The following is a 111,308-nucleotide window of genomic DNA, read 5'->3' as shown; positions in this document are numbered from 1 at the left end:
GGCCGCCGAGTACGACGAATGGACCGAGGAGAACGACGCGCACGTCGGCGGACGCTCCCAGGCGGTCGGCCGGATCGGCGCCGGCGAGACGGTGAGCGTCCCGGTGATCGTCACCAACCGCTCCACCGCCGTCGAGTCGGGCGTCGTGTCGCTCGACGTCCCCGCCGGATTCCTGGTCGACGAGGGGGAGCTCCCCTTCTCCGGCCTCGGGGCCGGGGAGAGCACGACCGTCACGTTCGCGGTGACGCACGCGGACCCGGCCGACAAGGGCAGCCGCACCGAGAAGCTCACCGCCACGACCTCCTCGGGGCAGGGCACGGCGACCGAGACGCTCACGATGTACGTCGTCCCGACCGTGGTCATCCCCCGGCTGGATGCGGCGCCCGCGATCGACGGGGCGAGCGACCTGCCCGGCGCGCCGATCGACCTCGGCGCACGTTGGGAGGGCGCCGCCTGCGAGCCGGACGGCGTGGACTGCGGCGCGGGGAGCACGGCGACGGTCGGCTGGTTCGACGACGCGCTGTACCTGCAGGCCGTGGTGGTCGACGACGTCGCGAGTGCGGCGGCGACCCCGGAACGGTGCTTCGGGCACTGGCTCGTGGACTCGGTGGAGGTGCTGCTCGATCCGCGCGGCGACTCGATCGACACGTCCTCGACGTTCAAGCTCGGGGTCTTCCCCTACACCGACGACCCGTCGGGGACCAACGGCAACGGCGTCGACGGGGCCTGCTGGTCGCGTGACGCCGACAACCACCAGGGGTTCTCGACCGGTCCGCTCGCGGGCGGGGTCGAGGGCGGTCTGAACGCACCGGGCGTCGAGGTGGCCGTCTCGGCCGCTCGCGACGAGGCGGGCGCCTACGTCGGCGGCCGCTACGTCGTCCAGGTGAAGGTGCCGTTCGCCGATCTCCCTGCCGCGGTTGGTCCGACCAGCGCAGCGCCCACCGGGGACCCGGCCGCGAATGAGCGGGATCCGCGGTTCGTCGGGATGAACGTCACGCCGTACGACTCGGACACGATGGACTTCATCGGCAAGACGCGCACCGCGTGGTCGGCCTTCGGGTCGCAGCAGTCCGAGCCGTTCCGCTGGGGCCATGCCTACCTGGACGGCTACCTTCCGCCCGAGGGGGCGCCCACCGAGGCGCCGCCGGCGATCATCCCCGACACGGCGCTGCAGGGCGTCGAGTCCCCGCAGACCGTGTTCCAGTCGGCGACCCGTGGCGGGACGATCTCGGGCGTGCAGCCGACCGACGCGATGCGGATCGGGGCGGTGGAGTTCACCGGCGACGGTGTGTCCTTCCCCTACGAGTCGGGTCTCTCCGGCACCGCGCGGGTGTTCGCCTGGAAGGGCGATCCCCGGTTCGTGCCGGTGTGGACCTCCAGCTGTGCGGGAGACGGCTACGGCTTCGACGCCTGCTCGCCGGATGACGGGGCGGCACCGCCCTGGTCCCCGGACATGGGCGGGCGGCTGCTCGCGACGACCGTCGCGGACGTGACGGCCGGTTCCGGCCGGTTCACGCTCGCCCTGGACGACGCGACCCGCGCCGCGATGGCCGAGGACACGGTGCTGCTGGTCTCCTTCGCGGGATCGTCGGGATCCTCGGGATCCGATGCGGCGTCCGGTGACGACGTGGACGCCTGGGCGTTCCCGGTGGGAGTGCGCGACACCCCCACGCCGTCTCCGACACCCACGCCGTCTCCGACGTCCACCCCGGGTCCGACATCCACCCCGTCTCCGACGCCCACGTCGGGTCCGGGCGTGCCGACGAGTCCTCCGGCCACCGGTGGGCCCGAGGGATCGGGTCCGGGCGGATCGCTGCCGACCACCGGACTCGACGGCGCCCTGTGGACGCTGATCGGAGCCATCGGGGTCGTCGTGGTCGGCGTCGGCGGTGTCCTGGCCGCACGTCACGGCGGTCGCCGCTCCCGCTGATCGGCGGAGTGTCGATCGGCGGAGTGTTGATCGGTGGAGTATTGATCGGTGGAGTGCCGGCCGGCGGAATGCCGGTTGAGGGCTCCCGTTGATCGGGGAGAGGGTCGGGTCCTGTATGGGCCCGTCCCTCTCCTGTCGCCGCCCCGTTGTCCCCGGCCCGGCCCCGCCCCGCCCGGCCCGGCCGTACCCATGTCCCACTTTTGGTTCTTCAGACCCCTGATTCTCAACCGAATTCGGGACATGGCCCACTGAATTGGGGACAAGGTCCACCGGATACGGGAGACGTCCGCCCGGGGTTGGGTCCGAGTCCGCTCCTGGCCTCGGTCAAGCGGTGTCCGTGCCCGGTCAGCGTCTGATCCCGGACATGCCCGGCCCCGGCGCCCGCTGCCGTCATCCCGGAGCCGTGTCCCACTTCTGGTTCGCCACGCCCCGATTCCCCACCGGATTTGGGACATGGTTGCCTGAATTCGGGACATGGTCCCCAGGAATGGGGACATGCCCGAGTCAACAAGCCCAGATCAGCAGGCACGGGTCAGCGGACCCGGATCAGCGCCCGGCCTCAGCGGCCAGGGTCAGCGGACGCCCTTCATGAGGGCCAGCACGGGCTTCACCGAGAGGAGGAGCCCGATGCCGACCACGATCGCGATGGCGCCGAGGATCGAGAAGTACGGGACCTCGTTGCTCGGATCGTAGAAGCCGACGAGCCATCCGGCGATCGCGGTGCCGAGGGCGATCGAGAGGAAGAACAGGGCCACCATCTGGGTGTGGAACGCCGCCGGTGCCAGTTTCGTCGTCACGGAGAGCCCCACCGGCGAGAGCAGGAGCTCGGCGACGGTGAAGAGGAACAGGATGCCGACGATCGCCAGCAACGGAGTGGAGTTCGGCCCGCCCCCGGCGAAGGGGAGGAACAGCAGGAAGGCGCCGCCCATGATGATCGCGCCGAGCGCGAACTTCACCGGGGTGGACGGCTGCCGGCTGCCGAGCCGGGTCCAGATCACGGCGAAGACGCCGGAGAGCACCACGATGAAGACCGGGTTGATCGACTGCACCCACGAGACGGGCATCTCCCAGCCGAAGAGCCGGCGGTCCAGGCGCTCGTCGGAGTACACGGTGAGCACCGTGAACTGCTGCTGGTAGAGGGACCAGAACGCCACGCTTGTGACGAACAGCGGCAGGAAGCCCCAGATCCGCGACCGCTCCGTGCGGTCGATCCGGCGGCTGGAGAGGATGACGGCGAAGTAGGCGATCGTCGCGGCCAGCGTCCCGAGGATCACGATCGTGGCCAGGTTGTCGGCGCGGATCACCCCGGTCAGCACGAGTCCCACGATGAGGAGGACCGCGACGGCGGCGACGATCCCGATCAGCGGATAGCGCTTCCGGGGGAGCGGGTTCGGCACGCGTCGTGCCTCCTCCGGGAGGTGGCGCCGGCCGAACGAGTACTGCACGAGCCCGAGCGTCATCCCGATCGCCGCGAGCCCGAAGCCGAAGTGGAACCCGAGCGAGGACTGCAGGATGCCCGTGAGGATCGGCCCGAGGAACCCGCCCAGGTTGATGCCCAGGTAGAAGAGCGAGAAGCCGGCGTCGCGGCGGGTGTCGTCGGCGGAGTACAGGGTGCCGACGACGGAGGTCGCGTTCGCCTTGAGGCCGCCGGAGCCGAGGGCGACCAGGATCAGGCCGACGCCCACGCCCAGCGCACCGGGGAGCGCCGCCAGGGCGATGTGCCCGGCGACGATCACGATCGCGCTGCCGAACAGCACCCGCTCGGATCCGAAGAGCCGGTCGGCCACCCAGGCGCCGAGGATCGTGGAGAGGTACACCGAGCCGCCGTACGCGCCCACGATGCCGCCGGCGACGGCCTTCGAGAGCCCGAGGCCGCCGTCGGTCATCGAGTAGTAGAGGTAGATCAGCAGGATGCCCTGCATGCCGTAGAAGCTGAAGCGCTCCCACATCTCCACGCCGAACACGTGCACCAGCGCCCAGGGCTGTCCGAAGAACTGTCGCTCGGTGCGGCCCGTTGTCTGTGTCGTGCTCATCATTCGACCGTATCCTCTGGGCTCTCCCGGCACCCAATCAGCCGGGTGCCGGCTGACCCCCTTCCCCCGGGCCGGACACCGCAGGAGAATTTGATCAGCCGATGAAAAGCGTCCGTCGATGAAGAACGCAGGAGGACTCATGGAAGACACCGGACAGGGACGGATACTCGTCGGGGTCGACGGCTCCGAATCCTCGATCAACGCGCTCCGCTACGCGTCCACGCTCGCCGAGGCGCTCGATGCGTCGCTCCACGTCGTGACCACGTGGAGCTTCCCCGCCCTGGTCGACTATCGCGCCGACATGGGCTGGTCCCCGGAGGCGGATGCCGCGGAGATCCTCGAGTCGTCGATCGCGACGGCCTTCGAGGGCAGCCCTCCCCCGGATCTCTCGACCGCGGTGCTGGCCGGCCCCGCAGCCCCCGCGCTGATCGAGGCGAGCAGAGGCGCCGAGATGCTGGTCCTCGGCAGTCGGGGTCGTGGCGGTTTCGTCGGGCTCCTCCTCGGGTCCGTGAGCGCGACGTGCGCCTCGCATGCGCACTGCCCCGTCCTCATCATCCGCGAGGCGCCGCATCCCGCCGCCGGGTGAGCCGTCGGTCGCCGTCGATAGGATTGGAGGGCGTGGCGCACTCGTCGCCGTGCCCTCCCTCCGCATCCGACCATTGGAGCCGCCGTGGCCGAACAGTCCCGTCTCGACAAGGTGATCGCCCTCGCCCGCCACCGGGGATTCGTCTTCCAAGCGGGGGAGATCTACGGCGGCTCTCGCAGCGCGTGGGACTACGGACCCCTCGGCACCGAGCTCAAGGAGAACATCCGCCGTCAGTGGTGGCAGACCTTCGTGCGCGGACGGGGCGACATGGTGGGCCTGGACTCCTCCGTGATCCTGCCCAAGCGCGTGTGGGAGGCCTCGGGACACGTCGCGACCTTCACCGACCCGCTGGTGGAGTGCCTGCAGTGCCACAAGCGCTTCCGCGCGGACAACCTCATCGAGGACTTCGAGGCGCGCAAGGGCCGCGCCGCCGAGGGCGGCCTCGCCGACGTGCCGTGCCCGAACTGCGGCACCAAGGGCCAGTACACCGAGCCCAAGGCGTTCTCGGGTCTGGTCAAGACCTACCTCGGCGTCGTCGACGACGAGTCGGGGCTGCACTACCTGCGTCCGGAGACCGCGCAGGGCATCTTCGTGAACTTCGCGAACGTCCTCACCGCCAGCCGCAAGAAGCCGCCGTTCGGCATCGGCCAGATCGGCAAGGCGTTCCGCAACGAGATCACGCCGGGCAACTTCATCTTCCGCACGCGCGAGTTCGAGCAGATGGAGATCGAGTTCTTCACGCCGCCCGCCGAGGCGCAGGAGTGGTTCGAGCACTGGATCGAGGCCTGCTGGGACTGGTTCATCGACCTCGGCATCGATCCGGGCAACATGAAGCGCTTCGACGTGCCGGAGGAGGACCGCGCGCACTACTCCGCGGGGACCATCGACGTCGAGTACCGCTTCGGGTTCCCCGGCAAGGAGTGGGGCGAGCTCATGGGCGTCGCGAACCGCACCGACTACGACCTCACCAGCCACTCGGAGGCGTCGGGTCAGGGCCTGTCGTACTTCGACCAGGCCTCGGGCGAGCGTTACGTCCCGTATGTGATCGAGCCGTCCTTCGGCCTCACCCGCGCGATGATGGCGTTCCTCGTCGACGCCTACCGCGAGGAGGAGGTGCCCAACGCCAAGGGGGGCACCGACATCCGCACGGTCCTCAAGCTCGACCCGCGCCTCGCCCCCGTCAAGGTCGCGGTCCTCCCGCTGTCCCGCAACGAGAGGCTCTCGCCGCTCGCCCGCGAGGTCGCCGACGCGCTGCGCGGCCGCTGGGTGATCGACTTCGACGACGCGGGAGCGATCGGTCGCCGGTACCGCCGTCAGGACGAGATCGGCACGCCGTTCTGCGTCACGGTCGACTTCGACTCCCTCGACGATCGCGCCGTCACCGTCCGCGACCGCGACAGCATGGGGCAGGAGCGCGTGCCGCTCGACGCCCTCGACGCATACCTCGCGGAGCGTCTCAAGGGGGCGTGACCGCGCTCGCCGGCGTGGCCTGACCCGGGGTTCGGGTGGGGCGTGCCGGTTCGGGTTTGTTGGGTGCGGGTCGCGGGGTGCCGGTGCGGGTTTGCCGGTGTCGGTGCGGGTCGCGGGGTGCTGAATGGCGGCTTGGGGCACGGATGGCTGGCCGATCCGCCGATTCGGCCAGCCATCCGTGCGTTGACCCGCCATCCGTGCCCAGGGCCATCACCCGTGCCCAGGTCCATCACCCGTGTGCTGGTCCGGTGCAGCCCGGCGATGGTCCGCTGGCCCATGCGCGGTTTGTCGGCCCGATGCAGCTGTGTCGGCCCGATCCGCGATATCGGGCCGACAATCGTTGATCCGTCCGACGGTTCGTCTTCATTCAACCATCCCTTGCCCCGTCATCCGGCGACTCCTGATCGGTGCACGGTCTCCGGCGGGGGTAGCCTCGACACGTATCGCCGGATCCGAAGATCCCCGCTGTTCGCTCCCGGAAGGAGACCCATGGCCGAGGTCGAGAGCTTCACCCTGGACCACACCGCCGTCAAGGCTCCCTACGTCCGCCTCATCGGCGTCGAGCAGGGGCCGCGGGGCGACGAGATCTCGAACTTCGACGTGCGCTTCGTGCAGCCGAACGAGGGCGAGATCCCTACGGCCGGCCTGCACACGATCGAGCACCTCCTTGCATCGCTCCTACGTGACCGGCTCGACGGCGTCATCGACATCTCGCCGTTCGGCTGCCGTACCGGCTTCCACCTGATCGCCTGGGGCCGGCCCGCGATCGCCGATGTCGTGAGCGGCGTGCGCGAGAGCCTGCGCTTCATCGCCGAGCAGGCGCAGTGGAGCGACGTTCCCGGCGTCTCGGCCGTGGAGTGCGGCAACTACCGCGACCACAGCCTGCACAGTGCCCGCGAGTGGTCCGCCCGCATCCTGGGTCAGGGCATCAGCGAGGACGCCTTCGAGCGCGTCGGCGTCTGACCCGCCCGCTCTCTCGGTCTTCCCGGCCTCTCTCCCTCCGCGCTCGGCCCGGCCTTCCCGGCCTCCCTCCGCGCTCGCGCCGGCCTTTCCCGCGAGACTGCAACTGCGTTCCGAGACTGCGCGATTTTCCTGCTGTCTCGGAACGCAGAAGCAGTCTCGCGGTCCGGGTGTCGCGGGTCCCCTCGGGCGCCCGAGGACGCCTCGGGTCGCCTTCGGGGCGGGTAACTGTCGGTCACGCCCCGGATGGCGCGGTCCGTCCTCCCGGATGGCTGGAGTTTGCCCGGATGGCTGGGGGCTGCCCGTGTATTCGCCGGTCAGGCGGGGGATGTTCATGCATGTCGCACGTTCGTCCCGGATCCGGCCCCCCGGCTTTCCGGAGATGGCCACCGGGACCTCCGGACATGGCCACTCTGACTCCTCCGGATCCGGCCGCCCGGGAGTTCCGGATGGCTGGAGTTTGCCCGGATGGCTGGGGGCTGCCCGTGTATTCGCCGGTCAGGCGGGGGATGTTCATGCATGTGGCACGTCCGCCCCGGATCCGGTCACCCCGGCTTTCCGGACCCGGTCACCCCGGACCGCCAGATGGCTGGAGTTTGCCCGGATGGCTGGAGTTTGCCCGTGTATTCGTCGGCCAGGTGGGGGATATCCATGCATGTCGCACGGCGGACCGGGACCGGACGCGGACGCGCGGAAGGGTCAGCGGCGGGGGATGCGGAGGGTCCGCACCTCGAAGGGGCCGAGGCGGAGGTCGCCGCCGGTGCGCGGCGCGTCCAGCTCGTCCTCGATGAGGGTGACCTCGCGGATGTCCTTGTGCGGGAACGCGACCTCCAGCGTTCCCGTCGCGCGCCGGCCGAGCGCCTCGTACACGCGCACGATCACGTCGCCGGATCGGTCGTCCGCGAGCTTCACGGCGGAGACGACGATGCCGTCGCCGTGCACCCGGACGAGCGGATCGACCTCCTCCGCACCGTGCACGACGGTCTCCGGCGCGTTGAGCCGCTGTCCTTCGGCGGTCGCGATCGCGGCATCCGCGCCGACGACGAGCCCGACGGCGATCTCGTGCACGCCGTGATCGGTCTCGGGATCGGGGAACCGCGGCGCGCGCAGGAGCGACAGGCGCACCGTGGTCGTGACGTCGTCGCCGTCCACGTCACGGCTCGTGTCGTAGCCGTAGACCGAGTCGTTCACGAGCGCGACGCCGAAGCCTTCCTCGGCGACGAGGACGAAGCGGTGCATCGAGGTCTCGAACTTCGCCGCCTCCCAGCTCGTGTTCACGTGCGTCACGCGCTCCTGGAAGCCGAACTGTGTCTCGGCCGCGGTGTGCCGGGCGAACACGTCGAGGGGGAACGCGAGCTTGAGCAGCTTCTCCGTCTCGTTCCAGTCCACCGTCGTCCGGAGCAGGACGGTGCGCGCGCCGGGGGCGAGCGAGATGACCTGCCGCAGCGAGGAGGACGAGAACACGCGCTCGATCGTCACGGCCGCGGCGCCGTCCGAGGCAAAGCCAGAGCCAGAGCCAGAGCCAGAGCCAGAGCCAGAGCCAGAGATCGATGAGACGTCCGTCAGGTCCTCGACGCGGTTGCGGTAGTAGCGGTCGATGTCCCAGGCGTCCCACATGTTCGGGAAGTCCTGGTGCAGCTGGAACAGGTTCGCCGGCCTCCCCGCGGGGATCGCCTCGCGTCCCGTGGCCCGGTCGACCGCCGAGATGATCAGCCCCTCGGCGGAGACGAGGACCGATACCAGCTCGTTCTCCAGCCGGAACCCGCCCGCCTCCTCGGTGAGCGCGACACCGCCCGAGGGCGCGGTCGCCTCGACGGCGCCCAGCGCTCCGTCGACGGGCGTGTGGACCGGGCGGAAGACGAGCTCCCGATCGCCCGTGCCCGCGAGCGTCTCCCGTGCGGTCGTGGCCAGGGCCCCGGCCTCGGTCACGACCCGCGCGAGCGCCTCGACGGCCTCCCGATGCACCCACGCGATCGAGGTGCCGGGGAGGATGTCGTGGAACTCGTGCAGCAGCACCTGCGCCCACAGGCGGTCGAGAGCGTCGTGCGGGTAGACGGCTCCCTTGCGGACCGTGGCGGTCGTCGCCCACAGCTCGGCCTCGATGAGGGCCTGCTCGGCCCGGCGATGGGTCGCCTTGGTCGCGTGTTGGCTGGTCAGGGTGCCGCGGTGCAGCTCCAGGTACAGCTCGCCGACCCAGACGGCGGGATCGGGGAGCTCCGCCCTGGCGTCGTCGAAGAAGGCGTCAGGATGCTTCCACTCCACGCGGGCGCTGCCTTCGAGGTCGGCCAGCCGCGACGCCCTCCCCGTCATCTCACGGGTGGTCCCGCCGCCCCCGTCGCCCCAGCCTACGGGCGCGATCGACATGGTCGCGACCCTGCCCTCGCGGAACTGCCGGGAGGCGCGCGCGACCTCGGCCCCGCTCAGCTGGGAGTTGTAGGTGTCCATCGGCGGGAAGTGCGTGAAGATCCGCGACCCGTCGATCCCCTCCCAGGAGAAGGTGTGGTGCGGGAAGACGTTGCGCTGGTTCCACGAGATCTTCTGGGTGAAGAACCACTCGAATCCCGCCCGGCGCATGAGCTGGGGGAGCGCGGGGGAGTAGCCGAAGCTGTCCGGCAGCCAGACGCCCTTCGAACGGATACCGAACTCGCGCTCGAAGAAGCGCTGCCCGTGCGAGAACTGACGGACGAGGGACTCCCCGGTCGGCATCACGGTGTCCGACTCGACCCACATGCCGCCGAGGGGCAGGAAGCGGCCGGCGGCGACCGCGGTGCGAATCCGCTCGAACACCTCGGGGCGGTGCTCCTTGACCCAGGCGTACTGCTGGGCGCTGGACATGCCATAGAGGAACTCGGGCTGCTCGTCCAGCAGCGTCGTCATCGACGAGGTGGTGCGGGCGACCTTGCGGATGGTCTCGCGTACCGGCCACAGCCACGCGGAGTCGATGTGCGCGTGGCCGACCGCGGCGATCCGGTGGGCGCTCGCCTCGGCGGGCGATGCCAGGGCCGGGGCCAGGAGCGCGCGTGCGGCGGGCGCGGTCTCGGCGATGCGCTGCAGGTCGAGGGCGTCGAGTGCATCGTCCAGCGCCTGGAGGATGCGCATGCGCCGAGGGGCCGTCTCCGGCAGCTCCTCCTGCAGCTCGATCAGCACGTCGAGGTCCAGCGACAGCTCGAACACCTCGGCCTCGAACACCGCGAGGTCCATGTGGCGGACCCGGTAGAGCGGCTCGGGGGAGGAGGTGCGGACATCGCCCTCCTGCGTGGGGAGGAAGGGGTGGTAGTCGAGCAGCACGGGGTTGGCCGCGCCCTCGAGATAGAGCTCGATCCTCTCCCCGCCCTCTGCGCGCGTCGAGATCGGCACCCACTGGTTGCGCGGGTTGAGGCTCTTCACCGGCGTGCCGTCGGGGCGGTAGACGAGCGCCTCGCACTGGAAGCCGGTCATGTTGACGTCGAAGCCCAGGTCGACGACCGCCTCGACCGTCCTCCCCGCCCAATCGGCGGGGATCTCGCCGCGCACCCGGAACCAGGTGGTGCTCCAGGCCGGGCCCCACCTCTCTCCGGCGCGGAAGGGGCTGTAGTCCAGCGCGAGGCCTTCGGCCGGGGCGATCGGCTCGCCGGGAAGGGCGTGAGCGGCGATCTCCAGTGGGATGCGCGCGGAGTGGATCGCCGGTCGCACGCGTTCGGCGAGCACCCGCTTCGCGCGTCCGACGGTCAACGAGGACTCTTCGTGCATGGAGCGCTCCTTCGCGGTGCCAGAATGTGGGGAACGTCCGCACATGCTACGCGGGCGACATCGACTAAAACGATCTAGCACGGTGATTCTATGACACGGGCGAAGCGCGTCACCATCGCCGACATCGCGCGCATGGCGGGGGTCTCCCCCGGCGCGGTGTCCTTCGCGCTCAACGGGCGTCCCGGCGTCAGCGAGGAGACGCGGCAGCGGATCCTCGACATCGCGGACGCGCACGAGTGGGCGCCGAGCTCCGCCGCGCGCGCCCTCGTGGGATCCCGCGCCGGGGTGATCGGCCTCGCCGTGAACCGTCCGGCGCGCACCCTGGGCGCGGAGGCCTTCTTCACGGACCTCATCGCCGGGGTGCAGTCGGCTCTCGGGGCGCGGCGCATGGCGCTGCAGATCGTGCTCGTCTCCTCGCTCGAGGAGGAGGTCGCGACCTACCGCCGCTGGCGCAGCGCCGGTCAGGTGGACGGCGTGATCGTGATCGACCCGAGGGACGAGGATCCGCGCCTGTCCGCCCTCCGGGACCTCCCGCTGCCGGCCGTGGTCATCGGCAGCCACGCCTCGGGGGAGGGTGACGCATCCTCCCTCTGGCTCGACGACGCCAGGGCCGCGCACATCCTCTTCGATCACCTCGTCGCGATCGGGCATCGGCGCATCGCATACGTGTCGGGGCCGGGGGAGTTCCAGCACACCCGGATCCGCGCCGAGGTCCTCGCCGGGCTCTCGGCGCAGGGGGTCGTGGGGGAGACGGTCGTCACGGACTTCTCGGTGGCGGCGTCCGTGGCCGCCACCGCGTCCCTGCTGAGCCGTGCCGAGCCGCCGACCGCGATCGTCTACGACAACGACGTGATGGCGATCGGAGCGCTCGGGATCGCGCAGGAGAGGGGGGTGGCTGTGCCGTCGGCGCTGTCCCTCGCGTCCTTCGACGACTCCGTCGTCGCGGGTCTCGTGCATCCCTCGATCACCTGCCTCACCCGCGACACCTTCGCCCTGGGCGAGCAGGCCGCGGACTTCCTGCTGGACCGGATCGACGCGGCAGGGCCGCTGGCGCCCCGCGCGGGAGCCCTGCCGCGTCTGACCGTCCGCGAGAGCACGGCGCAGCCTCCGGGCTGAAGGACGAGGCGCGATCGGAGGCCCGTTGGGTAGAGTTCTTCCGGCATCCCGCAGACCCTGCAGACGGAGAAGGAGACCCGATGGTGCATGAGGGCGAGAAGAAGCGGCAGGACTACAACCCCGGGCCGCGGGTGGGGATCACGTTCTCCACGTTCGATCTGCTGCACGCCGGGCACATCATGATGCTCGCCGAGGCGAAGCGGCAGTGCGACTACCTCATCTGCGGGCTGCAGATGGATCCGACGCTGGACCGCCCGGAGAAGAACGCCCCGACGCAGACGGTGGTCGAGCGCTACATCCAGCTCCGCGGCTGCTCGTCCGTGGACGAGATCGTGCCCTACTCGACCGAGCAGGACCTGGAGGACATCCTCCGCTCGTTCAAGCTGGACGTGCGCATCGTCGGCGACGAGTACGAGGACCGCGACTTCACGGGCCGCGCCTACTGCGAGGACAGCGGGATCGAGCTGTACTTCAACCGCCGGGACCACCGTTTCTCCAGCTCGGGCCTCCGGAAGATCGTCGCCGCGAAGGAAGCGGAGCGCGCCGCCCGCAGCTGACCCGGTTGCTCGGGCCGGTTGCTCAGCCCGGCGCGTGCCCGGCGGCCCGGCCCGGCCCTGCCCGGCCGCCCGGCCGCGAGACTGCAACTGCGTTCCGAGACTGCGCGATTTTCCTGCGGTCTCGTGGTGCAGTTGCCGTCTCGCGGGGAAGAAGCGGGAGAGGCAGGGCGGGAGGGATGGGCCGGCGGCGCCGGGGGCCGGGCCGGCGTTGGGCCGGGGTCGGGTCGCCTAGCTCACCACGGTGTTGTTGGACGAGTACGTGCCGACGCCGGACGATCGGTCCGGGCGCACGAGCTCGGTGATGCCGCGCGCGGCGAGCGCCTCCGGGTCCGCCGCGACCGCGGAGGTGACGATCGCGGGGTCCGTGCCGTCGGCGCAGGCGTCGACCCAGGCCTGGAAGACCGCGCCGCCCGGGCTCAGCGCGGCGCGGCTGACGGGGGTGTCGGCCTCGTCGACGTCGACCACGATCCCCAGCGCCCTGGCGGGCGCCGCCTGCCGGGCGCGGAGCTCGGGGATGATCTCGGCGAAGCGGCGGCCGATCGGCTTGGCCTCGCCGTCCTGGCCGATGAGCCCGAGCGTGTACTCGAGCTCCGGGAAGTCGGCCAGCTCCCGGCTCACGTCGTGGGAGCACCACCAGGTCACGCCCCAGAGGTCGGCGGTGCGCGCGACCGAGCGGACGGTCGCCTCCAGGAATCCGGGCGTCTCCTCCGGCGAGAGGCAGTTCGACGGCGCGCCGACCTCCTGGAGCCAGATCGGCCGGTGCGGATCGGTGGCGAACGCGCGGGCGAGCTCGATCATGTACTCGGCGTGCCGGTCGGAGGCGATCGAGCGGCCGCCGTAGCGCTGCGCGGTGCCGTTGAAGATCCAGGAGTGCACGGTCGTCATCGCGCCCAGGCGCGAGGCGAGGGCGGGCGTGAAGCCATGGCCGTCCATGTACCAGGCCGCGTCGTACTCGCTGTGCACATGCTGCTGGGCGGGGGCGGCGGTCGTCGCCGCGTCCAGGAGCGCGGTGATCCAGGCGGCGGCCTCGGCCTCGGTCACCGGCCAGGGCGAGGGGTGCGTCTCGGCGGAGAACTGATTGGTCTCGTTCCCGGTGGTGAAGCCGAGGAAGTTCGGCGCATCGCCGAGGGCAGCCCCCAGGCGCTCGACCAGCGCGACCTGCCCGCTCAACGCATCCGGGTGTGTGAACATGTTCTTGTCGTGCCAGGTGAACAGCCACGACGGGATGAAGTCGAAGCTCGACAGGTGGCCCTGGATCACGTCCACGCTCGCGTCGAGCCCGAACTCCGCGGCGACGTCCACGACCGCGCGCACATCCGCGACGGCCCGCTCGCGGATGAGGGTGCGGTTCGGCTGCAGCACCGTCCAGAGCGGGAAGATCCGCACATGGTCGAGCCCCAGCGCGGCGAGGCCGGCGAAGTCGCGGCGGACGTCGTCCAGGTCGAGCGACATCCAGGAATGCATCCAGTGCGTCGAGGGCGTGTAGTTCGCCCCGAAGCGCAGCGGGGCATCGGCGGGAAGGAGCCTGGTCATCGTGATCCTCTCAGGTGGGGCGGGCCTCGTGCGGTGGTGCGGGTGGTGCGGGTGGTGCGGGTGCGGGTGCGGGTGGGGGTGTGCGGGTGCGGCGGGGTCGGATGAATGCGCGAATGTCGGCCCGATCCGAGGATCTTGGCCGACATTCCTGCATTCGTCCTTCAAGACGGATCGATGGTCACTATATCGTTTCAGTCATTTCGTCGCCCCGACGTCGACCGAGTGCATGGACAATCCCCGGATGGCGGGAGATCTGACCCGGATCGGACCGTCGTCAGGGGAACGTCCATGCATCCGGTCGGGCTCCGGTGGCCCCCGCGGCTACCCCGGCAGGCCAGACTGGCCGGCCTGACCGACGCGGCCGTCAGCCCGTGACGGTGATCCGCGCGTAGTCGTCGCCGCCGGCCTCCGTCCAGGCGAGCACATCGTAGAGGATCTCCCGCAGTACCGACTCGTCGACCTTCTCGAGGTCTTTGATATAGAGGCAGCCGACGCTGGTCGTGTGGGTGCCGAGCCTCGACAGCGCGTCGCCGTGGCGCTCGACGCTGTCGAGGTAGATCGTCGAGGACGCCTTGCGTGGCGCGAACGCGAGCACGGGCATGTCGCCCTCATTGCCGGTCGGGTAGCGATAGTGGCATGAGCCGAAGCCGATGATCGTGCCCCACAGCTCGGGCTCGCGGCCCGAGATCTCGCTGAGGAGCGCGACGAGCGTCTCGGCGTCGCGCCGCCGCACGGCGGGGGTCACCTCGGCGATGAACGCGGCGACACTGCCGCCGGTCTTCTTCACGATCCGGCGGCCTTCGCGGCGGCCTTCATCGCCTTCTTGTGCTCCCTGACCTTGGCGAGGGACTCGGTCGAGACGATGTCCGCGACGCTGCGGTAGGAGCCCTCCTCCCCATACGGCGTCGAGGCCTCACGCCAGCCGCTGCCGTCGTAGCCGTACTGCTTGCCCAGCAGGGCGAGGAAGATCTTCGCCTTCTGCTCCCCGAAGCCGGGCAGTGCCTTGAGGCGGCGGAGCACCTCGGGGCCGTCCGGGTCTCCCCGGGTCCAGAGGGCGGCGGCGTCCCCGTCCCAGTCGTCGGCGACCGCGCGGCACAGCGCCTGCACCCGTGCCGCCATGGATCCCGGGAACCGGTGGACGGCCGGCGTCTGCGCGAAGGCCGCGAGGAAGGCCTCGGGGCCATAGGCGGCGATGGTCGCGGCATCCTCCGCTCCGGTGCGCTGCTCGATCTTGAGCGGTCCGGCGAACGCGGTCTCCATCGGGACCTGCTGATCCAGCAGCATGCCCACCAGCAGGGCGAGCGGATTGGTGGTCAGCAGGTCGTCGGCGGCGGTGTCTCCGGTGATGTGAAGGGCCATGCGTCTATTCTCTCCCTGGTCGTGTTCGAGCAGGTCGGCATCGAGCGCGATCGCCTATCATGACGGCATGAGCGGCATCACCTTCGACGCGGAGCGACTCCGCGAGATCGGCGAGCGCTACGGCATCGCGCGACTGGAGGTGTTCGGCTCGGTCGGACGCGGGGACGAACGCGACGAAAGCGATATCGATCTGCTGTACGAGCTCAAGCCCGGAACTCGATTGGGGTTCGCGTTCTTCGAGCTTGAGGATGAACTGTCGGATCTGTTCGGACGCGCCGTGGATCTGGTCGCACGCGACGCCATCAACGAGCACATCCGTTCGCAGATCCTTCACGACGCTCGGTCGCTCTATGCGGCGTGAGCTTCTTCTCCTTCGGGAAATGATCGACGATCCGCCGTCAGGCCGCATAGGCTGGCGGGCGTGGTGGCCTTTCGAGCGTTACAGGCGAGAGATGCCGCGAGGGTGCTCGACGCATTCGTGTCGGATGCCGCAGAGATGGGCCGGCAGGGCGATGTCCACGATCCCGCGACAGCCCACGCCTATGTGGCTCGGATGACGGAGACTCCCGATATCCGCACGCTCGTTGCGGTCGATGATGCCGATCGACTGCTCGCCTTCGCGGCCGTCTCCGTCGATCAGGGCAACGCGAACGGCTGGGTGTTCTACTGGGCGCACCCCGATGCTCGGCGACGCGGCATCACGTCGCAACTGGTGCGGGCACTGGCGGACCGGGAGCTCGGTGAGGGCGGGCTGTACCGTCTTGAACTCGGCTACCGTGCGAACAACCCGGGCTCGGCCGCTGTGGCTCACGCCGCCGGATTCGTTCGAGAGGGGGTCGAGCGGGAGAAGTTCCTGGTGAACGGCAAGCGCGTCGACGTCATCACCGCGGGTCGCCTCAAGACCGATCCGGTCTGACTTCGCGCACACGGGTGTCAGCGCACGCGGGGCTTCTGCTGTTCCGTCGAAATCGGCTACGCGATATCATCGAGATATGGGTGAAACGCTGCGGGAAGCGCGCGAGCGAGCTGGGCTCAGCCAAGCGCAGCTCGCGATGCGCAGTGGTGTTGCGCAACCCAATATCGCCGCGTATGAGTCCGGACGGCGCAACCCGTCGGCTGCCATGCTCGACCGATTGCAAGTGGCTATGCGACCGTTGCCGCACGAGGCGCTCGAAAGGCATCGTAACGAGCTCAAGGAGCTCGCTGCGGGCTACGGGCTGAGCAACCTTCGCGTCTTCGGATCCGCCGGACAGGGCACGGACACCAGGGAGAGCGACCTCGATATCCTCGTCACTCGGTCGCCGAACGTCGGCTTGCTGGCGATCGCCGAGTTCACGATCGCGGCTGAACAGCTGCTCGGAGTCCCGGTCGGCGTGGTCACCGACGGCGGGCTGCCGGAGGACCATCCGATTCGCCGGTCAGCGGTGGCTGCGTGAGCGAGAGGGATGCTCGAGCACTGCGGGAGATCGTGCGGTTGTGTGACAGCGGTATTCGACTCGCCGCTCGCGGCCGCGACTGGTACCACGCGGACGATCTCAACGTGCCGGGACTGGCCGCTGAATCGATCATCATCAAGATCGGTGGGAACGTTGCACGGTTGAGCGATGAGACGATCGCCGCGAACCCGCTGGTTCCCTGGTCGAGCATCAAGCGCATGCGCGATCGGCTCGTGCATCATTACGAGGCGACCGACTACGACGCGGTGTGGGACACCCTCGGCGTTGATCTCCCCCGCATCCGCGCGGCAGTCGAATCGCTCATCACTGAAGTGACCGCCGGCTGACCCAGAGTCGGGGTCGGGTGGCCTCTCGCGCTGCTGTTTCCTGAGCGCCAGGCCTCTCGTGCTGCTGTTCCCTGTTCGTGCGCCACCGATTTGCGCAGCGTCGACAGGGTTCGACAGCGTGGGGCCGGGGTGGCGCTGAGATCCGAGGCTCTTGCGGCTTCGGTCGCCTCCCGCTGCTGTTCCCCGCGTGCACTCCGTCCGATGAGCCGCCTGATGAGCCCCGCCGTGGCACATCTTGCGGGTTGAGGAGGTCGCCAACCCGCAGAAAGTGCCACGGCGGGGCAGAAGAGGGCGGGGTATGAGAGCGCGGGGCTGAGGGGCGCCAGATACGAGGCGCGGGGCTGAACGGCGTGCCTAGGCAAGGTCAGGGAGCGCAGCGAGGGGCGGGGCGCATTCGCGACCGCGTGACGGTCAGCCGATGCCGTCGATCAGCTGGCGCAGCGAAGCGACGTGGTCGTGCAGCGCCTGCCTGCCGGTGTCGGTCAGTCCGATCCACGTCGTCCGCCGACCCGCGTGGAGACTCTTGCGGGTGCGCAGGTAGCCGACCTCGACCAGGGCTGAGACGTGCTTGGACAGGACGGAGTCGCTGACATCGAGAACGTCCCGCAGCGTCGCGAACTCGGCTTCGGAGACCGAGGACAGCATCGTGACGAGCTGGAGCCGCGTCGGAGCGTGGATCTGAGGGTCAAGGCCACTCATCGGCCGAAGACCAGCAGCGCGCCGAATCCCAGGCAGGCGGCCAGGGCGAGCGCGGCGAGCACGCGCGGGGAGGCGCCGCGCGTGTGGCCGGCGGGATCGTCCCGGTAGGTCTGCCACCATCGCCGCGCTCCGAGCGCGCAACCGACCCCTCCAACGATGGCCGCCGCCGCGACGAGCCACCACTGTCCGCCGAACGCCGCCCAGATCCCGGCGGCGAGCGCGCCCATGTAGACGAGTGCGGCCGAGGCGCCCGCCGCGAGGACGACCTGGCTGGCGAGGCCATCGACCCTGACGCCATTGACGCGGTGGAATCGGTGCAGCAGAAGGGCGGCCGTGCCGAGGAAGACGGCGACTCCGGCCAGAGCGACAGCCACCCCCGCCAGCGACTGTGCGGCGATTCCGTATGCGGCGGTTCCGAGCTGCGCCGCGATCGATGCAGCGAGCGCCGGATAGAAGCCTGCCGGCATTCGAAGGCCGCCGGTCAACCGTCGGCGTGCCTGGTCCGCCGAGGCGAGCGCCGCACGCGGGTCTTCGGGCTCGTGGTCCATCGGCATACTTTCCATGTTGGAAAGTATGGACCGTACTTTCCAGTTTGGCAAGTACGGTCTCCGGCCATTGGACTGCGGCGGTGACCCGACGGCGGCCCCCTCCCTGTGGCGACGTTTATGCCCCGCCGTGGCACATCTTGCGGGTTGAGGGGGTTGCCAACCCACAGAAACTGCCACGGCGGGGCACAAGGGCATGAGACGGCGGGGCGTGAGAGGGCTCAGGGCGCAACCGGGCTCCAGACCATCCCGGCCTGCGGCCCGCCCAGCCCCGCGGCCCGGCTCAGGCGGTCTGGGCGCGGGACTCCGCTTCGGCGTCGGGGGCGAGACCGAACAGCGTCTCCAGTGCGGCGCTGAACTCCGCCCCGCGGCCGGCGGCGGCCAGCTCGTGCGCGCGGGAGGTCGGCGTGTGGAGGAGGACGCCGGCGAGGTGGCGCATCGCCTGCTCGACGCGTCCGTCCTCGTCGCCGCGGCGACGGGCGCGGTCGATCTCGGCCTCCAGCAGCGAGAAGATGTGCGAGCGCAGCGCAACGACCGACGGCGTCACGCTCTGCCGCTCGCCGACGACGTGGAAGGTCTCGGCGGCCTCGCGCACGATCGAGCGCGCGGCGTCGGTAGCCTGCAGCTCCTCCAGGGGCGCGTGCAGGCGGATCGTCTCGAGGTCGAGCAGCGACGTCCCCTCGATCCCGGTCACGTCGGGGGAGACGTTGCGCGGCATGCCGAGGTCGATGATGAGCTGGGCGCCGGAGGTGGGCGCGCCGAACACCGGGCAGCCGGACGCCGACGCGGAAGGGGCCGAGACGGTGCCGCGTCCCTCGCGCAGGAGTGCCGCATCGAGCACGGGAACCTCGGCGGAGGTGCAGGTGATCACCAGCGACGCCCTGGCCGTGACCCCGGCGTACTCCTCGGCGTCGAGCGCGCGGATCCCGTGCTTCGCGGCGAAGGCCGCCGCCCGTCCGGACGGGGAGTGGACGCTGATGTCGACCGCGCCGCGTTCGCGCAGCGTCGCGAGCGTGACGGCCGCGTACGCGCCGGTCCCGACGAGGAGGACGCGCTCGGCGCCCCAGTCGGCGATCCGGCTGTCGGCGAGCTCCAGCGCGAGGCGGACGAGCGAACGCCCTGCCCTGCCGAGCGCCGTGACGTTCTTGACCTTGCGCTGCGCCTGGCTCGCGCGCTGGAAGAGCCGCTCCAGCTCGGGGGAGGTGGTGCCGTCGGCGCGTGCGGCGGTGAGGGCCCGGCGGACCTGGCCCGCGATCTCGCCCTCCCCGGAGACGACGGACTCGAGCCCGGACGCCACCGCGAAGAGGTGCTCGGCCACGCGACGGCCGGTGTGGACGGCGTAGGCCCCGTCGAGATCCGAGGGGGCCACACCCGTGGCCGCCTCGACGGCCTCCAGCACGGCCTCGACGCCGATCGCGCCGGCGGCGGTGACCGGCTCGTCCATCTCGACGTACGCCTCGAAGCGGTTGCACGTCGCGAGCACCACCGCACCCTGCACGCACGGAGCCATCTCGACCAGATCGGTCGCGACGCCGTCGGGGGTGCGGCTGAGACGCTCGAGGAGGTCGAAGGAGGCGGTCTTGTGACTCGCCGTCAGGCACAGCAGCACGCTAAGAGTTTACGCGCCGCGAGCCTCCCGTGGGCTGCCGCCCATCCCTCGGTCTCCATCGCCCTGTTGTCGCGATCACCTTCCCGTCGCGATCGGTGCACTCGGAGGCAGCTCCCGTCGCGAAAAGTGCCGCGCGTAGCCCACCGAAGCGGCACTTTTCGCGACGGGAGCGGAAGGAAGTGGCCCGAAGGGGGCGCATAGACGGCGGGTGGGAGGATGGGGGCATGGCCCTCTCGGATGCTCCGCTCCTGCGCGCCCTCGCAGGCTCCCGCCCCGACCGCACCCCGGTGTGGTTCATGCGCCAGGCGGGACGCTCCCTGCCCGAGTACCGGGAGCTGCGGGTCGGCACCCGGATGCTCGACGCGTGCCTCACCCCTGACCTGGCGGCCGAGATCACCCTCCAGCCCGTGCGGCGGCACGGCGTCGACGCCGGCATCTTCTTCAGCGACATCGTGGTGCCGCTGCGCCTGGCCGGCGTCGAGGTCGAGATCGAGCCAGGGCGGGGGCCGGTGTTCGCCTCCCCGGTGCGGACGGCGCAGGACGTGGCGCGGATCACGGCGATCGACCCCGCGTCGCTGGACACCTCGGCGATCGCCGAGGCGGTGCGGATCGTCGTCGACGAACTGGGCGAGACCCCGCTGATCGGCTTCGCCGGGGCGCCCTTCACCCTCGCCGCGTACCTCGTCGAGGGCGGCCCCTCCAAGGAGCACCTGCGCGCCCGCGCCATGATGCACACGGACCCCGCGTCGTGGAACCGCCTGGCGGGGTGGCTGGCGCAGGTGTCGCGGACCTTCCTCCTCGCGCAGCGCGCCGCCGGGGCCTCGGCCGTGCAGCTCTTCGACTCCTGGGCGGGCTCCCTGTCGCCCGCCGACTACCGCGCCTTCGTCGCCCCGCACTCGACGGCCGCCGTGACGGGCATCGACGCCCCGGTGATCCACTTCGGCGTCGGCACGGGCCCGTTCCTCGCCGACATGCGCCTCGACGGCGCGGCATCGGCCGTGGGCGTGGACTGGCGCCAGCCGCTGGACGAGGCGGCCGCCGTCCTCGGGCCCGACGTGACCGTGCAGGGCAACATCGACCCGGCGCTCCTGACGGCGCCGTGGCCCGTGATCGAGGCGAGCGTCCGCGAGGTGCTCGCGCGGGGGACCGCGGCGCGCGCCCACATCGTCAACCTCGGGCACGGCGTCCCGCCGGAGACCGATCCCGGCGTGCTCACCCGGATCGTCGAGCTCGTGCACGCCGAGGACGGATCCCGGAGGGGCGGCGCGGAGTGAGCGCCCCGACCCCGCCGGCATCCCCGCCCGCTTCGGCCGGCGCGCCCGGCGGGAGCGACGCGGGGCTCGCGCCGGCCGCCGCGGAGCTGGCCGCGAAGGCCGCGGGCCTGCGCGTCGCGGTGATCGGCGGGGGGATCGCCGGGCTGGTCGCGGCGAAGGAGTGCGCGGCGATCGGCATGCCCGTGACGGTCTTCGAGGCCGCCGCGGTGCCGGGCGGCGTGGTGCGTCGAGGCGAGGCGGACGGGATCGTGTTCGACGCGGGGGCCGAGAGCTTCGCGACCCGCGGCGGACATGTCAGGGCGCTCCTGGCGGACCTCGGGATCGAGGGGCGCATCGTCGATCCCGCGCCGGGCGGAGCGTGGCTCGCCGGCATCCCCGGCGTCGGTGCGGCGCCCCTGCCCCGCGGCGGCATCCTCGGCATCCCGGAGAACCCCTTCGCCGAGGACGTGCGCCGGATCATCGGCTGGCGCGGGACCTGGCGCGCCTATCTGGACCGCGTGCGCCCGCCTCTCACGATCGGCCACGACCGCAGCCTCGGGCACCTCGTGCGCTCGCGGATGGGCGCGCGCGTGCTCGATCGCCTGGTCGCCCCGGTGAGCACCGGTGTCCATTCGGCGCACCCCGACGACATCGACATCGACGCAGCCGCCCCCGGGCTGAACGCGGCCCTCACCCGCGTCGGCTCCCTCTCCGGCGCGGTCGCCGAGCTCCGTGCGGAGAACGCCGCGAAGGCCGGGGCGTCGGCCGAGGCGAAGCGCCCGGGCGCCGCGGTGCAGGGGATCGACGGAGGCATGGCGGTGCTCGTCGACGCGCTCGTGGACCGCCTCGGCACGCTGGGCGCGGAGGTCCGGACGGATCATCCGGTGACCGCGCTGGAGCGGGACGGCGACGCCTGGCTCGTGCACACGGGCGCCGGATCCGCTGAGGGCGCCGGATCCGTGGCGGGCGGGGGGAACCCGACCGATGACACCGCCCCGACCGCGGAGCGCTTCGACGCGGTGATCCTCGCCGCGGACGAGGAGACGGCCCGGCGCCTGCTCGCCCCGCACGTGTCGGCCCTGGACGCGATCCCGGCGGGCCCGTCCCCCCGGATCGAGATCGTGACCCTCGTGCTCGACGCCCCTGCCCTGGACGCGGCACCGCGCGGCTCCGGCGTGCTCACGGTCCCGGGGAGCCACACTGCCAAGGCGCTCACCCACGGCACGGCGAAGTGGCCGTGGCTGCGGGCGTCCGCGGGCGGCCGGCACGTCGTGCGGGTCTCCTTCGGGGCGCAGGGGGAAGAGCCGGCGACCGCCGCGCTGGACGATGACGCGGTCGCCGCGCTCGCGCTGAGCGAGGCCTCGGCGCTCCTCGGCGTCGCGCTGGACCCGGCCGCCCTGCGCGGCTCCTTCCGTGCGCGGTTCGCGCAGTCGCAGCCGTCCGCCTCCCTCGGCGCGGCGGATCGGCGCGCGGCGGCAGGGCGTGTGATCGCCGCGGTCCCCGGACTGGCCGCCGCCGGCGCCTGGCTGTCCGGGACGGGCCTTGCGCAGGTCGTGCCGCACGCGCGCGCCGAGGCCGAGCGGCTCAGGCACGCTCTGCTCTGGGGCTGAGCAGCGCGGAAACACCCGTTCGGCGCCGTCGGATGACGCAGAATGCGCCCATCCGGCCGGTCTGGAAGACGATAGATGCCGAAATCGGAATACGGGGTTACGCTGGTACTCCGCAAGGCCGACCACATCGTGAGGGAGACCCTATGAAGGGGAAGATCGGACTCGTCGTCGGACTCGGCGTGGGGTACGTCCTCGGAACGCGCGCCGGACGCGAGCGCTACGAGCAGATCAAGAAGCAGTGGCTCAAGGTGTGGCACCTCGACCCCGTGCAGGCGCAGGTGTCGAAGGTCCGAGAGTTCGCGAAGACCCAGGCCGCCGCCGTGCCGCAGGCGCTGTGGAACGGTGCGGTCAAGGTCGTGAAGGCCGCGAGCAGCGGCGAGACCCCCGGCCAGAAGGTCGACTCAGCCCTCGCCAGCGGCAGGGGCGTCGTCGACGAGGTCAAGCGCGCCGCGGAGGAGACCGTGGAGGCCGCCGAGAAGGGCGACCTCGACAAGCCCGCCGGGAAGCCGTCCGCCGCCAAGAAGCCCCGAAGCGGCGAGTGACATGCCCCGCGGATATCGGGATCGCGCCGACGACAGCCTGCTGACGCTGCTCGGCGATCTCCCCGACCTGATCAGCAACCTCGTCAAGGCCGAGATCGACGCGGCCAAGGTGTGGATCTCCCGCACCGCCAAGGACGCGGGGATCGGCAGCGTCTGGTTCCTCGTCGCCCTGTTCTTCCTGTTCTGGGCGATCCCCGTCCTCCTCGTCTTCGCGATCGCGGGGATCTCGTCCTGGTGGCCGGTCTGGCTGTCGGCGATCGTGGTCTTCGGGATGCTCCTGCTCGCCGTGGCGGTGTTCGGGCTGCTGGGCGTCCTGCAGTTCCGGCGCCTGACGGCGCGGACCAACCCGGCCCAGGCCGTGGCCGAGGACATCCGAATCGTGAGAGAGGCTGGCGATGACGACCGCTGACCCGAGGAACACCGCAGGCTCGAGGAGCACGGCAGGCCAGAGGGCCTCTGCGTCGCTCCCGCGAACGGCCGTGCCCCACGGCATCGCGGACCCGGTCACCTCGGCGCGCGCCGAGCTGAAGGCGGCCCTGGCCGCGATCGAGGTGAAGGGCAACCTCCCGCGTCGCCTGGAGAAGGCCTCGACCGAGGCCGCCGGAAAGGCCCGCGCGTTCGCGCGCCGCAACCCGGCCGGCGCGATCGCGGGCGCGATCGGCATCGCCGTCGCCGTCGGCGGGATCGTCTGGGCGACGGCGCGCATCCTGTCCCGCTGAGCCGTCCCGCTGGGCGCGGGCTCGTCCGGCCGTGTTCGCGAGGACCCGCCGGAGGGGGCAGACTGGGGTCATGCCCGAAGTCGAAGAGACGACCGTGCCCGCTTCGTCCGAGAACGCCGAGTCCTCCCCGTCCGGATACACGCTCTGGGCCGTCTGGCGACGAAACCCCGACGTCCCGGTGACCGAGAACGACGCCACGGAGCTCGAGGACATCGTTGCCCACGTCGAGGCCGGCGGCGTCTCCGTCCGCGGCTTCTACGACGTGTCCGGCCTCAAGGCCGACGCCGACCTCATGGTCTGGCTCCACGGCGAGACGGCAGAGGAGCTGCAGCGCGACCTCCGACGTCTGCGCCGCACCGAGCTGCTCCGCTCGCTCATCCCGGTCTGGAACGCCCTCGGCGTCCACCGCGACGCGGAGTTCAACCGCGCGCACGTCCCCGGCTTCCTCCGCGGCGTCGAGCCGAAGGGCTGGCTGTGCCTGTACCCCTTCGTCCGGACCCCGGAGTGGTACCTCGCACCCGAGGAGGACCGCCGGCGGATGCTCGCGGAGCACGGGCGCAAGGGCGCGGCCTTCCGCGGCGTCATCGCGAACACGGTCGCCTCCTTCGCCCTCGGCGACTACGAGTGGCTGCTGCCCCTGGAGGCCGACGACCTCACCGAGCTCGTGGATCTGATGCGGGACCTCCGCTACACGGATGCGCGTCGCTACGTGAAGGAGGAGGTGCCGTTCTACACCGGACGGCGACTGCGCCTCGACGAGATCGCCGACGTGCTGCAGTAGACGACATGAGCAGCATCAGCGGCACGGCCGCACCGATCCGCCTCGGCACCAGGCGCAGCGCCCTCGCACAGGCGCAGTCCGGCCATGTCGCAACGGCGCTGGAGAAGATCGCCGGTCGCCCGGTCGAGTTGGTCCCGATCGTCTCCGAGGGGGACACCAACCGCGCGTCCCTGTCCGAGATCGGTGGGATGGGCGTCTTCGCGACCCGCCTGCGCGAGGCTCTCTTACGCGGGGAGTGCGACCTCCTCGTCCATTCCCTTAAGGATCTGCCGACCCGCCAGCCCGACGATCTGGTGATCGCCGCGACGCCGCCACGGGCGGACGCCCGCGACGTCGCGGTCACCCGGGAGGGCGTCCCCCTGCATGAGCTGCCCGCGGGGAGCACGATCGGCACCGGCTCGCCCCGACGCATCGCCCAGGTGCGGATCCGCTCGCCCCGATCCCGCGCGGTGGACATCCGCGGCAACGTCGACTCGCGCCTCGGCCGGGTGCTCTCCGGTGAGTTGGACGCCGTGATCCTCGCCGCGGCCGGGCTGTCCCGGCTGGACGGGGATCCCTTGCGGGGACTGCATTCGGAGCCCCTCGGGCTCTCCGAATGGCCGACCGCTCCCGGGCAGGGGGCGCTGGCGGTCGAGATCGCCGCGGACGCCCCGGAGGAGCTCCGTGCGACGCTCGCCCGGCTGGACGATCTGGACACCAGGATCGCGGTCACCGCGGAGCGCGCGACGCTCGAAGGCCTCGACGCCGGCTGCCAGGCCCCGATGGCCGTGCACGCGACCGTGGAGGGCGGGAACCTGCGCGTGCGAGCCGTCGTCTACGCGCCCGCCGACGAGTGGCGGATCGGCCTCGACGTCACCGAGCCGCTGCCCGGGGGGTATATTCATCAGAACGGCAGTGGCAATGGTGCGGGTGCTGCCGATGGCGCAGACCCGATCAGCGCAGCGCGCGACATCGGGTCGTCTCTTGCCCGTCGGCTGCTCGAACGTGGGGCGGCCGATCTCCTCCCGCGAGACCATTCCCGATGACCATGACTGATTCGAACCAAGCCAAGCCCCTCACCGGCTGGCGCGTGCTCGTGCCGCGCGGCGGCCCCTGGGGCGACGGCGTCGCCGCGAGCCTGCGCGCCCAGGGCGCCGTCCCCGTGGTCGCGCCCCTCATCAACTTCGCCCCGACGACCGATCAGGACTCGCTCGACGAGGCGCTCGTCGCCCTCGCCGCGGGCGCCTTCGACTGGCTGACGGTCACGAGCGCGACGACCGTCGACGTCCTCTTCGCGCACCGCGCCGTCATCCCGCCCCGCACCAGGGTCGCCGCGGTCGGCGAGACCACGGCCGCCGCCCTCCAGGCCGTGGGCTATCAGGTCGACCTCGTGCCGGAGAAGGACAACTCGGCCGAGGGCATGGCCGAGCAGCTCATCGCCCTGGAGAGCGAGCCCCGTCGCATCCTGACGCTGCGGAGCGAGATCGCGAAGCCCGTGCTCTCCAAGTCGCTCCTGAAGGCCGGTCACGACGTCTCCAGCGTCGTCGCGTACCGGACCGTCGGAGTGCCGGTGACCGAGCGGATCCTTCGCGACGTGGAGAACGGGAGGATCAACGCGATCCTCATCACGAGCGGCTCCGTGGCGGAGCAGGTGCACGAGCAGTTCCCGAGCATCCCGTCGACTACGCTCCTCGCGGCGATCGGCCCCCGGACCGCGAAGGACGCCAAGAAGGCCGGCCTGTCGGTGTCGGTGGTCGCCGATCGGCAGACCGTCGATGCGCTCATCGACGCGGTCTCGCACTTCACCCTTCCGCACGCGGTCGACGAGTTCGCGCCGTGAGCGCGCGCCTGCCCGTGAGCGGGTCCTTCCCCACCGTGCGCCCGCGGCGGCTCCGGCAGTCGCCGGCGGTCCGCGATCTCGCTCGGGAGACGGACGTCCTCCCGCGCCATCTCGTCCTCCCCGCGTTCGTGCGCGAGGGGCTGAGCGCTCCCGCGCCGATCGGCTCGATGCCCGGCGTCGTGCAGCACTCGGTCGACTCCCTGCGCCGCGCCGCGGTCGAGGCGGCCGAGGCCGGCATCTCGGGGATCATGCTCTTCGGCGTCCCCGCCGTGCGGGACGCCGTCGGGTCGGGGGCTGACGATCCGGAAGGGATCCTCAACGTCGCGACGGCGGCGGTGGCCGCCGAGGTCGGCGACGCGCTCGTGGTGCAGACCGACCTGTGCCTGGACGAGTTCACCGACCACGGGCACTGCGGAGTCCTCGACGCGAACGGCGCCGTCGACAACGACGCGACCCTGGAGCGCTACGTCTCGATGGGCCTCGCCCAGGCGCGGGCGGGCTCTGGGCTCCTCGGGCTGTCCGGGATGATGGACGGCCAGGTGGGGGCGGTGCGCGAGGCGCTGGACGCCGAGGGCTTCACCGACACGCTCATCCTCGGCTACGCGGCCAAGTACGCGAGCGCCTTCTACGGGCCGTTCCGCGAGGCCGTCGACTCGCAGCTGCACGGCGACCGGCGCACGTACCAGCTGGACCCGGGCAACCGGCGCGAGGGGGTGCGCGAGGCGCTGATCGACGAGGCCGAGGGCGCCGACGTCGTGATGGTGAAGCCGGCGATGGCCTTCCTCGACGTGCTGCGCGAGGTCCGCGACGCCGTGACGGTGCCGGTGTGGGCCTATCAGGTGTCGGGCGAGTACGCGATGATCGAGGCCGCCGCCGCGAACGGCTGGATCGATCGCCGCGCGGCCGTGCTGGAGTCCCTGCTGTCGATCCGCCGTGCCGGTGCCGACGTGGTTCTGACCTACTGGGCGACGGAGGCTGCGGGCTGGATCCGCGCGCAGTGACCCGAGTCTAGGGATCCGCGAGACTGCAACTGCGTTCCGAGGCAGCGCGATTTTTCCGCAGTCTCGGAACGCAGATGCAGTCTCGCCGAAGCCCGAAGCCCGAAGCCCGAAGCCCGAAGCCCGAAGCCATCCGGGGCCGGGACGGCCATGATCCTAGGAGTGCACGATGACCGATCGCAACGATGACCTCTTCGACGCCGCGCGCGCCGTGATCCCGGGCGGCGTGAACTCGCCGGTCCGCGCCTACGGGTCGGTCGGCGGCACGCCCCGGTTCCTCTCCTCCGCCTCCGGCGCCACGGTGACGGACGCCGAGGGACGTCGCTACGTCGACCTTGTGGCCTCCTGGGGTCCGGCCCTCCTCGGCCACGCGCACCCGGAGGTCGTCGCCGCCGTGCAGGAGGCGGCGACCCGGGGCCTCTCGTTCGGCGCTCCGACCGAGGGCGAGGTCGAGCTTGCGGCCCTCGTCGCCGATCGGGTCCGCGTGGGCGAGTCCCGCCCCGTCGAGCGGGTGCGCCTGGTCTCCACCGGGACCGAGGCGACCATGACCGCGATCCGCCTCGCCCGCGGGGCGACCGGGCGGGACCTCCTGGTGAAGTTCGCGGGGCACTACCACGGCCACTCCGACGGGCTGCTCGCCGCGGCCGGATCCGGTGTGGCGACCCTCGCGCTCCCCGGCTCCGCGGGCGTCCCCGCGCCCATCGCCGCGCAGACACTGGTCATCGACTACAACGATCCGGACGCGCTCGCCGCGGTGTTCGCGGAGCACGGCGAGCGGATCGCCGCCGTGATCGTCGAGGCGTCCGCCGCGAACATGGGCGTCGTCGCTCCGCTCCCCGGGTTCAACCGCCTGCTGGCCGAGACCGCACATGCGCACGGGGCGCTGCTGATCCTGGACGAGGTGCTCACCGGCTTCCGCGTGCACCCGGCCGGCTTCTGGGGGCTCCAGCAGGAGGCGGGGGAGGAGTACCTGCCGGACATCCTCACCTTCGGCAAGGTGGTCGGCGGCGGGATGCCGCTCGCCGCGCTCGGAGGACGGGCCGAGATCATGGATCTGCTCGCGCCGGTCGGTCCGGTCTATCAGGCGGGGACGCTCTCCGGGAACCCGCTGTCGGTCGCGGCGGGCCTTGCCACGCTGCGGCTGGCGACGCCGGAGGTCTATGCGCGGGTGGATGCGGCGGCCGGCCGCGTCGCGAACGCCCTGGACCGGTCGCTGACCGAGGCGGGCGTCGTGCACGCCGTTCCGCGGGCGGGCAGCCTGTTCGGCGTCGCGTTCCGGCCGGAGGCGCCGAAGGACTACGCCGAGGCCCAGTCCCAGGACGTCTTCCGCCACGCGCCGTTCTTCCACTCCCTGCGCGAGGCGGGCATCGCCCTGCCGCCGAGCGTCTTCGAAGCCTGGTTCCTCACGGCCGCGCACGGCGAGGAGGAGGTGGCCGCGATCGAGGCCGCCCTCCCCGCCGCCGCGCGTGCCGCAGCCCTGGCCACCCTCTGACGGCCGCTCGCCCCTCACCGCGGCCGCGGCCTCGGTCCCGTCCCGCCCCGTCTCGTCCGGTCCCGTCCCGTCCACGCCGAGCCTGCAACTGCGTTCCGAGACAGCGCGATTTCTCCGCAGTCTCGGAACGCAGTTGCCGTCTCGCGGGTTCTGACGACGGGAGCGGGCCGGCGCGGGAGACGAGGCGCGCGGGGAGACGGGTGGGATTGCGTCCGATGGCGGATCGTTGCCGTCCTGTGAGCTTGTCACCAGGACGCGGGTGCGGACGACTGGCAGACTAAGAGCCATGGTGACCTTGCTGCTGGATCGGACACGGCTCGAGGTGGTGCTTTCGCCCATCGAGCGCGCCGTGACGCTCCACCGCGAGAACCTCCTGATCGAGCGTGACGCGATCGTCAAGGTGCAGCTCACCGACGATGCCTGGACCTGGCTCCGCGGCGTCGCCTCGCCGGGGACGCACGTCCCTGGCGTGCTCGCGGCCGGATCCTGGAAATCCGCCTCAGGCCTGGACTTCGTGCTGATCCGCCGTCGCCGTCCGAGTGTCGTGATCGACCTGGAGGGCGCCGACTACCAGCGGCTCATCCTCACGACACGGCACGGCCTCGCGCTCACCCGCGCTCTGCGCCTCGATGTCGCGGCAGAGCCCGCCGACGTCTCCGACATCGCCTCCTCGGGGAATGGCGCCGGGGCCGGGAAGAAGCCCCGTCGGTCCCGCAGGTCGGCCGTCCGTCCGGTCTGACCGGTCCACCGCTGACACGTTGTCGGACCGATCCTCCTCTGAACTGTTGTCGGACCGATCCACCGTTGTCGGATGGATTCGGCGAAACGGCCCGACGGGGATGACATTGTCCGACCAGATGGCGGACAAAAGAGAGCGCGGCGACCCGGTCATCCGGATCGCCGCGCTCTCTGACTGCGTGTGAGGAGGGTCAGTCCTGCCGGCCCTCGCCGTGCTCGCCCTCGCGATGCTCACCGTGCTGGTGTTCACCGTGCTCGTGCTCGCTGTCCTGGTGCTGGCCGTCGTGATGGTCGCCGTCGTGTCCGTGGCCGTCGCCGGCGTCGTGGCCGTCGTCTTGGCGCTGGTCCTCACCCTGAGCCGGAGCATCGGATGAAGCGTCGGACGGGACGTACGAGGGGGCGTCGTCGTTGTAGTAGGCCCGCGCCGCTGCGGCGAGCGATGCGCTGACGGCCGCGGCGCGCGGGTCCTCGCCCTGCGTCACATCGTCGTCGCCGTGGTCGTCCTCGTGCGGCTGCTCCAGGATCACCTGGATCTCCTGGGTCTGGCCCTCGGCGAGCGAGGCGAAGATCTCGATCCCGGCGATCTCCGTCGTCTCGGTCGGCGGCTCCGTCCCCTGCTCGTTCACGGCATCCACCGGGGCGTCATCACCCAGCACGACCTCGGGAGCGTGCTCGGCGGCGTCCTCCCCAACCTGCGGAGCGGACTCGGCCTGCGCCTCGGAGCTCTGCTCGTCGTCCTGTGACCCGGACTCGGCGTCGCCGTGGTCCTGCCCCGCCTCGGAGCCGTGCTCGTCGTCGGAGCCGTGCTCGTGCGGCGACTCCTCGGCCTGCGTGGGCTCCTCGCCCTGCGACTCGGTGTCGTCGGTCTTCGCGTCCGCGGGCGCGTCCGTCTCGGCTTCGGCCGGTGCGGTCTGCGCGCCCCAGACGAGCTCGTCGAAGCTCGCCGGTGCCGCCGTCGGTGCGATCGAGACAGCCTCGGTCGCGAACGGAAGCGGGACGTCGCCGCCCTCGCGGTGCTCGCCGTCGGATGCCGCGGGCGCTGCGAACAGCGACGTCGGGGTGCCGTCGGAGGCGTCCTCTTCGGCGGTGTTCGTGTCCGGGGCTCCGAAAGAGCTCTCGTCGACGCCGAAGTCCTCGTCGGAGTCGATCGGGGTCGTCAGCGCGACACCCGGCGCGTCCGCCTCGGAGCGGCCCTCCTCAGACCGGTCGTCAGAGTGGCTCTCCTCGGAGTGGTCCTCGTCGGAGGACGTGATCGCGGTGATCGCCTCGGTGGGGGGCAGCGCGTCGCCGGCGTCCCAGACGCGGGTCTCGTCGCCGCCATCGCCCTCGTCGACGTGCGCCACCTCATCGGAGGCGTCGGCCTGAGCGTCGTCGGACGGAGCATCGTCCGACTGAACGTCGTCGCTCTGAGCATCCTCGGACTGAGTTTCCTCAGGCTGGGCTTCGTCGCTCTCGGCGGAGGACTCATCCCCCTGAGCGTCGTCGGAACCCTGCGTGCCCTCGGCCTCAGACCCCTCGCCCTCAGAATCCTGAGCCTCGGAATCCTGGGCCTCAGAGTCCTCAGAGTCCTCAGAGCCCTCGGACCCTTCGTCCTCGGTGTCGGCTGCTTCGTCGGGACGCTCATCGGCCTCTGCGGTGGAGGAGCCCTCGGCAGCGTCTCCCGCAGCCTCGCCCTGAGAAGCCTCACCCTGGGCGGACTCGGCCTGGGCGGACTCGGCCTGGGCGGACTCGGCCTGGGCGCGCGCGGCACGGCGCGGCGACAGCTCCCCGCTCTCGGCCCCGTCGAACAGCCCGGCAGCGCCCGCAGCACCGGCGATGCCGGCGGCTCCGATCGCGGCTCCGGCGGCCAGCGCGGCACCCGCCCCACCAGCCCCCTCAGCACTGGCAGCTCCCGCGCCAGCGGCATCGGCTCCGGCGGCACCAGCTCCGGCGGCACCGGCAGCGGCAGCGCCGGCGTCCGTCGCGACGACGGGCATCGCGGTCGTGACGTCCAGCGGGGCGGCGCCTGCGATCGGGTCGCGGCGCCCGTGCACGAGGTCGAGGAAGACCTCCTCCAGGGTCGGCCCGCGCTGGAGCAGCGTGGTCAGCGCGATGCCGGCGGAGGCGGCCACCGCACCGACCGTGGCGGCGTCGGTGTCGTGCACCGTCAGGCCGGAGCGTAGGACGTCGTAGGTCAGGCCGGCGCCGGCGAGCGCGGAGGCGAGGACCCCGCGGTCCTCGGCATCGACGACGACGGATCCGTTGGTCGGGTCGGACAGCTTGCTGATGCTGTCGGCGTAGACGAGGCGCCCCTTCGAGAGCACGAGCACGTCGTCGGCGATCTGCTCGATCTCGCTGAGCACGTGCGAGGACACCAGCACGGTGCGTCCCTCGTCGGCCAGTCGGCGCATGAGGAGGCGCATCCAGCGGATGCCCTCCGGGTCCAGGCCGTTCGCGGGCTCGTCGAGCACCAGCGCGCCGGGGTCTCCGAGGAGCGCCGTCGCGACGCTGAGACGCTGGCGCATGCCGAGCGAGTACGCGCCGATCCGCGACTCGGTCTCGTTCTGAAGGCCGACGATCGACATGACCTCGTCCACGCGGGAGAGCGGGATGCCGTTGGCCTTCGCCGCGATCGACAGCTGGCGGGCGGCGGTCCGGCGGGGCCGGTAGAGGGCCTCCTCCATGACCGATCCCACGGTGCGCAGCGGGTGACGCAGCTCCGAGTAGGCCTTGCCGCCGATCGTCGCGGTGCCGGACGTGGAGCGCACGAGACCGAGCAGGATGCGCAGGGACGTGGTCTTCCCCGCCCCGTTGGGTCCGAGGAATCCGGTCACAGCACCGGGGGTGATCCGTGCAGATAGGTCGTCAACGGCAGTCAGCGCGCCGAATCGCTTCGTCACCCGAGAGAACTCGAGCAGCTGTCCGTCGGTCATCCGCGACCTCTCGTCGTCAGGGGCAGTACCTGTCTATCTTGTCGGAAAGTACCTCGAAAAGCTCATCGACCTCGTGAATTCCCGTCGCGGCGGACAGCCGGACGAGGCCCGCGCCGGGGGTAACGTGGCAATCGTGACCCCCGCCGACGATGCCCCCACCCGTTCCGCGCCCTCCGTCATCGCCCGCACCGAGGGTGCGCTCGGACACATCACCCTCAATCGCCCCGAGGCGCTGAACGCGCTCGATCTCGGGATGATCCGCTCGATGACCGCGATCCTCGACGCCTGGCGCGAGGACACCGACGTGCAGATCGTGCTGATCGACGGGGCAGGGGACCGCGGCCTCTGCGCGGGCGGGGACGTGCGGGCGCTCTACGACATGGTGAAGGAGGGCCGGGTCGAGGAGACGGTGGCCTTCTTCCGGGAGGAGTACGCGCTGGACGCGGCCATCGCGGAGTATCCGAAGCCGGTCGTCGCGATCGCCGACGGCATCACGATGGGCGGCGGGATCGGGATCGCGGGCCATGCGGCGATCCGGATCGTCACCGAGCGATCGCGACTGGCGATGCCCGAGACCAGGATCGGCTTCACCCCCGACGTCGGGGGCACCTGGCTGCTCGGCCGCGCCCCCGGACGGCTCGGCGAGTACCTCGCACTGACCGGGGGGACGATGGACGGCGCGGACGCGCTGTACGCAGGCTTCGCCGACCACCTCGTCCCCTCCGATCGGCTGGAGGCGCTCCGCGAGGCCCTCGCACATCGCGCGGACCCGACCGGGCCCAGCGAGATCGTGCTCCTCTTCGACGAGACGCCGGAGCCGTCGGCGCTGCCGGGGAAGCGCGCCTGGATCGACGACGCCTTCGCCGGCGAGTCGGTCGTGGAGATCGTGGCCCGGCTGCGCGCCTCGACGGACGCCGGCGCGGCGGACGTCGCCGACACGCTGGAGGGGCTCTCCCCCACGGCGCTGGCCGTGGCGCTCGACGCGGTGCGTGAGGCGCGGGGGATGGGCGGCCTCCGCGAGGCGCTGGCCGGCGAGTACCGCCGGGTCCTGTGGTTCGCGGCGCACCACCCCGATCTGGTGGAGGGGATCCGGGCGCAGCTGGTCGACAAGGACCGCGACCCGCACTGGAGCCCGGCGACGCTCGCCGAGCTCGACCCCGCGGCATCGGCCCCGGCCCGCGAGTACACGCCGCCCGTCCCGCTCTGGTCCTGAACGCCGCTCCGGTCGTGAACACCGCTCTCACCCCGTGATCTGCCTCGACGGGCAGGGCGGGGGACGGGTACCCGCGGCGACTCCCCCAAGTCGGTGCGCGGGCACCCGCGCCTGATCGTCGCACGGACGGATGTCCCGGTCCGTCGCCGGTGACCGATGCGGGTGCCCTCGGGCATGGCTGCGGGGTACCCCTATGTGCAATCACATAGGGGTACCCCGCTGATGGCGGGTGAATACGCGACACGGAGGCATCGCCGGGCGACGGCGTGCCACCATGTGCTCCTCGGCGTCTGTCACGGTTCTGGCGCCGGTTGGGGGGAGGGACCGTGCTAGTCAAACGCGCCGCGAGAGCGGTATGGATCGGCGAGCGCATCGGAGGCGCGGAGGGCGGGAGGGTCCTCGCGCCGCATGTCGCGGGGGAGATCGCGCGCCTCGGCGACCTCGGGTTCGCCGATGTGGAGCAGATCATCCGACGTCTCACGCCGGGGCAGCTGAGCGGGATGGAGGTGCTTCCGCGCGTCCTGCCGCTCTCACCGGCGCTTCGCGATCAGTACGCGCCGCTCCTGGAGGCCGCGGGGCCGGCGGGCAGGCGACTGCTGCTCACCGCGGCCCTGTGCACCTCGGACCGGTTCGACGTCGTCCTCGCGGCGGCGGCGACCGATCCGGCGGTCCTGCTCGCGAAGGGCGTCGAGGACCTGCTCCTCTGGGAGAACGGCCGCTACGAGTTCGCGTCGCCGGTGGCGCGGGCCGCGGTGCTGCACGGGCTCTCGACGCAACGGGTGCCCGCCCACCGCGCGCTGGCCCGTGCGCATCGCCAGCGGGGCGACGTCGGCCGCTCGGCCTGGCATGCGGCCCACATCGGCGACGGCGCACCCGAGGGCACGGTCCGCGAGCTGATGAGGTTCGGCGAGCGCCTGCTGGTCGGCGGGTCGGCGGACGCGGCGTATCGCGCCGGCCGGATCGTCGCCAGGGACGCCGACGCCTCCCTGAGCGCTCGCGGGCGTCTCCTGATGGGAAGGGCGGCGGCCGCCCTCGGGTGCTTCGAGGAGGCGGCGGCCATCCTGGGGACGTTCCACGGCACGTCGCATCAGGAGGCGGCCTCGCCCGTCCTCGCGGCCTCCGTGAGCCACCTCCGCGGCGTGCTGCCCGGTGAGGAGGCGGTCCCCGCGCTCTCGCGGCTGACGGCGCTGCTGCGGGCGTTCGAGGCGACGAACGCGGACCGGGAGGCGATCGCCGGGATCGAGGCGATCCGCGGGATCTGGGGCGACGACGACGAGGTGGACGCGATCCAGGCCCGGCTCGTGATGACCAACACCGGCTCGCGCCGCGCATGGCCGTGGAAGGTCACCGACGGGGCGCTGTCGCCCATCATCGACGGATACCTGCGGGGACAGCAGGCCGCGCTCCTCATCATCTCCGGCGAGCCGGACTCGGCGGCCACCGCGGTCCGCGACTCCCTGTGCCGGCTGCCCATGACCCACCTCGGCGGGGGCGTGATCGCCAGCGGGCTCCGGATGCTGCGGCATGCCGCGCCGGAGCTGTGGACGGGGTTCGCCGGCGTCCTCGCACGGGTGCGGCCCACCGTTCCCGTCCGGATCGAGCCGGGCTACCGACTCGCGGCCCCGCGCCTCTCGGCCGTCGCCTCGCGTCTGGACCGGGACGCCGGGATGAGGGCGCGTCTCGGGAGCGCCCTCACCGCACGGGAGAACGAGATCGCCGAGCTCGTCGCCGAGGGGCTGAAGAACCGCGAGATCGGCGAGCGGCTCGGTATCGCGGGGCGGACGGTGGAGATCCATCTGGGGCGGATCTTCCGCAAGCTGAGCATCGGCAGCAGAGCCGAGCTGATCGCGCTGGTGGTCCGCCGTCAGGTGGGGAGGGCCGGATGACCGGCTGCCCGGATGACCGGCCGCCTTTGTTCGATCGGATTCAGAAAGGCCCGCTGATCCGGGGATCGTTTCGCTGAGAGCGAAGGTTTTGAACTCTTTGCTGAGAATGTCCGTGGCCCGTGGCACTCTATACCGTGGCCGAATCACGGTCCGTATCACATCCGTCTGGTAATCAGGAAGTCCGCCTGTGCTCGGGAAAATCCTCGTCCGCTATCTGTCCCGCTATCGATGGCTGCTCGTCGGCGTGCTGGTCTTCCAGTTCGCCAGCGCGCTGGCCTCTCTCTACCTGCCCCGCCTGAACGCCGACATCATCGACAACGGCGTCGCCCAGTCCGACACCGCCTACATCTGGGGTCATGGCCTGCTCATGCTGGCCATCTCGCTCGGTCAGATCGTCGCCTCCGTCATCGCGACCTTCTTCGCGGCCCGCGCCGCCATGTCGCTGGGGCGCGACATCCGCGCCGACGTCTTCGCCCGCGTGAGCGGCTTCTCGGAGAGGGAGGTGTCCCAGTTCGGGGCCGGCTCCCTCATCACCCGCAACACCAACGACGTGCAGCAGGTGCAGATGCTCGCCATGATGGGCGCGACGATGTTCGTCACCGCCCCGCTGCTGGCGATCGGCGGCATCATCATGGCCGTGCAGACCAACGTGGGCCTGAGCTGGCTCATCGCGGTCTCGGTGCCCGCGCTGCTCATCGTGGCGGCGATCGTCATCGGCCGCATGGTCCCGCTGTTCCGCAGCTACCAGGGCAAGCTCGACTCCGTGAACCGCGTCATGCGCGAGCAGCTCACGGGCGTCCGCGTCGTCCGCGCCTTCGTGCGCGAGCGCATCGAGGAGGAGCGGTTCCGCGAGGCCAACACCGACATCATGGTCGTCGGCCGCAAGGTCGGCTCGCTGTTCGTCCTGCTGTTCCCGCTGTTCATGCTGATCCTCAACGTCACCGTGGTCGGCGTGATCTGGTTCGGCGGCATCGAGGTCAACGCCGGCACGGTGCAGGTCGGCACGCTGTTCGCCTTCATGCAGTACATCGGCCAGATCATGATGGGCGTCATCATGTCCAGCTTCATGGCCATGATGATCCCGCGCGCCGCGGTGTCCGCCGAGCGCGTCGGCGAGGTGCTGGACGCGGAGTCGAGCATGAGCCGTCCGGCCCAGGGCGTCACCGCCTTCCCCGCACGGGGGGCCGTCTCCTTCGAGAACGTCGAGTTCACCTACCCCGGTGCGGAGTCTCCTGTCCTCACCGACATCTCGTTCCGGGCGGAGCCCGGCGAGACCGTCGCGATCGTCGGATCCACCGGTGCGGGCAAGACCACGCTGGTCTCGCTCATCCCACGGCTGTTCGACGTCACCCGCGGCGCGGTCGCGGTCGGCGGCACCGATGTGCGCGAGGCCGACGTCGAGACGCTGTGGCAGAGCATCGGCCTCGTTCCGCAGCGTCCGTTCCTCTTCACGGGGACCGTGGCGTCCAACCTCCGCTTCGGGCGTGAGGACGCCACGGACGAGGATCTGTGGAAGGCCCTGGAGATCGCGCAGGCGAAGGACTTCGTCTCCGAGATGCCCGACGGGCTCGACTCCCACATCGCCCAGGGCGGCACGAACGTGTCCGGCGGTCAGCGTCAGCGGCTCGCGATCGCCCGTGCGATCGTGCACCAGCCGGAGATCCTGGTCTTCGACGACTCGTTCTCGGCGCTCGACCTCACCACGGACGCGCGATTGAGGCAGGCGCTCTGGCGCGAGCTGCCACAGGTGACGAAGATCGTCGTCGCACAGCGCGTCTCCACCATCACCGATGCCGACCGGATCGTCGTCCTCGAGGGCGGCACCATGATCGGCGTCGGCACGCACGAGGAGCTGCTCGCAGGCAATGACACCTATCGCGAGATCGTCCAGTCGCAGCTGGGGGTGGACGCATGAGTGCTGAGGACCGCAAGGACACCCGCCGCGCCTCCCGCGCCCAGAGCCCGACCGTCACGGCCGAGCCCGAGCTGACGGACGCCGAGAAGTACGAGGCCGAGCTCGCCGAGCAGGCGCGCATCGACGGCGGCGGCTGGGACGCGCCGCCTCCCGGCAAGGCCGACAACTTCGGCCCGAGCTTCGCCCGCATGATCGGCCTGCTCAAGCCCTACGCGCTCTGGTTCGTGATCGTCTCGATCCTCGGCGCCGTCGGCGTCGTGCTCGCGGTGGCAGCCCCCAAGGTGCTCGGCGAGGCGACCAACATCGTCTACGAGGGCGTCATCTCCAACCAGCTCGCGCAGGCGACCGGGGACTTCCCCGGCTTCCCCGCAGGCACCTCGCAGGCCCAGGTCGTCGAGATGCTCCGTGCGGGAGGGCAGACCGAGTTCGCGAACATGGTCGCCGCCATGCAGCACTTCTCGGTCGGAACCGGCATCGACTTCGACCGTCTGCGCTGGGTGATCACCGGCGCGCTGGCGATCTACGTCGGCTCGGCGTTCCTCAGCTGGATCCAGGGCTACGTCATCAACATCATCATGGTCCGCACCATGTGGCGCCTGCGCGAGCAGGTCGAGGCGAAGATCAACCGCCTGCCGCTGGCGTACTTCGACAAGGTTCAGCGCGGTGAGCTGATCTCGCGCGTGACGAACGACATCGACAACATCACTCAGACGATGCAGCAGTCGCTGTCCGGGGCGCTCACCTCGGTGCTGACCGTCGTCGGCGTGCTGATCATGATGTTCACGATCTCGTGGCAGCTCGCCCTGGTCGCCCTGGTCGCGCTGCCGCTCATGGCCGTGATCTTCGGCGTCATCGGTCCGCGCTCGCAGAAGGCCTTCGGCATCCAGTGGCGCAAGGTCGGCCGCCTCAACGCCCGTGTGGAGGAGGCGTTCTCCGGTCACGCGCTGGTCAAGGTGTACGGCCGCGAGAAGGACGCGCTGGAGAAGTTCCAGACGGAGAACCAGGAGCTCTACGAGGCGAGCTTCAAGGCGCAGTTCCTGTCCGGCATCATCATGCCGGCCATGACCTTCATCGGAAGCCTCACCTATGTGGGCATCGCGGTGCTCGGCGGCCTGATGGTCGCGAGCGGCCAGATCCGCCTCGGCGACGTGCAGGCGTTCATCCAGTACTCGCAGCAGTTCACGCAGCCGCTGTCGGAGCTGGGTGGCATGGCCGCCGTCGTCCAGTCCGGCACGGCGTCGGCCGAGCGGGTGTTCAACCTGCTCGACGCCGAGGAGCAGGATCCGGATGCGGAGGACGCACCGACCGTCACCGACGGCAAGGGCGTCATCGAGTTCGAGCACGTGGCGTTCGCCTACGACCCGGAGCGTCCGCTCATCAAGGATCTGTCGTTCCGGGTGGAGCCGGGGCAGACGGTCGCGATCGTCGGACCGACGGGCGCGGGCAAGACCACCCTGGTCAACCTCGTGATGCGCTTCTACGAGCTGAGCGGCGGGCGGATCCTCCTCGACGGCCAGGACATCGCCGAGATGACCCGCGAGGACCTGCGCTCCCGCACCGGCATGGTGCTGCAGGACCCGTGGCTGTTCGCGGGCAGCATTCGCGAGAACATCCGCTACGGGAAGGCGTCGGCCAGCGACGAGGAGATCCTCGATGCGGCCAGGGCCACCTACGTCGACCGGTTCGTGCACGCGCTGCCCGAGGGGTACGACACCGTGCTCGACGAGGACGCGACCAACGTGTCCGCGGGCGAGCGGCAGCTCATCACGATCGCGCGCGCGTTCGTGGCGCAGCCGTCGATCCTCATCCTGGACGAGGCCACGAGCGCGGTGGACACCCGGACCGAGCTGCTGCTGCAGCACGCGATGGCCGCGCTTCGTGAGGGGCGTACGTCCTTCGTGATCGCGCACCGTCTGTCCACGATCCGCGACGCCGACCTGATCCTGGTGATGGAGCACGGCGACATCGTGGAGCAGGGCACGCACGAGGGCCTCATCGGGGCCAAGGGCGCCTACTGGCGCCTGTACCAGTCGCAGTTCGAGCAGGCGTCGGTGGACGTCGACGCCGAGGAAGCGCTCACCGGCTCCGTGCCGGTGGTCGTGACCGGCGACGCCGACGCGAACCCGACGGCCGGGATCGCCACGGCGACCGGTGCCGCCGCGGTGGAGGGCGCCGCTGCGGCGGGTGCCGCCGCGGCCGCGGTGGAAGGGGCGACGGAGCGCGATCAGCGCTCCTGAGCCACACGGCCGAACCACACGGCTGAACCACACGACGAAGGGGCTCGCACATCGGTGCGGGCCCCTTCGTCGTTCCCTCTCCGGTCCATCCCCTTCCGGTCCAGCTCCCCAGCCGCCCCGGCCGCTCAGTCGTCCCGTCCCACTCAGCTGTCCTGTCGGGCTCCGCGCCCGGTCAATCGACGACGAGGAGGACCCGGGCCTCCGCCTCCGAGACGATCACCGGCGAACGGGTGCAGCCGACGGCGTCGAAGGCGCTGGCGGTCACGCCGCCGATGCGCAGGCGCCCCGCACGGACGACGACGGCCCTGGTCCCGGTCGGAAGCGCGGAGGTGCCCTGGAGCTCGAGGAAGACCAGACGCGGCGGATCCCGACGGTCGAAGGCGCTGAGCAGGATGACCCGGCTCGGCTCCGCCGCGCGAAGGGCCGGGCGGCGGAGCTCGAGACTCGAGCCGGCGTAGGGGAGCACGCGCCCCTTGCGCAGCGAGGCGGCGAGGGGCAGGGAGCCGACCGTGACCTGGGGGCCGGAGAGCCCCGCGAGCAGGTGGTCCGCGTGGTGCGGGAGGCTCATCCTGCCGATGTGCCCTCGTACCTCCACGAGCTGGAGGAGCCAGCGCGGCTCCTGCTGTCCGCCCGTCGACGCCCAGATCTCCCGGATGCTTCCGCCGCCGGACACGGGCGAACGGCGCGGGAGGTCTCGGAGGTGCAGGAGCCTGGTCGCGGGGTCCGTGGGAGCGTGCGGTCCGCCGATGGGGCCGGATGGGTTCATGGACGCCTCGTCTCGGGAGGAGCGGGGAACCGGATCGACCTGTCGCGGGCGACGGCCGATCCGATTCCCCGTGCGCGGTCAGGCCTTGGCGTCCGTGAGGACGTAGCCCTCCTCGCCGTGGACGACGGTGTCCAGGCCCGCGATCTCGTCCTCGTTCTTGACCCGGAAGCCCAGGGTCTTCTCGATCACGAAGCCGATCGCGTAGGCGAGGACGAACGAGTAGACGAGGACAGCGACGGCGGCGATGGCCTGCACCAGGAGCTGCGTGAACTGCCCGGAGTGGATGAGGCCGGTGCCGTTCGCGAAGATGCCGAGGTAGAGCGTCCCGATGAGGCCGCCGACGAGGTGGATGCCCACCACGTCGAGCGAGTCGTCGAAGCCGAACTTGTACTTGAGCTCGACGGCCAGGGCGCACACCGCTCCGGCGATGAGGCCCAGCACCACGGCCCAGATCGGCGTCAGCGAGGCGCAGGCCGGGGTGATGGCGACGAGACCCGCGACGGCTCCGGAGGCGGCGCCGACCGAGGTCGGCTTGCCGTCCTTGAACTTCTCCACGACCAGCCAGGCCAGGAGCGCTGCTGCCGGGGCGGCGATCGTGTTGACGAAGGCCAGGGCCGCAGTGCCGTCGGCGGCGAGCTCGGACCCGGCGTTGAACCCGAACCACCCGAACCAGAGGAGGCCGGCGCCGAGGAGGACGAACGGCGGGTTGTGCGGGACGTGCACGCCCTTCTGGAACCCGAGCCTGCGGCCGAGGACCAGGGCGAGGGCGAGGGCGGCGGCACCGGCGTTGATGTGCACGGCCGTGCCGCCGGCGAAGTCGATCGCCCCGACGCCGAACCACTCCTGCAGGCCGCGGGTGATCCAGCCGCCGTAGGCGAAGCTGCCGTCGTCGGCGAGGCCGAAGTTGAACACCCAGCTCGCGACGGGGAAGTAGACGACCGTCGCCCAGACCCCGGCGAAGATCATCCATGCGCCGAACTTGGCGCGATCGGCGATCGCGCCGGAGATGAGGGCGACCGTGATGATCGCGAAGGTCGCCTGGAACGCCACGAACGCCAGCGGCGGATACGCCGCTCCCTCCGGGACCTCCAGGAGCCCGGAGAGCCCGATCGCGGAGCCGTCGATCGACCACGGGGCGACGATCCCCTCGGCGCCGGGGAACGCGACGGCGTAGCCGTAGATGACCCAGAGGACGCCGATGAGGCCGATCGCGCCGAAGCTCAGCATCATCATGCTGATCACGCTCTTGGCTTTGACCAGGCCGCCGTAGAAGAACGCCAGTCCCGGCGTCATCAGGAGGACGAATGCTGCTGCGATGAGCAGGAACGCCGTATTGCCTTGATCCATGTCGAACCGATCCTCTCGGAAGGACGCACGAGCAGCGTCGGGTGCGCACAGTCTGTCGGCACGACGTTTCGCGGCGGCACGCCGCCTGTTTCCGGCAGGTTTCGCGAGAGGTCCCGGCCGTGAACTTGCTGTTACGGCGTCCGGGATGAGCGGTGTGGGGCGGCCGTGAGACGGCCGGGAATCAGCGCGCGTCGAGGCCGAAGAGCTCGAGCGGGTGGGTCAGCCGCCACCAGAGGTCGGGGCCGTGGAGCTCCGATCCGAGCTCGATCCGCAGCTCCTGCGAGTCGATCGGGCCCTTGACGGTCAGTGTCCCGACCTCGGCGCCCTTGGTCCACTCCTCGCCGAGGGAGAGGGCGGTCGTCGTCGTGGCGGCGGCGCCGTTCCACAGGATGACCTTGGCGTCGACGGAGGAGATCGCCTCGGCCGTCTCGCCCCATGCGGTCGTGACCGTTCCGAGGACCGTCCCCTGGGCGATGGTCTGCGGCTGGTTCTTCAGGACGCGCTCGACGTCGGCGTAGAGGGAGCGGCTGACCGCGTAGCGGGTCTCATCGTCGGGCTGGCCGAGCACCGAGGCGTAGAGCACGACGGGCAGCCCGTCGATCACGATCTCCTTGGCGGAGAGGAGGTTGAAGTCCTCGCTCCCGGTGTCGCCGATGGTGCCGGTCTTGACTCCGATGAAGCCCTCCTCGTCGAGGAGCTTGTTCGAGTTCTTCACGGTGCCGGCGCCCGGGATCTCCGCCGACTTCGTGGCGACGATCTCCTTGACCACCGGATGATGCACCGCGATCTCGCCGAGGCGGAGGAGCGCGCGGGGCGTGGCGGTGTTGCCCATCCCGAAGCCGGAGGGGTTCTCCAGCGAGATCGCGCCGCCGAGGTCGTGCATGCGCAGCCAGCCCTGCGCGGCCTCGACGTAGTCGCGATCGGCTCCCCAGACCTCCCGCGCGAGGCGGTCGGCGTAGTTGTTGGCGGAGCCGAGAAGGATCCCCTGGATCAGCTGGTACTCGGTGAGGGAGCCGTCGACGGGAACGTCGAGCGCGGACTGGTCCTGTTGGAGGTACCGCCAGTACTCGTTGCTGTCGCTCTGGCTGAAGGAGAACGACGGGCCCTGCTCGCCGGGCGCGAGGGGCATGCGCTCCAGGGCGGCGAGGACCGTGACGACCTTCGTGATGCTCGCCATCGGCGCCTGCGCGTCGCTGGACGCTATGGCGCCGAGCCCCTCGATGCCCACCGCGGCGCTGCCGGCCGCGGGCCAGGCGATGACGGCCGACGGCGCGGGCTCGGGTTGCAGCGAGACGGCCGAGATCGTCGGGGCGAGGTCGTGCAGCGGCCAGAGGGCCGCCGTCCCCGTGTAGGCCCCGGCGACGCCGACGATGACGGCCAGAGGGACCAGCACGGCCGGGCGCAGCAGCGCGGGGCGGCGCGGGGCATCGGAGAGCAGGTCGCCGCGCTCCTTCGCGAAGGCGGCGGTCGCCGAGGAGCCGGTCGCGGTCGAGACCGCGAGGCGCTCGATGTCCACCCAGGAGAGCGCGTCGGTCTCGGGCGACGCCGGATCGGGATCGGCGTCGGGAACGGGATCAGGATCGATCTCGGGAGCGGTCTCGGGAACGACCGTGGTCACCGGAGTCTCGACGGCCTGCCCCGGGTCCGCGGGCGTCTCGACGGACGAGGTGCCGGTCGCGGCCTGATCCTCCCGGGCGGGGGCGCCGGCTTCGGCGTCGTCGGTGGTCACGGTCCTACGGTACCGGCCCCGTCCTGTGGATCCGCGTCGTGGTGCGGCGCTCGGCATGTCGGCGGGGCTAGGATGGCGGGACACCACGGGAGTCCGGCGAGCCGGGCTGAGAGGAAGCGATCCGCGCTTCGACCGTCGAACCTGATCTGGGTCATGCCAGCGCAGGGAGGAGTATCAATGAACACGTCTGCATCCGTCTCCCCGGCCGGAGGCGCCGGCACCCGTCGCACAGAGCTCTGGCGCTGGCGCGTGGTGGACATCGTCGTGGCGAGCGTCATCGCCGTCGCCTGCGCGGTGGTCTTCCTGCTCTGGAACGTCGGCAACGAGGTTCCCGGCACACTGCTGAAGCCCCTGCTCCCCGGCCTGCAGGGACTTCTGGCCGGCCCCTGGCTGATCGCCGGCGTGCTCGGCGGGCTGATCATCCGCAAGCCGGGCGCCGCCCTGTACACCGAACTCGTCGCCGCGACGATCTCGGCCCTCGTCGGCAACCAGTGGGGGCCGTTGACGATCGTCTCGGGGCTCGTCCAGGGACTCGGAGCAGAGCTCGTCTTCCTGCTGTTCCTCTACGGCGTCTGGCGGCTCCCCGTCGTGCTCCTCGCGGGGGCCGCTGCGGGGCTCGCGTGCGGCATCAACGACCGCGTGCTCTGGTACGCCGGCGCGGACTCCCTGTTCACGGTCGTCTACATCGTGTCCACGACGGTCTCCGGCGCCGTGATCGCCGGCCTCGGATCGTGGCTCATCGCCCGGGGGCTCGCGGCGACCGGGGCGCTCAGCCGCTTCGCCTCGGGCCGCGCGGCCGCCACGCGGGTGTGAGAGGAGCATCTGCGCCGTCCCCGGCCGCGCTCCAGGCGCGCGGCTGGGGATGGCGCTACGCCACGCGCCTGCGCTGGGCGGTCCGGGAGGCGACGCTCCGCATCGAGCCGGGGGAGCGGGTGCTGCTGCTCGGCGCCTCTGGCTCGGGCAAGTCGACCCTGCTGCAGGGCTTCGGCGGCGTGCTCGGCGGCGCGGACGAGGGCGAATCGTTGGGTGAGCTCCTCGTCGACGGCGCCCCTGCCGTGCAGGCCAGGGGCCGGGTCGGCATGGTGCTGCAGGACCCTGACACGCAGACGATCCTGGCGCGCGTCGGGGACGACGTCGCCTTCGGGTGCGAGAACCTCGGCGTCCCGCGGGCGGAGATCTGGCCACGGGTCCGGTCGGCGCTGGACGAGGTGGGGCTGGACCTCCCGCTCGACCGCGCGACCTCCGCGCTGTCCGGAGGGCAGAAGCAGCGCCTCGCGCTGGCGGGCGTCCTCGCGATGAGGCCGGGGGCGCTCCTCCTCGACGAGCCGACCGCGAACCTGGATCCCGCGGGGGCCGTCGAGGTGCGCGACGCGGTGGGCCGGGTGCTGGAGGCGAGCGGGGCCACGCTCGTGGTCATCGAGCATCGGATCGACGCATGGCTCCCCCTGGTCGATCGGGTGATCGTGCTGGGCGCCTCGCCCGAGGGAACGGTCGTGCTCGCCGACGGCTCGCCGGACGAGGTGCTGGGCGAGCGGGGCGAGGAGCTCGCGCGCGCCGGCGTGTGGGTCCCCGACCGTCCTCCCGCCTTCCCGCCGGCGCCGGTGGGCGCGCCGGGCGATGAGCTGATCCGCGCCGAGGGCCTCGTCGTGGGCCGGAGACGCGGTGTGCCCGTGAGCGGCCCCCTCGACCTCGCCGTCCGCGCGGGGGAGGTGCTCGGGGTCACCGGGCCCAACGGGGCGGGGAAGTCGACGCTCGGGCTCACGCTCGCGGGGCTCATCCCGGCCGAGGGCGGACGTGTCGTCGCGGCGCCGGGCCTCATCGGGGACGCGAAGGGCTCGGACCCGCATGCCTGGTCGTCGAGGCAGCTCCTCACGCGGATCGGGACGGTGCTGCAGAGCCCGGAGCACCAGCTGCTCGCCCGGACGGTGCGGGACGAGCTCGCGATCGGGCCGCGAGCGCTCGGCCTCGACGACGCCGAGGTCTCCCGGCGCGTGGAGGAGCTGCTCGAACGGCTGCGGCTGACACCGCTCGCCGCCGCCAACCCCTATACGCTCTCCGGTGGCGAGAAGCGCCGGCTCACCGTCGCCGCGGCCCTCGCCACCCGTCCGCGGCTGCTGGTGCTCGACGAGCCGACCTTCGGTCAGGACGCCGCCACCTGGGCCGAGCTGGTCGCCCTCATCGCGATGGTTCGGGACGAGGGCACCGGCGTCATCGCCGTTTCCCATGACGAGGACGTGCTGCGCGCCCTGCGCGCCCGGCCGTTCCGCCTCGACAGCGACGGGAGCGGATCGTGACCGCCCTCACCGCCTCCGACACTCGTGTCGTCCGTGCGGGACCGATCGCACCGCGCAACGCGCTGGCCAAGCTCGCCGCGGCCCTCCTCATCGCGCTGCCGCTGATCCTCACGATCGACGTCCTGTCCGCCGCGGTCGCCCTCGCCCTCGAGATCCCGCTGCTCCTGTGCGCGGGACTCCGGGCCCGCGAGTTCTGGACGCGGACCGCGGTGCTGTGGATCGCCGCGCCGCTGAGCGCGGTGACCATCGCCCTGTACGGGGCCACGAGCGGGGACGTGCTCCTCGAATGGGCCGTGGTGCGTGTGAGCGAGGGGTCGCTCGCCCTCGCCGCCGCGACCGCGCTCCGCGTGCTCGCGATCGGGCTGCCCGCCGTCGTCCTGTTCGCGACGGTGGACCCGACGGACCTCGCCGACGGCCTCGGTCAGCGTCTCCGGCTCCCGGCGAGGTTCGTGATCGGCGCGCTCGCCGGGATGCGGATGCTGGGCCTGCTCGCGGAGGACTGGCGGGCGCTCGCCCTCGCCAGGCGCGCACGGGGGGTGGCCGACCAGGGCCGGATCCGCCGGGCGCTGGGGATGGCGTTCGCCCTGTTCGTGCTCGCGATCCGGCGCGGCTCCTCGCTCGCCACGGCGATGGAGGCCCGCGGCTTCGGCGGGCGCGGCCCGCGCACCTGGGCCAGGGAGTCGCTCTGGGACCGCCGCGACACCCTGCTGATCGGTGCCGCCGTCGTGATCCCCGCCCTCGCGATCACGGCCGCGGTCGTCTTCGGCACCTGGAACTTCATCCTCGGCCCGGTCGCCTGACCGAGGGTCTGGGGCGTCGGCGGGGTGTCGGCGGGGCGTCGGGTCAGGTGGCGTTCCAGAGGTCGCGGTAGTAGGCGAGGCGCTCGCGGTCCGGCTCCAGGCCGTACGCCTCGATGAGAGCGTCCTCCCAGCCCGGACCGAAGTTCCACTCCGTGCTCATCGATGCGACGGCGAGGTCTGCCCACCGATCGGCCACGCCCAGCAGCGCCATGTCGACGTGCGCGATCCAGCGGCCGTCGTCGCCGATGAGGGTGTTCGGGCAGCAGGCGTCGCCGTGGCAGACGACGAGACGGTCGATCCCCGGCGCGGTGCGGAAGCGCTCCGGGACCTCGACGTCGCGGTGCTCGGCGTTCGCGATCCGCGCCTCCACGCTCCACTCCCAGGGGCACTCCTCGACCGGGAGCGCATCGTGCATCGCCCGCAGCGCCTCGCCGACGGCGCGCACCGCGGTCGCAGGCTCGGCGACCCAGCGCGGATCGACGGCGCTGAGCCCGTCGATCGCGGCGGTCACGAGCCACTCGTGCTCATCGTCCTCGCCCTGAGCGAGCACCCGGGGCACGCGGATCCATCGCGCGGCCCAGGCCATCCGCTCCGCCTCGTCGCGCAGCGTGAACTCGAGGTTCCGCGGCCCCCACTTGATGTAGAAGGGCTCGCCCGTCTCAGGCGTGGCACGGAACGTCAGCCCGCCGTAGTCGTTGTCCCAGACGCAGACGAGGGCCGCCCCGCGGGCGAGCTCCTCGACGCGAGCGGGCACGGTCACGGGCTCGACGGGGATCGACATGCCTTCCATCCTGCCTCGTCCGTCGGCGCTCCCGTCGCGAAATCGGCCGCCGGGGATGCGCTCCCGTCGCGAAATCGGCCGCCTCCCGGCGAATTTTGCGGCCGATTTCGCGACGGGAACCGGTCCTTGACGGGCTTGACGGGCGCGGGATTCGCCGGGGTTGACGGTCGCCGGGCTTGGTCGGGGCCGGCGACGCGGGGTCAGGCGAGGAGGGGGCGGAGGGCCTCGGCCAGGACGACCGCGTGATTGTGCACCGGATCGTGCGCGCCGTAGACGAGCGTGACCACAGGATGGGTGCGCAGCGCGTCGGCCAGGGTGCGGAGTGCGGGCACGGTCTCTCCGGCGAGCTCGGCGCGGTAGCGGTCGGCGTAGGCGGCCCATTCCTCGGCGGGCGCCCGGTGCCAGTCGCGCCGCAGATCGGGCGAGGGGGCCGTCTCCTTCGCCCACAGGTCCACCGCCGCGCGCTCCTTCGACACGCCCCGCGGCCACAGGCGATCCACGAGCACACGGTATCCGTCCTCCGGTGACGCGGTGTCGTAGGCTCGCTTCAGATGCAGTTCCATGGCCTTCAGCCAACACCGCCGTGCGTCCGCCCGCCAGTGCCGGTCGCCGGGGGCGCTGAGACTCGGAATCACGTAAGCTGAAACTCGGTCGCATCATGCGGCGTCGTTCGAAGGAGAACACGAATGCAGATCCAGGGATCGGGCGCCCTCGTCACCGGCGGCGCCAGCGGACTCGGGCTCGCGACGGCCCGGCGACTGGCCGCTGCCGGTGCACACGTGACGATCATCGACCTGCCGACGTCGGCGGGCGCCGAGCTCGCCGCCGAGCTGGGTGGCCTCTTCGCCCCGGCCGACGTCACGAGCGCCGATGAGGTGCGGGCGGCGGTCGCTGCGGCGCAGGCGGCGGCACCGCTCCGGATCGTCGTGAACTGCGCGGGGATCGCCCCGCCGGCCAAGGTCCTCGACCGCGAGGGGGAGCCCGCCGACCTCGCCGCGTTCGAGCGGATCATCCGGATCAACCTGATCGGCACCTTCAACGTCACCTCGCAGGCCTCGGCGGCCATCGCACGGAACGAGCCGACCGAGGGCGGCGACCGCGGTGTGATCGTCAGCACCGCGAGCGTGGCCGCCTTCGACGGGCAGATCGGGCAGCCGGCGTACTCCGCGTCGAAGGGCGGGGTGCACGCGATGACCCTCCCGATCGCGCGGGAGCTCGCTCGGTACGGGATCCGGGTCTGCACGATTGCCCCCGGAATCATGGAGACCCCGATGCTCGCGGGACTCCCCCAGGAGGCGCAGGACTCCCTCGGCCAGCAGGTGCCCTACCCGCAGCGGCTCGGGCGGCCCGACGAGTACGCCGCGCTCGTGCAGCACGTTGTGGAGAACGGCTACCTCAACGGCGAGACCATCCGCCTCGATGGCGCCATCCGAATGGCGCCGAGGTGATCGACCCTTCCCGTCGCGATATCGGCCGCGTGTCGACTCGCGAAGCGGCAATTTTCGCGACCGGAGCAACCCAAGGAGAGCAGCATGTCGGAAGCTGACAAGCCCCTCGCGGGCAAGACCATCCTGATGTCGGGCGGCAGCCGCGGCATCGGCCTCGCGATCGCGCTGCGGGCAGCGGCGGACGGGGCGAACATCGCGCTGCTCGCGAAGACCGATACGCCGCACCCCAAGCTCGAGGGGACGATCCACACGGCGGCCGACCTCATCCGCGAGGCCGGGGGCCGTGCGCTCCCGATCGTCGGCGACGTTCGCAACGACGACGACATCACCGAGGCCGTGCTCAAGGCGCAGGGCGAGTTCGGCGGCATCGACGTGGTGATCAACAACGCCAGCGTGATCGACCTGTCCCCCTCGCTCGACCTGGGGGCGAAGAAGTACGACCTCATGCAGGACGTCAACGTCCGCGGGACGTTCATGCTCAGCCGCGCCGCGATCCCGGTGCTGAAGGACGCGCCGAACCCGCACATCCTGTCGCTGTCCCCGCCGCTGAACCCCACGCCGCGCTGGCTCGGCGCGCACACCGGCTACACGCTGGCGAAGTTCGGCATGACGATGGTGACCCTCGGGCTCGCCGCCGAGTTCGCGGAGGCGGGCATCGCGGCCAACACGCTCTGGCCGCGGACGACCATCGCGACGGCGGCCGTGCAGAACCTGCTGGGCGGGGATCGCGTGATGGCCGCCAGTCGCACGCCGGAGATCTACGCCGACGCCGCGTACGCGGTGATCACGGGCCCGGCCCGGGAGCGCACCGGGCAGTCCCTCATCGTCGAGGACGTCCTCGAGGCTGCGGGCGTCACCGACTTCTCGCGATACGCCGCCGTCCCCGGCACCCCGGACGACCGCCTCTTCCCGGACATCTTCCTGGGCTGATCGGCGGGGCGGTCGGGGTTGGCGGGGCTGGGGCTGGGCTTGTGGGTCTGGCCCTGGTCTTCGACCCGCCGTGGCAGTTGTTGTGGGTTCGGCACTGACTCAACCCGCAACAACTGCCACGCCGGGGTAGTTCTTGCGCCGGCAACGCCCGAGCCCAACCAGCGCGCCGCGCCCGCCAGCGCTGCCCGCCCACCCAGCCCGCCGCGCCCGCCCGAGGGCGGCGCGCGCCTCAGAACAGTAGGTAGATCGCGCCGAGCACCGTCAGCACGATCACGATCCGCTCGAACACCGCCTGCCGGATCCGCCGCGCCAGCACGAGGCCGAGCAGCGCTCCGGCGACCACGAACGGTGCGAGCAGCAGATCCGTCCAGAGCACGGACGGCGTGAAGAGCCCGATCCCGGCGAGGAACGGGAGCTTCGCCAGGTTCACGATCGCGAAGAACCAGGCCGAGGTCCCCAGGAACACCTGCACCGGCATCCGCGTCGCGAGGAAGTACATGGACATCACCGGCCCTCCCGCGTTCGCGACCATCGTCGTGAATCCGCCGAGAGTGCCGTAGACCCCGGCGAGGACGAGTCCTCCCGGCTCCTGACGCATGCGCCGCCGACGCCACAGCGTCACCGCGATCATCGCGAGCAGGATCACCGCGATCGCCCGTCGGACGATGTCGTCCCCCGCGACGGCGAGGAAGCCGAATCCGAGGAGCAGGCCGCAGAGCACCGCGGGCGCGAGGCGGAGGAGCGTCGGCCAGTGAGCGTGCCGGCGGTAGGCGATGAGCGCGAACACGTCGCCGACGATCAGGAGCAGGAGCATCGCGGCCGTCGAGGTGCGGGCCGGCAGCACGGCCGCGAAGGAGGCGATCGCCAGCGTGCTGAGACCGGGGACGGCCGTCTTGGAGACGCCGATGACGACCGCCGCGAACATCAGCAGCGGCCAGGCCCACGGGGCGAGGTCGATCACCGGTCCAGCTCGGTCGCGATCGCGTCGTAGCCGCGCGCGGCGGCGAGATCGCGGGGGAGCACTCCGTCGCCGTCGCGGATCGTGATGTCGGCGCCGCCGTCGACGAGCGCACGGACGACGCGGACATAGGCCTCGGAGCCGTCGCCGAGCACGATCGCCTCGTGCAGCGCGGTCCAATGGAGGTTGTTGATGTGGTTCGGGTCGACGCCCGCCTCCAGCAGGATGCGCACCGTGGACAGGAGGCCGCGCTCGGATGCCGGGATGAGCGCCGTGCCGCCGTAGCGGTTGGTGCTGCGGAGGTCGGCACCGTTCGCGAGCGTGAGTCGCAGGATCTCGTCATGGCCGCGCGCGCCGGCGTAGAGGTAGGCGGAGTCCTGGATGTCGTCCTTGGCGTTGACGTCCGCTCCCGCTTCGATGAGCGCGCGGGCTGCCTCCGTCTGGTCGGCTTTCGTGGCTGCGACCAGCGGCGTCATCCCGCCGTCGCCACGGTGTTCGAGGTCGGCGCCGGCGGCGATCGCGGACCGGACCGCCGCCGCGTCTCCGTTCGACGCGGCGGCGAAGAGGGCGGTGTTGAGGGCGGTCATCTCGGCCTCCGTGAGGGGAGAGGGCGGCGTAGCCGTCGGGGTGTTCGGGGCGGTCGTGGGGCTGCTCGGTGCCGGGGCCGGCGTGGTGGTCGGCGTGGTGGTCGGCGAGGTGGTCTGTGCAGTGCATCCGGTGAGGACGAGCGCGGTCGCGAGTGCGACGGCGGCCGTGAGCGAACGTGTCCGGGGCATGCCAAACGGTATACCAAACGGGCCGGTCTGGGCGTTCGTCCGCGGAGCTCGTCCTGAGCCTCGGTGGCTCACCACGGTCTTCCGCGGAGGTCGATATCGCCGGCGGGCCAGGCATCGAGGGGGCGCGCGGCCGCGCAGATGAGGATCGGTGAATCGATCGACTCGACGGGTGAGTCATCGATCAGCGAGAGGCTGTGCTCACGGGCCTGGATCCGTCGCCAGCCCGCCGACTCGTAGAAGGGCACCACCTCCGGGCGGCATCCGAGGTAGCCGAACTCGACGCCCGGTGTGCGCTGCATCGCGGATCGGGCGGTGTGCAGGAGGTCGGCGCCCAGACCCGTTCCGCGTGCGGACGGGGCGACCAGGACTCCTCCCGTGCCGGCGATGGTCACGGTCGTCGCGCCGACGGCGATGTCGCGGACCTGGAATCCGACGTGCCCGACGATCTCCTCGCCGCGCAGAGCCGTGACGTGGATGTCGGCGGGGGAGTAGCCGTAGGGCGCATCAGGGTCCCAGCGACCGTGGGAGGAGAGGTACTCGGTATCGAACAGCGCGCGCAGGCCCTCCAGCTCTGCGGCGTCGAGCTCGCCGTGCGCGACGACCTGCAGTTCCACGGCCATCCGGCCATGCTCTCACGGGTTGGGGTTGGGGTTGGGGTTGGGGTTGGGGTTGGGGTTGGGGTTGGGGCTCCTTTCTGCCCCGCCGTGGCACTTCTTGTGGGTTGGCGGGCCCTTGAACCCGCAACAACTGCCACGCCGGGGCAGTTGTTGCGGTGCTCGGGCTGGGTTCGCCCTGGGCTGGCCTGGATTGCCCGGGTCTGGTTCCCGGCTTTGATCGGCCCCGGCTCAGCCCGGGTCTCGGCCTCGGCCGGCACCGCGCCGGGCTCGGCCTCGCCCGGCCTGCCCCGGCCCAGCCTCGCCCGGTCCGGTTCCGGCCCCGATCCCGAGCCGCCCGCGCCTGCCCAAGGCGGCCATAGGTTGGAACGGCGGCGGATCCTCGTCGCTCCGGGCCGAGAGTGCGGAAGGAGCAGGCGGATGGACTGGCTGGTGCTGATCGCGTCGGGGATGCTGGAGGCCGTGTGGGCCACGGCGCTCGGACGCTCGAAAGGGCTGAGGAGACCGGTGCCGAGCATCGTGTTCTTCATCGGGATGGTGCTGAGCCTGGTCGGGTTGGGCGTCGCGATGCTGACGATCCCCGTCGGCACGGCCTATGCCGTCTGGGTCGGGATCGGCGCGTCGCTCACGGTCGTCGTCGCCATCGTCACGAAGACCGAGAAGGCGACGATCCCGCGCATGCTGTTGTTGGTCGGGATCGTCGGCTGCGTGATCGGCCTGAAGGTGGTGAGCGGCTCATGAACGCCCGGCGTCCCAGTGTTCCGACCGTCCCTCGGCGTTCGACAGCGTGGATCGTGCTGGTGCTCAGCGGCGTGCTGGAAGCGGTCTGGGCGAGCGCGCTGCACGAGTCGCACGGTCTCAGTCGTCCGATCCCCGCGATCGTCTTCTTCGTCGCCACCGCCGCGAGCATGGTCGGGCTCGCCTGGGCGATGCGCGTGATCTCCACGGGAACCGCCTACGCGGTGTGGACCGGGATCGGGGCGACCCTGACGGTCGTCTACGCCATGATCACCGGCGCCGAGCCGGCAACCTTCTGGAAGCTGTTCTTCCTCGCGGGGGTCGTCGGGTGCGTGATCGGGCTCAAGCTCATCGACGCGCCGAGGGAGGAGCGTCCCGAGGATGTCAGCTCGCGCTGACTCGTCCTGGCCCTGCTGACTTCTGCCCTGGTTTCTGGCCCGGCCTCTGGCCCTGCCTCGGGCTTCTGGCTCCGGGGCCCCGGCTCGTTTTTGTGTCCCGCCGTGGCACTTCTTGTGGGTTCAGCACCTACTCAACCCGCAAGAACTGCCACGCCGGGGCACAAACGGGCGGGGCACAATCGGCCGGGGCACAACCGCCGGGCGCAGCCCCAGGGTGGAACGCTCAGGCGCGGGCGGACGCCAAGGCCGCGGTGAAAAGGGTCGCTCGCCGCTCGATGTCGTCCCAGTCCCCCGCCGCGATCGAGGATCCGTTCGCGAGATCGCCCCCGGCCCCGACCGCGACGGCCCCGGCCGCGAACCAGGCGGCGAGGTTGTCGGGGGTGACACCGCCGGTCGGCATCAGCGGGGCGTGCGGGAACGGCCCGCGCAGCGCCCCGAGGTATCCGGGACCGCCGAGGGAGGCGGGGAAGATCTTCACCACATCGACCTCGAGCCGCAGGGCGGTCATGACCTCGGTCGGCGTCAGCGCCCCGGTCATCACGACGGCGCCGGTCTCCTGCATCGCGCGAGTGACGTCGGGAAGCGTCCCCGGGCTGACCAGGAACTCCGCGCCCGCATCGGCGGCGGCGGCGGCCTCGGCGGACGTCGTGACGGTGCCTGCCCCGATGTGCGCGGCGGATCCGTGCCGGGCGATGAGCTCGCGGATCACGGCCGGCGCGTCGGGTGTCGAGTAGGTCACCTCGATGCCCGTGACCCCTCCGCGGATGATCGCCTCCGCAGCATCGAGCGCCCGCTCGGCGGACGGGGCGCGCAGGACGGCGAGTACCCCGGCGGAACGGGTGCGGGCGAGGCGGTCGGTCATCGGGTCTCCTATCGGCGAGGGCTCGTCCATTCTCCTAGACCGATTGCCTGGTGCCGGACCTGGGGCGCGGACCCCGGCCTGGCCCCAGGTCCGGACTCGGACTCGGATCCAGACCCAGGCTCGGGCCGGATCCGGATTTGGATTTGACCCCGGCCCGGACGGTTGGTCAAGCCTGAACGCGGTGATCCGCGTGCGGTGAGCCCGTCGGTGTCGACGCGCGTCGGACGGATCCACGATTGTCGGCCCGTTCTGCGGAGTCGGGCCGACGCGCGTGGAATGATCCGACGAGATTGCCCTGGGTGACCCGGCAGCCATCATCCGGCCGTTGCGATAGCCGAACCAGCCGCTCCCGTCGCAAAATCTGCCGCGTCGGCGCCCCTCACCCAGCACATTTCGCGACCGGAGTCTTCAGCGGCGTTTCCGTCACCGCAAGAACTGCCACGCCGGGCCATCGGTGCGAGCCGGGGGTGCGAACCGCGCCAGGGCCGCGAACCGAGCCGGGCCGCGAACCGAGCCGGAGCCAGGGCCGCGAACGGGCCGGGGCAGACCAGGCGCATCCGCAAAGCAGGCAAGCCCGCAAGCCGCAAAGCCCGCAGACCGCGGAGCCCTCGGCGGCTCAGACCCAGCGGTCGATCGCGTCCTTCGCCGCCTTCAGGCCGAGGTCGGAGTGCTCGCGGAGGAGCTTGATCGCGGAGATCGGCTGCTCCGCCGCGACGAGACGGTCGATCTCGGCACGCACATCGATGGGGAGCGCGGACGGCGAGAAGGCATCGGTCGCGGCGGCGGCAGCAGTGGCGCGACCGATCGAGGATGTGCTCGGCTGCCACCGGTCGATCGCCTCCTTCGCCTCTCGCAGCGACATCGGCGAGCGCTCGCGGAGCCGCTTGATCGCGAGGATCTTGTTGCCCTCGGCGACGAGGCGGTCGATCTCGTCATCGCCCGGGACGCTCGCGACGCCCGAGACCCCGCCCGCCGCTCGGCCCGCCGCCCCGGAGGAAGACCCGCCCGAAACAGACCCGCCCGAAACCGCCGTACTCGAAACCGCGCTGCCCGGGGCTTCGGGCAGCTTCGGACGCATCGACCTCGCGGTCAGTCCACCGACGATCAGCAGCACGACGATCCCGACGATCCACATCCACGGTTCCATGAGCCCAGTCTGTCAGGGCGTTCCCGGCGGCCACCGCGTACCCTGGAGCCATGCCTGCCGACACCCCCGCCCAGCCCTCGGAGCCGAGGACGACGGTCCGCGCACCCCAGGTGCGGCCCACGACGGAGGGATGGACGCAGAAGAAGGACGCCGAGGGGCGCCCGCTGCTCCAGTTCGCCAGCCCGAAGCGCGGCAAGCCGCCGGTGCATCTCGCCGACCTCACCCCGGCCGAGCGTGTGGACAAGGTGAAGGAGCTGGGCCTGCCCGGCTTCCGCGCGAAGCAGCTGGCGACGCACTACTTCACGCACTACACATCCGACCCCGCGGAGATGACGGACCTGCCCGCCGCCCAGCGCGATGAGCTCGCCGCCGGTCTCCTGCCCGCGCTGATGACCGAGGTCCGCCGCCTCGAGACGGACCGGGGTGACACGATCAAGTTCCTCTGGCGTCTCCACGACGGCGCCCTGGTCGAGTCCGTCCTCATGCGCTATCCGGGCCGGATCACCCTGTGCGTCTCGAGCCAGGCGGGATGCGGGATGAACTGCCCGTTCTGCGCGACGGGGCAGGCAGGGCTCACCCGCAACATGTCGGCCGCGGAGATCATCGAGCAGGTGGTCCGCGCCAACCGCGCGATCGCGAACGGTGAGCTGGGCGGCAAGCGGCATGACGACCACAGCATGGAGCGGGTCTCGAACATCGTCTTCATGGGGATGGGCGAGCCCCTCGCCAACTATGCCCGCGTCATGCGCGCGGTGCGCACGATGGTCGCCCCTCAGCCCGAGGGCCTCGGGATGAGCGCGCGCGGGATCACGGTCTCCACCGTCGGGCTCGTCCCGGCGATCACGAAGCTCGCGAACGAGGACATCCCGGTCACCTTCGCCCTCTCGCTGCACGCGCCGGACGACGAGCTCCGCGACGAGCTCATCCCCGTGAACTCCCGCTGGAAGGTCGACGAGGCGCTGGACGCCGCGCGCGACTACTTCGAGAAGACGGGCCGGCGCGTCTCGATCGAGTACGCGCTGATCAAGGACATGAACGACCACCCCTGGCGGGCGGACCTCCTCGCTGAGAAGCTCAACGCGCGCGGTCGCGGCTGGGTGCACGTCAATCCGATCCCGCTCAACCCGACGCCCGGCTCGATCTGGACCGCGTCCGAGCGGCCGGTGCAGGACGAGTTCGTGCGTCGTCTGAACGACGCGGGGATCCCGACGACCCTCCGCGACACCCGCGGCAAGGAGATCGACGGCGCCTGCGGGCAGCTCGTCGCGACCACCGAGGACGAGGCCGCCGCCGCTCTGGTCTGACCCGGGCCCATCCGCTGTCACTGTCGCGGTCGCGGTCGCGGCTTCCCGTCGCGATTCGTGCCTCCTTCCTATCTCCTGTCGCTGCGTCGCGACCCCTGTCGCCTGTCGAGGCTCTCCCGTCGCGTTTTCTGCCGCCCGCAAGCTGTCCGCACGGCACATTCCGCGACCGGAGCGACCGGGAGCGCCCCGGTCGCGGGACTGCGCGCCGCTCCGGTCCGAGACTGCCCGCCGCTCTCGTCCGAGACTGCGCCCCGCTCTCGTCCGAGGCTGCGCGCCGCTCTCGTCCGAGCCGCCCCGACGCTCCCGTCGCGAAATGTGCCGCTCGCGGGCTGTTCAGGCGGCACTTTTCGCGACCGGAGCGAAGGAGGGCGGCATATTTCGGGACGGGAGCGAGCCGATGGTGGGGATGCCTTGGGGCGCGGTGAGTCCGGCTGCCCGACGTCCGGCTCCACCGATCGACGGGGTCGGCGTGGCGGGTCTGGGGTGGCGGGGTCTGGGGTGGGGTGGTGTCATCGTGGTTCCGGTCGCGAAATGTGCCGCCTGCGGGCTGTTTGGGCGGCACTTTTCGCGACGGGAGCGGAAGAGGGTGGAGTATTTCGGGACGGGAGCGGGCCGATGGTAGGGATGCCCGGTGGCGCGGTGGGTCCGGCTGCCCGGCGTCCGGCCGTTCCACCCATCGACGGGGTCGAGCCGGCGTGGCGGGTCTGGGGTGGCGGGGTCTGGGGTGGGGCGGTGTCATCGCGGTTCCGGTCGCGAAATGTGCCGCCTGCGGGCTGTTTGGGCGGCACATTTCGCGACGGGAGCGAGAGAGGGTGGCATATTCGGGACGGGAACGACCCGCCCAACCGACCCGCCCCGCCGGTCCGCCCGCCCCGCCCAACCGACCCGCCCCGCCGGTCCGCCGCGCCGCTGGTCCGACCGCCCCGCCCACCCGGGCCCGGCCCGGGCTCAGGCGACGGCGGGGGCGGGGGTGCGGGAAGGGGCGGTTCGGGAGTCGGTGACACCGTCCGCGGCGCCGAGCCGCTCCGCCCGATCCAGCCAGCCGGCGATCCTCGAGGGCGACGCGTCCCTCACGCCGAGCATCTGATGCACCCGGAAGGACCGGACTCCGCACAGGCGCATCGTGTTGCGCCCGATCTGGGTCCGGGCAGGGATCCCCGTGATCGGGGCGAAGAACCAGGGGGTGTCGGCGAGGAGGAGCAGCCGGCCGCGACGGGCGCCGAGCAGCCCCTCGGGCAGCCCCAGCCTCGTGTACCGGTACTCCTGCTGCGGCAGCAGCGCCCGATCGAAGAAGCCCTTGAGCACCGCGGGGACGGACCCCCACCACAGCGGGGTCGTGACGATGATCCGGCTCGCCTCGTGCAGTGCGCGCTTGGCGTCCACGAGGTCGGGCTCCAGCGTCATCCGCTCGCGATACCCGAAGCGCAGATGCGGGTCGAAGTCGAGGTCCCGGAGGGCGAGCACGCGTGCGTCGCCGTGCCCGTCGGCGTAGCGGCGGGCGATCGCGGCGGTGAGCGAACGGCCATCGGGGTGGCCGTCGAGGATCAGGGCGGAAGCCATGGCTCTCCAATCTTGACAGTGTCAATGTGGTGGACACTGTCAAGATAGGAAAGAATGTTGCTTGTGTCAAGTTCCCGATCCGCCTACCACCACGGCGACCTCGCGCAGGCGCTGGAGGCGGCGGCCATGCAGCTTCTCGCGCAGAAGCCGGCCCAGGAGATCAGCCTGCGGGAGGTCGCCCGAGCGGCGGACGTGAGCCACAACGCGCCCTACCATCACTTCGCCGACCGCCTCGGCCTGCTCAAGGTGCTCGCCGAGCGGAGCATGGTCGAGCTCGTGCAGCAGGTGAGGGAAGCGGCCGAGGCGGCATCCGATCCGCGCTCGGCGCTCGTGGACGGCGGCGGGGCCTACATCCGCTTCGCCGTCGAGCATCCGCACGCGTTCGACGCGATCTACGACCCGACGGTCTGCGTCCCCGGCGCACCGACGGCGACGATGGCGCCGCTCATCGACGAGCTGGAGACTCTGATGGGCGCGGGTGCCGTCGCCGTCGGCCTCGACCGCGCGGAGGACGTGCCGGCATTGTGGGGCTGCGTCCACGGCCTCGGCACGCTCGCCGCCGCCGGGCACTTTCCGCTGGAGACAGCGCTCGCCGCCTACACCTCCGCGGTCGAGAGGATGCTGTCGTCCACGACGAACCTGTGAGCCGTTCGCAGGCGGCGTCCACGGATCTTCCAGCCAGTGTTTCCTAGGTTGGTCGGATGTCCTATTCCGCGCATCGCCCGGGGCGCCTCGACTCCCAGGGGCAGATCTCGTTCGGCGTCGACGGCCAGAGCGGCGATCGCCCCGCTGCCGATGAGCCCCTCGAGTTCGTCCGGGAGTACGTTCCCACCGGCAGTGAGGCGGTGACCGCGCCGTTCGATCCCTTCGACGACGCCGCACCCGGTGCTGCGGAGGAGACATCCGCCGTCACATCCGCTGTTACATCCGCTGACGCTCCATCCGCCGACGCCGCGCACGATGCCCCGACCGTCGCCGTCTCCACGGTCGCGCCCTCGATGCCCGCGCCCTCGTCGCTCCGCGGCACGGCTGCCGAGCCCACTGCCTCCTCGCGTCCCGCAGCACCCGCACCGTCGGGCTCGGGCTCGGACTTCCCCTCGGACTCCCCTTCGATCCCCGTGCCGGAGCGGGCGCCGAAGGCCCCGCGTCCGCGCCGCGAGCGGGCTCGCCGCGTCCCCGGATCCGCGCAGCGCCGGATGGCGATCCTCGGCGGCGCCGATGGCGCGATCCTCGATCGGGTCCCGGCCGAGACCCCGCGCTTCGTGCAGATGTTCTTCGTGCTCGCCGGGACCGCGCTCGTCTCTGCGCTGTCGATGTTCTTCGCGCTCACCACCGGCGTGCAGGTGCTGGTCTGGCTCGCCATCCCGTTGGCGATCGTGTGGGCCGCGATCATCTTCAACCTCGACCGCTTCCTCACCTCCACCATGACCTCCACGCGGAGCGTCTGGCGTCTGATCGGCCTCGCGATCCCCCGGGTGATCATGGCCGCTCTCATCGGATTCGTGGTGGCGGAGCCCGTGGTGCTCCAGGTGTTCCACAACGACATCGCGCGCGAGGTGGCGGCGACCAACATCACCCAGGCGCAGTCCGATCAGGACGCGCTGGAGAAGGGCCCGGAGAAGAAGGCGCTCGACGCCGCATCCTCCCGGCTCAAGGACCTCGAGAACCAGGCGGCCACGGGCGTGGTCGCCGGGACGTCCACCGATTCCGCGACGCAGGCCGCGGCGCAGAGCACGGTCGACAAGGTGACCGCGCAGATGGCCGAGCAGCAGAAGGTGATCGACCAGGCGCGGCTGCTCTACCAGTGCGAGCTCACCGGCGAGGGCGTCGGGACCGTGCCGGGCTGCACCGGCGTGCAGGGGCAGGGTGCCAGCTCCGACGCGTCCCGCGCCCAGCTCGACCAGGCCCAGCAGACCTATGACGCGCTGGCCGGACAGCTGCGCACCGCGAACGAGGAGCTCGCGTCCGCCGAGACCGCGGCCAAGCAGAACACCTCCTCCTCGGAGTCGCAGAACCGCACCGAGGCCGAGGACCAGCTGCCCGCCGCCCGCCAGGTCTACGACCAGGCGCTGGCCGCCTACGACGCCAGGGCATCGTCCGTCGCCGACGGCAACGCGGGGGCCATCGGCCTGCTCAGCCAGATCAGCGGCCTCAACCGCCTGGCCGAGAAGGAGCCGACGATCTTCTGGGCGCACTGGCTGATCGCTGCGCTGTTCTTCATGATCGAGCTGCTGCCGGTGCTCGTGAAGGTGCTCACCAGCTTCGGCGATCCGTCGCTGTACGAGAAGGCGGTCGCGATCCGCAAGCAGGTGGACCTGGACCGGGTGAGCGCGCAGGGCTTCCGCGATCGTGCGGAGATCATCGCTCAGGGTGCCGCCGATCGCGCGTTCGCCGACGCCGCCGAGGCGGAGGCCGCCCGTCGTGGCGCCCTCGAAGGCGCGGCGATGGCCGCGGGCGGCGCGGTGACGGTTCCCGCAGATCAGGTTCCGACTCAGGTCCTGGCTTCGGATGCTCCGGCCTTGGAGACGTCGGCGGGCGGTTCTCCGGTCGTCGGGTCGGGAACGTTCACGGATTCGGGCGAGGCGCCGACCGTGGTCCTGCCGACGGCCGGCGGCCCGTCGGGTGCGGCGCGGCCGGGCGAATGGGGCGTGCCGAGCGTGCCGCGTGCGCGCGACGTGCTCGCCGGTCCGGTGCCCGAGTCCGGTCCGGAGCCCGGGGAGCCGGTGCCCGGAGAGCCCGTCCCCGCAGGGCGCTGAGCCCGCGGACCGTTCCCGCAGGCGCCGTTCGGCATCGTTCTTGTCGGACTGATCCACTCCCGTCGGCCCGTTGAGCCTGATCTGGCCGACAGGAGTGGATCCGGCCGACGGAATGACCACCGGACCACCGGACCACCGGACCACGGGACCGCGGGACCACGGGACCGCGGGAGTCCAGGGGGCCGTAGCCTTGATCCATGGTCAACTATCGCTTCCTCGGCAACAGCGGTCTCAAGGTCTCGGAGATCACCTACGGCAACTGGGTGACGCATGCGTCGCAGGTCGAGGACGACGCCGCCCTGCGCACGGTCCACGCCGCGCTCGACGCCGGCATCACCACCTTCGACACCGCCGATACCTACGCCAACACGGCCGCGGAGGTCGTGCTTGGCAAGGCGCTCGCCGGTCAGCGCCGTGAGGGCCTCGAGATCTTCACCAAGGTCTACTTCCCCACCGGCCCCAAGGGGCCGAACGACACAGGTCTCAGCCGCAAGCACATCATGGAGTCCATCAACGGCTCGCTCCGACGCCTCGGCACCGACTACGTCGACCTCTACCAGGCGCACCGCTTCGACCACGAGACGCCGCTGGAGGAGACCTTCCAGGCGTTCGCGGACATCGTCCGCCAGGGCAAGGCCCTCTACATCGGCGTCTCGGAGTGGACGGCGGAGCAGCTGCGCGAAGGACACGCGCTGGCGAAGCAGCTGGGCATCCAGCTGATCTCCAACCAGCCGCAGTACTCGATGCTGTGGCGAGTGATCGAGGGCAAGGTCGTCCCGGCATCGGAGGAGCTCGGGATCTCCCAGATCGTCTGGTCGCCGATGGCGCAGGGCGTGCTCTCCGGCAAGTACCTCCCCGGTCAGCCGGTGCCCGACGGCTCCCGCGCCACCGACCCGCACTCCGGCGCGCACTTCATCCAGCGGTTCCTCCGCGACGAGATCCTCGAGGCCGTCCAGCGGCTCAAGCCCGTCGCCGAGCAGGCCGGACTCACCATGCCGCAGCTCGCGATCGCCTGGGTGCTGCAGAACCCGAACGTCGCAGCGGCGCTGGTCGGCGCCTCCCGTCCGGAGCAACTCGCGGACACGGTCAAGGCCTCGGGCGTGACGCTGGACGCCGACACCCTCGCCGCGATCGACGCGGCCCTGGGCGATGCGGTCTATGCGGACCCCGCCGACACCGACGACGTCTCGCCGAAGACGCGCCTGGTCTGACGACCAGCCTTCACGACGGCCGATCCGCTCCCGCGGGTCGGCCGTCGTCGTGTGCGGGCGGGTTCGCGGCTGGTGGGTGCCCGGCGGGTGGGTGCGGGTACCCGGCGGGCCTCAGGCGACGGTGATGTCGACCTGGAGGTCGGCGGCGAGGCGCTCCAGCTCCGTCCGCAGGTTCTCCGGGTCGGCGCCGGCCGGCACGGTCGCGACGACGGCGGCCTCGAACAGTCGGCCGCCGGCCATCGCGGCGTCGTGGGTCTCGCTCGTCATGCTCTCGATGCTCAGCGCGTGGGCGCTCAGCACCCCGGAGATCTCGCGGACGATGCCCGCGCGGTCGTTGCCGAGCACCTGGATCGTGAGCTGCCGCGGGGACCCTCCGGCGGCGGCGGCGGAGGTGGCGGCATCGGCGTCGTCCTGACCGGCGTGCACGACCGTCAGGAGCCCGTCCAGGGAGGTGAGGGCGGTCTGCAGCTCGGCGGCGCGGTCGTCGGGCACCGACACCTCGATCACCCCCGCGAAGGTTCCGGCGAGCTCGGCGAGGCGGCTGTTCTCCCAGTTGCCGCCATGGGCGTCGACCGCATCGGCGACGGCGGCGACGAGGCCGGGACGATCGGAGCCGACGACGGTGAGGATCAGGGTGCTCATGCGGCCAGCGTAGCGAGCGCAGCCGTCGCGGTCACCCCCGTGTCACCACTCGCCGGTGTCGAGGAAGCGATCCAGCCGCGCGCGATGCGGCGCGAGGTCCCAGCCCCGCGCGGCGACCCACTCGTCCGAGTAGTAGGTGTCGAGGTAGCGGGCGCCGCCGTCGCAGATGAGGGTGACGACGCTCCCCTCCTCGCCCGCGGCCCGCATGCGCGCGATGAGCTCGAAGGCGCCGACGAGGTTGGTGCCCGTCGATCCGCCGGCCCAGTGCAGCGTCCGCTCCTTGAGGAGGCGGATGGCGGCGATCGAGGCGGCGTCGGGCACGGCGATCATCTCGTCGATCACGGTGGGCACGAAGGACGGCTCGACCCGCGGACGCCCGATGCCCTCGATGCGGCTGGGGGTGCCGGTGGTGTGGGCGGGGTTGCGGTCGCGCCATCCGCCGTAGAAGGCCGAGCCCTCGGGGTCGACCACGGCGACCTTCGTCTCGTGGCGGCGGTAGCGCACGTACCGGCCGAACGTGGCGCTGGTGCCGCCCGTCCCCGCGCCGACGACGATCCAGGAGGGGATCGGGTGCCGCTCGTCGGCGAGCTGGCTGAACACGCTCTCGGCGATGTTGTTGTTGCCGCGCCAGTCGGTCGCGCGCTCGGCGAACGTGAACTGGTCCAGGTAGTGCCCGCCGCACTCGGAGGCCAGCCGCTCGGCCTCCGGATACATCGCCGGCGCGCTGTCGACGTAGTGGCAGCGTCCGCCGTAGAACTCGATGAGGTCGATCTTCTCCTGGCTGGTTGACCGCGGCACGACCGTGATGAACGGCAGGCCCAGCATCCGCGCGAAGTACGCCTCGGACACCGCGGTGGAGCCGCTGGAGGCCTCGACCAGCGTCGTCCCCTCGTCGATGCGCCCGTTCACCAGCCCATAGAGCAGCAGCGAGCGCGCGAGCCGGTGCTTCAGCGAGCCCGTGGGATGCACCGACTCGTCCTTCAGATACAGGTCGATCCCCCACTCCGCGGGCAGCGGGAACAGGTGCAGGTGCGTGTCCGCGCTGCGGTTGGCGTCCGCCTCGAGCTTGCGGATGGCGGCATTGACCCAGGCGCTCATGCCTTCGACAGTACCGGCCGTGGTGCCCCGCCCTGTGTCCGGATCTTGGGCCGCGCTCAGACCCTGTCCCGATTTTGGGCCTCTGTGTCCCGATCTCTGTGGTCCATGTCCCAGAATCCGGTCTGGATTCCCGGTTCTCCGACAGAAAGTGGGACACGGGCCCGCGGGATGGGGCGGGATCAGCCCAGCCGATAGACGCGGACGGCGTTGCGCCAGAGGATCGCGTCGGTGTCGTAGCCCCGTTCCTCGGCCCAGGTCGCGACCGTGCGCGCCCATGCTCCGCGCTCGCCGGAGCGGTAGGCCGAGCCGTGGTCCGCCGAGTCTCGAGGAGCCGAGTCGCGGGGAGTCGATTCGCGGGGAGTCGAGGTTCCGTGGACGCCGTCGCCGGCGTCTGCCTGTCCGATCGCGGACGCAGATCCGGACGCCGGTCTGATCGTGTGCCCGATTGCGGGTCTGTCCGCGGGTCCGATGGCGGACACGGGCCAGTCGCTGCCCCAGAGGAGACGGTCCGGCCCGAACGCGTCGGCGACCGCGTCGAGGAACGGGGTGACCTGGCCGGCGTCCCACGCGCCGCCGGCCTCAGCCGGGAGACCCGAGAGCTTGCAGGAAACACCGGGGTGCGCCGCGAGGGCTCGGATGTCCCGGACCCACGTCGGGCTCGGGCGGAGAAGCACCGACGCGGTGCCCACCGCGGGCTTGCCGAGGTGGTCGAGCACGACGCGCAGCTGAGGCAGGGCGGCGGCGAGCGCTGTCACATCCGGCAGCTGATGTGCACGAACGCAGGCGTCGAACGACCAGTCGCGGTCGGCAGCCTGCTCGGCCCCGGCGAGGAAGGCCGGAGTCGTCGCGAGGCCGTCCGGCTCGTCCTGGAGGAGATGCCGCACCCCCACCACGAGCGGCACGGCGGACAACGCCGAGAGGTGCTCCGAGGTCTCGGGGCCACGGTCGAGGCGTGCGCCGGCGACGATCCCGTGCACTCCGGTGCGTGCCGCGTTCGACGACACCCAGCGGGCCTCGTCGAGGAACTGTTCCTCCACGCACTCCGCTTGGACGAACACGGCGCCCTCGTCTCCGTCCACGGCGCGGGCATCGGCCAGCTCCTCCGCACCGAAGCGGCTCTGCAGCGGTCCAGTGAGCCAGCGGTAGTCGAGTACCGTGGGGTCCCAGAGGTGCAGGTGGGAGTCGAGGGCGCGCATGGGGCCATCCTGCCGCATCCGCCCCCGGATTCGCGGCAGACATCCGATCACTGGCTAGGATGTGCGCTATGGCTGTCACCGACGAGGCGATCGAGAAGATCAAGGCGATGATCGTGTCGGGGGAGCTCGGTCCCGGGGATCGGCTCCCGCCGGAGAAGGAGCTGGCCGAGCATCTGGGGCTCTCCCGGAACTCGATGCGCGAGGCGGTCAAGGCGCTGGAGGTCATCCGCGTGCTCGACGTCCGTCGGGGCGACGGCACCTATGTCACCAGCCTCGAACCGGACCTCCTGCTGGAGGCCATCAGCTTCGTCGTGGACATGCACGATGACGACTCGCTTCTGGAGCTGTTCGCGGTGCGCCGGATGCTGGAGTCGCAGGCCACGGGCCTCGCCGCCTCGCACGGCGATGACGCGGCGATCGCCGCGCTGCATGCCGAGGTCGAGGGGATCGATGCGGGAGTGACGATCGACGACCTCGTCGCGCACGACATCCGCTTCCACCGCGAGATCGTGCGGATGACCGGAAACGGCTACCTCGCGAGCCTCATCGAGAGCCTGTCGAGTCAGACGATCCGTGCCCGGGTCTGGCGGGGGCTCACCGAGCAGGGCGCGGTGGAGCGGACGCTGTCGGAGCATCGCGCGATCGCCGACGCCATCGCGCAGCGCGATCCGTCGCTCGCGACCTCGCTCGCGACCGCGCATATCGCCGGCGTGGAGCGCTGGCTGCGCCAGGCCATTCAGGCCTGACCGTCCCTCTGCCCGGGTGGGCCAGCTGCTCCGGGTGGTGCCCGCTGCCCCGGGCGGTGCCCGCCGTCCCAGTGATGCCCGCCGTCCGGGCGGTGCCCGCTGCCCCGGGTGGTGCCCGACTTCTGCCCGCCCCGATCGATCCGATCCTCGCGATCGGTCTTGACCACCTCGGCGGCATCCGCTGCCCCGGACTGTGCCCGCCGCGGCGCGATCCGGCTTCCGTGCCCGCCCGGTCACGGTTCCTTCTTCGCCTCCGGTCGCGAAATGTGCCGTCCGCAGCGCCCGGAGACGGCACTTTTCGCGACCTGAAGCGGCAATATCGGTCGGTCGGTCGGTCGGTCGGTCGGTCGGGTCGGGTCGGGTCGGGTCGGTCGGCCCGGCAGTCGGCCGGGCAAGGTCGAGCGGGTCGCGCGGGGCGGAATCGAGGCCGGGGCCCGGACCGGGATTGGCGCAGGCCCGACCGAGGGTCAGCGGCGCAGGGCACGACGGATCCGCACGATCAGCTCGTCGGGATGGGCGAAGAGCGCCGCGGTCACCTCGATCACCGTCCAGCCGGCCGCCCGTAGGGCGGCGGTCCGCTCGACGTCGCGCGCGTACTGCGAATGGTGCAGCAGGCCGTGATACTCGATCGCCACCTTCTTGCGGACGTAGGCGAGGTCGACGCAGGCGAGGAACCGGCCCGCGTCGTCATAGACATCGTGGTTGAGCCGCGGTTCGGGGAGGCCGGCGAGCACGATCCGACAGCGCAGCGCTGATTCTCGCGGCGACCAGGAGTCCTCGCGGATCAGCTCGACCGCCTCCCTGAGCCGTCCGTTCCCGACGCGGCGGCCGGCGTCGATGGCGGTGCGGAGGTGCGTCGTCGAGGTCAGCGGCTCCCGTCCGGCGTCGAGTCTGCCCGGACCGGCGCGCCAGACGCGGCAGAGATGGTCGCCGATGGCGACCAGGTCGATGAGGGGGAGTGCGCCGAGCGCCGCCCAGGTGCTCGCGGGCGACGACAGCGCGATGTCGCCGAGTTCCCGGAGCGTGGTCGTCGCCGTGCGGGCGCGGTGGGCCGAGACGCCCGGCGTTCGCACGAGAGGCGCCGTGCCGAAGGAGCTGACGTGCACGGGCAGCGCATGCCCATCGGCCGGGGCATCGTCGACGAAGGCGAGGGGGAGCGGCGCGCCCCAGAGCACCGCTGCCGTCTCGTGGCTGTAGAACTGTCCGGGACGCAGACGCGGCGCGTACTCCCGAGCGCGGGCGAGTCGACCCGCAGCCTGCTGGGCGTAAGGGTCGTCGCCGGCCGCGAGCGGCTCCTCGTCCGGATCGCCGTCCCGGATGCGCACGCGCACGCCCGGGAACGGGCGCGCCAGATCGCGACGCCGAAGGCGTCCTCGGCCGACGCCGAGCTCCGTCGCGGCGCGGACGCTGAACGCGTCACCCAGGTGATTCGGCAAGGTCTGTGCTCGTCCCATCGCCGTACTGTGCCAGGACCGACCCCCGCGGCTCGCGGTTATCCACAGGCCTCGACCGGGCTTGCGCCCGATCTCGCGCCCCGCCCCCTTGACCTCCTCCCGCTCCCGTCGCGAAATGTGCCGCCCCGAGGCGCTTTGGGCGGCATATTTCGCGACCGGAGCAGAAGGTGGTGACCGTTTTCGAGACGGGAGCCGGATACGGCAGCGCCAATCTGTGGAGGGTTTCGATGCCCGTCGTCGCTCGCCGGTCGACCCGGTCGTCGGCCGGCCCGGAGGGGGACACGATGATCGCTCCCGTCGCGAAAAGTGCCGCATTTCGGGCGAACGGACGGCACTTTTCGCGACGGGAGGCGGGAGGGTGGCCGGATCGGCGAGCCGGGCGCCCGGGCCAAGCCGAGGCGGACGGCCAAGCCGCGGCGGACGGCCCGGCCCGCGGCGGACGGCCCGGCCCGGCCCGGCCCGCCGACCCGCGGCACCGGCCGCCGGCGCGGCTCACTCCGGACGGAGGCGCAGCTGCGCCATGCCTCCGTCGACCTCGAGGAACGTGCCGGTGGTCGAGCCGGACGCGGGGCTCACCAGGTAGAGCACGGCGCCGGCGACCTCCTCCGGCGAGACCAGGCGCCCGTGCGGCTGGCGGGCCTCCAGCGCCGCGCGCTCGGCGGCGGGATCGGCGGCGGATCCGAGCAGCCGGCCGACCCACGGGGTGTCGGCGGTGCCGGGGTTGACCGCGTTGACGCGGATGCCCTCGCGCAGGTGATCGGCCGCCATCGCCCGCGTGAGCGCCGACACCGCCCCCTTCGAGGCGCTGTACAGCGCGCGCTGCGGGAGTCCCGTCGTCGAGGCGATCGACGCCGTGTTGCAGATCGCCGCGGCGGGGGAGGACCGCAGCCAGGGGAGGGCGGCGGCCGTCACACGGGCGATCCCGGTGACGTTGACCGACAGGACCCGCGCCCACTCGTCGTCGTCGTTCGCCGCGATGTCGCCCTGCGCGCCGATCCCGGCGTTGTTGACGAGGATGTCGATGCGCCCGAACCGCTCGGCGACGGCGGCGACCGCCGCCTCCACGCTCGCGCGATCCGAGACGTCGGCCGTGAACGCGGCGAACCGCTCGTCGGCGTGGGTCGTGTCCCGGTCCAGCACCGCGACCTCGGCGCCCTGCTCGTGCAGCAGCGCGCCGATCGCCGCGCCGATCCCCGATGCGCCGCCGGTGACGATCGCGACGAGCCCTTCCACCTGACCGCTCATCGTGCGTCCTCCCATGCCCGGAACTCCTGTCGCTGCGCGCCCAGCCCCTCGATGTCGACGCGGACGACGTCGCCCGGCCGGAGATACGGGAACCGCCCGCCGAACGCGACGCCCTGCGGGGTCCCGGTGAGCACGAGGTCGCCGGGCTCCAGCGTGACGTACTGCGAGAGATGGTGGACGATCTCGGCGACCGTGAAGATCATGTCGCTCGTGGAGGAGTCCTGTCGCGGCTCGTCGTTCACGAAGCTGCGCAGGCGCAGGTTCTGCACGTCGACCTCGTCGGGCGTCACCAGCCACGGGCCGGTGGGGTTGAACCCGAAGGCGATCTTGCCCTTGGACCATTGGCCGCCCGAGACGTCCATCTGGAAGGTGCGCTCGGACACGTCGTTCGCCACGACGTAGCCGGCGATGTGCGCCGCCGCGTCGGCGGGGGAGTCGAGGTAGGCGGCCCTCGTGCCGATCACGACGCCGAGCTCCACCTCCCAGTCCGTCTTCTCGCTGCCGCGGGGGATCGTGACCGCGTCGTCGGGGCCGACGACCGTGTTCGGCGTCTTCAGGAACAGGATCGGGACGGTCGGCGGCTCGGCGCCGGACTCGCGGGCGTGCGCGGCGTAGTTCTGCCCGATGCAGATGACCGCGCTCGGTCGTGCGATCGGGGCGCCGATGCGCAGGTCCGCGGCGTCGGGGAGCTCGGGAAGAGCGCCGGCGTCCAGGGCCGCACGGGTGCGGCCGGTCGGATCGGCGGAGAGGAACTCTCCGTTCACATCCGATGTCACGGGGCGCAGATCGTAGAACCGCCCTTCTTCGAGGACCACCGGTATCTCGGCTCCGGAAGCGCCCAGGCGCGCGAACTTCATGGTTCTCCTCTCGAGCCGCTCTCCGGCCCTCTCGCCGCGCCGAGAAACGACGCTCGCGTTGACAGTATAGACATCGGATGTTTACACTCCAACTGTCCTTTGTGGCCGAAGCCGTCACGGCGAGGTCCGCCCCGAGTGAGGAGCCCCGTGAGCCGCATCGTCGCGCTGGAGACCAGCGACATCCGCTTTCCGACGTCCCTGAGCCTGGACGGGTCGGACGCGATGAACCCCGACCCCGACTACTCGGCCGCCTACGTCGTGGTGCGCACCGACGCCGGCGACGGCATCGAGGGGCACGCGTTCGTGTTCACGATCGGACGGGGGAACGATGTGCAGGTCGCCGCGATCGACGCCCTCGCCGGACACCTCGTCGGACGCGAGCTGGAGCCGCTCCTGGACGACATGGGCGGCATCTTCCGCGAGCTCGTCGGCGACTCGCAGCTGCGCTGGCTCGGGCCCGAGAAGGGCGTGATGCACATGGCCATCGGCGCCGCGGTCAACGCGCTGTGGGACATCAAGGCCAAGCGCGCGGGCCTTCCGCTGTGGCAGCTGCTCGCGCGGATGACGCCGGAGGAGATCGTCGACCTCGTCGACTTCCGGTACCTGGGCAATGCGCTCACGCGCGAGGACGCTCTGGAGATCCTCCGGGCGGCGGTCCCCGGACGGGCCGAGCGCGAGCGTGCGCTGCGCGAGAGCGGCTATCCCGGGTACACGACCAGCCCCGGGTGGCTCGGCTACTCCGACGAGAAGCTCGAACGCCTGGCTCGCGAGGCCATCGCCGACGGCTTCACCCAGATCAAGCTCAAGGTCGGCGCCGACCTCGACGACGACATCCGCCGATTCCGCAAGGCGCGGGAGGTGTGCGGCCCGGACTTCCCGATCGCCATCGACGCCAACCAGCGCTGGGAGGTGGCGGAGGCCATCGACTGGGTGAACGCGCTCGCCGAGTTCCGTCCGGCGTGGATCGAGGAGCCCACGAGCCCCGACGACGTGCTCGGCCATGCCGAGATCGCCCGCGGCGTCGCCCCCATCCGCGTGGCGACCGGCGAGCATGCGCAGAACAGGGTCATCTTCAAGCAGCTCCTCCAGGCCGAGGCGATCCAGGTGATGCAGATCGACGCGGTGCGGGTGGCGGGCGTGAACGAGAACATCGCCAACCTGCTCCTCGCCGCGAAGTTCGGCGTCCCGGTGTGCCCCCACGCCGGCGGGGTGGGGCTCTGCGAGGCCGTGCAGCACCTGTCGATGTTCGACTTCCTCGCCGTCAGCGGCAGCCGCGAGGGGCGCATGATCGAGTACGTGGACCATCTGCACGAGCACTTCGTCGTGCCCACCGTCCTCCGCGGCGGCTCGTATCTGGCCCCCTCCGCGCCGGGCAACGGCATGGAGATGAAGGCGGAGAGCCGTGCGCGGTACGAATGGAGGGGCGAGCATGTCCCGCACTGACCTCGTCCTGCCCGCCCTCGGCTACGGCGCGGCGAACGTCGGCAACCTGTTCCGCCCGCTCTCTGACGACGAGGCGTGGGCGGTGCTCGACGCGGCGTGGGAGAGCGGCATCCGCTACTACGACACCGCGCCGCACTACGGCCTCGGCCTGTCGGAGCGGCGGCTCGGCGCCTTCCTGCGCACCAAGCCGCGGGGCGAGTTCGTGCTCTCCACGAAGGCCGGACGGCTCCTGCGCCCGAACCCCGATCGCTCGGGGGCGCTGGACACCGCCAACGACTTCCATGTGCCGGACGACCTCGTCCGGGTCTGGGACTTCTCGGCGGAAGGGATCGGGGCGAGTCTCGACGAGTCCCGCGAGCGCCTCGGGATCGACCGCATCGACCTGTTCTACCTCCACGACCCGGAGCGGCACGACCTCGACCTGGCGCTGCGGGAGGCCTTTCCGGCGCTCGAGGCGCTGCGTGCGGACGGGCGGGTCTCGGCGATCGGGATCGGCTCGATGGTGTCCGAGGCGCTCGCCGCGTCCGTCCGCTCCGCCGACCTCGACCTGGTCATGGTCGCCGGCCGCTACACGCTGCTCGAGCAGCCCGCGCAGGCCGATGTGCTGCCGGTCTGCGCGGAGCGGGGCACCGGGATCGTCGCGGCGTCGGTGTTCAACTCCGGGCTGCTCGCGAAGAGCGAGCCGAGCCGCGACGGCCGGTACGAGTACGGCGCGCTGCCCGAGGAGCTCTGGCGACGCCTGGTCCGGATCGCAGACGTCTGCCGTGCGCATGGCGTCCCGCTCCCGGCCGCCGCCATCCGGTTCCCCCTGCGGTCATCCCTCGTGCGCTCGGTCGTGGTCGGGGGCAGCCGGCCCGAGCAGCTGCGGCAGAACGCGGAGTATGCGGCGATGCCGATCCCCGACGCGCTGTGGCAGGAGCTCGCCGCCGAGGGCCTGACCCCCGCGCCCTGACGGGGCTGCGCCGGTCCGGCCCTGTACTTCCGCTCCCGTCGCGAAATGTGCCGCAACTCGCGGCGTTGAGCGGCAGAATTCGAGACGGGAACCGAAGGAACGCGACGGGAACACGAGAAAGAGGCGAAGGACATGCTCGAAGGAATCAACCCCCTGCTCACCGGCGAGCTGCTCCTGCATCTGGACCGCATGGGGCACTCGGACGCGGTGGTCGTCGCGGACGCCCACTTCCCGGCCTGGGGGCTGGGGGAGCGGGTGATCGACCTCCCCGGCACGACGACGCCCGAGGTGGTCGCCGCGATCCGCTCGGTCCTCCCGCTCGACGACGCCCCGGGCATGGACCTGATGGCCTCGGCGGACGGCGAGGTGCTGGAGGTGCAGCGTCAGCTCATGTCCGCCGCGGGGACGGATGGGGCATCGACCGGGTTCGTCGAGCGGTTCGCGTACTACGACCTCGCCCGTGGGGCCTATCTCCTGGTGCGGACGGGCGAGACCCGGAAGTACAGCAACGCCCTGCTGCGCAAGGGCGTCGTCGGCCACCCCGCGGCCTGACGGGGGCTACGGCCAGGTCCCGTCCGGTGCCCGGTGCCCGGTGCCCGGTACCCGGTGCCCGGTGCCCGGTGATCGGTGTCCGGGTATCCGGATGTCGGTGCGCGGATGCACGACCGCGGCACGGATGTACGACCGATCCGGACGATCCGTCGTGCATCCGTGCCCGGGTCGTGCAGGTGAGCATCGGCGGGGCGGCGCGCGGCGGGACGGCGCGGGCGGATGGGAGCGGCGGGAGAGTGCGTACCCGCGGCGGCCTCCTGTGTATGCAAAACAACCGCAGATATGCGACTCCGGGCCGCCTTTCTCGGATTGTGTATACACTAGGCGCATGACCATCGCCACCGAGGGCATGCGTGCCGGGGAGCTCGCCTATCGGGCGCTGCTCGACGGCATCCAGTCCGGCGATCTGCCCGCGGGCGCCGTGCTCGGCGAGGTGGAGCAGGCCGCGCGGCTCGGGATCAGCCGGACGCCTCTGCGCGAGGCGCTGCGCAGGCTCGCCGCCGACGGCCTGGTCGTCCAGCAGTCGGCGCGGGTCACCGTGGTCGCGCCGATCGACGCCTCCGACATCCGCGCGCTCTTCGAGGTGCGCCGGGCGCTGGAGGAGACGGCGGCCCGCATCGCCGCGCGCCGGGGAGACGCCGAGGCGTTCGCCGCGCTGGCGGCGGAGTTCGCCCAGGCCGATGACCTCGGGAGCGCCGACGGACGCCGGGCGTACGAGACGCTGATCGCCCGATTCGACGCCACCCTGGACGATGCGGCCGACAACGACTACCTCACCGCGGCGCTCCGCACCGTGCGCACCCACCTCGTGCGCGTGCGCAGGATGGCCCGCGATCATCCGGCGCGCCTGGCCGCATCGGTCGGGGAGCACCGGCTCATCGCCGAGGCCCTCGCGGTGCGCGATGCGGACCTCGCCGCGCACGCCACCCACGTGCACCTGCACAACGCGCTCACCAGCATCCTCTCCTCGCTCGGCGCCGACGGCATCCCCGCTGACCCCGCGGCCACCGAGCCCGGCGCCGCATCCACCGCATCCAGGCGTCGGCGGGCAGCCGCCGACGCCGTCACGTCCGCATCCGACCGGAAGGGCCGATCATGACCGTCAACCACCACCTGCGGGTGCATCGCAGCGACGAGAACCTCGCGCGCGAGGGGCAGCTCGCCTGGCGCATCGCCGAGATCGCGGCCGACCCGGTCGAGGTCGAGGCCGACGTCGTCGACATGATCATCAACCGGATCATCGACAACGCCTCGGTCGCCGCCGCATCGCTCACCCGCGCGCCCGTGAGCGCCGCCCGTCAGCAGGCCCTCGACCACCCGGTCTCGATCGGCGGGAAGGGCGCGACCGTCTTCGGCTGCACGCTGGAGCGTCGCACCAGCCCCGAGTGGGCGGCGTGGGCGAACGGCGTCGCCGTCCGCGAGCTGGACTACCACGACACCTTCCTCGCGGCCGATTACTCGCACCCCGGCGACAACATCCCGCCGATCCTCGCGGTCGCCCAGCACACCGGCTCCGACGGACGCGCGCTCGTCCGCGGCATCGCGACCGGCTACGAGATCCAGATCGACCTCGTCAAGGCGATCTGCCTGCACGCGCACAAGATCGACCACGTCGCGCACCTCGGCCCGTCGGCAGCCGCAGGCATCGGCACGCTGCTCGGCCTCGACGTCGAGACGATCTATCAGGCGGTCGGCCAGGCGCTGCACACCACGACCGCCACACGCCAGAGCCGCAAGGGCGAGATCTCCACCTGGAAGGCGCACGCCCCCGCCTTCGCCGGGAAGATGGCCGTCGAGGCCGTGGACCGGGCGATGCGCGGCGAGACCTCGCCGAGCCCGATCTACGAGGGCGAGGACGGCGTGATCGCCTGGATGCTCGACGGCCCCGACGCCTCCTACGAGGTGCCGCTGCCCGTGCAGGGCGAGGCCAAGCGGGCGATCCTCGACTCCTACACGAAGGAGCACTCTGCCGAGTACCAGGCGCAGGCGTGGATCGACCTCGCGCGCAAGCTGCACAACGAGCGCCCCGAGCTCGCCGATCCGGCGAAGGTCGAGTCGATCGTGCTGCACACCAGCCACCACACGCACTACGTGATCGGCTCCGGCGCGAACGATCCGCAGAAGTACGACCCCACCGCGTCGCGGGAGACGCTCGATCACTCGATCCCGTACATCTTCGCCGTCGCCCTGCAGGACGGCGCGTGGCACCACGTCGACTCCTACCTGCCCGAGCGCGCGGCCCGGGAGGACACCGTCGCCCTGTGGCAGAGGATCACGACGGCCGAGGACGCCGAGTGGACACGTCGCTATCACTCGATCGACCCGGCCGAGAAGGCCTTCGGCGGGCGGGTGGAGATCCGCTTGACCGACGGGTCCGTGATCGAGGACGAGATCGCCGTCGCCGACGCCCACCCGCTCGGCGCGCGGCCGTTCGCGCGGGCCGACTACATCCGCAAGTTCCGGATCCTCGCCGAGCCCGTGCTGGACGCGGACGAGATCGAGCGGTTCCTGGAGCTCGTCCAGCGCCTGCCCGAGCTCTCCGCCGAGGAGGTCGCCGAGCTCAGCATCGTCGCGAAGCCCGGCGTCCTCGCCGGCGCGCCCGCCCCCAAGGGCCTGTTCTAGCCGGCCCAGGCCGGGACGGACAGTCCGGCCCCGCCCTCCGTGTCCCACTTCTCGGGGCCCGTGTCCCGAATCTGGTCCCAGATTCCCGGATCGGCAACCAGAAGCGGGACACGGGGTCGGGGCCAGCGCAGGACCAAGACCCCCAAACCCGGAGAAGGAGAAGGAAACCGATGCTGTACTCCACCACCCCGGCGGCCGAGAAGCGGCGGCTGTTCCGGGAGCGTCTCGCCTCGGACGAGCTGCTCCGCTTCCCCGGCGCGTTCAACCCGCTCTCGGCGCGGCTCATCGAGCAGAAGGGGTTCGAGGGCGTCTACATCTCGGGCGCCGTCCTCTCCGCCGACCTGGGCCTGCCCGACATCGGCCTCACCACCCTCACCGAGGTCGCCGGTCGTGCGCAGCAGATCGCCCGGATGACCGAGCTGCCCGCGATCGTCGATGCCGACACCGGCTTCGGCGAGCCGATGAACGTGGCCCGCACCATCCAGACCCTGGAGGACGCGGGGCTCGTCGGCACCCACATCGAGGACCAGGTCAACCCCAAGCGCTGCGGGCACCTCGACGGCAAGACGGTCGTCGACGAGGACACCGCGATCAAGCGGATCCGTGCCGCGGCCGACGCCCGCCGCGACCCGAACTTCCTCATCATGGCGCGCACCGACATCCGCGGCGTCGATGGCATGGACGCCGCGGTCGACAGGGCGAAGGCCCTGGTCGACGCCGGTGCGGACGCGATCTTCCCCGAGGCCATGCGCACGCTCGCCGAGTTCGAGCGGATGGCCGAGGAGCTGGACGTGCCGATCCTCGCGAACATGACCGAGTTCGGCAAGAGCGAGCTGTTCTCCGTCGATCAGCTGCGGGACGCGGGGGTGAGCATCGTGATCTGGCCGGTGTCGCTGCTGCGGATCGCGATGGGCGCCGCGGGCCGGGCACTCGATACGCTGAACGAGGACGGGCACCTCACCAGCAGGCTCGGCGAGATGCAGCATCGCGCCGATCTCTACGACCTCATCGACTACGAGGGCTACAACCACTTCGATGCGGGCGTCTTCAACTTCACCATCACGAAGGAGTGACATGAGCGAGCCGGACATCAAGAAGGGCCTTGCAGGGGTGGTCGTCGACACGACCGCCGTCTCGAAGGTCAACCCCGAGACCAACAGCCTCCTCTACCGGGGCTATCCCGTGCAGGAGCTGGCGGCGACCCAGCCGTTCGAGGCGGTCGCGTACCTGCTCTGGCACGGCGAGCTCCCGGACGCCGAGCAGCTGGCGGCGTTCGAGGCGCAGGAGCGGTCGCTGCGCCCGCTGGACCCGCGCACGGTCGCGCTGCTGGACACGATCCCGGTCGATGCCCATCCGATGGACATCGTGCGGACGGTGGTCAGCCAGCTCGGCGCCTTCGACGAGACGCTCCACCGGCCCGGCGGCTGGACCGACCGCGAGCTCGACCTCGGGCGCTCGGCGTACCTCTTCGCGCAGATCCCCACCGTCGTCGCGGCCGTCCAGCGCCGTCGCCGGGGGCAGGAGCCGATCGCGCCGCGCGACGACCTGGACTACTCGACGAACTTCCTGTGGATGACGTTCGGCGAGCTGCCGTCCGCCGCCGCGGTGGACGTCTTCCGCATCTCGATGGTGCTGTACGCCGAGCACTCCTTCAACGCCTCGACCTTCACCGCCCGGGTGATCGCATCGACGACCGCCGACCTCTACTCCGCGGTCGTCGGCGCGATCGGCGCGCTCAAGGGCCCCCTCCACGGTGGTGCGAACGAGGCGGTCATGCACATCTTCGACGACATCGGGGAGGCGTCGAACGTCGTGCCGTGGCTCGACACCGCGCTCGCCGAGCGCCGCAAGATCATGGGCTTCGGTCACCGCGTGTACAAGAACGGCGACTCGCGCGTGCCGACGATGAAGGCCGCGCTCGACGTCCTCATCGCCGACACCGGTCGCACCGATCTCGCGGACCTCTACACGGCGCTCGAGACCGAGTTCGTGGCGCGCAAGGGCATTCACCCGAACCTCGACTACCCGTCGGGGCCCGCCTACCACCTCCTCGGCTTCGACACCGAGATCTTCACCCCGCTGTTCGTGGCCTCGCGGATCACGGGGTGGACGGCGCACGTGATGGAGCAGGCGGCGTCGAACGCCCTCATCCGCCCGCTCTCGGCCTACGACGGCGTCGACGAGCGCCACGTCGGGGACTGAGCCGACCACCGCGGTCACGGGGCCGGAGTGACGGGCCGGCCCGTCACTCCGGCTCGTCGTAGCCCCAGCGGAGGCCGAGGCTCCCCGGGCCGAAACCCCGGCGCACGGCGTGGATCGTGGTGCCGTTCAGCGTCCGCGGGATGACCCGCTCCCCGTCCTCGTCGTCCTCCACCTCCTCCACCCAGTCCGGGAGCGCGTCCGGGGTGAATCGCGCCTCGACGATCAGCTCCCTGCTCTTGCGCAGCACGCCGTGGTTGAGGGAGCGCTCCAGCGGATGCGCCTCCGGGATCCGGTATCCGAACTCGAAGAAGGCGGTCTCCGGTGCGGTGATGGGGACGTCCAGTTCCAGGCGCACGCCGATGATCGTCCGGCTGGGGTGGACGTGCTGCCGTCCGAGCCGGACGCCGCTGACGACGAACGGCTGAGGGGCGCTGCCGATCGCCTCGGGCGAGGAGACGGTGTATGCGACGGGGATCGCCTGGATCGTTCCCGCTGCCGCTTGGAGGAGGACCCGTGTGGTGTAGACCCGGACCCCTCCGTCCGCGCCGACCTCGGCCGTGGTCGTGGAGGAGATCTCGCGAAGCGACGTCTGCGGCGCCGCGTCCAGAGCGGCGAGCGTCTCGCCGACCGCGGCGGTGAGCTCCTCGTCGGAGAACCCCGGACCGGGCGGGCGGAGGTGGCCGGGGCGACGGGTGGGCCCCATCAGATCGGAGAGCTCGCCCGGTTCCAGACGGAGGATGCGTTCGAGCTCGTCGATCGCGACCCGCGACTGGGCGCCCTCCGGACGCCGCGCCCCTGCTCGCCAGTAGCTGAGCGTGGCTATCGATACCGGGCTCCCCGCGTCGCCCAGGCGCCGTCGGATCTCGGTGAGGGATATCTTTCGGTCCTCGATCGCGCGATGCAGCGCCGAGGCGAAGGTGGGGGAGAGCGCCGTCGAGGTGTCATCGGCCGAAGATGAGGACATGCGGTTCCTGCCTGCCTGATGTCGCGCCCGGTGTGGCCCCCCTCGGCGAGCACGCCTCGCCTTTCACAGTGCGACTGGTATGTGAAGCCCGTCGAGCTAACGTTATCGATAGGGCGCGAAATCCGACCTCTTAGGGGATAGTGGTCGGGTTCCGGGTCGTTGATCGTGGCCCGCTGGCGCGCCTGCATTCAGGCAGCCCACCGGTTGCCGGATCCCTTGGTGGTGACGTGGCCGGCCGATCCGGACATGGCCCCTATGTCCCCGTCCCGGTTTCGCGCCGTCGCCCGTCTCCGGCTGTCAGGCCGTCGCAGGCTGCCTGGCTCCGTCCGGCTGCCCGGCTTCGTCCGGACGCGGACGATCGACGTGCGCCGCCGACAAGGAGGCGCGCCCGCCGTGTGGAACGAGATCGGCGAGCTGAACGGGCTCGCCGCGCACAAGAGGCTCGCAGAGGACAAGAGGAAGGAGGGGAAGTGATCCCATCGCAGGGCATCGCTCGTGATGCGTCCCTCTCCGGTGCCGCCGCGGCGACCTGGTTGACCACTCACGGCTGGCGGGCGGAGCGCCCGCAGGGAGGGCGGCTCAAGGTCGTCCCCCGATCGAACGCGGGGGATCCCCTCGCCGTCTCGCGGATCTGGCACTCCCCGGCGCGGATCGTCGCGGTGCCACGGCGGGGCGAGGAGCGGGGGATCATCCGGCTCGTCCTGGTCGCGGAGGGGAGGGCGGAGCTGTCGGTCCCTGGCTGGGCGGTCCCGCTGAGGCCGGGGGAGATCGTGCTGGTCGATCCCGCTGTCGAGACGACGATCGCTGCCACGGTCGGGTTCGGCTTCCTGCAGTTCGCCGTCGCCGGTGACCGGCTCGCGCTGGACCGTCCGCTCCCGCCGCTCCCGGCCCGCGCATCGGATCCCGCATCCGTGCAGGTGCTCGTGGCGGCGGTCAACACGCTGTTCGCGGTCGGTCTCAGAGCCGGGGCGGAGGGGGCTGCCCTCTTCGTCCAGGCTCTGGAGAAGCTCGTCGGCGCGGTCCTCGCCCGCAGCGCGGTCGTCGACTCGCCGTTCCATGCGCCGGCGCTGGACGGGGACGCCCGCCGGGCGTTCGCCGCGATCGCTGCGCAGCACACACGGCCGGACTTCGACACCGCCGCCCTCGCGGCGCTCCTGAGGACCAGCCCGCGCAACCTGACCAGGATCCTCGCCCGCGCCGGGACGACGCCGGCCACGGCGATCCGGCGGGCACGGCTGCGCACGGCCGCGGTCATCGACGCGGGCGACGGCCGTCCCGAACGCGTCGTCGCCGCGCTCTCCGGCTTCCGCGATGCGCGCGCCCTGCGGCGGGCCCGGGGCGCTCTGCTGGTGTGACTTTCCATCGCCATGGCGAGATGCCGGGTCGACCACCCGGCCACCGGACGAGAAAAGTGGGTGCGCACCAGAATGGCGCGCACCCACTTGATCAGATCGGCGGACGAGCCGCCCTGCCGACCATCAGATCGTCCGGGTCACAGATCAATCCGGATGAGCTGCGGGGGCGAGCTGAAGGCCTGGGAGTAGGGCACCCAGGCGCGGGTGCCGTCGGGCGAGATCCCGAGACCGGCCGGGACAGCACCTGTGGCCACCGACCCTCCGAAGCTCGGCATCGTATAGGTGCCGACCAGCGTGTCCGTGGCGATGTCCACGGCAGCGAACGGGATTCCCATGCCCGCAGGCCTTGCAAGCGACGAATGGACGTAGATCGTCCGCCCGTCCGGGGAGACCTCGACATGGGCCAAGTCGCTGTCAGTGAAGGTCCCGACATAGGTCGACATGCTGGTGAGCGTGCGCTCCACACTGCCGGTCGCGGCGTTCACGACCTCGATGGTCACGAGGTTGTCGTCACCGACCAGACGGGGGAAGTAGAGCGTTGAGCCGTCGGGTGATGCCGTTGCGGCGTGCGGTGCCGCCGGGACGCCGATGGTCTGGGTCACGGCGCCTGTCGAGGTGTTGATCACGCGAGCCCCGGTGGACCCGAAGGAGGTGAGCCTGGTGCCGTCGGAGGTGAGCGCGAGTCCCGATCGTGCGTAGCCCCTGCCCGTCTCGATCCGCTGGAGAACATTGCCGGTGTTGGCGTCGAGGACGAGTACGCCGCCGCCGAACCCGCCAGTGAGGCTGGGATCGCCGGCGTAGCTCATGTACACCTTCGTGCCGTCGGGGGAGGCGACGACGTCATAGGGCGTCGCCGAGAGGTTCACCACGGCCCCGGGCCCGCGGAGACTGTCGTACAGATCCCAGGACGTGACGAGTGCGCCGGTGCTGGCATTGATGATGTTCATCTGGAGATTGAAGTCGTCGGTGACGTACACGTTGCCGTTCACAGACTCATCGGCGTCGTAGTTGCCGATGCTCCTGACCGTCGTCCCCGTGCCGCCGCCACAGGTCGGCCGCACGGTCGCGTCGGCCGTGACGGTCGGCGCACCCGTGAGGACCGCGTGGAGGGTCGCGTTGCCCGTGCCGGAGACATGCTTGATCACCACGGTCGCGGTCCCCGATGCAAGGGCCACCGTCGCGGTGGTCGACCCGTCGGCGAACGTGTACCCGGTGCCGGCGAGGCTCACCACCGCGGTGTCACCCGCGCCGGGGTTCGTCAGCGTGAGGATCAGCGAGGTCTGCGCCCCCACCTCGGCACACCCCGACACCGGGCCGAACGTCAGCTCCTTGTCCCCCGATGCGGCGTACGCCGGCACCGCCACGGCCGCCGCGATGATCGGGACGGACCAGGCCGCACCCTTGATGATCGTGCGGCGTTCGACCTCACGGCGCGGCTCGGCACCGATCTCGTAGTCGTCATTCGTCATTCGTTCGTTCCCCCAGAGAAAGTGGAAAGGGCGGCGCGAGCGATGTCCGCGCCGCGTGAGGCGTCCTCACAGCAGCCAACGATCACACCCCGTAGTCGTCGGGGTCACGGCGAGCGGTCCGGATGTCCCGAATCGGCCGGACGGCGGTCCCAAATGTGCTCAGAACGCGTCTCCCACCACTGAATCCGCCACCAGACCCGTCGCCGAATCACCCGCCGAATCCCCCGCTGAATCCCCCATCGGTTCTGCCGCGAGCTGTGCCGCCCGGCGCAGGGCTCGGGCGTCCCGGAACCCCGCCAGGTGCGCGATCGGCTCGCGCGGCCCGTCCTCGTCCTGGAGGAGCCCGGCGGCCGAGGCGAGGCGGGCGTTCCGGATCGCGGCGGCGGGGCCGGTCCCCGTCCGCCCGAGCATCCGGGCGAGGTGGCGGCGGCTCATGCCCATCAGCGTCGCGAGCGCAGACACGTCGAAGTCGGGATCGGTGTGGTGCTCGGCGATGAGGGCGAAGGCCCGCCGGGGCCCCTCTTCGAGGGCGGCGGGGCCTGATGCGGCGTCGAGCGTGCTACTGCGCAGCAGCATCGCGGTGATCAGCTGTTCGAGGGCATGGGCGAACAGCCGCGTCCCCGGCTCTCCGGGAGCGGCGTCCGCGGTGATCATCGCGTTCAGGGTCGAGGCGATCACCTGCGCCGATCCCGGCTCGCTGGCGCGTGCCGGCAGCGAGGGGAGCGGATGGAACGCGGAGATGCGGGCACGGGAGGTCACGACCTGGAAGAAGCCGAGCCCCGCGTGCGGCGAGAGCCGGGCGCCGTCCGCGCCGAGGACCAGCATGTCCCAGGGGGCGACCGGGCCCGCCCATCCGGGCGCGGCGACATCGGCGTCCCCGTCCACGACCAGGATCGCGCGGAGCTCGTCCGGATCCGGGCCCTGCCACTCCGTCGCGGTCAGCACGGCCGGGGTCAGCCAGATCCGCCAGATGGCGAGCGAGTCGTCGACGAAGGAGTCCGCGAAGACCCGGAGCAGGCCCCGCTCCTCGCGGACGTCCCACCCCTGTCGCTGCAGCCAGACCCGGGCGGCATCCCCCGTCAGCGACAGCTCATGGGCCGTGCCATGAGGGCGGCGCGCCGACGGTGAGGGCGATCTCAATGGCGTGCTCAAGGGCGCGCTCAATGCGACGAGGGGTCGTGGTCCTCTGTGCGGCGTCGCGCGCCGTCGGCGGGCGGTCGTACCGCCGCCGTTTCCCCATCGTTGTCGATCGTCACCCGTTCCCCCAAAGAACCGTGGCGGTGCCGCCCGGCCTTCCCAGGGCCGAGCGGATGGGGCCACCCCAACCCGCACCGTTCAGACTCGTCAGCGGAACGGGGCGTGTCGACGCGTCAGGCGGAAATGTCCCACGGTGGCAGGAGAGTCGTCCCAAATGTGCTCGAACGCCGATCGGCCCCACTGCCGTGCGGTAGGCAGTGGGGTCGATCGGGTGGTGCTGGTGTCAGGCGGAGGCGGTGCGGGCGAGCGCCGCGTCCTGCTCCGGAGTGCCGCCGGAGACGCCGAGGGCACCGATCAGGGCACCGTCCGCGTCGAAGAGCGGCACGCCGCCACCCATGAGCAGCAGGCCGCCCGCGTGGATGTGATCGAAGTGCGGGAGCGGCTGCCCGATCGTGACCGGCGCGCTCAGGGCGTCCGACGGCGCCTGGAACATGACCGAGGTGCGGGCCTTCGCGAGCGCGAGCTCGTTCGATGCCAGCCAGGCCCCGTCCATGCGCGAGAAGGCGACGAGGTTCGCGCCCTTGTCGAGGACGGCGAAGACGGCGTTCATGCCGTCCTTCGTGGCGGCCGCCCTCCCCTGCTCGATGATCCGGTGGGCGTGCTCGAGGGTCAGCTCAGGCATTCTGCGTCCACTCCGTCTCCTGCCACTGCTTCGCGGCGTCGATCGTCGCGAGCGGGCGCATCGTGCGGTACAGGTGCTCGTCGGCCGGGATGACCTCGACCATCGCGTCGATCATCTCCTGCGGGTCGGCCTGCGCGCCCAGCCCGCCGGACATGTCGGGCATCGGGACGACGGCATTGGCTGCGTCGTACCACTGGCCGACGCTCTCGGCGCCGGTGTCGTTGAAGCCCGTGCCGAAGACGCCGGGGTTCACGGTGGCGACCTTGACGCCGTAGGGCTCGAGCTCGGCCTTCATGGATCCGGCGATCGCCTCGATCGCATGCTTGGTCGCGCAGTAGGCGCCGACGAAGGGGACCACCAGGATCCCGCCCATCGACGAGGTCCAGACGACCTTCCCGGACTTCCGCGCCACCATCTTCGGCACGATGCCCTGCACGAGGCGCAGGTGGCCGAACACGTTGACCTCGAACGACTCCCGCACGCGCTCCATCGGGATGTCGACGATCGAGCCGCCCTCCATGACGCCGGCGTTGAGGACCAGGACGTCCGGGTCGAAGGTGATCGCGTGCTCGATGTCGATGTCGTCGAGCAGGTTGAGCTTGATGACCTGGAGGGTGACGCCCGCCTCCTCCGCGTCCGCGCGCAGGCTGCGGACCTGCGGCCACGTCTCCGCCGTCGCCACGACCTCGTGCCCCTGGCGCGCGAGCTCGATCGCGGTGCCGCGGCCGAATCCGGAGCTGGCTCCGGTGATCAGGATCTTCTTGGACATGCTTCCCCCTGTGGAATCGTTGTGCCGAACCTCGGCATGTACGAGCCTGCCTTCGCGATCCGGTAATGTCAATAACTAGTTAGTTATGTATTTCATGAGTAGGGTGAGGCCTGTGCCACCGGACGCAACCGAGACGAAGCGGCGCATCCTCGTCGCCGCTCGACGCGAGTTCGCGCAGCACGGGCTCGCTGGCGCCCGCATCGACCGCATCGCCGAGCAGGCGATGGCCAACAAGCGGTCGATCTACGTGCACTTCGGGCCGAAGGAGCACCTCTTCGACCTCGTCGTGATCGACGCCCTCGCCGCCATGTCCCTCGCCGTGCCGTTCACCGCCGACGACCTGCCCGGGTACGCGGGGAGGCTCTTCGACTTCCTGCTCGCGGATCCCGAGACTCTGCGGCTCAGCACCTGGGCGACCCTGGAGCGGCCCCAGGCGACGGAGACGGAAGCGGACGCCTACCGCGTGAAGGTCGATCAGCTGCGTGAGGTGTACGGGGCCGACGCTGTCGACGTCCTGGTCCTGGTGCTGGGCCTGGTGACCGCCTTGCCGGTGGGGTCCCCGGCGCTCCTCTCGCTCGGGGAGCCGCGGACGACGCCGGAGGCGCTCGCCGTGCATCGCGCGCTGCTCGTCGAGGGTGTCGCGTCCCTGATCGCGGGGCTCGGCGGATCCGCATCCGCCTGAGCGGCCCGGCGTGAGGCGCGGGTCGTTCCTGCCGTTCTTGCCGTCCCGCTTCGGTCGTCCCTGTCGTTCCTGCCGTCCCGCTTCGGTCAGCGGGTCAGCCAGCGCCGGAGGGAGCGGGTGACCCAGGGCAGCACCCAGTAGGTCATGATCGGCGTGAGCACCAGGGTCGTCGCGAGCACGCGGAGCCAGATCGGTAGGGCGTCCCATCCGGGCACCGGCGTCATCAGGTACGTGAACAGCACGTTCACCGGGAAGAAGCCGAGCCAGATCGACACGGCCTGCTTCCAGCGCGGCGGGGAGGGGGCGACGGTGATGGTCGTGGTGCCGGTGGAGGTGGGGACCGAGATCGTCCCGGTCGACGGTTCGTCGAACCAGCCCTCGATGCCGGTGCGCCGGTGTGTGCGCTCGCTGAGGACGAATCCCTCGCCCATCGACAGCCACCACGCCCGCTCGCTCGACGCCTCCCAGGCCTCGAGCGCCTCTTCGCTGCGGAAGCGGTAGAGCATGTGCCAGTGGTGCGAGGCGTCGCCGTCGCGCACCCATCCGGATCCCAGGAACCCGGGGTGGCCGCTGGCCAGGTTCACCCCCGTCTGCACCCAGGCGGTGGCCTCCGCGATGCGGTCGGGATCGACCTCGCGGCGGATGGAGACGGTGACGGGCTCGGGGGAGTCGTGGGACATGGGTGGGTCCTCGGTGTCGCGCGGGCGCACCGGATCGCGGCGGCCTCGCGGGTTTCTCATGGGTTCCCTCGCCGGGGTGACCGGCTGCAGGGCGTCTACGAGTGTAGGTGAGCCGGCGGCGTGCTGACATGACGGCCTCGCATCCTCACCGAGGCAGGAGACTCCTGAGAGCTCGCCGAAGCGATGACTCCGATCCGAAGCCGCTCTTCTCCGCGGCCTCAGCCATGCTGAGGCCGTCGCGTTCCAGAATCTCGTGCGCAAAGGCTGTGCGGTGACGTCGTATCTCGTCGGTGACGCTGAAGCCGGCTGTTGCCGCAATTCGTTCGACCGTGCGTCGCGATACCTCGAGCTCGGCAGCGAGGCGCGAGACATCGAAAGAATGCGAGGAGAATCGCTGTTCGATGATCTGCAGTATGTCCGGGGTCGCAACTTGCCGCGGTCGTCCGGCTTCTGAGAGAAATCCGTCGACCAGCCCTTGAGCCACCTGGCGCACAAGTCGACGGACGATGGCGTCCTCCGTCGTGGTGGTTGATTCCTGAGTTGCCAGTATTCCGCTGAGCAGCGCGTATGAGGCGTAGAGGACGGTTGTGCCGACGGATTGACGCGGCGATCGATACATGCTCATCGGGGCTGATTGGACGATTGATCGGTCGAAAGTGAAGAGAAGAATGTCGGTGGCCTTTCCGGCGTGGATATCGATCGTCGATCGATCTGGACCGAATGCGACGAATCCTCCTCCGTCTCCGATTGCCATTGGGGCTGCCGTTGCGAACTCGACGCTTCCGCGATTGACGAAGATGAACGTGTAGGCGCCTCTTTCGCGACTTCCCTCGTTCCTGTAGACAAACTCCGCGCCAGACGTCAGCACGCGCCAGATATCGATTGATTGAAGGCTGGCGATGGTAAATGCGGTGTGGGTTGATATCGACGATGACTCAATCAATATGCGCCTTTCAAGCGTCTCGCGCATTTCCTCCCGCAGAGGTGCCGTGTAGACGATGTGCGCTCTGATTAGCGGGTCGATCATCCAGGCATGCCGACTGTGTACGAGTTCCGGTCCGGGAGAGTCATGCGCGTCTCCTTTGAAGGCATGTCTAGCCGATTCGGCGGTAGCCTCGTGATCTTCCAGGCGGGACGGTAGAGAATGTCCGAAATGTCCCCAGCGATGCGTCTGGGGACGAGCCAGTATCAGCCGCCTTGACGGCAAGGTTGTGCGAGGCGATGGTGGCGGAACTTCCGCACCGACATTGACAAAGAATGGGCTGTCGGTCAACGGGTCGTACCGGTCTCTCGCCGAGACCAGCGCAGAGTGTCGCGGCGCGCCGGAGCAGCCACAGGTGGGCTGGCTCCGGCGCGGCCAGTTAGGCGACGATTCCGGTAAGCGATCCCGCGTACCAGTACTGCCAGTCCGTCGGCGAGAAGCTGGTCCCCGGGTACGGCGAAGCCATCATCAGCGTCACATCAGCTGTGCAGGACGAGGTGCTCACTGTTCCGTCCATGTAGACGGTCGTGAACTGCACGTTGGCGGTGAACGTCGTCCCCGTGATGTGATGCGACAGGCTGGGCCCTGAGGTGAGGTCGGTGGCCGGAGCCGACCAGCCGACATTCCCCGCATAGATGACTGCATAGCCGAGCGCCGAGACATTGGAGACCGGAGTGACGCCGGAGTTCGGCCCGTACACGATGCCGGCGCCTGAGCCGCCGGCTCCGGGGATGTTCACAACACCAGCTGGGTTGTAGACGGGCTGGACGCTGCCACCGTCCGAGGTCGAGACGGTCGTACCCGGAGCCGCCTGGATGTGGGAGTCGTAGTTGACGAGATAGCTGACGTAGCGAACGTCATCCGGAACGACGCAGTTGTACTTCAGCGAATAGTAGGCGACGAGTGCCGTGCCGTAGGTGCGGGGCGTGTCGACGTTATCGATCGGAGCCGTAAGCCACGTGTTCGCTGGCGGACTGCCGATGTTCTGGGCCGTCGGGTCCCAACTGAAACACCCATTGCAATCAGTCGGCGTGACGCTCGCCGATGCCATCGGCACAGCAGCCGCTGCGGCGATAACAGGAAGGGACCACGCCGCGCCCTTGACGATCGTCCTCCGGGGAAGCCCGACGGCGCCGCTCCCCTCGACCACAGGCCCGCCCTCAAATTCCTTACTCATCGATCATCTCCTTCTTGTGTCGTCGATAGCAGCACGGTGACCCGGCGATGCCGTCGGCCCCCAGAGTCGTCCCCGCGATGCATTGCGACGATCGCATCATCGGGGGATCGGGGAAGAGGCCCGAGAGCGGATCGACGCAGATTGATCCGAACCTGCCGCACTTTGCTCGCCAGGCTGCTTTGGGCACCATCGTGGTCGTGTCCAGCTTTGGCCGGCCGGAGACGGGTTCGCTTGGTATGGCCCGATCATCGTGCCGTCGGGCGCCGTCTTCGCATACACGGCGATCGAGATGGTCGGCATCGCGGCGGGTGAAGGGGAGGATCCGAAACGCGAGGTGACGAAGGCCGTGAACGCTCCGCAGTCTCGGCATGGCGAAGCAGGTTCCGGGTTCACGCTCAAGCTGAGCGGGTCCGGCGTCCCTCTAGGTGGGCATCGTGATGTGCGACGCTCACGATCGGCATCGCTCGGCGAGAGTCCCTCGACGCGAACGTCTCGCCCTCCCGCTACCGACCGCATCGGCTTCGCAAGGACCGCTGGCGCCACAATGAAAGAGAGTCCAGCCGATGGCGGGACTCTCTCTCATATGTCTGTGACGATCATCCTGCGTTGACGTTGTTGAAGAGCGCGTATCTATTAGAATACCCGGTGTTGTTTGAAGGATCTATGTCCGTCGCCCCGCTGGTGCCCACAGAGAAGCTCGCCGTCGTTCTGGCGCTCAGCGAGTTCGTCGCGGTGTTTGACGTATCATTCAGTGGCACTTGAAATGTGATACTGAAAGACATTCCTGCCGCGATCGAGACGGGGACCGCATAGGAGTATACCTTCCGGTAGGCAAGGGGGGAGTCGCTTATCTGTTCGCTGCCGGTGCCGATGAAGACCGGTGAGAGGCCAGACGGGTCCGATATGATGGTCGCGTCTCCCCAGATCACGGCGAACGGGAGGCCAAAGGTGATCGTGCCTCCTGGCGGTAATGCGTCCGGGCCATTATTCGTATAAGTCATCGTGAAGGAGAGGACGCGAGGCCCCTGCCAGTACGGATAGCCGTCGTGAGTGCCGTTTCGAGGTTCGTTCGGCAACCTTGCAACGGCTGTCAGATCTACCGACACCGTCGACGCCGCTGAGTGGGGAACGGCAGTCGAGGCGATAATTATGGGTACCGACCAGGCTGTCCCCTTGAGGACGGTTCTACGATTGACGTTCGAGTCTTTCATCATCACTTTCCTTTCGTCCAGACGGCACGCTCGGAATCTTTGCAACACCTTATGGTTCTACGGTGACCAGGGGGTTTCGTCACGATTGTCTAATGTGTCATCTGCCAGCGTTTCGATCGCACGTCTCATGGACGCGACGGACCCGAATCCGCTCAATGCTGCAACATCTGTCAATGACTTATATGATCCTCGTTGTATGGTTTCAATCGCCACTACCGCACGGCAATGGCGGATCGTTTCCGAGATGCTGAATCCACTTTCGGCAGCTATTCTCTGCACAGTCCTTTTGGAAATTCCGAAATGTAGTGCTATTGCCGATGAATTGAAAGCGACCGATGTGCACGAGCGCTCAATCAAGCGTTGTATCTCCAACCCGGAGACAGAGGGTTTTGTCATTGTGGGAAGGGTGCACTCGTCGACCACTGCTTGCGCCACCTGGAGCATCAATCGGCGCATCACCCTTCCTCCACCCGCCGGTCCGATCGGCGTGGGTCTTACGACCTCGCTAAGAAACGCGTATGTTGCTCCGAAGACAGGGGAGTGATCCGGGATCGTGAGGTGGCCTCGAACGGTTCTAAGGTGGTCCGCATCGACGGCGAGAATTGTCAAGTCTGTTGCCCGGTTGGTGATAATGCTCTTCAGCCTGGCTCCTTTCCTGTAGATTGCCAACCCGCCTCTGGCTCCGACGCTCGGGGCTATGGTGGATTCAAACTCCGGCTCGCCCATGTTTACGAAGATCATCACAACCGACGCTATTCCGAGGGTGTCTCTAAACGTCAGCCGTGCTGTCGATGTCTGTAAGCGAAGAACCAGTAGGTCGGGAAACCTGAGAGCATCAATTCTTATTGGCCCACTCGGAAGATCTTTCGACGTGACAAGATGGAGATTCTCGTCGAGCCAGGCGCGCTCGCTTGGTGCGGAAGGGTCGATGCTTCTGTGATACTGACGAATCGCACCCGAGTCGGCCAAGGTTTCGCCCTCCCCCCAAGGACAAAACTAAAATGATTCATGCGCGCTTTCCGAGCGTTGGCACAACCAGATGGGGCCGTTAACGCGGCATCTATGCGGCGACCCAGGTTCCGGAGTAAGAGTTCGGTCCTGCTCCTCCGATGAAGACGGGAGTCCACGTATATGTTGTCGGCCCCAGGGGTGCACAGCCGCCGGTAATGTCGACGACAATCTCCAGTCTGGTGAGATATGACAGGGATCGGTCGATGTTGCTGATCGCACCAGATACCCCATCGGGCCCAAAGGTTGCGGTCACAGAAGGGCCTAGTGTCTGTGTCGTCACTTCTCCGTTCTCCCAGTACTCGGTGATGGAGAGAACGGTCCCTGTAATGTCCGGGCACGCCGTGGAGTCGATAGGGGCGCTAAACCCGAACCCATTCGAGGTGGGGCTGCTGTAACTGATGGTGAAAATGCCGCCACTTGTGGCATTTGCCGTTCCGCTGGCCATTGCGGAAGGCGCTGCAACCGCTGCCGCTATCACGGGAAGCGACCATGCTGCGCCTTTGACGATCGTTCGACGCTTGATCTCATGGTTCGAGTTGGCGTCGATTTCTTGGAAGTCGCGTTGCATAGTTTTTGCTCACTTACATCTCATTTAGCTGATGGATACGTCTTCGACATTCCTGATATTGCTGGTTTCGGACGTCGACGCGTTTGAGTCTCATGCATCGAGTGGATTGCGGCGACCTGAGAGCACGGATGGCGCGATTTGGCGCAGATTTGGCGCGATCTGGCGCGAGATCTCGCGGGCGAGCAACGGCGGGCTCAGGCATTCACGGACCATGTTCTCGGCGAGCGCGGCAGGTTTCGGACCTGTCATCGGGCCAAGCATGCGCCAAGGGCTTCGATGAAGCCGTTGCGCGCCTTCCATCCGGGCCTTAGATAAGGCCCGCTACAGATGCTCCTCCCCGCTTCGCATCAAACATCGCAAGGAGAACCCATATATGACCGACTACCTGCTTATCTACCGTGCCGACCCGGCTGCAATGCCGGACCCGACGCCCGAACAGGCTGCCGAGATGATGTCCGCATGGAACGGTTGGGCTGAGGAGGCGGGGGACGCCATCGTGAATTTCGGCGATCCGACCGCCCCCGTCTCGCCCGGCGCAGATCCCACAGTCGCCGGATACTCGTTGCTCCGCGCGGACTCCTATGAGGAGATCGCTTCGTTGCTCGACGATCATCCGCACGCTGCCATGGGCGGGACGATCGACGTCTACGAGGCTCAGCCCATCCCCGGCGCCTGAAAGCGCTGCTGAAACACGGAGCCCTCGGACTGCACACTGCGGCCCGAGGGCTCCTGGACGCTGCTGCCAGCGTGACGATGCCCGCCACCTCGCGAAGCGAGCGCGGGTGCTCTGCGATCGAGCCGGATGGAGCTCGGCTGTTGCGGCGGGAGGATGATGGAGGGATGAACGCTCGCAGCGAGGCCGTGATCGTCGATGTCGTCCGCACCCCGGTGGGGCGGGGGAAGCCGGGCGGCGCGCTGTCCGGCGTCCATCCCGTCGATCTCGCCGCCGGCGTCCTGCAGTCCGTGCTCGGACGCAGTGCGATCGACTCGGCGCAGGTGGACGATGTGATGCTCGGCTGTGTCAGCCAGATCGGCGAGCAGTCGATGAACATCGCCCGCCAGGCTGTGCTCGCCGCGGGCTTCGACGAACGGGTGCCGGCGACGACCATCGACCGCCAGTGCGGATCGAGTCAGCAGGCGGTCCACTTCGCGACGCAGGCGATCGCGGCCGGCGCTGCGGAGATCGTCGTCGCGGGCGGGGTCGAGTCGATGAGCCGGGTCCCGCTGGGATCCTCGCTCGCCGGCGTCTCGCCGATGTCGCCGCGGATGCGCGAGCGGTATCCGGCCGGGCTCGTCAACCAGGGCGTCTCCGCCGAGCTCATCGCCCAGCGCTGGGGTCTCTCCCGAGACGATCTGGACGCGTATGCGGCCGAGTCCCACCGCCGCGCCGCTGCGGCCTGGACAGAGGGACGCTTCGCCCCGTCCGTGATCGCCGTGCCGGAGGCCCCCGAGGCCCGGGCCGACGAGACGGTGCGCCCCGGGACGACCGCCGAGGGACTCGCGGGCCTTGCCGCCGCCTTCCGCACGGACGAGCTCGCCGCCCGCTTCCCCGAGCTGGACTGGCGGATCACCGCGGGCAACTCCTCGCCGCTCACCGACGGCGCCTCCGCGGCGCTGGTCATGAGCGCCGCACGGGCGGAGAGCCTCGGCCTGCGTCCGCGGGCGCGGATCGTGGCGACGGCGGTGGTCGGCGACGATCCGCTGCTCATGCTCACCGGGCCCATCCCGGCGACGCGCCGCGTGCTGGAGCGCGCGGGCCTCGGGATCGACGACATCGACACGTACGAGGTCAACGAGGCCTTCGCCTCGGTCCCCCTCGCCTGGGCCGCGGAGGTCGGGGCGGATCCCGCCCGCCTCAACCCCTGGGGCGGCGCGATCGCGCTGGGGCACGCGCTCGGCTCCTCCGGGACGCGACTGCTCGGCACCCTGCTCGACCACCTGGAGGCGACCGGCGGCCGCTACGGGCTGCAGACGATGTGCGAGGGCGGCGGCATGGCCAACGCCCTCATCATCGAGCGTCTCTGAGGCGTCCTGCCCGCCTCGTTCCTCTGCCCGTCCCGCCCCTTCTCCTGCCCTCCCTCCCGCCGGTACGCCTGCACACCTGCACGACCGTGGCCCGTCTGCACGACGGGGTTGGGGGTTTGGTCGTGCATCCGTGTCCGGGTCGTGCAGGTGTGACTGATGTTCGGCGGTCCGGATCGGGCAAGGGAGGCGGCGGCGGCCCCGGCGGACGGGAGCAACTACCGACGACCGAGGAAAGGTCGAGGAAAGGGGAGACCCCCGCCGACCCGATTCGGCGGGGGTCTCGCGGTCCATGACCGCGGCGGGCGCCCGAGGAGGGGCGGAACCCGCAGGCGCGAAGGGAGCACCACCCATCCGGTCAGAGTCCATGTTCGCGCAGTCACCGTTCTACGCGGCGGACATGGACGAGAGGTGAACGCGACGGGAAGGGTCTCGCCGCAAATACAAGGACACCCTAGTAAATTCCTGGATCCCCACGTATCATCGACATGATGCCAATGACGGCACGAGAGGACCGAGCACAATGATCCGTGACATCCCCCACTTCGTAGGCGGATCGCGCCAGGACGGCGCTTCCGGACGTTTCAGCGACGTCTTCGACCCGAGCACCGGGACCGTGCAGGCGCGGGTGGCGCTCGCCGATGCGTCCGAGGTCCGCGCCGCGATCGCGAACGCCGAGGCCGCCCAGCCCGGCTGGGCCGCGACCAACCCGCAGAAGCGCGCCCGCGTGTTCATGCGCTTCCTCGAGCTCCTCCGCGACGAGCTGGACCCGCTCGCCGAGCTGCTCTCGCGCGAGCACGGCAAGACGGTCGACGACGCGAAGGGCGACATCCAGCGCGGCGTCGAGGTGATCGAGTTCTGCGTCGGCGCCCCGCACCTGCTCAAGGGCGAGTTCTCGACCGGCGTCGGCACCGGAATCGACGTCTACTCGATGCGCCAGCCGCTCGGCGTCGTCGCCGGCATCACCCCCTTCAACTTCCCCGCGATGATCCCGCTGTGGCAGATGGGGCCGGCGATCGCCGCAGGCAACGCGTTCATCCTGAAGCCCAGCGAGCGCGATCCGTCGGTCCCGGTGCGGATCGCCGAGCTGTTCCTCGAGGCAGGACTGCCCGCGGGCATCCTCAACGTCGTGCACGGCGACAAGGAGGCGGTCGACGTCCTGCTGACCGATGAGCGCGTGCGCGCGATCGGCTTCGTCGGATCCACCCCGATCGCCGAGTACATCTACACGACCGCCTCGGCGCACGGGAAGCGCGCTCAGTGCTTCGGCGGCGCCAAGAACCACCTCGTCGTCATGCCGGACGCCGACCTCGACCAGGCCGCCGACGCGCTGATCGGCGCGGGCTACGGCTCGGCCGGCGAGCGCTGCATGGCGATCTCCGTCGCCGTTCCCGTGGGGCGCGAGACGGCCGACGCGCTCGCCGCGAAGCTCGTCGAGCGGATCGCGAAGCTCCGGGTCGGTCCATCGCTCGCCGAGGGCATGGACTACGGCCCGCTCGTCAACCGCGCCGCCGTGGAGCGGGTCGAGGGGTACATCCAGCAGGGCGTTGACGCGGGGGCGACCCTCCTCGCCGACGGGCGGGGCTTCACCGTCCCCGGCCACGAGGACGGCTTCTACCTCGGCCCGACGCTGTTCGACGACGTCACGACCGACATGTCCGTCTACCGCGAGGAGATCTTCGGGCCCGTGCTCGTGATCGCCAGGGCGGAGGACTACGAGGAGGCGCTGCGCATGGCGTCCGACCACGAGTACGGCAACGGCGTGGGCATCTTCACCCGCGACGGGGACGCCGCCCGCGACTTCGTCGCCCGGGTCGAGGTCGGCATGGTCGGCGTCAACGTCCCGATCCCGGTGCCGATCGCGTACTACACCTTCGGCGGCTGGAAGCGGTCTGGCTTCGGCGACCTCAACCAGCACGGAGCCGACGCGTTCCGCTTCTACACGAAGACCAAGACGGTGACGAGCCGCTGGCCCAGCGGGATCCGCGACGGCGCCAGCTTCGTCATCCCCACCATGCACTGAGCCCACGAGGCCCGTCCAGGAGAGAGCCCATGACCATCGTCACCACCACCACGGCCGAGGAGCGCGCGGCCATCATCGGCGCCGTCCGCGAGTTCGCCGAGGCCGAGCTCGCGCCGTTCGCCATCGAGCGCGACGAGAAGCACGAGTTCCCCCGCGAGGCGCTGGGGCATGCCGGCGAGCTGGGCCTCGGCGGAATCTACGTGCGCGAGGAGTCCGGCGGGACGGGCCTTGCCCGCATCGACACCGTCGCGATCTTCGAGGAGCTCGCGAAGGGGGACCCGACGGTCGCCGCCTACATCTCGATCCACAACATGGTCGCCTGGATGATCGACGCCTACGGCACCGACGCCCAGCGCGCCGAGTGGCTGCCCGGGCTGACCGTGATGGCGGACTTCGGCGGCTACTGCCTCACCGAGCCCGGCGCGGGCTCGGATGCGGCGGCGATCACGACGAGCGCGATCCGCGACGGCGACGACTACGTGCTCACCGGGGTCAAGCAGTTCATCTCCGGCGCCGGCGAGGCGGCGGTCTACGTCGTGATGGCCCGCACGGGCGAGCCCGGTGCGCGCGGGATCACGGCGTTCCTGGTCCCGGGCGACACCCCGGGGGTGAGCTTCGGCGCGAACGAGAAGAAGATGGGCTGGCACGCGCAGCCCACGCGCCAGGTGATCTTCGACGAGGCCCGCGTCCCCGCGACCAGCATCCTGGGCGAGGAGGGGCAGGGCTTCCGGATCGCGATGTCCGCGCTCAACGGCGGCCGGCTCAACATCGCCGCCTGCTCGATCGGCGGCGCGCAGTGGGCGCTGGACCGCGCGGTGACCTATGTGCACGAGCGGTTCACGTTCGGGGAGGCGCTCGCCGAGAAGCAGGCGATCGTGTTCGCGCTCGCGGACATGCGCACCGAGCTGCACGCCGCGCGCCTCATGGTTCAGGACGGCGCGACGGCCGTCGACGAGCACGCGGATGACGCGGCGGAGCGCTGCGCGATGGCGAAGCGGTTCGCGACGGATGCCGGGTTCGACGTCGCCAACAGGGCCCTTCAACTGCACGGCGGCTACGGCTACCTTCAGGACTACGGGATCGAGAAGGTCGTGCGCGATCTGCGCGTGCACCAGATCCTGGAGGGCACCAACGAGATCATGCGCCTGATCGTCGGGCGCGAAGTCCTCAAAGCGGACTGAAGGACCAGTCCGGAAGGAGCGTCACGATGAGGATCGCATTCCTGGGGCTGGGCCACATGGGCCTGCCCATGGCACAGAACCTGACGAGGGCCGGCCACGAGGTGATCGGCTTCGACGTCGTCCCGGCGGCGGTGGAGGCGGCGAGGGCGGCCGGGATCGAGGTCGCCCCCTCCGGGGTCGCCGCCGCGGCCGACGCCGACGTGGTGCTGACGATGTTCCCGAGCGGCAGGCACGTCATCGACGCGTATCGCGACGGACTGCTCGCCGCGGCACGCTCCGACACCCTGTTCATCGACTCGTCCACGATCGCGGTGGATGAGGCGCGCACCGCGCATGGGCTCGCGCTCGCGGCCGGCCACCGCAACATCGACGCCCCCGTCTCCGGCGGGGTCGTCGGCGCCGAGAACGGCACGCTCGCGTTCATGGTCGGCGGATCGGATGCGGACTTCGCGACGGCGCTGCCGATCCTGGAGACGATGGGCAAGCGGATCGTGCACTGCGGCGGGCCGGGGCTCGGCCAGGCCGCGAAGGTGTGCAACAACATGATCCTCGCGATCTCGCAGATCGCGGTCGCCGAGGCCTTCGTGCTGGGCGAGCGGCTGGGGCTGGAGCATCAGGCCCTCTACGACGTCGCCTCCAACGCCTCGGGGCAGTGCTGGGCGCTCACCACCAACTGCCCGGTTCCGGGGCCCGTGCCGACGAGTCCCGCCAATCGGGACTACCGGCCGGGGTTCGCCGGGGCGCTGATGGCCAAGGACCTGGGCCTTGCGCTCCAGGCGATCGACGGCACGGGGACGGACGCCCGGATGGGGCGGCTCGCGCAGGAGATCTACGCCGCGTTCGCGGCGGGCGACGGTGCGGGCCGGGACTTCTCCGGCATCATCACCGACATCCGCGACGCCGGCTGAGGAGGGCGGGCCCTTACGGGTTGTCGGCTCGCAGGCCGGCGGCCCCGCCGGAGCCGGCGCCTCGCGGGGAACATCCGCCCAGGGCCTCGGGTGATACTGGATGTGCCGCGACGGCGCGGCCGGAGGGAGATGCCATGACCGAGTACGCAACGATCATCGTCGAACAGCGGGGACGCGTCGGCTGGATCACCCTCAACCGGCCGGAGGCGCTGAACGCCCTCAACAGCCGGCTCGCCGAGGAGGTCACCGCGGCCGCGAGCGCGTTCGACGCGGATGCGGGCGTCGGGGTGATCGTCGTGACCGGATCCGAGCGGGCTTTCGCCGCCGGGGCCGACATCAAGGAGATGGAGGAGAAGTCCTCCGCCGAGATCCTCGGCACGGACCACTTCGGTGCCTGGACCGCCTTCGCGGCGGTGCGCACCCCGGTGATCGCCGCTGTCGCCGGCTACGCGCTGGGCGGCGGGTGCGAGCTCGCGATGATGTGCGACATCATCCTCGCCGCGGACACGGCGAAGTTCGGCCAGCCCGAGATCAACCTCGGCGTGATCCCCGGGATGGGGGGCTCGCAGCGCCTGATCCGCGCGGTCGGCTACTACAAGGCGGCCGAGCTCGTCCTCTCCGGGCGTGTGATCGGCGCGGAGGAGGCCGAGCGGATCGGACTGGTGTCGCGGATCGTGCCCGCAGCCGACCTCCTCGCGGAGGCGGAGAAGCTCGCGGAGACCATCGCGAGCAAGTCCCTGCCCTCGGTGTACGCCGCCAAGGCGGCCCTGGACACCGCGATGGAGACGCCCCTCGCCGAGGGGCTCGCCTTCGAGAAGCAGGCGTTCGCCGCGCTCTTCGACACCGCGGATCAGAAGGAGGGAATGGCCGCCTTCCGGGAGAAGCGCCCTCCGGAGTTCCAGCACCGATGAGCACCTCGCTTCCCGATGACGACGATCTGACGCTCTCCGAGGACGACCGCCGTGCGCTCGTCGCGTGGACCGTGGCCTGCGCCGAGCGCCTCCTGCCGCTGTTCATCGAGGAGCGTCCGGAGGACACCCGTCCGCAGGAGGCGCTCGACGCGGCCTGGGCGTTCACGCGGGGCGAGCTCGGGATCGGCGCCGTGCGCGAGCGCGCTTTCGCCTGCCATGCCGCGGCTCGTGAGGCGCAGGACCCCGCGGCGATCGCGGCCGCCCGGGTGTGCGGGCAGGCGGTCGCCGTCGCGCACATGGCCGGCCACAGTCGCCAGGTGCCGCGGTACACGGCCAAGGCCTTCCCCGGGGACCGCCCGCGCCGTGACGAGGAGCTCGCCTGGCAGCGGATGAACATCCCCGCCCGCTTCGACCGCTACGTCTACGACGGCGACTGACCCCGCCCGGGTCGGTCGGGTTCGGTCAGGTCCGGATCGCGGTTGCGCTGCCGTTTCCTGCGGTTGCGCTGCTGTTTCCTGTCGCGCTGCTGTTTCCTGCGGTTGCGCTGCTGATCCCTGCTTGCGCGCCGTAAATCTGTGTAGCGGGTGCAGGATTGTGCAGCGCGAGCGGGTGTTGCGACCGCGCGGTGACCGGCCGGGCTCGGTCAGGTTCGGATTGCGCTTGCGCTGCTGTTTCCTGCCGCGGATGGGGTCCGCTGCGAAATCCTGCTCGCGCGCCCCAGATCTGCGCTGCTGTTTCCTGTTGCGCTGTTGTTTCCTGCGGTTGCGCTGCTGATTCCTGCTTGCGCGCCGTAAATCTGTGTAGCGGGTGCAGGATTGTGCAGCGCGAGCCGACGGGGTAGGACGGGCAGGGCCCCGGCGGTCAGGGGCGGAGCTCGACGAGGGCCGCGGCGAGGCGCCGGTCGCGGGTCGCCTCCTGCTTGGCCTCGGCGATCGAGCGGGCCAGCTCCTTGCGGCGGGTGTAGGACAGGGCGTCGAACGCGCCGCGCAGCGCCGGATCGGCGTCGAGCGCCTCGGCGAGCGGGGCGGGCAGGTCGACCGTGCGCTCGGCGGAGTCCAGGGAGATCACGGCATCGACCTCGTCGCCCAGCTCCACGCCGAGCTCGGTACGGACGGCTTTGCTGAACCCGATGCAGTTCCGTCCTCCCATCCGGGCGACGCGCAGGCGGGCGGACCTCTCGCCGATCCGCACCACGACCGGGGGATTCTTGACGCTTCCGAGAGCGGCGACCTGGTCATCGCTCAGGACGATCGCCCCCGCCGGTCCCATCGGCTCCAGGACGGTGCGCACGTGCAGTTCGGTCATGACCGCCAGCATACGATCAGCCGCCGCGGACCGCCCTGGTCTCCAGCTCGTCGTTGCGGGCCTCGATGAGGCGGACGAGGTGCCGCTGCATCACGAGGGCATCGACGATCCCGCCGAGGGGGCCGAACGGGGAGCGGAAGACGATCTGGTCCCGCATCAGGGTCCCGCCGGAGCAGGGGGAGAACGTGTGGCGATGCCGGAACTCCGCGAAGGGTCCGGCGACCTGCCGGTCCGAGAAGCCGACCGGCGGATCGACGTCGTGCACGAGGGAGGTCATCCGGAATCGGATGCCGAAGTGCCGTGCGCTCCAGGTGATGGCGTCGCCCTCGCCGAGCGCCCCGGAGACGGGGCCCGCGACGACGCGCTCGCGATGGCGGGACATCGAGTCAACGTGCAGCCCGACGTCGAGGGACAGCGCGAACACCCGCTCCGCCGGAGCCGCGATCACGCGCTCGAGGACGAAGGCCGGCATGGCTCAGAGCGGATCGGGCTGCGGCCGCGGATCGGCGAAGTCGCCGGCGTCCTTGCGCATCCGGGCGACGATCGCGACGAGGTCCGCCGCGTCCTGCGCGGACAGGCCGGGGGCGGAGAACACCTCGGCGTTCAGCGCCGCGGTCGCCTGCTCGGCCCGCGCGCGGCCGTCGGGGGTGAGGGAGAGCATCGCCGCGCGGCCGTCGTGCGGGTGGGGCTCGCGGACCACGAGCCCATCGCGGACGAGCCGCTCCGCGGTGCTGGAGACGCTCGTGGCATGCACCTGGAGGCGGGCGACCACGCTGGACAGCGGCAGGCGTCCCTCCCGGCTGAAGGCGAGGAGGCGCAGCACCTCGTATCGGGCGAACGACAGCCCGAACGGCCGGAGAGCGGCCTCGACCCGCCCCAGCAGGAGCTGCTGGGCGCGCATCACCGACACGACGACGGACATGCCGTCCGCGGCATCCTTCCATCCGTGCGCCACCCATTGCCGCTTCGCCTCGGCGAGCGGATCAACGGGAAGGGGGTGGGATCGGGCCACACGTCCACGCTAGCGAGGGGGATCGGCGCACGGCGCCAGGGGCGCGCCGTGGCAGACTGGAAGCGGAGGCTATCGATGAAGATCTTCGTGCTGGTGAAAGAAGTTCCCGACACCTACGGCGACCGCAAGCTCGACCTCGAGACGGGGCTCGCCGACCGCGGTGCGGGCGATGTCGTCCTCGACGAGATCACCGAGCGCGCGCTGGAGGCGGCGCTGACCTATGCGGACGCGAATCCGGGCACCGAGGTCGTCGCGCTCTCGATGGCCCCGGAGTCGGCGACGGCCTCCATCCGGCGGGCCCTCGCGATGGGCGCGGCGTCGGCTGTCCACATCGTCGACGAGGGGCTCCGCGGCGCGGACCTCGGCACGACCGCCGCGGTCCTGGCCGCCGCCGTCCGCCGTGGAGCGCCCGATCTCGTCCTCACGGGCAACCTCTCCACCGACGGGGCGGGGGGAGTGCTCCCCGCCATGCTCGCCGAGCATCTCGGCTTCGCGCAGCTGACGGCTCTCAGCGCCGTGCAGATCGCCGACGGCTCGGTCTCTGGGACGCGCGCCACCGACTTCGGCGCCCAGGAGGTGTCCGCGACGCTCCCCGCCGTCGTCTCGATCACCGAGGCGCTGCCGGACGCCCGGTTCCCCAACTTCAAGGGCATCATGGCGGCCAAGAAGAAGCCGCTGGAGGTGCTGTCCCTCGCCGACCTCGGCGTCGACATCGCCCCGGAGGCGGCGCCGCAGGCGATCATGACGAGCGTGGCCGAGAAGCCGCCGCGGGCGGCGGGCGTGAAGATCACGGACGAGGGGGACGCCGCAGCCCAGCTGGTGGACTTCCTGGTGCAGAACAGGCTGGTGTGAGATGACCGACAACGCGATCCTCGTCCTCGTCGACGTGACCCCTTCGGGCGACGCGGCGCCCAGCACGGCGGGCCTGCTCGGCGCCGCAGCCCTGCTCGGCACCCCTGTGGCCCTGGTCACCGCGCCGGCCGGCACCGCGCAGTCGGCCGTCGCCGCTGCGGCCGCCGCCGGCGCGACCCTGGTGCTCACGGCCGACATCGACGCCGCCGCCCTGACCGTCCCGATCGTCGACGCCCTCCAGGCCGCCTACGCGAAGGTGCGCCCGGATGCGGTCCTCCTCTCGAACTCGATCGCCGGACGCGACGTCGCAGGTCGTCTCGCCGTCCGCGAGCGGCTCGCGCTGTCCGTCGACGCGGTCGGCGTCTCCCGTGACGACGAGGGCGTCGTGGCGCATCACTCCGTCTACGGCGGGGCCTACCTCACCGACTCAGCGCCGACCTACGGCGCCCCGGTCATCACCATCCGGCAGGGCGCGGTGGACGCGCGCGCCGACGCACAGGAGCCGCGGACCGAGGCTCTCGACGTCGTCGCCTCCGGTGCCGCCGCGGCGACGGGCGGCGCGATCGAGGCGATCGAGGCGACCTCGTCCCGACCGGAGCTGCGCGGTGCGCGGGCCGTCGTGTCGGGCGGCCGCGGCCTCGGGTCCAAGGAGGGCTTCGCCCTGGCCGAGGACCTCGCGGACGAGCTGGGTGCGGCGATCGGCGCCTCGCGCGCGGCCGTGGACGCCGGCTACATCCCCTACGCCCATCAGGTCGGGCAGACGGGCGTCTCGGTCTCCCCTCAGCTGTATGTCGCCCTCGGCATATCCGGTGCGATCCAGCACCGCGCGGGCATGCAGACCTCCAAGACGATCGTCGCGATCAACAAGGACGGCGATGCGCCGATCTTCGACGTAGCCGACTTCGGCATCGTCGGAGACCTGTTCACCGTGGTGCCCCAGGTGATCGAGGCGCTCCGGGCGCGGAAGAAGTAACGGCTCATCATGGCGGAGCGGATGCTGCGGCGGGGACTTCCCCGCGTCGTGGGCGGCGAGCCCTGGCCTCCGGCGGGCAGCGCGGTAGACGTCGACGGGCCGGCCCCGATCGGCCAGGGCATCGGCGATCCGGCCGGTGCGGGTACTGCCGCTTCTGCGGCTGATTCCGTGGATGCCGCCTCGGTCGCCGTGCCGAGCGCGTCGCTGGATGCCGTTCCGGTGGCCGCCGCGCCGAGCCCCGGGGCCTCTCCGACGTCCGGAGCCTCTGGGACGTCCGGAGCCTCTGGGACCCCTGGGACGTCCCTCGTCGGATCTGCGATGCGACGGGGGCTGCCCCGCGTCGCCGGCGGCGAGCCCTGGCCACCCACCGGCGCTGCCTCTGCGGGCACCGCCCCCGCGGGCGCTGCCTCTGCTCGCGCCACCTCCGTTGCTGACGCTCTGCCTGCGCCGGCTTCCCCGCCCCAGGGCGCATCGTCTTCGTCCTCCTCCTCGCCTGCCGCCGCCGCGCCCGTGCCCGCTTCGCTCGCGGTGGCGTCCCCGTCCACTACCGGGCCGACCGTGCGCCGCGGGCTGCCCCGCGTCGCCGGTGGCGAGCCGTGGCCGCCCGCAGGCACCGTCGCCACCGTAGAGGCCGCTGTTCCCGCCGAAACGTCTGCGCTCGCGGGCATCGTCGTGCCCGCGGAGACCGCCGTGCAGGTGTCCGCTCCGGCATCGGCCCCCGTGCAGGCGGTCCGCCCAGGGGCGGACCTGTCCACGCCCCTTCCGTTCACACGCACGGTCTGGCCGGGGACCGCGCCTCGCCGGCTCACCGCCTCCGCCGAGGGTCGCGGCGCCGATTCCTCGACCGGACGCCCTCGTCCGACCTGGACGCAGGCGCTCGCCGGTCTCTTCGCCGCGGCCGGGCTCGGGATCCTCGCGGGAGCCGCGATCGCGTTCGTGCGGGCCTTCCTCACCCTTCCCTTCATGCAGGACTTCCTCGCGGCGTTCCCCGGCGAGTACCACTCCCCGTTCGATCCGACGCCCGGCTTCCCCGCCTGGATCGGATGGCAGCACTTCTTCAACGTCTTCCTGATGATCCTGATCATCCGATCGGGGCTCCGGGTGCGCAGTGAGAAGCGGCCCACCGTGTTCTGGTCCCCCCGAGGGAACGCGAAGGGGAAGATCAGCCTCACGCTGTGGTTCCACCAGGCGCTGGACATCCTCTGGCTCGTCAACGGCGTCGTCTTCATCGTGCTGCTGTTCGCGAGCGGGCACTGGGCGAGGATCGTGCCGACCAGCTGGGAGGTCTTCCCGAACGCGCTGTCGGCGGGTCTCCAGTACGTCTCCTTCGACTGGCCGACCGAGAACGGCTGGGTCAACTACAACAGCCTGCAGCAGCTGGCCTACTTCACCACCGTGTTCCTCGCCGCCCCGCTCGCCGCGGTCACCGGGTTCCGGATGTCGGGCATGTGGCCGAAGAAGGCCGAGCGCCTGTCGAAGCTCTATCCGGTCGAGTGGGCGCGCGCCGTGCACTTCCCCGTGATGCTCTACTTCGTCGCGTTCATCGTCGTGCACGTGGCCCTCGTGGTGCTCACGGGCTTCCTGCGCAACCTCAACCACATGTACGCCTCGCAGGACGCCGTCACCTGGACCGGGTTCTGGGTGTTCGTCGCCTCGCTCGTCGTGATCGTCGGAGCCTGGATCGCGGCGCGCCCGCTCGTCCTGGCGCCGATCGCCAAGGTCTTCGGCAACGTCAGCGGCCGCTGACCGCCATCTCTCGCCGGGTCCGTCCTGGTCCGTGCCTCACGGCCCCGTCGTCAACCGGGTCCGTCAGCCGGGTCCGTGCTCCTCAGCCCTGTCTCTCAGCCCTGCCTGTCAGCCCGGTCCGTGTCCCAAAAATGGTCGCAAAAACGGGCCTGGACAACCGAATTCGGGACACGGTCCGCGAGAAGTGGGACACGGGCACCGGGAAGAGCGGCACCCGGAAAGAACGGTGCCGGACGAGCGGTGCCGGAGGGGTCAGCGGACGAAGCGGACCTCGGTGAGCGTCTCGCCGAGGAAGGGCTCGGTGTGGGTGGCGCCGTCGAGCCGGAATCCGTTGCGCTCGTAGAAGCGGTGGGCGCGGGGGTTGTCCTCGGCGACCCAGAGGTACAGGGGCTGATCCTTCGCGACCGCCGCATCGAACAGGCGCTGCCCGATCCCGGTGCCCTGCCATGCGCCCAGCAGGTAGATGAAGTACAGCTCGCGGTCGCTCGGGGCGTCCTTGTCGCGGGCGGGCCCGGAACCGACGAATCCGACGATCTCGCCGTCGACGAGGGCGGCGCTCATGAGGAACTCAGGACCCTGGGCTGCCCAGTGCGTCCAGAGCTCGGCCAGGCGGCGGGGGGAGATCTTCTCCAGGGCCGCCTTGCTGATCAGGTGGTCGTAGGTCTCGTGCCAGCAGCTGGCGTGCACGCGACCGAGGGCTTCGGCGTCCACATCGCGGACGGGCCGGACGATGATCTCAGGCTGGGCTTCGGCGCTCATGCGGCGACTCTACGCGGGCCGCTCGCGGAGACGAAATTGAGCGGATGCTCAGTCTGTCGTCCAGTGAAACCGTACGGAATGCGACCTCGCTGTTTAGAGGTGAAGCACAACGGATCTGCAGATCCTTACTTCGGTCACTACCATCGCCCTGTGAATGTGATCTGGCGCACCCTTCTTGTGATCCTCGCCGCGCGTCGTCGCGTCCGTCGCGGGGAGGCCCTCGATCCCACCGCCGTCGGTCGGATCCGCCTCACCACGCTGCCGACCGATCTCGACATCCTGCGCCACATGAACAACGGCCGCTACCTGTCGCTCTTCGACCTCGGACGATGGGACCTGCTGATCCGCACGGGCCTCTTCGACGCGATGAAGGATCGGGGTTGGTACGCGGTCGTCTCCAGCGAGACGGTCACCTTCCGCAAGTCGCTGGAGCCGTGGCAGCGGTTCGACGTCGAGTCGCGCTTCACCGGCCATGACGACAAGGCGCTGTTCCTGGAGCACCGTGCCGTGGTGGACGGCGAGGTGTACGCCCGCGTGATCGTGCGGGCGAGGATGCTGCGCCGCTCGGGCGGCACGGTCTCGCACGAGGAGCTCTTCGCGACGCTCGGCCGTCCCGAGGGCGTCCCCGGTGTGGCGGACTGGATCCACGACTGGGCCACCGCCTCCGCGCTCCCGCCGACCAAGGCCGCAGCGCCCAGCGTCTGGACCGACTGACGGTCAGGAGCGCCCTGGTCCCTGCGTCCGGGGCGCGGCGGCACGGTAGCGTGTGCATCGTGCTGACCGTCCTCGCCTCGACCGGCCGCGTGCTGCGCATGCACTGGCCCGCCCTGGTCGCGTGGTTCCTCGGCGGGATCCTCGCGCGCTACGCGGGGATCCAGCTCGCCGGACTCGTCGGCGCGCACTGGTCGATCGGAGGGCTGCTCCTGCTCCCTCTGGGCGTCGTCGCGCGGCTCGTCAGCTTCGTCGGCATGTTCCTCGTCGTGCGCGATGGACTGCGCGAGCTCTCGCTCATCGCGCCGGCCCCGGAGGACGCGAGGGAACGGCGCGCCGCCTTCCTCCAGGCGCTTCTCTCCGGGATCCTGCCGTTCTTCGCGGTCTATGCCGCATGGGGAATGCTCCGCAGCGACTACGAGGACTACCTGATGCGTGCGCTCCAGGTGCAGCACGGAATCGTCTGGGGTGCGCTGGCGGCGGGGGAGGAGGTCCACGTCGACGATGCCGGCGGCCCGGGGCTCGGGGTCTGGACCTTCGTCGTGATCGTTGTCGCCTTCGGCCTGCGCTGGGCCTGGAAGCGCTGGCAGAAGCGGCTGCCCCGTGCGTCCGCGCTCGTCGCCGTCTACCTCGAGGCGGTGTGGGTGTTCTTCTTCGTCTGGACCCTGCGCGATCTGATCGGGATCCTCTCGGAGTGGGTCTCGCATCGTGCGGCGATCGTGTGGGTCGAGGACTTCCGGGCCTGGATCGGGGAGCGCCTGGCCGTCCTCGGGTGGATCTGGGACGGGATCGGCTGGGCGCTCGGCGAGGCGGGCGGGATCCTGCTTCAGCCCCTCGCCTGGCTGACCGTCGCGGGCGTGGTCTACGGGCAGGCCATCGCGGCCGAGCGCCCGACGCTGGATCTCGGCCGTGGACGGCGCTACATCGATCTGGCGCGGAAGAGGTACTCCGCGGCGCCGGGATGGGCGCGCAAGCGGCTCGGCGATCTGCGGGACGAGGTGCTCTCCCGCTTCCGCCCGATCGGCCGGTCGATCCTGCTGATGTGGCGCGCAGGTCCCGTCGTCATCGCGACCTATGTCCTCCTCTACACGGTGGCCCTCGCTCTGAGCGCTCTGGTGCGGATCGCCCTCATCCGTCTGGTCGGGCCGCACGACATCGCCACGTTCTGGGCGATCGCCGACGCGGTGCTGTTCCTGGCGATCCCGCTCATCGTCGAGCCCATCCGCGTGAGCGTGGTCGCTGCCGGATACGACGCCACGCTGGGCGCCCTCCGGCGATCGGCTTCGTCGGGTCAGGGGTCGATCGAGAACCGGGCGAAGGACGGATCGGCCGAGGGCACGGGGACCTCGACCCAGAACGGGCCCTCCGCGTCCGCCGGAACGACGTAGGGGATGACCAGCTGGAAGGGGTCGCCCTCCTGCAGGGTGCAGTCGTAGGGCTCCTCGGCCAGGTAGGGCAGTCCGAGCTCGGCGCGGACCTGGAGCCATTCGCGCCCGCTGCGCTGCTCGACGAGCCGGGGCGCCATGCAGTATGCCGGTTCCCCCTCGGCTCGCGGGTGTTGCGGCTCGACCGGGATGGTGACGCCGATCAGCACTGTGCCTTCGGGAAGGTCCAGACCCTGCGTGTCCGTGACCACCACACCCTTGGCGGGTCCCCAGATCGCCCCGCCGATGTCGATGGTCCCGTCGCCGGACGGATCCGCGTCCACCGGGACCGAGGCGGGCCCGGAGAAGACGTTCTCGTACCATTCGTATCCGCCGACCGCGGCGATCGTCATCGGGGCGAGCACGGCGACGGCGCCGAGGGCGATGGCGTTGCGGCGCCACCAGCCTCGCCGCGGGACGGTCTCGGTCATCGTGCCCACTCCGTCGGGGAGATCTCTCCGGAGGGGTGCTCCGGGATCGTCGAGAGATCGATGGGGACGCGGATCTGCGAGTCCGCGCGCGGGTCGTTGTCGCGGGAGAAGGTGAGCACCGCCGGACCCCGGGGGATGTCGTCCGGAAGCTCGATCGCGATGCTCCCGCTCCGCGGCACGCCAGGGATGAGGACCGACTCGTACATCGACGTCATCCGGTTGCTGGCGTGATAGATCCGTCCGCCGGCCTCGAGGGCCACCCCGCGGAGGCCCACCTCGTTCTGCGAGACGACCGCTGCGGCACGCAGGTCCACCAGCAGCCACGTCCCCGCTCCCCGCCAGGTGGTCCCGTGCTGGCTCTGGGTGAGCTCATGGACCAGGACGACCCGGTCGACGGTGGCGTCGATGTCTCGTCCGACGCCGCGCTCGCCGACCTCCGCGGAGACGGGGAAGGGCTCCTCCCCTGCGTTCTCGGGCGGTGTGAACGCGCTGACCGCGCCGGCGGCGACGAGGAGCGCGAGGGCGGCCGCCCATGAGCCGACGGCGGTCATCCGGCGCCGCGCGGTCATCGCGCGTCCCCCGCGCCGCCCTCGACCACCGGCACCGGGACGACGGCGCCGACGCCCTCGTAGTCCCACCGGGTGCCGGCGCTCAGCCGGTTCTGCCGCTCGACGGCCTGAGGGAGCTGGACATCGATGGTCCTCTCCGTCCAGTCGGACGGAACGATCCAGGCGAGCCGCAGGCCGGTCATCAGACCCGGCTGGAGCCGGGGCGCGGCGGTGCCGTCGTCCCGGCGGAAGACGGACGGCGCCGCGTCGAGGCCGTCGATGCGGACGCCGGACAGCGCGCTCATGCCGCCGCCGATGCTCGGGCGCGTCTCAGCGGTGAGGCTCATGGCATCGACGTCGACGAGGAGCACCCGCTCGCCCGGGCCGGGGCGTTCGACCTCGCGCTTCTCGTCCACGATCTCCGCGCCGATGACGGCCAGGTCGAATCCGGATCCGAGGAAATGCTCGCCGATGCTCATGCGCGGCGTCGGCTCCTCGACCGTCGCGAGTCCGCCGAACGCGGCGGTCGTGACCAGCACGATGCCGGTGCAGATCCCGCCGAACCACGAGGTGGGCACCCGGTCGGCGGCGACGCGGATCCACCGGCGGGGCGTCCCGGCGGACGCCGGAGCCGCGGGCTCGGAAGGTGGAGCGTCCGCGAGCCTCCGCCCCGTGCCGCGCGTGCCCTGCGCGTCCGCCCCCGCTGCGGGACGCCGATCGCCATCACTCACGGTCCTCAGCATAAGAGGTCGCGGCAGGGGAGGCGGGGCGCGAGGGCGAGCCTCGGCCCCGGACGCGCCGAAGCGCGCCATGCTGGGATCAGCACGCGCAGCCGGCTGGTCCGGCGTGCGCAGAAGGCGTGCGCAGAGAGGGACGGGACGAATGCCGCACATGCTGACGGACGAGGACCGGGAGCGCGCGCGGAAGGCCGTCGACCTCGCGCAGCGGTGGGTCGAGGAGGCGGCGGCCGACAAGGCGGGCGGCCCCGACAAGGCCGGCGCCCCCGAGAAGGGCAGCACCTCCCGGAAGGGGGAGGCCGGACGGAAGGGCGACCCGGCGGCGGAGCGCCTCGCCGGAGTGCTGCAGGATCCGAACGGGCTGCCGTTCACGCTCGGGTTCGTCGACGGCGTCATGCGGCCGGAGAGCCTCGGCGCGGCCGCGGCGAACCTGCACCGGATCGCCCCGCTCGTCCCCGGCTTCCTGCCGTGGTATCTGCGGGCCGCCGTCCGCCTCGGCGGGGGCATCGCGCAGGCGCTCCCCGTCCCGACCGTCCCGATCGCCCGACGTGCGCTCCGCGACATGGTCGGCCACCTCGTCGTCGACGCCCGCCCGGAGAAGCTCGGCGCCGCCATCGCCCGGCTGCGCGAGGGCGGCGCCCGGCTCAACCTCAACCTGCTGGGGGAGGCCGTGCTCGGCGAGGAGGAGGCGAAGCGGCGGTTGGACGGGATCCACGACCTGATCCGGCGCCCCGATGTCGACTACGTCTCGGTCAAGGTCTCGGCCGTCGTCGGCCGCATCTCCATGTGGGCGTTCGACGAGGTGGTCGAGGAGGTCGCCGAGCGCCTGCTCCCGCTGTACGTCACCGCCGCGGAGGACGGGACCTTCATCAACCTCGACATGGAGGAGTACCGCGATCTCGATCTCACGATCGCCGTCTTCACCCGCGTCCTGGAGGACCCGCGGCTGAAGGGGCTGGAGGCGGGGATCGTCCTGCAGGCGTACCTGCCCGACGCCCTGCCGGCGCTCCGCGAGCTCACGGCCTGGGCGCAGGATCGCGTGGAGCACGGCGGCGCCCCGATCAAGGTCCGCCTCGTGAAGGGCGCGAACCTCGCGATGGAGCAGGTCGATGCGCTGATGCACGGCTGGACGCCCGCGCCGTACGACACCAAGCTCGACACCGACGCCAACTACCTGCGGTGCCTGGACGAGGCGCTGCGCCCGGAGTCGGTGCGCGCCGTGCGGATAGGCATCGCCGGGCACAATCTCTTCGACATCGCCTACGCGTGGCTCCTCGCGGGGGCGCGCGAGGTTCGCGACGGGATCGAGTTCGAGATGCTGCTCGGCATGGCCCAGGGGCAGGTCGAGGCGGTGACCAGGGAGGTCGGCCACGTGCTCCTCTACGTCCCGGTCGTGCGGCCGGCCGAGTTCGACGTCGCGATCAGCTACCTCGTCCGCAGGCTCGAGGAGAACGCGAGCCCGGAGAACTTCCTGTCCGCCGCCTTCCGGCTGCACGACGACCAGGATCTCCTGGACAGGGAGATCGGGCGGTTCGGCGCCTCGCTGGAGCGCTCGGCCGACCCGGCGCTGCGCAGCGTCCCCCGTCGGACGCAGGATCGCCTCGCCCCGGTGCACGAGTCGCTGGTCCGCTCCGCCGACTCGTCCGCCGAGGACTCCGCGGACACGCAGGCCGTCCTCGGCATCGTCCGCTCGACCGAGAGCAGCCTGGACGACACGTTCGTCGAGACCGCGGTGTACGCCCGCCGCGAGGACGCCGGCGACATCGCCCTCGGCGCCCCCGGGTTCGCGAACACCCCGGACAGCGACCCGGCGCTGCCGGCCAACCGCGAGTGGGCGCGTGGCATCCTCGCCGGCATCCCGGGATCGACCGCGGGCGAGGGGATCCTCCGCTCCGCGCGGATCGAGGACCCCGAGGTCCTGGAGCGCACGATCGCGGCCGTGCGGGAGGCGGGCGCCTCCTGGGGTGCGCGACCGGCGACCGAGCGCGCCGAGGTGCTCCTCCGGGCCGCGGCCGTGCTGGAGTCGCGCCGGGCCGAGCTGATCGAGGTCGCGGCTGCCGAGACGGGAAAGGTCCTGGCCGAGGCCGACGTCGAGGTGAGCGAGGCCGTGGACTTCGCCCGCTACTACGGCGCCAAGGCGCGCGAGCTCGACGCGATCCCCGGGGCGAGCTTCGTCCCGTCCCGGCTCACGGTGGTCGCCCCGCCCTGGAACTTCCCCCTCGCGATCCCCTCCGGCGGCGTCATCGCCGCGCTCGCCGCAGGATCGGGGGTCGTCTTCAAGCCGGCCCCGCAGGCGCGGCGCTGCGCGGCCGTGATCGCAGCGGCCCTGTGGGACGCCGGCGTCCCCCGCGATGCGCTCGCCCTCGTGGACATCGAGGAGGGCGAGCTGGGGCAGCGCCTCATCGCGCATCCGGACGTCGACCGCGTGATCCTCACGGGCGCGTGGGACACCGCGGCGCTGTTCCGGAGCTGGCGGACCGACCTGCCGCTCCTCGCCGAGACCAGCGGCAAGAACGCGATGATCATCACGCCGTCCGCCGATCTCGACCTCGCCGTCGGAGACCTCGTGCGCAGCGCCTTCGGCCACGCCGGGCAGAAGTGCTCCGCGGCGTCGCTGGCGATCCTCGTCGGCCCCGTCGGCCGGTCGAAGCGGTTCGCCCGGCAGCTCGCGGACGCGACGCGCTCCCTGCGCGTCGGTCTGCCGACGGACCCGCGCGCCGAGGTCGGCCCGGTGATCGAGAAGCCCTCGGGGAAACTCCTGTGGGCGCTCACGGAGCTCGAGGGCGACGAGAAGTGGCTCGTGAAACCGCGACTGCTGGATGCCCCGGACGCCGAGGGGCGGCTCTGGACCCCCGGCATCCGCGTCGGCGTGCAGCCGGGATCGCGCTTCCATCGTGAGGAGTTCTTCGGGCCGGTGCTCGGGATCATGCACGCGCCGACGCTGGCGCGCGCGATCGAGCTCCAGAACGCCGTCGACTACGGTCTGACCGCCGGCCTCTGCACGCAGAGTCCCGACGACCTCGCCCTCTGGCTGGATCGCGTCCAGGCCGGCAACCTCTACGTCAACCGCGGGATCACGGGCGCGATCGTGCAGCGTCAGCCGTTCGGCGGGTGGAAGCGCTCGTCCGTCGGCGCCGGGGCGAAGGCGGGCGGTCCGAACTACCTGATCGGCCTCGGGTCGTGGCAGGGCACGAGCGGCGGTGCGCCGTCGAGCACGCTGCACCTGCGCGGACTGGACACCCGGATCACCGCGCTCATCGAGGCCGCGCAGCCGTCCCTGGATTACACGGCGTTCGAGTGGCTGCGCCGGGCCGCGCTGTCCGATGCGCTCGCGTGGGATCGCGAGTTCGGGCGGGTGCGCGACGTCTCCCGTCTCGGCATCGAGCGCAACCTGTTCCGCTACCGCCCGGTTCCGGTCGCGGTCCGTGCCACGGGGGATGCGGCGTGGCGCGAGCTGCTGCGCGTCACGATCGCCGCCATCCGCACGGGCGCCGTCGTGACGCTCTCGACCCCGGTCGGCCTGCCGGCGGGGGTGCGCCGCGTGCTCGGCGATGTGGGCATCCCGG

Annotated in this window: 107 protein-coding genes and 1 riboswitch (2 of these 108 cut by a window edge); of the genes, 62 read left to right on the top strand and 45 right to left on the bottom strand. The window is 70.9% G+C overall.

From position 1 onward, the window contains the following. Positions 1-1,930: the 3' portion of a PIG-L family deacetylase gene (locus tag J2Y69_RS07485; RefSeq protein WP_310019146.1), read on the top strand. 1,373 nt of this gene lie to the left of the window's left edge; only the last 1,930 of its 3,303 coding nucleotides appear in the window; the start codon falls outside the window, past its left edge; its stop codon occupies positions 1,928-1,930. Between the two features lie 572 nt (positions 1,931-2,502). On the opposite strand, the gene J2Y69_RS07480 is transcribed toward J2Y69_RS07485, so the two are convergent. After that, positions 2,503-3,966 (bottom strand): peptide MFS transporter, encoded by a 1,464-nt coding sequence (locus J2Y69_RS07480; RefSeq protein WP_463675501.1) that lies wholly within the window; start codon positions 3,964-3,966, stop codon positions 2,503-2,505. Positions 3,967-4,102: 136 nt separating this feature from the next. Between J2Y69_RS07480 and J2Y69_RS07475 the strand changes: the two genes are divergently transcribed. The 3 genes from J2Y69_RS07475 to J2Y69_RS07465 all read left to right on the top strand — a co-directional run bounded on the left by J2Y69_RS07475 (position 4,103) and on the right by J2Y69_RS07465 (position 6,982). Next, positions 4,103-4,549: a universal stress protein gene (locus J2Y69_RS07475; protein WP_310019142.1), complete on the top strand. Its 447-nt coding sequence runs from the start codon at positions 4,103-4,105 to the stop codon at positions 4,547-4,549. A gap of 84 nt (positions 4,550-4,633) precedes the next feature. Beyond that, complete coding sequence (locus J2Y69_RS07470; RefSeq protein WP_310019140.1) at positions 4,634-6,019, top strand: glycine--tRNA ligase; 1,386 nt, start codon at positions 4,634-4,636, stop codon at positions 6,017-6,019. Between the two features lie 489 nt (positions 6,020-6,508). After that, complete coding sequence (locus J2Y69_RS07465; RefSeq protein ID WP_310019139.1) at positions 6,509-6,982, top strand: S-ribosylhomocysteine lyase; 474 nt, start codon at positions 6,509-6,511, stop codon at positions 6,980-6,982. 696 nt (positions 6,983-7,678) lie between these two features. Here the strand turns inward: J2Y69_RS07465 and J2Y69_RS07460 are convergent. Then, entirely contained in the window at positions 7,679-10,708 is a 3,030-nt protein-coding gene (locus J2Y69_RS07460) for an alpha-mannosidase (RefSeq protein ID WP_310019137.1), read from the bottom strand. A 90-nt stretch (positions 10,709-10,798) separates the two neighbouring features. On the opposite strand from J2Y69_RS07460, the gene J2Y69_RS07455 reads away from it, so the two are divergent. Next, positions 10,799-11,824 (top strand): LacI family DNA-binding transcriptional regulator, encoded by a 1,026-nt coding sequence (locus tag J2Y69_RS07455; protein WP_310019135.1) that lies wholly within the window; start codon positions 10,799-10,801, stop codon positions 11,822-11,824. A gap of 80 nt (positions 11,825-11,904) precedes the next feature. Next, entirely contained in the window at positions 11,905-12,381 is a 477-nt protein-coding gene (locus tag J2Y69_RS07450) for an adenylyltransferase/cytidyltransferase family protein (RefSeq protein ID WP_310019132.1), read from the top strand. 228 nt (positions 12,382-12,609) lie between these two features. On the opposite strand, the gene J2Y69_RS07445 is transcribed toward J2Y69_RS07450, so the two are convergent. The 3 genes from J2Y69_RS07445 to J2Y69_RS07435 form a co-directional block, all read right to left on the bottom strand. After that, entirely contained in the window at positions 12,610-13,914 is a 1,305-nt protein-coding gene (locus J2Y69_RS07445) for a glycoside hydrolase 5 family protein (protein ID WP_310019130.1), read from the bottom strand. A gap of 364 nt (positions 13,915-14,278) precedes the next feature. After that, positions 14,279-14,701 (bottom strand): DUF1801 domain-containing protein, encoded by a 423-nt coding sequence (locus J2Y69_RS07440; RefSeq protein ID WP_310019128.1) that lies wholly within the window; start codon positions 14,699-14,701, stop codon positions 14,279-14,281. After that, entirely contained in the window at positions 14,698-15,273 is a 576-nt protein-coding gene (locus tag J2Y69_RS07435; protein ID WP_310019126.1) for an HhH-GPD-type base excision DNA repair protein, read from the bottom strand. Before J2Y69_RS07435 ends, J2Y69_RS07440 begins: the two co-directional genes overlap by 4 nt. 67 nt (positions 15,274-15,340) lie before the next feature. Between J2Y69_RS07435 and J2Y69_RS07430 the strand changes: the two genes are divergently transcribed. From J2Y69_RS07430 to J2Y69_RS07415, 4 genes are all read left to right on the top strand, one after another. Continuing rightward, positions 15,341-15,634: a nucleotidyltransferase family protein gene (locus J2Y69_RS07430; protein WP_310019125.1), complete on the top strand. Its 294-nt coding sequence runs from the start codon at positions 15,341-15,343 to the stop codon at positions 15,632-15,634. 60 nt (positions 15,635-15,694) lie between these two features. Further along, the gene (locus J2Y69_RS07425; RefSeq protein ID WP_310019123.1) at positions 15,695-16,189 is read left to right on the top strand and encodes a GNAT family N-acetyltransferase; all 495 of its coding nucleotides are present in this window, start codon (positions 15,695-15,697) and stop codon (positions 16,187-16,189) included. A gap of 76 nt (positions 16,190-16,265) precedes the next feature. Further along, positions 16,266-16,709: a helix-turn-helix domain-containing protein gene (locus J2Y69_RS07420; RefSeq protein ID WP_310019121.1), complete on the top strand. Its 444-nt coding sequence runs from the start codon at positions 16,266-16,268 to the stop codon at positions 16,707-16,709. Further along, positions 16,706-17,056, top strand: coding sequence for a HepT-like ribonuclease domain-containing protein (locus J2Y69_RS07415; RefSeq protein WP_310019119.1), 351 nt, complete (start codon positions 16,706-16,708; stop codon positions 17,054-17,056). The genes J2Y69_RS07420 and J2Y69_RS07415 overlap by 4 nt, the downstream gene beginning before the upstream one ends. Before the next feature lie 411 nt (positions 17,057-17,467). Here the strand turns inward: J2Y69_RS07415 and J2Y69_RS07410 are convergent, their stop codons facing one another. The 3 genes from J2Y69_RS07410 to J2Y69_RS07400 form a co-directional block, all read right to left on the bottom strand. After that, positions 17,468-17,755, bottom strand: a complete 288-nt coding sequence (locus J2Y69_RS07410; protein WP_310019117.1) for a transcriptional regulator — start codon at positions 17,753-17,755, stop codon at positions 17,468-17,470. Next, on the bottom strand, positions 17,752-18,318 hold the full coding sequence (locus J2Y69_RS07405; RefSeq protein WP_310019115.1) for a hypothetical protein: 567 nt from the start codon (positions 18,316-18,318) through the stop codon (positions 17,752-17,754). The genes J2Y69_RS07410 and J2Y69_RS07405 overlap by 4 nt, the downstream gene beginning before the upstream one ends. A 265-nt stretch (positions 18,319-18,583) precedes the next feature. After that, the gene (locus J2Y69_RS07400; protein ID WP_310019113.1) at positions 18,584-19,909 is read right to left on the bottom strand and encodes a glutamyl-tRNA reductase; all 1,326 of its coding nucleotides are present in this window, start codon (positions 19,907-19,909) and stop codon (positions 18,584-18,586) included. 224 nt (positions 19,910-20,133) lie between these two features. Between J2Y69_RS07400 and hemE the strand changes: the two genes are divergently transcribed. From hemE to J2Y69_RS07345, 11 genes are all read left to right on the top strand, one after another. Next, the gene (gene hemE / locus J2Y69_RS07395) at positions 20,134-21,183 is read left to right on the top strand and encodes a uroporphyrinogen decarboxylase (RefSeq protein WP_310019111.1); all 1,050 of its coding nucleotides are present in this window, start codon (positions 20,134-20,136) and stop codon (positions 21,181-21,183) included. Next, complete coding sequence (locus tag J2Y69_RS07390; protein ID WP_310019109.1) at positions 21,180-22,772, top strand: protoporphyrinogen/coproporphyrinogen oxidase; 1,593 nt, start codon at positions 21,180-21,182, stop codon at positions 22,770-22,772. The genes hemE and J2Y69_RS07390 overlap by 4 nt, the downstream gene beginning before the upstream one ends. A gap of 143 nt (positions 22,773-22,915) precedes the next feature. Beyond that, positions 22,916-23,314 (top strand): hypothetical protein, encoded by a 399-nt coding sequence (locus tag J2Y69_RS07385; RefSeq protein ID WP_310019107.1) that lies wholly within the window; start codon positions 22,916-22,918, stop codon positions 23,312-23,314. A gap of 1 nt (position 23,315) precedes the next feature. Continuing rightward, entirely contained in the window at positions 23,316-23,723 is a 408-nt protein-coding gene (locus J2Y69_RS07380; protein WP_310019105.1) for a phage holin family protein, read from the top strand. Beyond that, a complete protein-coding gene (locus J2Y69_RS07375; RefSeq protein WP_310019102.1) occupies positions 23,710-24,033 on the top strand; it encodes a hypothetical protein in 324 nt (107 codons plus the stop codon). The genes J2Y69_RS07380 and J2Y69_RS07375 overlap by 14 nt, the downstream gene beginning before the upstream one ends. Before the next feature lie 70 nt (positions 24,034-24,103). Beyond that, on the top strand, positions 24,104-24,814 hold the full coding sequence (gene hemQ / locus J2Y69_RS07370) for a hydrogen peroxide-dependent heme synthase (RefSeq protein WP_310019100.1): 711 nt from the start codon (positions 24,104-24,106) through the stop codon (positions 24,812-24,814). 5 nt (positions 24,815-24,819) lie between these two features. Beyond that, complete coding sequence (hemC, locus tag J2Y69_RS07365) at positions 24,820-25,839, top strand: hydroxymethylbilane synthase (protein ID WP_310019099.1); 1,020 nt, start codon at positions 24,820-24,822, stop codon at positions 25,837-25,839. A gap of 2 nt (positions 25,840-25,841) precedes the next feature. Continuing rightward, the gene (locus tag J2Y69_RS07360) at positions 25,842-26,633 is read left to right on the top strand and encodes a uroporphyrinogen-III synthase (RefSeq protein WP_396653059.1); all 792 of its coding nucleotides are present in this window, start codon (positions 25,842-25,844) and stop codon (positions 26,631-26,633) included. Next, positions 26,630-27,634, top strand: a complete 1,005-nt coding sequence (hemB, locus tag J2Y69_RS07355; protein WP_310019094.1) for a porphobilinogen synthase — start codon at positions 26,630-26,632, stop codon at positions 27,632-27,634. Before J2Y69_RS07360 ends, hemB begins: the two co-directional genes overlap by 4 nt. A gap of 166 nt (positions 27,635-27,800) precedes the next feature. Then, complete coding sequence (gene hemL / locus J2Y69_RS07350) at positions 27,801-29,123, top strand: glutamate-1-semialdehyde 2,1-aminomutase (RefSeq protein WP_310019092.1); 1,323 nt, start codon at positions 27,801-27,803, stop codon at positions 29,121-29,123. 286 nt (positions 29,124-29,409) lie between these two features. Further along, the gene (locus J2Y69_RS07345; protein ID WP_310019090.1) at positions 29,410-29,862 is read left to right on the top strand and encodes a hypothetical protein; all 453 of its coding nucleotides are present in this window, start codon (positions 29,410-29,412) and stop codon (positions 29,860-29,862) included. Between the two features lie 190 nt (positions 29,863-30,052). Here J2Y69_RS07345 and J2Y69_RS07340 read toward each other — a convergent pair whose 3' ends face one another. After that, positions 30,053-32,773, bottom strand: a complete 2,721-nt coding sequence (locus J2Y69_RS07340) for an ATP-binding cassette domain-containing protein (protein WP_310019088.1) — start codon at positions 32,771-32,773, stop codon at positions 30,053-30,055. Positions 32,774-32,906: 133 nt separating this feature from the next. Here J2Y69_RS07340 and J2Y69_RS07335 point away from each other — a divergent pair, with 133 nt between their 5' ends. From J2Y69_RS07335 to J2Y69_RS07320, 4 genes are all read left to right on the top strand, one after another. Then, entirely contained in the window at positions 32,907-33,986 is a 1,080-nt protein-coding gene (locus J2Y69_RS07335) for an enoyl-CoA hydratase/isomerase family protein (RefSeq protein WP_310019085.1), read from the top strand. Positions 33,987-34,312: 326 nt separating this feature from the next. Further along, positions 34,313-35,872, top strand: a complete 1,560-nt coding sequence (locus tag J2Y69_RS07330; protein WP_310019083.1) for a helix-turn-helix transcriptional regulator — start codon at positions 34,313-34,315, stop codon at positions 35,870-35,872. 187 nt (positions 35,873-36,059) lie between these two features. After that, entirely contained in the window at positions 36,060-37,787 is a 1,728-nt protein-coding gene (locus tag J2Y69_RS07325) for an ABC transporter ATP-binding protein (protein ID WP_310019081.1), read from the top strand. Further along, the gene (locus J2Y69_RS07320; RefSeq protein ID WP_310019079.1) at positions 37,784-40,024 is read left to right on the top strand and encodes an ABC transporter ATP-binding protein; all 2,241 of its coding nucleotides are present in this window, start codon (positions 37,784-37,786) and stop codon (positions 40,022-40,024) included. The genes J2Y69_RS07325 and J2Y69_RS07320 overlap by 4 nt, the downstream gene beginning before the upstream one ends. Before the next feature lie 172 nt (positions 40,025-40,196). Here the strand turns inward: J2Y69_RS07320 and J2Y69_RS07315 are convergent, their stop codons facing one another. From J2Y69_RS07315 to J2Y69_RS07305, 3 genes are all read right to left on the bottom strand, one after another. Continuing rightward, positions 40,197-40,790: a hypothetical protein gene (locus J2Y69_RS07315; protein ID WP_310019078.1), complete on the bottom strand. Its 594-nt coding sequence runs from the start codon at positions 40,788-40,790 to the stop codon at positions 40,197-40,199. Between the two features lie 78 nt (positions 40,791-40,868). Next, a complete protein-coding gene (locus J2Y69_RS07310; protein WP_310019076.1) occupies positions 40,869-42,137 on the bottom strand; it encodes an ammonium transporter in 1,269 nt (422 codons plus the stop codon). A 181-nt stretch (positions 42,138-42,318) separates the two neighbouring features. Then, positions 42,319-43,866: a D-alanyl-D-alanine carboxypeptidase family protein gene (locus J2Y69_RS07305; protein WP_310019074.1), complete on the bottom strand. Its 1,548-nt coding sequence runs from the start codon at positions 43,864-43,866 to the stop codon at positions 42,319-42,321. A 75-nt stretch (positions 43,867-43,941) separates the two neighbouring features. Next, positions 43,942-44,051, top strand: a riboswitch (TPP riboswitch). Here J2Y69_RS07305 and J2Y69_RS07300 point away from each other — a divergent pair. The 3 genes from J2Y69_RS07300 (at position 44,044) to J2Y69_RS07290 (ending at position 46,960) form a co-directional block, all read left to right on the top strand. Next, positions 44,044-44,679, top strand: coding sequence for an ECF transporter S component (locus tag J2Y69_RS07300; RefSeq protein ID WP_310019071.1), 636 nt, complete (start codon positions 44,044-44,046; stop codon positions 44,677-44,679). Its footprint overlaps the riboswitch before it by 8 nt. Continuing rightward, positions 44,676-46,160, top strand: coding sequence for an ABC transporter ATP-binding protein (locus J2Y69_RS07295; RefSeq protein WP_310019069.1), 1,485 nt, complete (start codon positions 44,676-44,678; stop codon positions 46,158-46,160). The genes J2Y69_RS07300 and J2Y69_RS07295 overlap by 4 nt, the downstream gene beginning before the upstream one ends. Further along, positions 46,157-46,960, top strand: coding sequence for an energy-coupling factor transporter transmembrane component T family protein (locus J2Y69_RS07290; RefSeq protein WP_310019067.1), 804 nt, complete (start codon positions 46,157-46,159; stop codon positions 46,958-46,960). The genes J2Y69_RS07295 and J2Y69_RS07290 overlap by 4 nt, the downstream gene beginning before the upstream one ends. Before the next feature lie 43 nt (positions 46,961-47,003). On the opposite strand, the gene J2Y69_RS07285 is transcribed toward J2Y69_RS07290, so the two are convergent. Both J2Y69_RS07285 and J2Y69_RS07280 read right to left on the bottom strand, forming a co-directional pair. Beyond that, on the bottom strand, positions 47,004-47,741 hold the full coding sequence (locus tag J2Y69_RS07285) for an aminoglycoside 3'-phosphotransferase (protein WP_310019065.1): 738 nt from the start codon (positions 47,739-47,741) through the stop codon (positions 47,004-47,006). A gap of 200 nt (positions 47,742-47,941) precedes the next feature. Next, a complete protein-coding gene (locus J2Y69_RS07280; protein WP_310019063.1) occupies positions 47,942-48,304 on the bottom strand; it encodes a DUF488 domain-containing protein in 363 nt (120 codons plus the stop codon). Positions 48,305-48,427: 123 nt separating this feature from the next. On the opposite strand from J2Y69_RS07280, the gene J2Y69_RS07275 reads away from it, so the two are divergent. Together J2Y69_RS07275 and J2Y69_RS07270 are read left to right on the top strand one after the other, a co-directional pair. After that, on the top strand, positions 48,428-49,189 hold the full coding sequence (locus tag J2Y69_RS07275; protein WP_310019061.1) for an SDR family NAD(P)-dependent oxidoreductase: 762 nt from the start codon (positions 48,428-48,430) through the stop codon (positions 49,187-49,189). A gap of 84 nt (positions 49,190-49,273) precedes the next feature. After that, entirely contained in the window at positions 49,274-50,119 is an 846-nt protein-coding gene (locus J2Y69_RS07270; RefSeq protein ID WP_310019059.1) for an SDR family oxidoreductase, read from the top strand. A 229-nt stretch (positions 50,120-50,348) separates the two neighbouring features. Here J2Y69_RS07270 and J2Y69_RS07265 read toward each other — a convergent pair whose 3' ends face one another. The 3 genes from J2Y69_RS07265 to J2Y69_RS07255 form a co-directional block, all read right to left on the bottom strand. Next, complete coding sequence (locus tag J2Y69_RS07265; RefSeq protein WP_310019057.1) at positions 50,349-51,080, bottom strand: sulfite exporter TauE/SafE family protein; 732 nt, start codon at positions 51,078-51,080, stop codon at positions 50,349-50,351. Further along, complete coding sequence (locus tag J2Y69_RS07260; protein WP_310019056.1) at positions 51,077-51,853, bottom strand: ankyrin repeat domain-containing protein; 777 nt, start codon at positions 51,851-51,853, stop codon at positions 51,077-51,079. The genes J2Y69_RS07265 and J2Y69_RS07260 overlap by 4 nt, the downstream gene beginning before the upstream one ends. A 68-nt stretch (positions 51,854-51,921) precedes the next feature. Then, positions 51,922-52,473: a GNAT family N-acetyltransferase gene (locus J2Y69_RS07255; RefSeq protein ID WP_310019054.1), complete on the bottom strand. Its 552-nt coding sequence runs from the start codon at positions 52,471-52,473 to the stop codon at positions 51,922-51,924. A 414-nt stretch (positions 52,474-52,887) separates the two neighbouring features. Between J2Y69_RS07255 and J2Y69_RS07250 the strand changes: the two genes are divergently transcribed. Beyond that, positions 52,888-53,208: a DMT family transporter gene (locus J2Y69_RS07250; RefSeq protein ID WP_310019052.1), complete on the top strand. Its 321-nt coding sequence runs from the start codon at positions 52,888-52,890 to the stop codon at positions 53,206-53,208. Next, positions 53,205-53,603, top strand: coding sequence for a DMT family transporter (locus J2Y69_RS07245; RefSeq protein ID WP_310019050.1), 399 nt, complete (start codon positions 53,205-53,207; stop codon positions 53,601-53,603). Before J2Y69_RS07250 ends, J2Y69_RS07245 begins: the two co-directional genes overlap by 4 nt. Positions 53,604-53,826: 223 nt before the next feature. Here the strand turns inward: J2Y69_RS07245 and J2Y69_RS07240 are convergent, their stop codons facing one another. Together J2Y69_RS07240 and J2Y69_RS07235 are read right to left on the bottom strand one after the other, a co-directional pair. After that, positions 53,827-54,465, bottom strand: coding sequence for a bifunctional 4-hydroxy-2-oxoglutarate aldolase/2-dehydro-3-deoxy-phosphogluconate aldolase (locus tag J2Y69_RS07240; protein WP_310019048.1), 639 nt, complete (start codon positions 54,463-54,465; stop codon positions 53,827-53,829). Positions 54,466-55,081: 616 nt separating this feature from the next. Further along, a complete protein-coding gene (locus J2Y69_RS07235; RefSeq protein WP_310019047.1) occupies positions 55,082-55,612 on the bottom strand; it encodes a hypothetical protein in 531 nt (176 codons plus the stop codon). Positions 55,613-55,662: 50 nt separating this feature from the next. On the opposite strand from J2Y69_RS07235, the gene rlmN reads away from it, so the two are divergent. Then, complete coding sequence (gene rlmN, locus J2Y69_RS07230) at positions 55,663-56,916, top strand: dual-specificity RNA methyltransferase RlmN (RefSeq protein WP_310019045.1); 1,254 nt, start codon at positions 55,663-55,665, stop codon at positions 56,914-56,916. A gap of 948 nt (positions 56,917-57,864) precedes the next feature. Here rlmN and J2Y69_RS07225 read toward each other — a convergent pair. Further along, on the bottom strand, positions 57,865-58,476 hold the full coding sequence (locus tag J2Y69_RS07225) for an NAD(P)H-dependent oxidoreductase (RefSeq protein ID WP_310019043.1): 612 nt from the start codon (positions 58,474-58,476) through the stop codon (positions 57,865-57,867). 63 nt (positions 58,477-58,539) lie between these two features. On the opposite strand from J2Y69_RS07225, the gene J2Y69_RS07220 reads away from it, so the two are divergent. The 3 genes from J2Y69_RS07220 (at position 58,540) to J2Y69_RS07210 (ending at position 62,443) form a co-directional block, all read left to right on the top strand. Then, positions 58,540-59,121: a TetR/AcrR family transcriptional regulator gene (locus J2Y69_RS07220; RefSeq protein WP_310019041.1), complete on the top strand. Its 582-nt coding sequence runs from the start codon at positions 58,540-58,542 to the stop codon at positions 59,119-59,121. 56 nt (positions 59,122-59,177) lie between these two features. Next, positions 59,178-61,232, top strand: a complete 2,055-nt coding sequence (locus J2Y69_RS07215; RefSeq protein WP_310019039.1) for a DUF4407 domain-containing protein — start codon at positions 59,178-59,180, stop codon at positions 61,230-61,232. 197 nt (positions 61,233-61,429) lie between these two features. Next, on the top strand, positions 61,430-62,443 hold the full coding sequence (locus J2Y69_RS07210; RefSeq protein WP_310019037.1) for an aldo/keto reductase family protein: 1,014 nt from the start codon (positions 61,430-61,432) through the stop codon (positions 62,441-62,443). Positions 62,444-62,554: 111 nt separating this feature from the next. Here the strand turns inward: J2Y69_RS07210 and J2Y69_RS07205 are convergent, their stop codons facing one another. From J2Y69_RS07205 to J2Y69_RS07195, 3 genes are all read right to left on the bottom strand, one after another. Continuing rightward, positions 62,555-63,085: a glycine cleavage system transcriptional repressor gene (locus tag J2Y69_RS07205; protein ID WP_310019035.1), complete on the bottom strand. Its 531-nt coding sequence runs from the start codon at positions 63,083-63,085 to the stop codon at positions 62,555-62,557. Between the two features lie 42 nt (positions 63,086-63,127). Further along, the gene (gene cds1, locus J2Y69_RS07200) at positions 63,128-64,183 is read right to left on the bottom strand and encodes an L-cysteine desulfhydrase Cds1 (RefSeq protein ID WP_310019033.1); all 1,056 of its coding nucleotides are present in this window, start codon (positions 64,181-64,183) and stop codon (positions 63,128-63,130) included. A gap of 179 nt (positions 64,184-64,362) precedes the next feature. Beyond that, positions 64,363-65,379, bottom strand: a complete 1,017-nt coding sequence (locus tag J2Y69_RS07195) for an amidohydrolase family protein (RefSeq protein ID WP_310019031.1) — start codon at positions 65,377-65,379, stop codon at positions 64,363-64,365. Between the two features lie 68 nt (positions 65,380-65,447). Here J2Y69_RS07195 and J2Y69_RS07190 point away from each other — a divergent pair, with 68 nt between their 5' ends. Further along, a complete protein-coding gene (locus J2Y69_RS07190) occupies positions 65,448-66,125 on the top strand; it encodes a FadR/GntR family transcriptional regulator (protein ID WP_310019029.1) in 678 nt (225 codons plus the stop codon). 467 nt (positions 66,126-66,592) lie between these two features. On the opposite strand, the gene J2Y69_RS07185 is transcribed toward J2Y69_RS07190, so the two are convergent. From J2Y69_RS07185 to J2Y69_RS07175, 3 genes are all read right to left on the bottom strand, one after another. Continuing rightward, positions 66,593-67,579 carry a DUF559 domain-containing protein gene (locus J2Y69_RS07185; protein WP_310019028.1) on the bottom strand — a complete coding sequence of 329 codons (987 nt, stop codon included), beginning with the start codon at positions 67,577-67,579 and terminating at the stop codon, positions 66,593-66,595. 492 nt (positions 67,580-68,071) lie between these two features. Beyond that, entirely contained in the window at positions 68,072-68,824 is a 753-nt protein-coding gene (locus tag J2Y69_RS07180; RefSeq protein WP_310019026.1) for an SDR family NAD(P)-dependent oxidoreductase, read from the bottom strand. Continuing rightward, complete coding sequence (locus J2Y69_RS07175; RefSeq protein ID WP_310019024.1) at positions 68,821-69,681, bottom strand: fumarylacetoacetate hydrolase family protein; 861 nt, start codon at positions 69,679-69,681, stop codon at positions 68,821-68,823. Before J2Y69_RS07175 ends, J2Y69_RS07180 begins: the two co-directional genes overlap by 4 nt. Positions 69,682-69,828: 147 nt before the next feature. Between J2Y69_RS07175 and J2Y69_RS07170 the strand changes: the two genes are divergently transcribed. The 7 genes from J2Y69_RS07170 (at position 69,829) to J2Y69_RS07140 (ending at position 77,452) form a co-directional block, all read left to right on the top strand. After that, positions 69,829-71,124: an L-fuconate dehydratase gene (locus tag J2Y69_RS07170; RefSeq protein ID WP_310019022.1), complete on the top strand. Its 1,296-nt coding sequence runs from the start codon at positions 69,829-69,831 to the stop codon at positions 71,122-71,124. After that, complete coding sequence (locus J2Y69_RS07165; RefSeq protein WP_310019020.1) at positions 71,111-72,076, top strand: aldo/keto reductase; 966 nt, start codon at positions 71,111-71,113, stop codon at positions 72,074-72,076. The genes J2Y69_RS07170 and J2Y69_RS07165 overlap by 14 nt, the downstream gene beginning before the upstream one ends. 132 nt (positions 72,077-72,208) lie before the next feature. Further along, a complete protein-coding gene (locus tag J2Y69_RS07160) occupies positions 72,209-72,628 on the top strand; it encodes an RbsD/FucU family protein (protein ID WP_310019017.1) in 420 nt (139 codons plus the stop codon). Between the two features lie 349 nt (positions 72,629-72,977). After that, the gene (locus tag J2Y69_RS07155) at positions 72,978-73,727 is read left to right on the top strand and encodes a GntR family transcriptional regulator (protein ID WP_310019328.1); all 750 of its coding nucleotides are present in this window, start codon (positions 72,978-72,980) and stop codon (positions 73,725-73,727) included. Beyond that, entirely contained in the window at positions 73,724-75,250 is a 1,527-nt protein-coding gene (locus tag J2Y69_RS07150; protein WP_310019015.1) for an MmgE/PrpD family protein, read from the top strand. The genes J2Y69_RS07155 and J2Y69_RS07150 overlap by 4 nt, the downstream gene beginning before the upstream one ends. Before the next feature lie 170 nt (positions 75,251-75,420). After that, the gene (prpB, locus tag J2Y69_RS07145; protein WP_310019014.1) at positions 75,421-76,323 is read left to right on the top strand and encodes a methylisocitrate lyase; all 903 of its coding nucleotides are present in this window, start codon (positions 75,421-75,423) and stop codon (positions 76,321-76,323) included. 1 nt (position 76,324) lies between these two features. Then, a complete protein-coding gene (locus J2Y69_RS07140) occupies positions 76,325-77,452 on the top strand; it encodes a bifunctional 2-methylcitrate synthase/citrate synthase (protein WP_310019010.1) in 1,128 nt (375 codons plus the stop codon). 43 nt (positions 77,453-77,495) lie between these two features. On the opposite strand, the gene J2Y69_RS07135 is transcribed toward J2Y69_RS07140, so the two are convergent. Then, positions 77,496-78,416: a helix-turn-helix domain-containing protein gene (locus J2Y69_RS07135; protein WP_310019008.1), complete on the bottom strand. Its 921-nt coding sequence runs from the start codon at positions 78,414-78,416 to the stop codon at positions 77,496-77,498. A gap of 246 nt (positions 78,417-78,662) precedes the next feature. On the opposite strand from J2Y69_RS07135, the gene J2Y69_RS07130 reads away from it, so the two are divergent. Next, on the top strand, positions 78,663-78,890 hold the full coding sequence (locus tag J2Y69_RS07130) for a hypothetical protein (protein ID WP_310019007.1): 228 nt from the start codon (positions 78,663-78,665) through the stop codon (positions 78,888-78,890). Next, on the top strand, positions 78,887-79,771 hold the full coding sequence (locus tag J2Y69_RS07125; protein ID WP_310019005.1) for an AraC-like ligand-binding domain-containing protein: 885 nt from the start codon (positions 78,887-78,889) through the stop codon (positions 79,769-79,771). Before J2Y69_RS07130 ends, J2Y69_RS07125 begins: the two co-directional genes overlap by 4 nt. A gap of 137 nt (positions 79,772-79,908) precedes the next feature. On the opposite strand, the gene J2Y69_RS07120 is transcribed toward J2Y69_RS07125, so the two are convergent. The 4 genes from J2Y69_RS07120 to J2Y69_RS07105 form a co-directional block, all read right to left on the bottom strand. After that, a complete protein-coding gene (locus J2Y69_RS07120) occupies positions 79,909-81,240 on the bottom strand; it encodes a YncE family protein (RefSeq protein WP_310019003.1) in 1,332 nt (443 codons plus the stop codon). Between the two features lie 159 nt (positions 81,241-81,399). Beyond that, the gene (locus J2Y69_RS07115; RefSeq protein WP_310019000.1) at positions 81,400-82,392 is read right to left on the bottom strand and encodes an AraC family transcriptional regulator; all 993 of its coding nucleotides are present in this window, start codon (positions 82,390-82,392) and stop codon (positions 81,400-81,402) included. A gap of 328 nt (positions 82,393-82,720) precedes the next feature. After that, on the bottom strand, positions 82,721-83,119 hold the full coding sequence (locus J2Y69_RS07110) for a GlcG/HbpS family heme-binding protein (RefSeq protein ID WP_310018998.1): 399 nt from the start codon (positions 83,117-83,119) through the stop codon (positions 82,721-82,723). After that, positions 83,112-83,888: an SDR family oxidoreductase gene (locus J2Y69_RS07105; protein WP_310018995.1), complete on the bottom strand. Its 777-nt coding sequence runs from the start codon at positions 83,886-83,888 to the stop codon at positions 83,112-83,114. Before J2Y69_RS07105 ends, J2Y69_RS07110 begins: the two co-directional genes overlap by 8 nt. A 112-nt stretch (positions 83,889-84,000) precedes the next feature. Here J2Y69_RS07105 and J2Y69_RS07100 point away from each other — a divergent pair, with 112 nt between their 5' ends. Further along, the gene (locus J2Y69_RS07100; protein WP_310018992.1) at positions 84,001-84,570 is read left to right on the top strand and encodes a TetR/AcrR family transcriptional regulator; all 570 of its coding nucleotides are present in this window, start codon (positions 84,001-84,003) and stop codon (positions 84,568-84,570) included. An 86-nt stretch (positions 84,571-84,656) separates the two neighbouring features. Here J2Y69_RS07100 and J2Y69_RS07095 read toward each other — a convergent pair whose 3' ends face one another. The 3 genes from J2Y69_RS07095 to J2Y69_RS07085 form a co-directional block, all read right to left on the bottom strand. After that, positions 84,657-85,250: an antibiotic biosynthesis monooxygenase gene (locus J2Y69_RS07095; RefSeq protein ID WP_310018990.1), complete on the bottom strand. Its 594-nt coding sequence runs from the start codon at positions 85,248-85,250 to the stop codon at positions 84,657-84,659. Between the two features lie 145 nt (positions 85,251-85,395). Continuing rightward, positions 85,396-86,277, bottom strand: coding sequence for an AraC family transcriptional regulator (locus J2Y69_RS07090; RefSeq protein ID WP_310018988.1), 882 nt, complete (start codon positions 86,275-86,277; stop codon positions 85,396-85,398). A 334-nt stretch (positions 86,278-86,611) separates the two neighbouring features. Then, entirely contained in the window at positions 86,612-87,409 is a 798-nt protein-coding gene (locus J2Y69_RS07085) for a hypothetical protein (RefSeq protein WP_310018987.1), read from the bottom strand. Between the two features lie 244 nt (positions 87,410-87,653). Here J2Y69_RS07085 and J2Y69_RS07080 point away from each other — a divergent pair, with 244 nt between their 5' ends. Then, a complete protein-coding gene (locus J2Y69_RS07080; protein WP_396653058.1) occupies positions 87,654-88,019 on the top strand; it encodes a hypothetical protein in 366 nt (121 codons plus the stop codon). On the opposite strand, the gene J2Y69_RS07075 is transcribed toward J2Y69_RS07080, so the two are convergent. Beyond that, positions 88,006-88,623 carry a hypothetical protein gene (locus J2Y69_RS07075; RefSeq protein ID WP_310018985.1) on the bottom strand — a complete coding sequence of 206 codons (618 nt, stop codon included), beginning with the start codon at positions 88,621-88,623 and terminating at the stop codon, positions 88,006-88,008. The genes J2Y69_RS07080 and J2Y69_RS07075 overlap by 14 nt on opposite strands. A 54-nt stretch (positions 88,624-88,677) precedes the next feature. After that, complete coding sequence (locus J2Y69_RS18055) at positions 88,678-88,899, bottom strand: hypothetical protein (protein WP_396653057.1); 222 nt, start codon at positions 88,897-88,899, stop codon at positions 88,678-88,680. On the opposite strand from J2Y69_RS18055, the gene J2Y69_RS07070 reads away from it, so the two are divergent. Then, positions 88,817-89,164: a hypothetical protein gene (locus tag J2Y69_RS07070; RefSeq protein WP_310018983.1), complete on the top strand. Its 348-nt coding sequence runs from the start codon at positions 88,817-88,819 to the stop codon at positions 89,162-89,164. The two genes, J2Y69_RS18055 and J2Y69_RS07070, sit on opposite strands and share 83 nt — an antisense overlap. 516 nt (positions 89,165-89,680) lie before the next feature. Here J2Y69_RS07070 and J2Y69_RS07065 read toward each other — a convergent pair. After that, entirely contained in the window at positions 89,681-90,199 is a 519-nt protein-coding gene (locus J2Y69_RS07065; RefSeq protein WP_310018981.1) for a hypothetical protein, read from the bottom strand. A 90-nt stretch (positions 90,200-90,289) separates the two neighbouring features. After that, the gene (locus J2Y69_RS07060) at positions 90,290-90,448 is read right to left on the bottom strand and encodes a hypothetical protein (RefSeq protein ID WP_310018979.1); all 159 of its coding nucleotides are present in this window, start codon (positions 90,446-90,448) and stop codon (positions 90,290-90,292) included. 124 nt (positions 90,449-90,572) lie between these two features. Here J2Y69_RS07060 and J2Y69_RS07055 point away from each other — a divergent pair, with 124 nt between their 5' ends. The 7 genes from J2Y69_RS07055 (at position 90,573) to J2Y69_RS07025 (ending at position 97,681) form a co-directional block, all read left to right on the top strand. Then, positions 90,573-90,875 (top strand): YciI family protein, encoded by a 303-nt coding sequence (locus tag J2Y69_RS07055; RefSeq protein WP_310018977.1) that lies wholly within the window; start codon positions 90,573-90,575, stop codon positions 90,873-90,875. A gap of 164 nt (positions 90,876-91,039) precedes the next feature. Next, a complete protein-coding gene (locus J2Y69_RS07050; RefSeq protein ID WP_310018976.1) occupies positions 91,040-92,224 on the top strand; it encodes a thiolase family protein in 1,185 nt (394 codons plus the stop codon). A gap of 520 nt (positions 92,225-92,744) precedes the next feature. Continuing rightward, entirely contained in the window at positions 92,745-94,244 is a 1,500-nt protein-coding gene (locus J2Y69_RS07045; protein WP_310018973.1) for a CoA-acylating methylmalonate-semialdehyde dehydrogenase, read from the top strand. Between the two features lie 29 nt (positions 94,245-94,273). Beyond that, positions 94,274-95,425, top strand: coding sequence for an acyl-CoA dehydrogenase family protein (locus J2Y69_RS07040; RefSeq protein ID WP_310018971.1), 1,152 nt, complete (start codon positions 94,274-94,276; stop codon positions 95,423-95,425). A 26-nt stretch (positions 95,426-95,451) separates the two neighbouring features. After that, on the top strand, positions 95,452-96,333 hold the full coding sequence (gene mmsB / locus J2Y69_RS07035) for a 3-hydroxyisobutyrate dehydrogenase (protein ID WP_310018970.1): 882 nt from the start codon (positions 95,452-95,454) through the stop codon (positions 96,331-96,333). Positions 96,334-96,467: 134 nt separating this feature from the next. Then, on the top strand, positions 96,468-97,244 hold the full coding sequence (locus J2Y69_RS07030; protein ID WP_310018968.1) for an enoyl-CoA hydratase-related protein: 777 nt from the start codon (positions 96,468-96,470) through the stop codon (positions 97,242-97,244). Beyond that, positions 97,241-97,681, top strand: a complete 441-nt coding sequence (locus J2Y69_RS07025) for a putative immunity protein (RefSeq protein ID WP_310018966.1) — start codon at positions 97,241-97,243, stop codon at positions 97,679-97,681. The genes J2Y69_RS07030 and J2Y69_RS07025 overlap by 4 nt, the downstream gene beginning before the upstream one ends. A 424-nt stretch (positions 97,682-98,105) precedes the next feature. On the opposite strand, the gene J2Y69_RS07020 is transcribed toward J2Y69_RS07025, so the two are convergent. From J2Y69_RS07020 to J2Y69_RS07010, 3 genes are read right to left on the bottom strand one after another with little or no spacing between them, the layout of a single operon-like run. Continuing rightward, positions 98,106-98,549 carry a YdeI/OmpD-associated family protein gene (locus J2Y69_RS07020; RefSeq protein ID WP_310018965.1) on the bottom strand — a complete coding sequence of 148 codons (444 nt, stop codon included), beginning with the start codon at positions 98,547-98,549 and terminating at the stop codon, positions 98,106-98,108. Between the two features lie 16 nt (positions 98,550-98,565). Continuing rightward, positions 98,566-99,021 carry an SRPBCC family protein gene (locus J2Y69_RS07015; protein WP_310018963.1) on the bottom strand — a complete coding sequence of 152 codons (456 nt, stop codon included), beginning with the start codon at positions 99,019-99,021 and terminating at the stop codon, positions 98,566-98,568. A gap of 3 nt (positions 99,022-99,024) precedes the next feature. After that, on the bottom strand, positions 99,025-99,561 hold the full coding sequence (locus J2Y69_RS07010; protein WP_310018961.1) for a MarR family winged helix-turn-helix transcriptional regulator: 537 nt from the start codon (positions 99,559-99,561) through the stop codon (positions 99,025-99,027). Positions 99,562-99,636: 75 nt separating this feature from the next. Here J2Y69_RS07010 and J2Y69_RS07005 point away from each other — a divergent pair, with 75 nt between their 5' ends. From J2Y69_RS07005 to J2Y69_RS06995, 3 genes are all read left to right on the top strand, one after another. Further along, entirely contained in the window at positions 99,637-100,413 is a 777-nt protein-coding gene (locus tag J2Y69_RS07005; RefSeq protein WP_310018960.1) for an electron transfer flavoprotein subunit beta/FixA family protein, read from the top strand. 1 nt (position 100,414) lies between these two features. Next, positions 100,415-101,386 carry an electron transfer flavoprotein subunit alpha/FixB family protein gene (locus J2Y69_RS07000; RefSeq protein WP_310018957.1) on the top strand — a complete coding sequence of 324 codons (972 nt, stop codon included), beginning with the start codon at positions 100,415-100,417 and terminating at the stop codon, positions 101,384-101,386. A 510-nt stretch (positions 101,387-101,896) separates the two neighbouring features. Continuing rightward, positions 101,897-103,132 (top strand): cytochrome b/b6 domain-containing protein, encoded by a 1,236-nt coding sequence (locus J2Y69_RS06995; RefSeq protein WP_310018955.1) that lies wholly within the window; start codon positions 101,897-101,899, stop codon positions 103,130-103,132. Positions 103,133-103,384: 252 nt separating this feature from the next. On the opposite strand, the gene J2Y69_RS06990 is transcribed toward J2Y69_RS06995, so the two are convergent. Continuing rightward, complete coding sequence (locus J2Y69_RS06990; protein WP_310018953.1) at positions 103,385-103,891, bottom strand: GNAT family N-acetyltransferase; 507 nt, start codon at positions 103,889-103,891, stop codon at positions 103,385-103,387. A gap of 150 nt (positions 103,892-104,041) precedes the next feature. Between J2Y69_RS06990 and J2Y69_RS06985 the strand changes: the two genes are divergently transcribed. Next, a complete protein-coding gene (locus tag J2Y69_RS06985; protein ID WP_310018951.1) occupies positions 104,042-104,605 on the top strand; it encodes an acyl-CoA thioesterase in 564 nt (187 codons plus the stop codon). A 59-nt stretch (positions 104,606-104,664) separates the two neighbouring features. Then, the gene (locus tag J2Y69_RS06980) at positions 104,665-105,990 is read left to right on the top strand and encodes a hypothetical protein (protein WP_310018949.1); all 1,326 of its coding nucleotides are present in this window, start codon (positions 104,665-104,667) and stop codon (positions 105,988-105,990) included. Here the strand turns inward: J2Y69_RS06980 and J2Y69_RS06975 are convergent. From J2Y69_RS06975 to J2Y69_RS06965, 3 genes are read right to left on the bottom strand one after another with little or no spacing between them, the layout of a single operon-like run. Further along, complete coding sequence (locus J2Y69_RS06975; protein WP_310018947.1) at positions 105,894-106,457, bottom strand: hypothetical protein; 564 nt, start codon at positions 106,455-106,457, stop codon at positions 105,894-105,896. The genes J2Y69_RS06980 and J2Y69_RS06975 overlap by 97 nt on opposite strands. After that, positions 106,454-107,026 (bottom strand): hypothetical protein, encoded by a 573-nt coding sequence (locus J2Y69_RS06970; protein WP_310018945.1) that lies wholly within the window; start codon positions 107,024-107,026, stop codon positions 106,454-106,456. The genes J2Y69_RS06975 and J2Y69_RS06970 overlap by 4 nt, the downstream gene beginning before the upstream one ends. Beyond that, the gene (locus J2Y69_RS06965; RefSeq protein ID WP_310018943.1) at positions 107,023-107,736 is read right to left on the bottom strand and encodes a hypothetical protein; all 714 of its coding nucleotides are present in this window, start codon (positions 107,734-107,736) and stop codon (positions 107,023-107,025) included. The genes J2Y69_RS06970 and J2Y69_RS06965 overlap by 4 nt, the downstream gene beginning before the upstream one ends. 160 nt (positions 107,737-107,896) lie before the next feature. On the opposite strand from J2Y69_RS06965, the gene J2Y69_RS06960 reads away from it, so the two are divergent. Continuing rightward, positions 107,897-111,308: the 5' portion of a proline dehydrogenase family protein gene (locus tag J2Y69_RS06960; RefSeq protein WP_310018941.1), read on the top strand. It continues 467 nt past the right edge of the window; only the first 3,412 of its 3,879 coding nucleotides appear in the window; it begins with the start codon at positions 107,897-107,899; its stop codon lies beyond the right edge, outside the window.

The organism is Microbacterium resistens (assembly GCF_031456305.1).
Taxonomy (GTDB): domain Bacteria; phylum Actinomycetota; class Actinomycetes; order Actinomycetales; family Microbacteriaceae; genus Microbacterium; species Microbacterium resistens_A.
The sequence above is the reverse complement of the archived record's forward strand: the minus strand, read 5'-3'. Positions and strand labels throughout refer to the sequence as shown.

Bases quoted from the DNA above. Each gene is read 5' to 3' on its own strand.
- J2Y69_RS07480 (WP_463675501.1), bottom strand. From the start codon at position 3,966: ATGATGAGCACGACACAGACAACGGGCCGCACCGAGCGACAGTTCTTC.
- J2Y69_RS07475 (WP_310019142.1), top strand. From the start codon at position 4,103: ATGGAAGACACCGGACAGGGACGGATACTCGTCGGGGTCGACGGCTCC.
- J2Y69_RS07465 (WP_310019139.1), top strand. From the start codon at position 6,509: ATGGCCGAGGTCGAGAGCTTCACCCTGGACCACACCGCCGTCAAGGCT.
- J2Y69_RS07460 (WP_310019137.1), bottom strand. From the start codon at position 10,708: ATGCACGAAGAGTCCTCGTTGACCGTCGGACGCGCGAAGCGGGTGCTC.
- J2Y69_RS07455 (WP_310019135.1), top strand. From the start codon at position 10,799: ATGACACGGGCGAAGCGCGTCACCATCGCCGACATCGCGCGCATGGCG.
- J2Y69_RS07450 (WP_310019132.1), top strand. From the start codon at position 11,905: ATGGTGCATGAGGGCGAGAAGAAGCGGCAGGACTACAACCCCGGGCCG.
- J2Y69_RS07445 (WP_310019130.1), bottom strand. From the start codon at position 13,914: ATGACCAGGCTCCTTCCCGCCGATGCCCCGCTGCGCTTCGGGGCGAAC.
- J2Y69_RS07435 (WP_310019126.1), bottom strand. From the start codon at position 15,273: ATGGCCCTTCACATCACCGGAGACACCGCCGCCGACGACCTGCTGACC.
- J2Y69_RS07430 (WP_310019125.1), top strand. From the start codon at position 15,341: ATGAGCGGCATCACCTTCGACGCGGAGCGACTCCGCGAGATCGGCGAG.
- J2Y69_RS07420 (WP_310019121.1), top strand. From the start codon at position 16,266: ATGGGTGAAACGCTGCGGGAAGCGCGCGAGCGAGCTGGGCTCAGCCAA.
- J2Y69_RS07410 (WP_310019117.1), bottom strand. From the start codon at position 17,755: ATGAGTGGCCTTGACCCTCAGATCCACGCTCCGACGCGGCTCCAGCTC.
- J2Y69_RS07405 (WP_310019115.1), bottom strand. From the start codon at position 18,318: ATGGAAAGTATGCCGATGGACCACGAGCCCGAAGACCCGCGTGCGGCG.
- hemE (WP_310019111.1), top strand. From the start codon at position 20,134: ATGGCCCTCTCGGATGCTCCGCTCCTGCGCGCCCTCGCAGGCTCCCGC.
- J2Y69_RS07385 (WP_310019107.1), top strand. From the start codon at position 22,916: ATGAAGGGGAAGATCGGACTCGTCGTCGGACTCGGCGTGGGGTACGTC.
- J2Y69_RS07380 (WP_310019105.1), top strand. From the start codon at position 23,316: ATGCCCCGCGGATATCGGGATCGCGCCGACGACAGCCTGCTGACGCTG.
- J2Y69_RS07375 (WP_310019102.1), top strand. From the start codon at position 23,710: ATGACGACCGCTGACCCGAGGAACACCGCAGGCTCGAGGAGCACGGCA.
- hemQ (WP_310019100.1), top strand. From the start codon at position 24,104: ATGCCCGAAGTCGAAGAGACGACCGTGCCCGCTTCGTCCGAGAACGCC.
- hemC (WP_310019099.1), top strand. From the start codon at position 24,820: ATGAGCAGCATCAGCGGCACGGCCGCACCGATCCGCCTCGGCACCAGG.
- J2Y69_RS07360 (WP_396653059.1), top strand. From the start codon at position 25,842: ATGACTGATTCGAACCAAGCCAAGCCCCTCACCGGCTGGCGCGTGCTC.
- hemL (WP_310019092.1), top strand. From the start codon at position 27,801: ATGACCGATCGCAACGATGACCTCTTCGACGCCGCGCGCGCCGTGATC.
- J2Y69_RS07345 (WP_310019090.1), top strand. From the start codon at position 29,410: ATGGTGACCTTGCTGCTGGATCGGACACGGCTCGAGGTGGTGCTTTCG.
- J2Y69_RS07340 (WP_310019088.1), bottom strand. From the start codon at position 32,773: ATGACCGACGGACAGCTGCTCGAGTTCTCTCGGGTGACGAAGCGATTC.
- J2Y69_RS07320 (WP_310019079.1), top strand. From the start codon at position 37,784: ATGAGTGCTGAGGACCGCAAGGACACCCGCCGCGCCTCCCGCGCCCAG.
- J2Y69_RS07315 (WP_310019078.1), bottom strand. From the start codon at position 40,790: ATGAACCCATCCGGCCCCATCGGCGGACCGCACGCTCCCACGGACCCC.
- J2Y69_RS07310 (WP_310019076.1), bottom strand. From the start codon at position 42,137: ATGGATCAAGGCAATACGGCGTTCCTGCTCATCGCAGCAGCATTCGTC.
- J2Y69_RS07300 (WP_310019071.1), top strand. From the start codon at position 44,044: ATGAACACGTCTGCATCCGTCTCCCCGGCCGGAGGCGCCGGCACCCGT.
- J2Y69_RS07285 (WP_310019065.1), bottom strand. From the start codon at position 47,741: ATGTCGATCCCCGTCGAGCCCGTGACCGTGCCCGCTCGCGTCGAGGAG.
- J2Y69_RS07280 (WP_310019063.1), bottom strand. From the start codon at position 48,304: ATGGAACTGCATCTGAAGCGAGCCTACGACACCGCGTCACCGGAGGAC.
- J2Y69_RS07275 (WP_310019061.1), top strand. From the start codon at position 48,428: ATGCAGATCCAGGGATCGGGCGCCCTCGTCACCGGCGGCGCCAGCGGA.
- J2Y69_RS07270 (WP_310019059.1), top strand. From the start codon at position 49,274: ATGTCGGAAGCTGACAAGCCCCTCGCGGGCAAGACCATCCTGATGTCG.
- J2Y69_RS07260 (WP_310019056.1), bottom strand. From the start codon at position 51,853: ATGCCCCGGACACGTTCGCTCACGGCCGCCGTCGCACTCGCGACCGCG.
- J2Y69_RS07255 (WP_310019054.1), bottom strand. From the start codon at position 52,473: ATGGCCGTGGAACTGCAGGTCGTCGCGCACGGCGAGCTCGACGCCGCA.
- J2Y69_RS07250 (WP_310019052.1), top strand. From the start codon at position 52,888: ATGGACTGGCTGGTGCTGATCGCGTCGGGGATGCTGGAGGCCGTGTGG.
- J2Y69_RS07245 (WP_310019050.1), top strand. From the start codon at position 53,205: ATGAACGCCCGGCGTCCCAGTGTTCCGACCGTCCCTCGGCGTTCGACA.
- J2Y69_RS07240 (WP_310019048.1), bottom strand. From the start codon at position 54,465: ATGACCGACCGCCTCGCCCGCACCCGTTCCGCCGGGGTACTCGCCGTC.
- J2Y69_RS07235 (WP_310019047.1), bottom strand. From the start codon at position 55,612: ATGGAACCGTGGATGTGGATCGTCGGGATCGTCGTGCTGCTGATCGTC.
- rlmN (WP_310019045.1), top strand. From the start codon at position 55,663: ATGCCTGCCGACACCCCCGCCCAGCCCTCGGAGCCGAGGACGACGGTC.
- J2Y69_RS07225 (WP_310019043.1), bottom strand. From the start codon at position 58,476: ATGGCTTCCGCCCTGATCCTCGACGGCCACCCCGATGGCCGTTCGCTC.
- J2Y69_RS07215 (WP_310019039.1), top strand. From the start codon at position 59,178: ATGTCCTATTCCGCGCATCGCCCGGGGCGCCTCGACTCCCAGGGGCAG.
- J2Y69_RS07210 (WP_310019037.1), top strand. From the start codon at position 61,430: ATGGTCAACTATCGCTTCCTCGGCAACAGCGGTCTCAAGGTCTCGGAG.
- J2Y69_RS07205 (WP_310019035.1), bottom strand. From the start codon at position 63,085: ATGAGCACCCTGATCCTCACCGTCGTCGGCTCCGATCGTCCCGGCCTC.
- cds1 (WP_310019033.1), bottom strand. From the start codon at position 64,183: ATGAGCGCCTGGGTCAATGCCGCCATCCGCAAGCTCGAGGCGGACGCC.
- J2Y69_RS07195 (WP_310019031.1), bottom strand. From the start codon at position 65,379: ATGCGCGCCCTCGACTCCCACCTGCACCTCTGGGACCCCACGGTACTC.
- J2Y69_RS07190 (WP_310019029.1), top strand. From the start codon at position 65,448: ATGGCTGTCACCGACGAGGCGATCGAGAAGATCAAGGCGATGATCGTG.
- J2Y69_RS07185 (WP_310019028.1), bottom strand. From the start codon at position 67,579: ATGGGACGAGCACAGACCTTGCCGAATCACCTGGGTGACGCGTTCAGC.
- J2Y69_RS07180 (WP_310019026.1), bottom strand. From the start codon at position 68,824: ATGAGCGGTCAGGTGGAAGGGCTCGTCGCGATCGTCACCGGCGGCGCA.
- J2Y69_RS07175 (WP_310019024.1), bottom strand. From the start codon at position 69,681: ATGAAGTTCGCGCGCCTGGGCGCTTCCGGAGCCGAGATACCGGTGGTC.
- J2Y69_RS07165 (WP_310019020.1), top strand. From the start codon at position 71,111: ATGTCCCGCACTGACCTCGTCCTGCCCGCCCTCGGCTACGGCGCGGCG.
- J2Y69_RS07160 (WP_310019017.1), top strand. From the start codon at position 72,209: ATGCTCGAAGGAATCAACCCCCTGCTCACCGGCGAGCTGCTCCTGCAT.
- J2Y69_RS07155 (WP_310019328.1), top strand. From the start codon at position 72,978: ATGCGTGCCGGGGAGCTCGCCTATCGGGCGCTGCTCGACGGCATCCAG.
- J2Y69_RS07150 (WP_310019015.1), top strand. From the start codon at position 73,724: ATGACCGTCAACCACCACCTGCGGGTGCATCGCAGCGACGAGAACCTC.
- prpB (WP_310019014.1), top strand. From the start codon at position 75,421: ATGCTGTACTCCACCACCCCGGCGGCCGAGAAGCGGCGGCTGTTCCGG.
- J2Y69_RS07140 (WP_310019010.1), top strand. From the start codon at position 76,325: ATGAGCGAGCCGGACATCAAGAAGGGCCTTGCAGGGGTGGTCGTCGAC.
- J2Y69_RS07135 (WP_310019008.1), bottom strand. From the start codon at position 78,416: ATGTCCTCATCTTCGGCCGATGACACCTCGACGGCGCTCTCCCCCACC.
- J2Y69_RS07130 (WP_310019007.1), top strand. From the start codon at position 78,663: ATGGCCCCTATGTCCCCGTCCCGGTTTCGCGCCGTCGCCCGTCTCCGG.
- J2Y69_RS07120 (WP_310019003.1), bottom strand. From the start codon at position 81,240: ATGACGAATGACGACTACGAGATCGGTGCCGAGCCGCGCCGTGAGGTC.
- J2Y69_RS07110 (WP_310018998.1), bottom strand. From the start codon at position 83,119: ATGCCTGAGCTGACCCTCGAGCACGCCCACCGGATCATCGAGCAGGGG.
- J2Y69_RS07105 (WP_310018995.1), bottom strand. From the start codon at position 83,888: ATGTCCAAGAAGATCCTGATCACCGGAGCCAGCTCCGGATTCGGCCGC.
- J2Y69_RS07095 (WP_310018990.1), bottom strand. From the start codon at position 85,250: ATGTCCCACGACTCCCCCGAGCCCGTCACCGTCTCCATCCGCCGCGAG.
- J2Y69_RS07090 (WP_310018988.1), bottom strand. From the start codon at position 86,277: ATGATCGACCCGCTAATCAGAGCGCACATCGTCTACACGGCACCTCTG.
- J2Y69_RS07085 (WP_310018987.1), bottom strand. From the start codon at position 87,409: ATGAGTAAGGAATTTGAGGGCGGGCCTGTGGTCGAGGGGAGCGGCGCC.
- J2Y69_RS07075 (WP_310018985.1), bottom strand. From the start codon at position 88,623: ATGATGAAAGACTCGAACGTCAATCGTAGAACCGTCCTCAAGGGGACA.
- J2Y69_RS07070 (WP_310018983.1), top strand. From the start codon at position 88,817: ATGGTTTCAATCGCCACTACCGCACGGCAATGGCGGATCGTTTCCGAG.
- J2Y69_RS07065 (WP_310018981.1), bottom strand. From the start codon at position 90,199: ATGCAACGCGACTTCCAAGAAATCGACGCCAACTCGAACCATGAGATC.
- J2Y69_RS07060 (WP_310018979.1), bottom strand. From the start codon at position 90,448: ATGACAGGTCCGAAACCTGCCGCGCTCGCCGAGAACATGGTCCGTGAA.
- J2Y69_RS07055 (WP_310018977.1), top strand. From the start codon at position 90,573: ATGACCGACTACCTGCTTATCTACCGTGCCGACCCGGCTGCAATGCCG.
- J2Y69_RS07050 (WP_310018976.1), top strand. From the start codon at position 91,040: ATGAACGCTCGCAGCGAGGCCGTGATCGTCGATGTCGTCCGCACCCCG.
- J2Y69_RS07045 (WP_310018973.1), top strand. From the start codon at position 92,745: ATGATCCGTGACATCCCCCACTTCGTAGGCGGATCGCGCCAGGACGGC.
- J2Y69_RS07040 (WP_310018971.1), top strand. From the start codon at position 94,274: ATGACCATCGTCACCACCACCACGGCCGAGGAGCGCGCGGCCATCATC.
- mmsB (WP_310018970.1), top strand. From the start codon at position 95,452: ATGAGGATCGCATTCCTGGGGCTGGGCCACATGGGCCTGCCCATGGCA.
- J2Y69_RS07030 (WP_310018968.1), top strand. From the start codon at position 96,468: ATGACCGAGTACGCAACGATCATCGTCGAACAGCGGGGACGCGTCGGC.
- J2Y69_RS07025 (WP_310018966.1), top strand. From the start codon at position 97,241: ATGAGCACCTCGCTTCCCGATGACGACGATCTGACGCTCTCCGAGGAC.
- J2Y69_RS07020 (WP_310018965.1), bottom strand. From the start codon at position 98,549: ATGACCGAACTGCACGTGCGCACCGTCCTGGAGCCGATGGGACCGGCG.
- J2Y69_RS07015 (WP_310018963.1), bottom strand. From the start codon at position 99,021: ATGCCGGCCTTCGTCCTCGAGCGCGTGATCGCGGCTCCGGCGGAGCGG.
- J2Y69_RS07005 (WP_310018960.1), top strand. From the start codon at position 99,637: ATGAAGATCTTCGTGCTGGTGAAAGAAGTTCCCGACACCTACGGCGAC.
- J2Y69_RS07000 (WP_310018957.1), top strand. From the start codon at position 100,415: ATGACCGACAACGCGATCCTCGTCCTCGTCGACGTGACCCCTTCGGGC.
- J2Y69_RS06990 (WP_310018953.1), bottom strand. From the start codon at position 103,891: ATGAGCGCCGAAGCCCAGCCTGAGATCATCGTCCGGCCCGTCCGCGAT.
- J2Y69_RS06975 (WP_310018947.1), bottom strand. From the start codon at position 106,457: ATGACCGAGACCGTCCCGCGGCGAGGCTGGTGGCGCCGCAACGCCATC.
- J2Y69_RS06970 (WP_310018945.1), bottom strand. From the start codon at position 107,026: ATGACCGCGCGGCGCCGGATGACCGCCGTCGGCTCATGGGCGGCCGCC.